The sequence below is a fragment of the Afipia massiliensis genome (assembly GCF_014203115.1).
GTDB classification, from domain to species: Bacteria; Pseudomonadota; Alphaproteobacteria; order Rhizobiales; family Xanthobacteraceae; genus Afipia; species Afipia massiliensis.
The window spans coordinates 717,501-831,871 of record NZ_JACHIJ010000003.1; the positions used below are offsets into that span (position 1 = coordinate 717,501).

General features: G+C 60.0%; 107 protein-coding genes and 2 tRNA genes (2 of these 109 cut by a window edge). 60 read left to right on the top strand and 49 right to left on the bottom strand.

Annotated elements, in window-relative coordinates; genetic code table 11:
• Positions 1-125 carry the 3' portion of a hypothetical protein gene (locus tag HNQ36_RS13085; RefSeq protein WP_184085671.1) on the top strand. Its footprint begins 94 nt before the window's first position, so 125 of the gene's 219 nt are visible here — the last part of the coding sequence; its start codon lies beyond the left edge, outside the window; it ends in the stop codon at positions 123-125.
• A gap of 120 nt (positions 126-245) precedes the next feature.
• On the opposite strand, the gene HNQ36_RS13090 is transcribed toward HNQ36_RS13085, so the two are convergent.
• The 7 genes from HNQ36_RS13090 to HNQ36_RS13120 form a co-directional block, all read right to left on the bottom strand.
• On the bottom strand, positions 246-1,337 hold the full coding sequence (locus tag HNQ36_RS13090) for a hypothetical protein (RefSeq protein ID WP_184085673.1): 1,092 nt from the start codon (positions 1,335-1,337) through the stop codon (positions 246-248).
• Between the two features lie 13 nt (positions 1,338-1,350).
• Entirely contained in the window at positions 1,351-1,965 is a 615-nt protein-coding gene (locus HNQ36_RS13095; protein ID WP_184085675.1) for a glutathione S-transferase, read from the bottom strand.
• Positions 1,966-2,036: 71 nt separating this feature from the next.
• Positions 2,037-2,879, bottom strand: coding sequence for a fumarylacetoacetate hydrolase family protein (locus HNQ36_RS13100; RefSeq protein ID WP_184085677.1), 843 nt, complete (start codon positions 2,877-2,879; stop codon positions 2,037-2,039).
• A 125-nt stretch (positions 2,880-3,004) separates the two neighbouring features.
• Positions 3,005-3,862, bottom strand: a complete 858-nt coding sequence (locus HNQ36_RS13105; RefSeq protein ID WP_184085679.1) for an MBL fold metallo-hydrolase — start codon at positions 3,860-3,862, stop codon at positions 3,005-3,007.
• Positions 3,863-3,939: 77 nt separating this feature from the next.
• The gene (locus HNQ36_RS13110) at positions 3,940-4,725 is read right to left on the bottom strand and encodes an SDR family oxidoreductase (RefSeq protein WP_046828786.1); all 786 of its coding nucleotides are present in this window, start codon (positions 4,723-4,725) and stop codon (positions 3,940-3,942) included.
• A 101-nt stretch (positions 4,726-4,826) separates the two neighbouring features.
• Positions 4,827-6,434, bottom strand: coding sequence for a GMC family oxidoreductase (locus HNQ36_RS13115; protein WP_184085680.1), 1,608 nt, complete (start codon positions 6,432-6,434; stop codon positions 4,827-4,829).
• 65 nt (positions 6,435-6,499) lie between these two features.
• A complete protein-coding gene (locus HNQ36_RS13120) occupies positions 6,500-7,930 on the bottom strand; it encodes a coniferyl aldehyde dehydrogenase (protein ID WP_184085682.1) in 1,431 nt (476 codons plus the stop codon).
• Between the two features lie 329 nt (positions 7,931-8,259).
• Here HNQ36_RS13120 and HNQ36_RS13125 point away from each other — a divergent pair.
• From HNQ36_RS13125 to HNQ36_RS13135, 3 genes are all read left to right on the top strand, one after another.
• A tRNA-Met gene (locus HNQ36_RS13125) sits at positions 8,260-8,336 on the top strand.
• 322 nt (positions 8,337-8,658) lie between these two features.
• Complete coding sequence (locus tag HNQ36_RS13130; protein ID WP_246395362.1) at positions 8,659-9,738, top strand: tyrosine-type recombinase/integrase; 1,080 nt, start codon at positions 8,659-8,661, stop codon at positions 9,736-9,738.
• A 384-nt stretch (positions 9,739-10,122) separates the two neighbouring features.
• Positions 10,123-11,037, top strand: coding sequence for an ArdC family protein (locus tag HNQ36_RS13135; protein WP_184085686.1), 915 nt, complete (start codon positions 10,123-10,125; stop codon positions 11,035-11,037).
• Between the two features lie 5 nt (positions 11,038-11,042).
• On the opposite strand, the gene HNQ36_RS13140 is transcribed toward HNQ36_RS13135, so the two are convergent.
• Positions 11,043-11,225: a hypothetical protein gene (locus tag HNQ36_RS13140; RefSeq protein ID WP_184085688.1), complete on the bottom strand. Its 183-nt coding sequence runs from the start codon at positions 11,223-11,225 to the stop codon at positions 11,043-11,045.
• A 633-nt stretch (positions 11,226-11,858) separates the two neighbouring features.
• On the opposite strand from HNQ36_RS13140, the gene HNQ36_RS13145 reads away from it, so the two are divergent.
• On the top strand, positions 11,859-13,598 hold the full coding sequence (locus HNQ36_RS13145) for a ParB/RepB/Spo0J family partition protein (RefSeq protein ID WP_184085690.1): 1,740 nt from the start codon (positions 11,859-11,861) through the stop codon (positions 13,596-13,598).
• 48 nt (positions 13,599-13,646) lie between these two features.
• Here the strand turns inward: HNQ36_RS13145 and HNQ36_RS13150 are convergent, their stop codons facing one another.
• A complete protein-coding gene (locus HNQ36_RS13150; RefSeq protein ID WP_184085692.1) occupies positions 13,647-13,784 on the bottom strand; it encodes a hypothetical protein in 138 nt (45 codons plus the stop codon).
• On the opposite strand from HNQ36_RS13150, the gene HNQ36_RS13155 reads away from it, so the two are divergent.
• The 4 genes from HNQ36_RS13155 (at position 13,783) to HNQ36_RS13170 (ending at position 17,770) form a co-directional block, all read left to right on the top strand.
• Positions 13,783-14,490: a GIY-YIG domain-containing protein gene (locus HNQ36_RS13155; RefSeq protein ID WP_184085694.1), complete on the top strand. Its 708-nt coding sequence runs from the start codon at positions 13,783-13,785 to the stop codon at positions 14,488-14,490. The two genes, HNQ36_RS13150 and HNQ36_RS13155, sit on opposite strands and share 2 nt — an antisense overlap.
• Positions 14,487-15,161 (top strand): hypothetical protein, encoded by a 675-nt coding sequence (locus tag HNQ36_RS13160; RefSeq protein ID WP_184085696.1) that lies wholly within the window; start codon positions 14,487-14,489, stop codon positions 15,159-15,161. The genes HNQ36_RS13155 and HNQ36_RS13160 overlap by 4 nt, the downstream gene beginning before the upstream one ends.
• Before the next feature lie 583 nt (positions 15,162-15,744).
• Positions 15,745-16,086, top strand: coding sequence for a plasmid mobilization protein (locus tag HNQ36_RS13165; protein WP_184085698.1), 342 nt, complete (start codon positions 15,745-15,747; stop codon positions 16,084-16,086).
• Between the two features lie 37 nt (positions 16,087-16,123).
• Positions 16,124-17,770 carry a relaxase/mobilization nuclease domain-containing protein gene (locus HNQ36_RS13170; protein WP_184085700.1) on the top strand — a complete coding sequence of 549 codons (1,647 nt, stop codon included), beginning with the start codon at positions 16,124-16,126 and terminating at the stop codon, positions 17,768-17,770.
• A gap of 56 nt (positions 17,771-17,826) precedes the next feature.
• Here the strand turns inward: HNQ36_RS13170 and HNQ36_RS13175 are convergent, their stop codons facing one another.
• Complete coding sequence (locus tag HNQ36_RS13175) at positions 17,827-18,396, bottom strand: recombinase family protein (protein WP_184085702.1); 570 nt, start codon at positions 18,394-18,396, stop codon at positions 17,827-17,829.
• Between the two features lie 258 nt (positions 18,397-18,654).
• Here HNQ36_RS13175 and HNQ36_RS13180 point away from each other — a divergent pair, with 258 nt between their 5' ends.
• The 3 genes from HNQ36_RS13180 to HNQ36_RS13190 all read left to right on the top strand — a co-directional run bounded on the left by HNQ36_RS13180 (position 18,655) and on the right by HNQ36_RS13190 (position 22,786).
• The gene (locus HNQ36_RS13180; RefSeq protein ID WP_184085704.1) at positions 18,655-18,894 is read left to right on the top strand and encodes a hypothetical protein; all 240 of its coding nucleotides are present in this window, start codon (positions 18,655-18,657) and stop codon (positions 18,892-18,894) included.
• Between the two features lies 1 nt (position 18,895).
• Entirely contained in the window at positions 18,896-21,043 is a 2,148-nt protein-coding gene (locus tag HNQ36_RS13185; RefSeq protein WP_184085706.1) for a hypothetical protein, read from the top strand.
• A gap of 486 nt (positions 21,044-21,529) precedes the next feature.
• On the top strand, positions 21,530-22,786 hold the full coding sequence (locus HNQ36_RS13190; RefSeq protein WP_184085708.1) for a beta propeller repeat protein: 1,257 nt from the start codon (positions 21,530-21,532) through the stop codon (positions 22,784-22,786).
• A 121-nt stretch (positions 22,787-22,907) separates the two neighbouring features.
• Here HNQ36_RS13190 and HNQ36_RS13195 read toward each other — a convergent pair whose 3' ends face one another.
• Positions 22,908-23,555 carry an ankyrin repeat domain-containing protein gene (locus HNQ36_RS13195; RefSeq protein ID WP_184085710.1) on the bottom strand — a complete coding sequence of 216 codons (648 nt, stop codon included), beginning with the start codon at positions 23,553-23,555 and terminating at the stop codon, positions 22,908-22,910.
• Between the two features lie 555 nt (positions 23,556-24,110).
• Here HNQ36_RS13195 and HNQ36_RS13200 point away from each other — a divergent pair.
• From HNQ36_RS13200 to HNQ36_RS13230, 7 genes are all read left to right on the top strand, one after another.
• On the top strand, positions 24,111-24,347 hold the full coding sequence (locus HNQ36_RS13200) for a hypothetical protein (RefSeq protein WP_184085712.1): 237 nt from the start codon (positions 24,111-24,113) through the stop codon (positions 24,345-24,347).
• A gap of 213 nt (positions 24,348-24,560) precedes the next feature.
• Positions 24,561-24,698 (top strand): hypothetical protein, encoded by a 138-nt coding sequence (locus HNQ36_RS13205; RefSeq protein ID WP_184085714.1) that lies wholly within the window; start codon positions 24,561-24,563, stop codon positions 24,696-24,698.
• Between the two features lie 526 nt (positions 24,699-25,224).
• A complete protein-coding gene (locus HNQ36_RS13210; RefSeq protein WP_184085716.1) occupies positions 25,225-25,461 on the top strand; it encodes a hypothetical protein in 237 nt (78 codons plus the stop codon).
• A gap of 31 nt (positions 25,462-25,492) precedes the next feature.
• Positions 25,493-25,759: a hypothetical protein gene (locus HNQ36_RS13215; RefSeq protein WP_184085718.1), complete on the top strand. Its 267-nt coding sequence runs from the start codon at positions 25,493-25,495 to the stop codon at positions 25,757-25,759.
• Positions 25,760-26,021: 262 nt separating this feature from the next.
• Positions 26,022-26,567 carry a zincin-like metallopeptidase domain-containing protein gene (locus HNQ36_RS13220; RefSeq protein ID WP_184085720.1) on the top strand — a complete coding sequence of 182 codons (546 nt, stop codon included), beginning with the start codon at positions 26,022-26,024 and terminating at the stop codon, positions 26,565-26,567.
• A gap of 510 nt (positions 26,568-27,077) precedes the next feature.
• A complete protein-coding gene (locus HNQ36_RS13225) occupies positions 27,078-27,311 on the top strand; it encodes a hypothetical protein (protein WP_184085722.1) in 234 nt (77 codons plus the stop codon).
• A 30-nt stretch (positions 27,312-27,341) separates the two neighbouring features.
• Positions 27,342-27,989 carry a DNA methyltransferase gene (locus tag HNQ36_RS13230; protein WP_184085724.1) on the top strand — a complete coding sequence of 216 codons (648 nt, stop codon included), beginning with the start codon at positions 27,342-27,344 and terminating at the stop codon, positions 27,987-27,989.
• A gap of 11 nt (positions 27,990-28,000) precedes the next feature.
• On the opposite strand, the gene HNQ36_RS13235 is transcribed toward HNQ36_RS13230, so the two are convergent.
• Both HNQ36_RS13235 and HNQ36_RS13240 read right to left on the bottom strand, forming a co-directional pair.
• Complete coding sequence (locus tag HNQ36_RS13235; protein WP_184085726.1) at positions 28,001-28,294, bottom strand: hypothetical protein; 294 nt, start codon at positions 28,292-28,294, stop codon at positions 28,001-28,003.
• Positions 28,295-28,336: 42 nt separating this feature from the next.
• On the bottom strand, positions 28,337-31,198 hold the full coding sequence (locus HNQ36_RS13240; protein ID WP_184085728.1) for a type IV secretory system conjugative DNA transfer family protein: 2,862 nt from the start codon (positions 31,196-31,198) through the stop codon (positions 28,337-28,339).
• A gap of 336 nt (positions 31,199-31,534) precedes the next feature.
• Here HNQ36_RS13240 and HNQ36_RS13245 point away from each other — a divergent pair, with 336 nt between their 5' ends.
• Both HNQ36_RS13245 and HNQ36_RS13250 read left to right on the top strand, forming a co-directional pair.
• Entirely contained in the window at positions 31,535-31,867 is a 333-nt protein-coding gene (locus tag HNQ36_RS13245; RefSeq protein ID WP_184085730.1) for a plasmid mobilization protein, read from the top strand.
• On the top strand, positions 31,857-33,242 hold the full coding sequence (locus tag HNQ36_RS13250; RefSeq protein ID WP_184085732.1) for a relaxase/mobilization nuclease domain-containing protein: 1,386 nt from the start codon (positions 31,857-31,859) through the stop codon (positions 33,240-33,242). Before HNQ36_RS13245 ends, HNQ36_RS13250 begins: the two co-directional genes overlap by 11 nt.
• A gap of 5 nt (positions 33,243-33,247) precedes the next feature.
• On the opposite strand, the gene HNQ36_RS13255 is transcribed toward HNQ36_RS13250, so the two are convergent.
• The 6 genes from HNQ36_RS13255 to HNQ36_RS13280 form a co-directional block, all read right to left on the bottom strand.
• Positions 33,248-33,805, bottom strand: coding sequence for a hypothetical protein (locus HNQ36_RS13255; RefSeq protein ID WP_210312000.1), 558 nt, complete (start codon positions 33,803-33,805; stop codon positions 33,248-33,250).
• 57 nt (positions 33,806-33,862) lie between these two features.
• Positions 33,863-35,023 carry a GIY-YIG nuclease family protein gene (locus HNQ36_RS13260; protein ID WP_184085736.1) on the bottom strand — a complete coding sequence of 387 codons (1,161 nt, stop codon included), beginning with the start codon at positions 35,021-35,023 and terminating at the stop codon, positions 33,863-33,865.
• A gap of 7 nt (positions 35,024-35,030) precedes the next feature.
• Positions 35,031-37,007 (bottom strand): DEAD/DEAH box helicase, encoded by a 1,977-nt coding sequence (locus HNQ36_RS13265; RefSeq protein ID WP_184085738.1) that lies wholly within the window; start codon positions 37,005-37,007, stop codon positions 35,031-35,033.
• Positions 37,000-39,753, bottom strand: coding sequence for a class I SAM-dependent DNA methyltransferase (locus HNQ36_RS13270; RefSeq protein WP_184085740.1), 2,754 nt, complete (start codon positions 39,751-39,753; stop codon positions 37,000-37,002). The genes HNQ36_RS13265 and HNQ36_RS13270 overlap by 8 nt, the downstream gene beginning before the upstream one ends.
• Positions 39,754-39,889: 136 nt before the next feature.
• Entirely contained in the window at positions 39,890-42,298 is a 2,409-nt protein-coding gene (locus HNQ36_RS13275; protein WP_184085742.1) for a S8 family peptidase, read from the bottom strand.
• Positions 42,299-42,443: 145 nt separating this feature from the next.
• Positions 42,444-43,466 (bottom strand): AAA family ATPase, encoded by a 1,023-nt coding sequence (locus tag HNQ36_RS13280; RefSeq protein WP_184085744.1) that lies wholly within the window; start codon positions 43,464-43,466, stop codon positions 42,444-42,446.
• A gap of 501 nt (positions 43,467-43,967) precedes the next feature.
• Between HNQ36_RS13280 and HNQ36_RS13285 the strand changes: the two genes are divergently transcribed.
• From HNQ36_RS13285 to HNQ36_RS13300, 4 genes are all read left to right on the top strand, one after another.
• Positions 43,968-44,411 carry a hypothetical protein gene (locus HNQ36_RS13285; RefSeq protein ID WP_184085746.1) on the top strand — a complete coding sequence of 148 codons (444 nt, stop codon included), beginning with the start codon at positions 43,968-43,970 and terminating at the stop codon, positions 44,409-44,411.
• A gap of 179 nt (positions 44,412-44,590) precedes the next feature.
• Positions 44,591-46,117: a Fic family protein gene (locus HNQ36_RS13290; RefSeq protein ID WP_246395363.1), complete on the top strand. Its 1,527-nt coding sequence runs from the start codon at positions 44,591-44,593 to the stop codon at positions 46,115-46,117.
• 30 nt (positions 46,118-46,147) lie between these two features.
• Positions 46,148-47,734 carry a hypothetical protein gene (locus HNQ36_RS13295; protein ID WP_184085748.1) on the top strand — a complete coding sequence of 529 codons (1,587 nt, stop codon included), beginning with the start codon at positions 46,148-46,150 and terminating at the stop codon, positions 47,732-47,734.
• Positions 47,731-50,169: a phospholipase D-like domain-containing protein gene (locus tag HNQ36_RS13300; RefSeq protein ID WP_184085750.1), complete on the top strand. Its 2,439-nt coding sequence runs from the start codon at positions 47,731-47,733 to the stop codon at positions 50,167-50,169. The genes HNQ36_RS13295 and HNQ36_RS13300 overlap by 4 nt, the downstream gene beginning before the upstream one ends.
• Before the next feature lie 55 nt (positions 50,170-50,224).
• Here the strand turns inward: HNQ36_RS13300 and HNQ36_RS13305 are convergent, their stop codons facing one another.
• From HNQ36_RS13305 to HNQ36_RS13320, 4 genes are all read right to left on the bottom strand, one after another.
• Positions 50,225-51,679 (bottom strand): argonaute/piwi family protein, encoded by a 1,455-nt coding sequence (locus tag HNQ36_RS13305; RefSeq protein ID WP_184085752.1) that lies wholly within the window; start codon positions 51,677-51,679, stop codon positions 50,225-50,227.
• Positions 51,676-52,995, bottom strand: a complete 1,320-nt coding sequence (locus tag HNQ36_RS13310) for a DUF4365 domain-containing protein (protein ID WP_184085754.1) — start codon at positions 52,993-52,995, stop codon at positions 51,676-51,678. The genes HNQ36_RS13305 and HNQ36_RS13310 overlap by 4 nt, the downstream gene beginning before the upstream one ends.
• A 471-nt stretch (positions 52,996-53,466) precedes the next feature.
• Complete coding sequence (locus tag HNQ36_RS13315; protein WP_184085756.1) at positions 53,467-53,955, bottom strand: cupin domain-containing protein; 489 nt, start codon at positions 53,953-53,955, stop codon at positions 53,467-53,469.
• A 99-nt stretch (positions 53,956-54,054) separates the two neighbouring features.
• A complete protein-coding gene (locus tag HNQ36_RS13320) occupies positions 54,055-54,582 on the bottom strand; it encodes a GNAT family N-acetyltransferase (RefSeq protein ID WP_184085758.1) in 528 nt (175 codons plus the stop codon).
• Positions 54,583-54,689: 107 nt separating this feature from the next.
• On the opposite strand from HNQ36_RS13320, the gene HNQ36_RS13325 reads away from it, so the two are divergent.
• The 13 genes from HNQ36_RS13325 (at position 54,690) to HNQ36_RS13385 (ending at position 64,434) form a co-directional block, all read left to right on the top strand.
• Positions 54,690-55,931, top strand: a complete 1,242-nt coding sequence (locus HNQ36_RS13325) for an MFS transporter (protein WP_184085760.1) — start codon at positions 54,690-54,692, stop codon at positions 55,929-55,931.
• Between the two features lie 144 nt (positions 55,932-56,075).
• Positions 56,076-56,675 (top strand): superoxide dismutase, encoded by a 600-nt coding sequence (locus HNQ36_RS13330; RefSeq protein WP_184085762.1) that lies wholly within the window; start codon positions 56,076-56,078, stop codon positions 56,673-56,675.
• A 74-nt stretch (positions 56,676-56,749) separates the two neighbouring features.
• Positions 56,750-57,124: a fluoride efflux transporter CrcB gene (crcB, locus tag HNQ36_RS13335; protein ID WP_184085764.1), complete on the top strand. Its 375-nt coding sequence runs from the start codon at positions 56,750-56,752 to the stop codon at positions 57,122-57,124.
• 16 nt (positions 57,125-57,140) lie between these two features.
• Positions 57,141-57,731, top strand: a complete 591-nt coding sequence (locus HNQ36_RS13340; protein WP_184085766.1) for a permease — start codon at positions 57,141-57,143, stop codon at positions 57,729-57,731.
• Entirely contained in the window at positions 57,728-58,225 is a 498-nt protein-coding gene (locus tag HNQ36_RS13345) for a hypothetical protein (RefSeq protein ID WP_184085768.1), read from the top strand. Before HNQ36_RS13340 ends, HNQ36_RS13345 begins: the two co-directional genes overlap by 4 nt.
• Before the next feature lie 115 nt (positions 58,226-58,340).
• Positions 58,341-58,538 carry a hypothetical protein gene (locus HNQ36_RS13350; protein WP_046828795.1) on the top strand — a complete coding sequence of 66 codons (198 nt, stop codon included), beginning with the start codon at positions 58,341-58,343 and terminating at the stop codon, positions 58,536-58,538.
• A 2-nt stretch (positions 58,539-58,540) separates the two neighbouring features.
• Positions 58,541-59,293: a metal ABC transporter ATP-binding protein gene (locus tag HNQ36_RS13355; protein WP_184085770.1), complete on the top strand. Its 753-nt coding sequence runs from the start codon at positions 58,541-58,543 to the stop codon at positions 59,291-59,293.
• A gap of 4 nt (positions 59,294-59,297) precedes the next feature.
• The gene (locus tag HNQ36_RS13360; RefSeq protein WP_184085772.1) at positions 59,298-60,167 is read left to right on the top strand and encodes a metal ABC transporter permease; all 870 of its coding nucleotides are present in this window, start codon (positions 59,298-59,300) and stop codon (positions 60,165-60,167) included.
• A 9-nt stretch (positions 60,168-60,176) separates the two neighbouring features.
• The gene (locus tag HNQ36_RS13365; RefSeq protein ID WP_184085774.1) at positions 60,177-61,088 is read left to right on the top strand and encodes a metal ABC transporter solute-binding protein, Zn/Mn family; all 912 of its coding nucleotides are present in this window, start codon (positions 60,177-60,179) and stop codon (positions 61,086-61,088) included.
• A 50-nt stretch (positions 61,089-61,138) separates the two neighbouring features.
• Positions 61,139-62,197, top strand: a complete 1,059-nt coding sequence (locus HNQ36_RS13370) for a CobW family GTP-binding protein (protein WP_184085776.1) — start codon at positions 61,139-61,141, stop codon at positions 62,195-62,197.
• Complete coding sequence (locus tag HNQ36_RS13375) at positions 62,197-63,216, top strand: WD40 repeat domain-containing protein (RefSeq protein WP_184085778.1); 1,020 nt, start codon at positions 62,197-62,199, stop codon at positions 63,214-63,216. Before HNQ36_RS13370 ends, HNQ36_RS13375 begins: the two co-directional genes overlap by 1 nt.
• A 16-nt stretch (positions 63,217-63,232) precedes the next feature.
• Positions 63,233-63,949 carry an MgtC/SapB family protein gene (locus tag HNQ36_RS13380; RefSeq protein WP_184085780.1) on the top strand — a complete coding sequence of 239 codons (717 nt, stop codon included), beginning with the start codon at positions 63,233-63,235 and terminating at the stop codon, positions 63,947-63,949.
• Between the two features lie 149 nt (positions 63,950-64,098).
• Positions 64,099-64,434: a hypothetical protein gene (locus HNQ36_RS13385; protein ID WP_184085782.1), complete on the top strand. Its 336-nt coding sequence runs from the start codon at positions 64,099-64,101 to the stop codon at positions 64,432-64,434.
• Positions 64,435-64,520: 86 nt separating this feature from the next.
• Here HNQ36_RS13385 and HNQ36_RS13390 read toward each other — a convergent pair whose 3' ends face one another.
• The 7 genes from HNQ36_RS13390 to HNQ36_RS13420 form a co-directional block, all read right to left on the bottom strand.
• Complete coding sequence (locus HNQ36_RS13390) at positions 64,521-65,957, bottom strand: homospermidine synthase (RefSeq protein ID WP_184085784.1); 1,437 nt, start codon at positions 65,955-65,957, stop codon at positions 64,521-64,523.
• A gap of 147 nt (positions 65,958-66,104) precedes the next feature.
• Positions 66,105-66,500, bottom strand: coding sequence for a nucleoside diphosphate kinase regulator (rnk, locus tag HNQ36_RS13395; protein WP_184085786.1), 396 nt, complete (start codon positions 66,498-66,500; stop codon positions 66,105-66,107).
• A gap of 11 nt (positions 66,501-66,511) precedes the next feature.
• Positions 66,512-66,997, bottom strand: a complete 486-nt coding sequence (locus tag HNQ36_RS13400; protein ID WP_246395364.1) for a GreA/GreB family elongation factor — start codon at positions 66,995-66,997, stop codon at positions 66,512-66,514.
• Positions 66,998-67,286: 289 nt separating this feature from the next.
• Entirely contained in the window at positions 67,287-67,676 is a 390-nt protein-coding gene (locus HNQ36_RS13405; RefSeq protein ID WP_184085790.1) for a RidA family protein, read from the bottom strand.
• Between the two features lie 72 nt (positions 67,677-67,748).
• The gene (locus tag HNQ36_RS13410; RefSeq protein ID WP_184085792.1) at positions 67,749-68,366 is read right to left on the bottom strand and encodes a GNAT family N-acetyltransferase; all 618 of its coding nucleotides are present in this window, start codon (positions 68,364-68,366) and stop codon (positions 67,749-67,751) included.
• A 169-nt stretch (positions 68,367-68,535) separates the two neighbouring features.
• Entirely contained in the window at positions 68,536-69,678 is a 1,143-nt protein-coding gene (locus HNQ36_RS13415; RefSeq protein ID WP_184085794.1) for a type III PLP-dependent enzyme, read from the bottom strand.
• A gap of 634 nt (positions 69,679-70,312) precedes the next feature.
• Positions 70,313-70,573: a hypothetical protein gene (locus HNQ36_RS13420; RefSeq protein WP_019200051.1), complete on the bottom strand. Its 261-nt coding sequence runs from the start codon at positions 70,571-70,573 to the stop codon at positions 70,313-70,315.
• A gap of 290 nt (positions 70,574-70,863) precedes the next feature.
• On the opposite strand from HNQ36_RS13420, the gene HNQ36_RS13425 reads away from it, so the two are divergent.
• From HNQ36_RS13425 to HNQ36_RS13450, 6 genes are all read left to right on the top strand, one after another.
• A complete protein-coding gene (locus HNQ36_RS13425) occupies positions 70,864-72,966 on the top strand; it encodes a M3 family metallopeptidase (protein ID WP_184085796.1) in 2,103 nt (700 codons plus the stop codon).
• A gap of 18 nt (positions 72,967-72,984) precedes the next feature.
• The gene (locus HNQ36_RS13430) at positions 72,985-73,638 is read left to right on the top strand and encodes a DUF1007 family protein (RefSeq protein WP_184085798.1); all 654 of its coding nucleotides are present in this window, start codon (positions 72,985-72,987) and stop codon (positions 73,636-73,638) included.
• Positions 73,638-74,765 (top strand): nickel/cobalt transporter, encoded by a 1,128-nt coding sequence (locus tag HNQ36_RS13435; protein WP_184085800.1) that lies wholly within the window; start codon positions 73,638-73,640, stop codon positions 74,763-74,765. The genes HNQ36_RS13430 and HNQ36_RS13435 overlap by 1 nt, the downstream gene beginning before the upstream one ends.
• 49 nt (positions 74,766-74,814) lie before the next feature.
• The gene (hemH, locus tag HNQ36_RS13440; RefSeq protein WP_184085802.1) at positions 74,815-75,852 is read left to right on the top strand and encodes a ferrochelatase; all 1,038 of its coding nucleotides are present in this window, start codon (positions 74,815-74,817) and stop codon (positions 75,850-75,852) included.
• Between the two features lie 140 nt (positions 75,853-75,992).
• Positions 75,993-76,967 (top strand): SPFH domain-containing protein, encoded by a 975-nt coding sequence (locus tag HNQ36_RS13445; RefSeq protein WP_184085804.1) that lies wholly within the window; start codon positions 75,993-75,995, stop codon positions 76,965-76,967.
• Positions 76,968-76,978: 11 nt separating this feature from the next.
• Positions 76,979-77,422 (top strand): NfeD family protein, encoded by a 444-nt coding sequence (locus HNQ36_RS13450; protein ID WP_184085807.1) that lies wholly within the window; start codon positions 76,979-76,981, stop codon positions 77,420-77,422.
• A gap of 9 nt (positions 77,423-77,431) precedes the next feature.
• Here the strand turns inward: HNQ36_RS13450 and HNQ36_RS13455 are convergent, their stop codons facing one another.
• Positions 77,432-78,445 (bottom strand): KpsF/GutQ family sugar-phosphate isomerase, encoded by a 1,014-nt coding sequence (locus HNQ36_RS13455; RefSeq protein ID WP_184085809.1) that lies wholly within the window; start codon positions 78,443-78,445, stop codon positions 77,432-77,434.
• A gap of 249 nt (positions 78,446-78,694) precedes the next feature.
• Here HNQ36_RS13455 and HNQ36_RS13460 point away from each other — a divergent pair, with 249 nt between their 5' ends.
• Positions 78,695-80,344 (top strand): outer membrane beta-barrel protein, encoded by a 1,650-nt coding sequence (locus tag HNQ36_RS13460; RefSeq protein WP_347339967.1) that lies wholly within the window; start codon positions 78,695-78,697, stop codon positions 80,342-80,344.
• Between the two features lie 64 nt (positions 80,345-80,408).
• On the opposite strand, the gene HNQ36_RS26440 is transcribed toward HNQ36_RS13460, so the two are convergent.
• Positions 80,409-80,537 carry a hypothetical protein gene (locus HNQ36_RS26440; protein WP_283814031.1) on the bottom strand — a complete coding sequence of 43 codons (129 nt, stop codon included), beginning with the start codon at positions 80,535-80,537 and terminating at the stop codon, positions 80,409-80,411.
• Positions 80,538-81,329: 792 nt separating this feature from the next.
• Between HNQ36_RS26440 and HNQ36_RS13465 the strand changes: the two genes are divergently transcribed.
• Entirely contained in the window at positions 81,330-81,533 is a 204-nt protein-coding gene (locus HNQ36_RS13465; protein WP_184085811.1) for a hypothetical protein, read from the top strand.
• Positions 81,534-81,844: 311 nt separating this feature from the next.
• Here the strand turns inward: HNQ36_RS13465 and HNQ36_RS13470 are convergent, their stop codons facing one another.
• From HNQ36_RS13470 to HNQ36_RS13485, 4 genes are all read right to left on the bottom strand, one after another.
• Complete coding sequence (locus HNQ36_RS13470) at positions 81,845-83,173, bottom strand: serine hydrolase domain-containing protein (RefSeq protein ID WP_184085813.1); 1,329 nt, start codon at positions 83,171-83,173, stop codon at positions 81,845-81,847.
• Positions 83,174-83,342: 169 nt separating this feature from the next.
• Positions 83,343-83,738, bottom strand: coding sequence for a BA14K family protein (locus HNQ36_RS13475; RefSeq protein WP_184085815.1), 396 nt, complete (start codon positions 83,736-83,738; stop codon positions 83,343-83,345).
• A 157-nt stretch (positions 83,739-83,895) separates the two neighbouring features.
• Positions 83,896-85,581: a glycosyltransferase family protein gene (locus HNQ36_RS13480; RefSeq protein ID WP_184085817.1), complete on the bottom strand. Its 1,686-nt coding sequence runs from the start codon at positions 85,579-85,581 to the stop codon at positions 83,896-83,898.
• A 345-nt stretch (positions 85,582-85,926) separates the two neighbouring features.
• A complete protein-coding gene (locus tag HNQ36_RS13485; protein WP_046828818.1) occupies positions 85,927-87,039 on the bottom strand; it encodes an ATP-dependent DNA helicase in 1,113 nt (370 codons plus the stop codon).
• A gap of 200 nt (positions 87,040-87,239) precedes the next feature.
• On the opposite strand from HNQ36_RS13485, the gene HNQ36_RS13490 reads away from it, so the two are divergent.
• From HNQ36_RS13490 to HNQ36_RS13500, 3 genes are all read left to right on the top strand, one after another.
• On the top strand, positions 87,240-87,443 hold the full coding sequence (locus tag HNQ36_RS13490; RefSeq protein WP_184085982.1) for a hypothetical protein: 204 nt from the start codon (positions 87,240-87,242) through the stop codon (positions 87,441-87,443).
• Between the two features lie 114 nt (positions 87,444-87,557).
• A complete protein-coding gene (locus HNQ36_RS13495) occupies positions 87,558-88,802 on the top strand; it encodes an aminotransferase-like domain-containing protein (RefSeq protein ID WP_184085819.1) in 1,245 nt (414 codons plus the stop codon).
• 5 nt (positions 88,803-88,807) lie between these two features.
• Positions 88,808-89,359: an SRPBCC family protein gene (locus HNQ36_RS13500; protein ID WP_184085821.1), complete on the top strand. Its 552-nt coding sequence runs from the start codon at positions 88,808-88,810 to the stop codon at positions 89,357-89,359.
• Between the two features lie 284 nt (positions 89,360-89,643).
• On the opposite strand, the gene flbD is transcribed toward HNQ36_RS13500, so the two are convergent.
• The 8 genes from flbD to HNQ36_RS26570 form a co-directional block, all read right to left on the bottom strand.
• Entirely contained in the window at positions 89,644-91,020 is a 1,377-nt protein-coding gene (flbD, locus tag HNQ36_RS13505) for a sigma-54-dependent transcriptional regulator FlbD (protein ID WP_184085823.1), read from the bottom strand.
• A 69-nt stretch (positions 91,021-91,089) separates the two neighbouring features.
• The gene (fliN, locus tag HNQ36_RS13510) at positions 91,090-91,443 is read right to left on the bottom strand and encodes a flagellar motor switch protein FliN (RefSeq protein ID WP_184085825.1); all 354 of its coding nucleotides are present in this window, start codon (positions 91,441-91,443) and stop codon (positions 91,090-91,092) included.
• Positions 91,440-92,087 (bottom strand): FliH/SctL family protein, encoded by a 648-nt coding sequence (locus HNQ36_RS13515; protein ID WP_184085827.1) that lies wholly within the window; start codon positions 92,085-92,087, stop codon positions 91,440-91,442. Before HNQ36_RS13515 ends, fliN begins: the two co-directional genes overlap by 4 nt.
• Positions 92,087-93,187, bottom strand: coding sequence for a flagellar motor switch protein FliG (fliG, locus tag HNQ36_RS13520; protein ID WP_184085829.1), 1,101 nt, complete (start codon positions 93,185-93,187; stop codon positions 92,087-92,089). Before fliG ends, HNQ36_RS13515 begins: the two co-directional genes overlap by 1 nt.
• Before the next feature lie 6 nt (positions 93,188-93,193).
• Complete coding sequence (gene fliF / locus HNQ36_RS13525) at positions 93,194-94,798, bottom strand: flagellar basal-body MS-ring/collar protein FliF (RefSeq protein WP_184085831.1); 1,605 nt, start codon at positions 94,796-94,798, stop codon at positions 93,194-93,196.
• 193 nt (positions 94,799-94,991) lie between these two features.
• Positions 94,992-95,267: a CtrA inhibitor SciP gene (gene sciP, locus HNQ36_RS13530; protein ID WP_002714638.1), complete on the bottom strand. Its 276-nt coding sequence runs from the start codon at positions 95,265-95,267 to the stop codon at positions 94,992-94,994.
• Positions 95,268-95,468: 201 nt separating this feature from the next.
• Complete coding sequence (locus HNQ36_RS13535) at positions 95,469-96,164, bottom strand: flagellar hook assembly protein FlgD (RefSeq protein WP_184085833.1); 696 nt, start codon at positions 96,162-96,164, stop codon at positions 95,469-95,471.
• 12 nt (positions 96,165-96,176) lie between these two features.
• Positions 96,177-97,709, bottom strand: a complete 1,533-nt coding sequence (locus tag HNQ36_RS26570; protein WP_184085836.1) for a flagellar hook-length control protein FliK — start codon at positions 97,707-97,709, stop codon at positions 96,177-96,179.
• A gap of 460 nt (positions 97,710-98,169) precedes the next feature.
• On the opposite strand from HNQ36_RS26570, the gene mnmA reads away from it, so the two are divergent.
• The 4 genes from mnmA to HNQ36_RS13560 all read left to right on the top strand — a co-directional run bounded on the left by mnmA (position 98,170) and on the right by HNQ36_RS13560 (position 100,991).
• Complete coding sequence (gene mnmA / locus HNQ36_RS13545) at positions 98,170-99,348, top strand: tRNA 2-thiouridine(34) synthase MnmA (RefSeq protein WP_184085838.1); 1,179 nt, start codon at positions 98,170-98,172, stop codon at positions 99,346-99,348.
• Positions 99,349-99,643: 295 nt separating this feature from the next.
• Entirely contained in the window at positions 99,644-100,282 is a 639-nt protein-coding gene (locus HNQ36_RS13550) for a class I SAM-dependent methyltransferase (protein WP_184085840.1), read from the top strand.
• Positions 100,283-100,399: 117 nt separating this feature from the next.
• Entirely contained in the window at positions 100,400-100,768 is a 369-nt protein-coding gene (locus HNQ36_RS13555; RefSeq protein WP_184085842.1) for a hypothetical protein, read from the top strand.
• A 146-nt stretch (positions 100,769-100,914) separates the two neighbouring features.
• Positions 100,915-100,991 (top strand) — tRNA-Met (locus HNQ36_RS13560).
• Positions 100,992-101,411: 420 nt separating this feature from the next.
• Here HNQ36_RS13560 and HNQ36_RS13565 read toward each other — a convergent pair.
• Entirely contained in the window at positions 101,412-101,900 is a 489-nt protein-coding gene (locus HNQ36_RS13565) for a toll/interleukin-1 receptor domain-containing protein (RefSeq protein ID WP_184085844.1), read from the bottom strand.
• A 19-nt stretch (positions 101,901-101,919) separates the two neighbouring features.
• Complete coding sequence (locus HNQ36_RS13570) at positions 101,920-104,022, bottom strand: DNA/RNA non-specific endonuclease (protein WP_184085846.1); 2,103 nt, start codon at positions 104,020-104,022, stop codon at positions 101,920-101,922.
• A gap of 182 nt (positions 104,023-104,204) precedes the next feature.
• Between HNQ36_RS13570 and HNQ36_RS13575 the strand changes: the two genes are divergently transcribed.
• The 6 genes from HNQ36_RS13575 to HNQ36_RS13600 are packed head-to-tail and all read left to right on the top strand — an operon-like array spanning position 104,205 to position 110,667.
• On the top strand, positions 104,205-105,527 hold the full coding sequence (locus HNQ36_RS13575) for a metallophosphoesterase family protein (RefSeq protein WP_184085848.1): 1,323 nt from the start codon (positions 104,205-104,207) through the stop codon (positions 105,525-105,527).
• 9 nt (positions 105,528-105,536) lie between these two features.
• The gene (locus HNQ36_RS13580) at positions 105,537-106,475 is read left to right on the top strand and encodes a trypsin-like serine peptidase (protein ID WP_184085850.1); all 939 of its coding nucleotides are present in this window, start codon (positions 105,537-105,539) and stop codon (positions 106,473-106,475) included.
• A gap of 12 nt (positions 106,476-106,487) precedes the next feature.
• Positions 106,488-108,743 carry a caspase family protein gene (locus tag HNQ36_RS13585; protein WP_184085852.1) on the top strand — a complete coding sequence of 752 codons (2,256 nt, stop codon included), beginning with the start codon at positions 106,488-106,490 and terminating at the stop codon, positions 108,741-108,743.
• A gap of 57 nt (positions 108,744-108,800) precedes the next feature.
• On the top strand, positions 108,801-109,295 hold the full coding sequence (locus tag HNQ36_RS13590; RefSeq protein ID WP_184085854.1) for a hypothetical protein: 495 nt from the start codon (positions 108,801-108,803) through the stop codon (positions 109,293-109,295).
• Positions 109,288-109,677 carry a TIR domain-containing protein gene (locus HNQ36_RS13595; protein ID WP_184085856.1) on the top strand — a complete coding sequence of 130 codons (390 nt, stop codon included), beginning with the start codon at positions 109,288-109,290 and terminating at the stop codon, positions 109,675-109,677. The genes HNQ36_RS13590 and HNQ36_RS13595 overlap by 8 nt, the downstream gene beginning before the upstream one ends.
• Entirely contained in the window at positions 109,678-110,667 is a 990-nt protein-coding gene (locus HNQ36_RS13600) for a caspase family protein (protein ID WP_184085858.1), read from the top strand.
• Between the two features lie 38 nt (positions 110,668-110,705).
• Here HNQ36_RS13600 and HNQ36_RS13605 read toward each other — a convergent pair whose 3' ends face one another.
• The 3 genes from HNQ36_RS13605 to HNQ36_RS13615 all read right to left on the bottom strand — a co-directional run bounded on the left by HNQ36_RS13605 (position 110,706) and on the right by HNQ36_RS13615 (position 113,041).
• Entirely contained in the window at positions 110,706-112,019 is a 1,314-nt protein-coding gene (locus tag HNQ36_RS13605) for an EF-hand domain-containing protein (protein ID WP_210312002.1), read from the bottom strand.
• A gap of 11 nt (positions 112,020-112,030) precedes the next feature.
• Complete coding sequence (locus HNQ36_RS13610) at positions 112,031-112,444, bottom strand: hypothetical protein (protein ID WP_184085862.1); 414 nt, start codon at positions 112,442-112,444, stop codon at positions 112,031-112,033.
• Positions 112,445-112,669: 225 nt separating this feature from the next.
• On the bottom strand, positions 112,670-113,041 hold the full coding sequence (locus HNQ36_RS13615; RefSeq protein ID WP_184085864.1) for a TIR domain-containing protein: 372 nt from the start codon (positions 113,039-113,041) through the stop codon (positions 112,670-112,672).
• Positions 113,042-113,532: 491 nt separating this feature from the next.
• Between HNQ36_RS13615 and HNQ36_RS13620 the strand changes: the two genes are divergently transcribed.
• Positions 113,533-114,371: the 5' portion of a hypothetical protein gene (locus tag HNQ36_RS13620; protein WP_184085866.1), read on the top strand. Its footprint extends 265 nt past the window's final position; 839 of the gene's 1,104 nt are visible here — the first part of the coding sequence; the start codon lies at positions 113,533-113,535; the stop codon falls past the right edge of the window.

Here is a 114,371-nt window from a genome sequence, read left to right on the forward strand (position 1 = left end):
CGCCAAAGGTGCCTCGCAAGCACCTTGGCGCCTCCCGGCGCTCCATCGTCCCGCTCACGCGGGGAGTGGAGTTTTTTGCAAAGCTCGGACGCATTGATTTGCGCCGCGAGAGCGTTTTCGCCTGAGCGCGGGCAGAAAAATTTACTCCGGTCATCCCCGCGTAAGCGGGGATCCAGAATGTTGAAGTGCTGGATTCCCGCGTTCGCGGGAATGAGCGGAAGAAACGATTCAATTCAGATGAATTGCTATGTCGGAAACCGTCCGTCGTCGGTCGATGCGAGCGGTTTTTGCGTGATGGTCCAGGACAGCGGCCCGGGATGACTGTCCGACTGTGACGTCATCTCAAGCGACAGGCGCCGGTCGTGCGCGGTCATCAGGCCCTCGGCTAATCCGGTCAGCGCCCGCGTGCACATCGGGTGATAGTCCGGAACGCCTGCGATCAATCCCCATTGTTTCTGCGACACCGTGACCTTGCCGTTGGCGTGGCTCACATCGGCCTCGTCACCCTGCGACTGCAGCAGCGTGAGCAGAAACGCGCCAAAACCTGTCGGGCCGCTGTCGTGAGTTGCCGGAAAGCTCGCGGCGATGTCGGGATAGAACTGCATGCCGATCAGGCGTCCGGTCAGATGCAGCAGATGCCCTGCATCGTACGGGCCGAACAGATTGACGATCACCGGCAGCGCCGTGCGCACATACTCCATCGCGTAGTTGCGATAAGCCTTTTCAAGCCTTGCACGTGGCCAGGTGTCGCTCGCAAGTTTCGGCGCAGCCGCCGGATCGAACAACGGCGCTTCGAGATGCCGCGCGAACACCAGCCGCTCGTCGGGCGCAAGATCGCGATCGTATTCGTAGTAGAAACCCTCGAGGCCGTTCTGGCCATCGACGGTCTGCTTGGTACAGACGAAACCCATCCGCGGATTCTTGAACGAGACACCGTTGTGGGCGTGCCAGCCGCGCAGCATCGCCGCCGAGACTTCGCCGGGGATCGCGCAGATCGCGGTGCCGCGCCATGCCCAGCGCGGCGGCGGATAACGGATCCACGCCTTGCGGTCGGACTCGCGCATGTACTCGACGTTGACGCCGCCGATCTGGTTGCTGAGATAGTGATACTGCGCGGCCGCGACCGCGTGCGGCGCTTTGCTCAGGCCGAACTTTTCGATGCCGGCGAGAAAGCGCTCGTGGTGCTGACGGCGGAACACGCGGAACACGAATTCCGCGGCGTCCGCGCCGCTGCGCCGTGTCACCAGCGACATGATCAGGCCGGTGAAATAGGCGTGGTAGAGATCGGCGACCGCGTGCCAGGCTTTGAAATCGGTGTCGTCTGCGCGATCGCTCATCGTCATTCCTCGGTCAGGCCGGTGGCGGAACGGAAATCCGCACCGATTCCAGCTGCATCATCTTTTCATGAAAAGCATCGAGCTTTGGAAACGTCTTGCGCCAGCCGCAATCGGGAAACCGGAAGTCGAGATAGCCGAGCACGCAGACGATGCCGATCTGCACGATGTCCAGCGGGCGCGTCAGAACGTCAGGATGTGTCTCGAAACGCGCAAGACCGTCCCATGCGCGCTTGAACTGGTCGTCGGTCCATTCGGCCCAGCGGAATTGTTCTGGCCGCAGCATTTTCTCGTAGCGGCACAGCAGCAGCGCATCCAGCATGCCCTGAATGATGGAATGGTCGGTCTTGACCTGCCACTTCTTGATTCCCGAAGCGGGGATCAGCTTGCCGCCGGCGAGTTCGTCGAGATACTCGGCGATCACATAGGAATCCACGATCACATTGCCGTCGCCCAGGATCAGCGCCGGGATTTTCCGCAGCGGGCTGACCTTGCGCGCATAGTCCTCGTTCTCGGTGATCGGGGTCGCCTTGGTGGGAACGAACTCGATCTTGTCGATCAGGCCAAGCTCGATCGCCGCGATGCGGACCTTGCGTGCGAACGGCGACGCCGGTGAGTAGGCAAGCTTCATGGGGTGTTCCTGAATGGACGGCATGAATGGCAGGCTCCGGCGCGATGGCCGGAGCCTTCAATGCAATGACCTTACGCCGCGACGATTTCCTGACGCTGCGCGCCGAGACCATCGATGCCGAGGGTGACGACGTCGCCGGCGTTGAGGAATTTCTGCGGCTTCATGCCCATGCCGACGCCGGGTGGCGTGCCGGTGGTGATGATGTCGCCGGGATGCAGCGTCATCAATCCGGAGACATAGGAGATGATCTTCGGGACGTTGAAGATCATGGTCGCGGTCGAGCCGGTCTGGCAGCGCGTGCCGTTGACGTCGAGCCACATGCCGAGCTTATGCACGTCCGGAATTTCATCGGCGGTGACGAGCCATGGGCCGACCGGTCCGAAGGTGTCGTGCGACTTGCCCTTGGTCCACTGTCCGCCGCGCTCGATCTGGAAGTTGCGCTCCGAGACGTCGTTGCAGACTGCATAGCCCGCGACGTGCTTCAGCGCGTCGGCCTCAGAGACGTACTTGGCCTTGGTGCCGATGATGATGGCAAGTTCGACTTCCCAGTCCAGCTTGGTCGAGTCACGCGGCTTCTCGACGGCGTCGTTCGGCCCGCACAGGCTGGTGTTGGCTTTCAGGAAAACGATCGGCTCCGACGGGATCGCCATGCCGGCTTCGGCAGCGTGATCGGCATAGTTCAGCCCGATGGCGACGAACTTGGTGATGCTGCCGACCGGCGCGCCGAGGCGGGGATTGCCGTCGACCAGCGGCAGGGAGGCCGGATCGACGGCGGCAATCTTGGCCAGACCTGCAGGCGATAGCGCCTCGCCGTTGATGTCCTTGACCAGGGCCGACAGATCGCGAATGCGGCCCGAGCGGTCGAGTAATCCGGGCTTCTCCTGACCCATGGCGCCATAACGAACCAGTTTCATAGTCAGTTCCTTTTCGTTCTTGTCCGATGTTTCATTCGTCGGATGTTTCTTGCGACAGGGCGCGGCGAAATTCAACCTTCAGTGTCCTGAATCCGAAGTTTGCTTCATATTGCAGCGCGCTCATTTCAGGCGTGGTTGCGGTCCGCGATCAGTTTAAAGGCATCCCCGTCGCGCACCAGATGGCCGGGATCGTAATGACCGCCGAATACCAGCGTCGGCGTGTCCGCGAAGCGCGAAAACAGCATTTTGCGCGCCTCGATGGACTGGACGGGATCGGAATCTGCCGTCGATGACCAGTCGAGGTGAGCCATCTGGCAGGGATGATGCGCCACGTCGCCGGTCAGCAGCGCCTGCTGGCCGTCGGACTTGATGAGAACGCTCATATGGCCCGGGCTGTGTCCGGGCGTTGCAATCAGGGACACCTCGTCGCCGATGCGATGATCGCTGCCGATGAGATCGGCTCGCCCGGCATCGACGATCGGCTGAACCGAATCTTCGAATACCGCCTTGTGTTCGCCAGCAGGACTGTGCGCAGCCCAATGGTCATATTCGGTCTTGCCGAACAGATAGCGGGCATTGGCAAAAGTCGGCACCCATTTGCCGTCTTTGAGCTTCGTATTCCAGCCGACGTGATCGACGTGAAGATGGGTGCAGAAAACGGTATCGATGGTGTCGGCGGGATAACCTGCTGCGGCGAGGTCATCGAGAAACGGCTTGTCCAGTCCATTCCACGCCGGCACGGACCGGTTGGCCTTGCCGTTGCCGATGCAGGTATCGACAATGATTTTGTGGCTCGGCGTTTCCACGATCCACGACTGGACGTTGAGCTTGAGGCGGCCTTCGGCGTTGGCGTAATTCGGCACCAGCCATGGCAGCTTCTGAGCTTCCTCCGGTGTCGCCTGCGGGAGAATGAATCGCGTGCCGCCTGTGGCTCCGATTTCCACGATGTTGGTGATTTTGACGCGGCCCATAGTCCATTGCATCAAGCCAGCTCCCGATTGTTCTTAGCTCACCCTCGGGCTGAGCCCGAGGGTCCATTTTGCGGGATCGCTCTGTGCGCTTACATCGTGCCGGGAAAAGCGCCGCCGTCCATCAGCAGGTTCTGTCCGGTGATGAAGCCAGACTTGGCGCCGCACAGGAACGCGCAGGCGAGGCCGAATTCTTCCGGATCGCCGAAGCGTCCTGCCGGGTTCGCCTTCATGCGCTGCTTGAGCACTTCGTCCGGCGAGATGCCCTGCGCCTTCGCGGCCGCTTCAAGCATCGGTCCGCGAACGCGGTCGGTATCGAAAGGACCCGGCAGCAGGCCGTTGATGGTGACGTTGGCGATCACGGTCTTGCGCGACAGGCCGGCGACGAAGCCGGTCAGGCCGCTGCGTGCGCCGTTCGACAATCCCAGAATATCGATCGGCGCCTTCACCGCGGCGGACGTGATGTTGACGATGCGGCCGAACTTGCGCGCCATCATCCCGTCGACCGTCGCCTTGATCAGTTCGATCGGCGTCAGCATGTTGGCGTCGATGGCCTTGATCCAGTCGTCACGCGTCCAGTTGCGGAAATCGCCGGGCGGCGGACCGCCGGCGTTGTTGATCAGAATATCCGGATCGGGGCAGGCCTTCAGCGCGGCTTCGCGTCCCTCCGGCGTGGTGATGTCGCCGACGACTTCCGTCACCGTCACCTTGGGGCTGGCCTTGCGGATGTCCGCGGCGGTTTTGGCGAGCGCTTCCGCGCCGCGCGCCGTGATCGTGACATGGACGCCTTCATTGGCCAGCGCGATGGCGCAGGCGCGGCCCAAACCCTTGCTCGCTGCGCAAACAATCGCGCGCCGTCCTGAAATTCCGAGATCCACTGGTCCACTCCCTTTTGTTGCGTTTATTGTCCGTTCAAGCCCAATCATCGGACCTTTAAAGTGCAGGATAGCGTCTTGCCTTATCCGGGCACGGTGCGCAATCAGTGAACGCGCATCTCTGCCTTGATCATGTCGGCGGCCTTCTCGCCGATCATAATGGTCGGTGCGTTGGTATTGCCGCCGATCACCTCAGGCATGATCGACGCGTCCGCGATGCGCAGGCCCTCGATGCCGTACACCTTGAGCGTCGGGTCGACGACGGCCATCGGGTCGTTGACGCCCATCTTGCAGGTGCCGACCGGGTGATAGACCGTGTCGGTCCGCGCGCGTAGAGCCGCGCGGATGTCGTCATCAGAGTGCACATCGGCGGTAAACGGGTCCGAGGTCTGGATCGCCTTCAGCGCGGGCGCATCGAGCAGGCGCTTCGTCGTCCTGAAACCGGCGACCATCGCTTCGAGGTCGTCCGGATCGCCGAAGAAATTCGGATCGATGGCAGGCGGCTGCATCGGATCGGCGCTGTGCAGCCACACACTGCCGCGGCTTTTCGGCCGCAGCAGGCAGACGTGACACGAGAAGCCGCTGCCGAAAAACGGTGTGCGGCCGTGGTTGTTCACCACCGCCATGCAGAAGTGCAACTGGATGTCCGGAAGTGCGAGATCGGGCCGGGTTTTGAGAAACCCGCCGCACTCGGCGATGTTCGATGTCATCGGACCTCGACGTTCTTTTCGATAACGGAAGATCGATTTGATGATCCGCTTGATGCCTTGAAACGTCAGTCCGGTGAAGTTCGGATTGTCGGAGCGGAATCCGAACACGAAATCCGGATGGTCGTGCAGGTTCTTGCCGACGCCGGGCAGGTGATGGACCGAGGCGATGCCGTGTTTGGCGAGCTCGGATTGATCGCCGATGCCGGACAGCATCAGCAACTGCGGTGTCTGAAACGCTCCGAGACCAAGGATGGTTTCGCGGCGAGCGCGGACTTGCTTTGTGTCCTTGCCCTGCCGGTACTCGACGCCGACCGCGCGCTTGCCTTCGAACAGGATGCGCGTGGCATGGGCACCGGTGATCACATGCAGGTTCTTGCGCGTTTCCATGAAAGGATGGATGTAGCCGCGCGCGGCGCTCCAGCGTTCGCCGTTTTTCTGCGTGACCTGATAGACGCCGAGGCCTTCCTGCTCCTCGCCGTTGAAGTCCTCGTTGATCCGGAACTGCGCCTCGCGCGCGGCTTGGAGATAAATCTCCTGAACCGGGTTATCGGTTTGTAGTTTGGTGACGCTGAGCGGACCGCCCTTGCCGTGATAGAAGCCGTCGAGTTCGCTGTTGTCTTCGGACCGCTTGAAGTAGGGCAACACGTCCGCATAGGACCAGCCGGTGTTGCCTAATGAGGCCCAGCGATCGTAATCCGCCTTGTGGCCACGGATGTAGCACATCGCGTTGATGGACGACGATCCGCCAAGGCCCTTGCCACGCGGCTGATAGCCGATGCGGCCGTTGAGGCCGGGCTGCGGCACTGTCTCGAACGACCAGTTGTTGACCGGACCCGACACCATCAGGATCAGCGCGCCGGGCGTAGTGACGACCCAGTTGTCATCCTTGCCGCCGGCTTCCAGCAGCGCGACCGAAACGTTGGGATCTTCCGATAGGCGGCTTGCGACGGCGCAGCCGCCGGAACCCGCGCCTACAACCACGTAATCGAACGTGTCCGCCATTATTGTCCCCCCAGACAGCATTATTACGCCGGCATTGATGCCGGTCGTATTGATCCCGAAAAGATCTACGACATGAAACGCAGCAACTTGATCAGGCGCGCGATCTTGCCGCCATAGGGCGGGTAAAGATCGGCCAGCCGGTTGAACGGCGAGCGATAGAACACGGGCTTCATCTTGCTCAGGCCGCGGAAGCCCCATTCGCCGTGATAGGCGCCGATGCCGGATGCGCCGACGCCACCCATCGGCTGGTTGGCCTGCACGAAGTGAAACAGGCAATCGTTCACGGTGACGCCGCCGGAGACCGTGCGCGCCAGAACCTGATCGCGCGCGGCATCGTCCTTGCCGAACCAGTACAGCGCCAGCGGACGATCGTGGGCGTTGATATGGTCAATCGCCGCGTCGGTGGTGTCGCAGGCGAACACCGGCAGGATCGGCCCGAAGATTTCCTCCTGCATCACTTTCATGTCGGTGGTTGCGCCATTGACGAAGGTTGGCGGAAACTTGCGTTTCGCTTTCCATGCCGGATCGTCCGGCTTCGCCGCCTGTACGATCTTCGCGCCGCGCGCGGCGGCATCCTGCACCAGGCTTTCCAGCCGGGCGTAGTGCTTGTCCGAGACGATCGAGGTGTAATCCTTGTTGTCGGGACTGGGGCCGAACATGCGCGCGACCGCGCTGTTCGCCTTGCCAACAAACTCGTCCATGTTGTTGCGCGCGATCAGGACATAATCCGGCGCGATGCAGGTCTGGCCCGCATTCATCAGCTTGCCGTAGACGATGCGCTCGGCGGCCTCGGCAATGTCGGCGGAGCGGTCGATGATCGCCGGCGACTTGCCGCCGAGTTCAAGCGTCACCGGCGTCAGGTTGCGGCCCGCGGCTTCCGCCACCAGCCGCCCGACGCGGGTCGAGCCGGTGAAGATCAGGTGATCGAACGGCAGCGCCGCGAACCGTTCGGAAATATCGCCGTCGATGCCGGTCACCATCAGCTCGATGTCGTCAAATTTGTCCGCGATCAGTTTTTGCAACAGCGCGGAAAAATGCGGCACCAGTTCGCTCGGCTTGATCATGACGCGGTTGCCGGCGGCGATTGCGGCGATGGCGGGCGCAAGCGTGAGCTGCAGCGGATAATTCCACGGCGCGATGATGCCGACCACGCCGAGCGGCTGCGGCAGCAGTTTGTTCTTCGCCGGGAAGTACTGCAGTTCGGTCGCGACGTGTTTCGGCGCCATCCAGCGGCTGAGATTTTTGGTCGCGTGCTTGATCTCGGCGAGCAGGAACAACGTCTCTGCGATCAGGGTCTCGGTCGAGGAGCGATTGCCGAAATCGGCGGAGATCACTTCGGCGAACCGGGTTTCATTCTCCACCACGAGCGCGCGCAGCCGGGCGAGCCGGTCGCGGCATTCCACAAGGGTAGGGGAAGCGGCGCGCGACAGTGCTACAGCGCGGCGGAAAACGTCCTCGATGCCGCCTGCGGCGGGATTTCGTAACGCCTGGTTCATCGGTTTTCTCGGGTTTCCTCGCGGCCGGCATTTTTGCGCGCCGGACCTTGTTTTGCTCTGTTCCGAGGCTGGTCTTTCGCGGTTCTGTTGGCAAGCCTGCTTGCATGCGCCCGGAGGCCAAACTCTCCGGAATTGGGGCGGGAATTGCCGTCATAAAATCGTGAAAAAGATCGCCCGCAGGCCTTTCCAAAGCGGGATGGCGTTGGTACATACCCGGTGCGCCACGGGCGATTGCCCTGGTAGCCTTCTCTCGCCTCCGGACGGGTTAGGACGACGCCTTTGGCGTTGAACTGTCGTCTGTCTGCCTTTGAAGGTGTGCACCGGTTTATCGCGGGGTGGAGCAGCCCGGTAGCTCGTCAGGCTCATAACCTGAAGGTCACAGGTTCAAATCCTGTCCCCGCAACCAAGATCGGTCTTTCAAAAGACAACTAAGACAAGGGGTTAGCTGAAAAGCTAACCCCTTCTTCTTTGCCCCAAACACTCCAAAAACCGCTAACACATCGCTAGCACACAATTCGACCGGTTCCCTCCGCCCTGCTATAATGGGTTTCAGGAGGCGAAAAGTGGCGAGCCACGAGCTTTTAGGAGGTCTGATCCAGGTTTATCGGCGCGGAACGGGCCGGTACTGGCAGTGCTCGGCCTCAATCGACGGCAAGCAATTTCGCAGCACGACAGGCGAGCAGGATCTGGAGCCCGCCAAGCAATTCGCCGAGGACTGGTATCTGGGATTGCGCGGCAAGGCCCGCGCCGGACTCCTGAAAACAGAAAAGACGTTCGACCAGGTCGCCGACCAATTCGAAAAAGAATACGAGATCATCACCGAAGGACAGCGCAGCGCGCGTTGGACGCAAGGTCACAAAGATCGCCTGCGCCTGCACCTACGTCCGTTCTTCGGAAAGCTTGGCATCTCCGAAATTACTCCCGGCAAGGTTCAGGAGTATCGCGTTCACCGCGCCTCGCAACTGACAAGGCACGGCAAGCCTCCGAGCCGCAGCACACTCCACGACGAGATCGTGACGCTGCGCCTCGTTCTCAAGACGGCGGTTCGGCACAACTGGATGGCATTTCTGCCCGACCTTTCTCCGCCCTATAAGACACAGGGAAAGATCGTTCACCGTCCCTGGTTCAGCCCCGACGAATACAAGCAGCTCTATACGGCTACGCGCGAATACGCGAAGACGGCGCGGCATCAAGACAAATGGAGGGCCGAACAGGTCCACGATTTCGTGCTGTTCATGGCAAATACCGGCCTTCGCCCCGATGAGGCCAGGAACTTGCAGCATCGCGACGTGACTATCGTCATCGATAGAGACACCAACCAACGCATTCTCAATATAGACGTGCGCGGCAAGCGGGGCGTCGGCTTTTGCAAAAGCATGCCCGGAGCGGTGCAGCCCTATCAGCGCCTTCTCAAGCGCGCAAAGGCCGATTCGGACATCTGGCTCAAAGACGCTCCGAACGATCGTCCGGTGACGGAACCAAGCTATCCCGGGCCGACCGATCCGCTCTTTCCGAGCAATCACATCAAAATGTTCAACGGCGTGCTACGCCGGACGAAGCTGAAGCTTGACCGTGAAGGCAACAAGCGCACCGCTTACAGCTTACGTCACACCTACATCTGCATGAGGCTCATGGAAGGCGCAGACATTTATGCGGTGGCGAAGAATTGCCGCACCAGCGTCGAGATGATCCAGAAATTCTACGCGGCGCATATCAAGGATCTGCTGGATACATCCGACCTCAATGTGACGCGCCCCAAACGGACCAAGAAGCCTTCCGCCCAGCCCTCAGAAAAACGCCCGCATTGAGCCGGCGGACAACGAAACCGTCCTGACCGACAACGAAGACGCCTGCCGTCTCGTCAAGCGCGCCGCCTGCCGGTGCGCCCGCGGGCCTTGCGCCCATAGCGGCAATCGCGAACGCGATCTCTTGAGGTCAGGACATCCCGCCGGTGTCCGCCTGTTGGTCATTTTGCATCATCATCTTCGCGCCTCCCGCCATAAAAAGCGGTCTCTCATTTTGCCTCTGCTGTGCGCCGGTGCGCGCACGCTTCAAGGGTAAACCCTCGGCTTTCCGGCTAGCCGGGCCGCTTCGCTTTGCAAGCGAAGTTCCGCATCCGCTCGTTCACCGCCGCCTTCACTCGGCATCGAGACCGCCAATCACGGCGGATCGCATGAGCGAAAGGCGATGCAATGTCCACCCAATCAACCGTACCCAGCCGGAAGGATGTCTATTCCGAGATCACGTCACAGCTTGTCGCTGCGATCGAAGCGAATCCCGGCGCACCTCAACTGCCCTGGCGCAAATCATCCGGCGCTCTCTTCATGCCAGTCAACGCGCTGACGAAGAACACCTATAACGGCATCAACATCGTGAGTCTGTGGGGCGCCGCCGAATTGAAGGGCTTCAGCTCGCCCGTCTGGGCCACTTACAAACAATGGTCGGAGCTTGGCGCCCAGGTCCGGGCCGGCGAGAAATCCAGCCCTGTCATCTTCTACAAGGAATTCGACGCCGAGCCCAATCCTGACGACGCGGAGGACGATGGAAAGCGCCGGGTCGCACGCGCGTCGCGGCTGTTCAATGCCGCGCAGGTCGATGGTTACGCCGACGATCCCGCACCCGAGCCTCTTGGCCCCATCGCGCGCATCGCAGGCGCCGACGCCTTCGTGAGCGCAACGGGCGCACGCATTGAGCACGGCGGCGACCGGGCCTTCTATCGGCCTCAGGCCGATCATATCCAGATGCCTTCGGAGGATACGTTCTGCGGCACCGAGTCGCTTTCCCGCAGCGAAGGCTACTATGCCACGCTCGTCCACGAGCTGACGCACTGGACCGGCGCGAAACACAGGCTCGATCGTGCATTCGGTAAACGCTTCGGCGATCAGGCCTACGCCGCCGAGGAGCTGGTCGCTGAAATCGGCGCGGCGTTCCTGTGCGCGGAGCTTCAGATCACGCAGGACGTGCGCCCCGATCACGCTCAGTATCTCGCGCAGTGGCTGAAATTGATGAAGGGCGATGCCCGTGCGGTCTTCACCGCCGCCGCTAAGGCGTCCGAGGCCGCTTCCTACCTGAAGCGGCTCGGAGCCGAAGCGAGGGCCGCCGCGTGACGCCGTCAGCGCGGCCGGAAGTCCGGCCGCGCGAGGGCGATCCGGATGTTGTGCAGATTGTAATGGGCAATCCGCAGTTCGTGCGAGCCTTCCCTTAGTGCCGGAAGGCTCGCCGCGATCTCGCGCAGCAGGATCTGCAGCTCGACTTTCGTGGCGCGCAGCAATTCGCTTTGTGAAATAACTCTCATGATTTCCTCCTTTGTTTCCGGCCACGGACATCGCGGCCTTCTTGCGACGGGAGGAGCGCCGCAGGCGGCTGGCCGCATCGCCTTGCGACCGCAACGAAGAGGAGGAGCGCGGTTACGCGCTTGCGGCCGTAGAGCCGCCGAGGTGCTTAAGTCGGCAAGATCAAAGGACGTGATTTTTCTGTCGGCCGGTGGAGGAAAGCGTGGGAGGTGCTTTCACGGCGAATTGCCTAAAGCAGCGCCACTTGCTGCAGGTAGCTGCCGTCATAACGGCAATCAAAATTTTCTACTGGGGATTGCTCGTTTCAATTTGCGCGTCCGGCTTCGCCGGGCCGGGCCATACTCGCGCCCACGGCGCTCCCCGAACCCTTGCAGGTTCCGGCCCAAGGTGACTGTCCCTCGCGCGTGCCGTTTACGCGAAGCGCTCAGATCGCTCTGAAATTTGCTTCTTGCGAATTCTGAATTTTACCAGCCGTCCACTGCGCCGCGTCCGTTGCTCAGAGCTCCTTTCGTTTCCGGTTTCCGCGCTCGCGCGGACCCTCCCGAAACGAAGAGGAGCTTGGGACTCGGCTTGGTCCGGCTGATCCAAATTTATCCGGTGCAATTACGCACCCAATAACATGGAGAAAAACAACCATGAAACTTCAGTACATCGAACTCTCGCAGCTTAAAATCTCGCCGCTCAACGTGCGAAAGCGCGGCGCGGAGAATGATCTGGGCGAGCTGATCGCCAGCATCCGCAGCCTTGGCGTCATCCAGCCGCTTCTCATACGTCCCGATAGCGATGGCTATGAAGTCATCGCAGGACAACGCCGTTTTCTCGCCTGCCAGGCGCTGCAGGCGGAAAATCATGAAGCCATTCAGGTGCCGTGCGCCTTGATGGAGAATGGCGACGATGCGGTTGCGATTGAGGCATCGCTTGCCGAGAACGTCGCGCGCCTTCCGATGGATGAAATCGACCAATATGAGGCATTCTCAGCGCTCACTGAGCAAGGCCGCAGCATCTCGGACATCGCGGGCCAGTTCGGCGTGACGGAGCTTCTTGTCAAACGCCGCCTTGCGATCGCGGCGCTGATACCGCCGGTCCTCAAGGCCTACCGGGACGGGTCGATACAGCCGGAAACGATTCAGCAGCTTACGATGGCGACCCCCAGGCAGCAGAAGGCGTGGTTCAAGCTGTTCCGTGACCCGGAGGAGCACGCTCCGACCGGACGCCGCCTCAAGGCATGGCTCTTCGGCGCGGAGATACCGGTGTCGTCGGCGATATTCCCGCCCGAGCGGTACACCGGAAACATCGTTTCAGACCTATTCGGTGACGAACGGTATTTCGACGACGCGGAGAAATTCTGGAAGCTGCAGATGGAGGCGATCATCCACCGGCAGGCCGCGTTTCTGGAGGAAGGATGGCGCAATGTCGTCATCCTGGAAGTCGGCGCGCATTTCTACCAGTACGACAAGGTGAAGTGCGGCAAGGCCAAGGGGGGCGTCGTCTACATCTCCTGCGCCGCCAACGGCGAAATCGGCTTCCACGAAGGGTGGATCGATGCGAAGGAAGCCGCCCGGCGCGAGAAGGAAAAGGCCAGGGCCGCCACGAGCGCGGAAAGCGGCGGAACGGAAGACAAGCCTGCCGCAAAGCCTGAATTGACCAGCGCCGCCATGCGCTATGTCGATCTTCACCGCCAGAACGCCGTCCGGGTCGAGCTCCCGAAATCACCGCAGATAGCCCTTCGGCTGCTTGTGGCGAGCGTCATCAGCAGGGACGGCCTCTGGGAGGCGCAACCGGAGAACCAGAATGCCCACCGGCACGAGGCAATCGCGGCCTCCGTGGCTGGCAGCCCGGCAACGGCGGCGTTTGACGCCGAACGCGATGCCTTACGGGCATTGCTGGGCCTATCGGCGGAGGGTTATCTCGTGGCGCAGGAGCGCGGCACGGTGAGCGCCCCCGTACTCCTCGCCCGCCTTCTCGCGATGACTGACGGGGAAGCGCTGCGCGTCCTGACGTTCCTTATGGCAGAAGCCCTGCCTGCGGGGAGCGCGATCGTCGAGGTTCTTGGTCACCTTCTCGCCGTCGACATGGACCAGTGGTGGTCACCGGATGAAACCTTCTTCGCGCTGCTGCGCGATAAAGAGGCGATCAATGCCATGCTCGCGGAAGTGGCGGGCAAGCAGACCGCCAGCATCCACCTGAGGGAAACGGCGAAGGTGCAGAAGGACGCGATCAGGCACAGCCTTGCCGGCACCGGGGGCCGCAGCAAGGTGGAGGGGTGGAAGCCCCGTTACTTCCGCTTCCCGCTGCAATGTTACGCCAAGCGCAAAGGGCTGCCTCACGTAACCCGCTGGAACGCGGTCAGGAAGCACTTTGAACCGAAGCACTAACGGATACGCCGGGCAGCGCGGAAAGGTGTTGCCCGGCTTTTTTTAACTTCACCAGCACGTCTTGTATTCGGACATCCTAGTCATCCAGACGTTCATGTGTAGTTTGCGCGCAGCCGGTTTTGAAAATGCCGCAGTCAGCGGAATGAACATGGATTGCAGCGCCGATGTCAGGATATAGTTGCTCATGGCTTCGCAACGCATTGATGATCTGCAACGATTTTATTCAGCTATTGGCCGTCTGGAAGAGCGTCTGGGAGGCGCTCGCACTCTGGCGAACTGTTCCGGGAGACAGCGCTGGCCGCAGCGCGGCGTATATTTTTTCATGGAAGACGGAGAATCCCGCTCCGAGTCAGGCACGGGGCAGCGCATCGTCAGGGTCGGAACGCACGCCCTGAAAGCCGAGTCTGGCACGAGGCTTTGGTCGCGCTTATCGCAGCACCGGGGGCAGCTGCGAAGCGGCGGCGGGAATCACAGGGGCTCGATTTTTCGGCTGATTGTAGGAACGGCGCTCATCGCCCGGCACGGGTACGAGTACCCCACCTGGGGCAATGGAAACACGGCGAACTCCGATATCCGCCTCGGCGAGACAGAACTTGAGCGCGAGGTGAGCCGAGTGATTGGAGCCATGCCGTTTGTGTGGCTTGCGATTGACGATGAGCCCGGAGCTGACAGCCTGCGCGGCTATATCGAGCGGAATTCGATTGCGTTGCTTAGTGATTTCAACAAGCGGTCTCTCGACCCGCCATCGAAGGATTGGCTCGGCCATCGCTGCAACCGGGAGCGGGTGCGGAAATCCGGTCTGTGGAATTCAAATCACGTCGACGAGCTTTACAACGCGGATTTCCTGAACCGTCTTGAAGAGCGGGTTGAAGCTGCGGAGCGAACCGCATGATCGTGGTCATTCAATGCGCGGCCAGGAAACACGATGATGCAGGATTTTTGAGAACAGGCGACGGCAGGCCGGTTTTGTTCGTCGCGCAGCCTGGCGAAGCGCCCCCGGACGGCGATTTCATCTACGCGCGGCCTGATGACCTCGTAGACAGCGTTTCATCATGGCGGGATGTGTTGCTTGAATATAATCGCAGGGGCGGCAATCCCTTAAAGCTGCGGCCTGCTTTCGAGCTTTACATGAACGACAGCTACCGCCGCCTTGCCGAGCGCTTCGGCCTTGAGAATACCTTCATTCTTTCTGCCGGATGGGGGCTTATCAATGCCGCGTTCCTTACCCCTTATTACGACATCACCTTCAGCGCTGCGGCGGACTCCTTCAAGCGCAGGAGGAAGACAGAACCATATCGAGATTTCTGCATGTTGCCGGACGATAGCGGCGGCCCGGTCGTATTCTTCGGAGGCAAAGATTATTTGCCGCTGTTTTGTGAACTGACGCGATCCGTCGGCCTGAAAAGACTCGTCTTTTACAATTCGTCGCAGCCGCCGCAAGCCCCCGGCTGTTCGGTTGTCAGGTTTCCGACGACCACCCGGACGAACTGGCACTATGAATGCGTAGACGCATTTCTCAAGGGCGAAGCTGGACGAGAAATTGGTGAGCTGCTTCATCCCTAGCAAGCGTTGATCGATCGTTGCGCGCGGCACGCCTCGGGATCTCATCTGACAAGCTAAATTAGCATCGTCGATAGCAGGCTTATCCGGAAAGCATATTCACACCCTCGTATGTAACTTTTGCGGAGGATCATCGCGTTCTTTGCAACCCCCGGAAGTGTTATGGCAAACTGAAGATAGGGATTAGCGGAGGATACAAGGTGTGCGCGGACCGCCGCGCTCACCTTGAGGGGGGCTCAGATGCCGCCCCCCGTTGCACCCCTGGCTCAAGTCGACCGTTCGCTGTTTCGTCAGCTTTGAACTGACGGCGAATGATCGACGCGGGACTATTCTATCCCGCACCCTGCGACCAAGGCTGAGGCGGCCTTGGATACGCCTCTCGGCTGGCGGAAGCCGTGTCCATCTTCCCGCCAACCGGCAAAGGGCGATCGCGCCCCTTGCAACCACGACCAGGGCTCACGGCCACCCTGGACCCGCCTCGCGGCATGCGGTGCTGTTATGCATGCCTGCGGGCGAAGGGCTTTCGCGCCCCTCGCGACCACGGCCAGGCAATGGGCCTGGAAGACGCCAAACCACGGGAGGGGCGGTGGCGGAAAGCGGCAGTGAAACAAGGCAACGCTCCGAGCGGTACACCGTCCGCTTCACGCCGCTTGAGCACGCGCTGGTATGCGCGAAGGCTCATGCAGCAGGCGTTCCGATCGCCACCTTCCTGCGCTGCACCGCCTTGAGCTTTCCGCTTCCGCGCGCCGTCCGCCGCCCGACCTCCAGTCACGAGGATGTCGCGCTGCTGCTGGGCCGCATCGGCCAGCTCGCCATGGCATTCAGGAGCGCAGCGGCGCTTGCGGACGCGCAAGCGTTCGAGACAGCCTTGCGGGATCTGTCCGAACTGCGGCTCCTGTGCTTCACCGCCCTGGGACGGAAACCGTGAGCATATTGCGGAACGCTAATATGCGCGGGCGGCGGCCATGATTATCTCCGGTATCCAGACCGGCAACACGAGGTGGCTCGCGCGCCATCTGCAAAACACCGTCGATAATGAGCAGATCGAACTGGCCGAAGTGAGCGGCACGGTCGCGACCGATATTGACGGCGCTCTCGCCGAAATGGACGCGCTCTGCGCCGGAACGTGTGCCAAGGAAGGCGTGTATGCCGCCTTCATCAACCCGCCACAGCCCCTCACCCGGGAGCAGTTCATGCGGGCGATTGCGGTGATCGAAGAGCGCCTTGGCCTCGCGGGGCAGCCGCGCGTCGTGCTGTTTCACGTCAAGAAAGGCCGTCATCACTGCCATGTCGTGTGGTCGCGCATCGACACCCTGCGCATGAAAGCCATTCATCTCTCCCACGACCGGCAGAAGCTGCGCAAATGCGCGCAGCTGCTGGCAGCGGAGTTTGGCCTCACGCTACCCGACGGCCTCAAGAATGATCGCGGCGCGGAGCGGTTCACGGACCCCGAGCGGGCGAAGCGTCCAACCCGCGCCGAGAAGGCCCAGGCGAAACATTCGGGCATCAGCCCAGAGGAGCGCAGGGCGGCGATCACCGAAGCCTGGCGCAGCTCCGATAGCGCGGAGAGCTTCCGGAATAGCCTTGAAGAATTGGGCTATCTGCTCGCAAAAGGCGATAGCCGCGCCTTTGTCGTGGTCGACCTCGCAGGCGACGTTTACAGTCTCGCCCGTCAGATCGACGGCGTGAAAACCAAAGACGTTGTGAAGAAGCTGGAAGGGATCAGCCTCTCGCTGCTACCCAGCGCTGAGAAAGCCAAAATACTGATGCTGCAACGCGCAGCCGCCGTGCAGGATGCCGCCTGCGAAAGATTGAGCAAGGATTTGGCAGCCGAGGCGGCGCGCAAGAAGCTTCTCGCCGCGCAGCGTACAAGGAAGTTGCAACTCGACCTCCACTGGCAGGCGATGAAAATCCGCCACATGCACGAGCGCAAGGTGCTCCTCGCCCATTTTATGGCGGAGCGCCAACGTCTTCTTGCGCGGCGCAAGTGGCAGGCCGTGGGGCTTGCGATCTATCTCAAGAAGATCGCGTTTCTTCGCGGGCTCCTGCGTTACCAGGAAATTCGCCAGAGGAAGCACAGACGCACCATCGAAGAATATCATCAGCAGCTTGAGACTTCCGTGCGCAGGCGGCACGGCAACGAAACTGCGGAATTCCAGCGACGCTATGAGGCGCTGCGCCGCCTGGACCGGCTTGAACACAAATCCTTGCGGCAAGGGCATCTCAATCCGATCATCCGGAGCAGCTGGCTTGGCCACGATGGCGGCGACCATGATGGCGAGCTGGCGCGCGCCGTAACAGTGGGCCGCGCCCGGCGGCAATCGGGTAGCGGCTTCGATCAGTACGCGGAAATCGTGCGCATAAAGGCGCGCCGGAAATCGCCTGAGAATATCGCCAGATATCAGAAAACGCTGGCTTACATGCGTGAGAACGGCATCGAGATCACCGACGATCCTGCCTCGAAATGGCTGCCGCTGCAACGCGAGCGGGTTCAGACAGTCACGCCGCTTGCGGAGTTGTTCAAGACGAACAGCGGCGAGATCACGCGGCCCTTCGGTCATCCTTCCCGTCAGGGACCGCAAGGCGTGCGGCCCACAGCTCCCACGGTATAATGCTTTACGCCGCGCAAATAACCCAACGCTCGAATTGCGCCGAGCGCCGCTGGATTCTATCCCGCCCCAGCAATCGCCCGGCGCAGCGTTCCGACATGAACGCCGAGCCGCGCGGCGACGCGCTCGCGCGTCTGCCTGCCTGAATCGATCAGGGTTTTCGCGCGGCGAATCTGGGTTGCTGAAAGCTTGCGCGGTCTGCCGATGGCCGCGCCGCGGGCTCTGGCCGCGCGCATTCCCGCAATCGTGCGCTCGCGGATCAGCTCGCGCTCGAACTCCGCGAGCGCGGCGAGGATGTTGAAGATCATGCGGCCCTCAGGGCGGGTCGTGTCGATCATCGCGCCGTGACCGGCAAGAACTTTGAGGCCGACGCCGCGACCGTTCAAACCTTCGATGAGTCCGATGAGATCGAGGAGGCTGCGCCCGAGGCGGTCGAGTTTCCACACGACCAGCACGTCGCCCGCGCCGCATGATGCGATTGCCTCGGTAAGACCCTTGCGGCGGGCGGTAGCGCCGGACGCTTTGTCCCGGAATATCTTTCCGCAGCCCGCTTCGCGCAGGGCGGTCAGTTGCAGATCGAGGTTTTGTTCTTCGGTGGAAACGCGCGCGTAGCCGATGTTTGCTGTCATGGCGGCTACTCATCCTTACGCAGAAATACGGACGTTCCGCAGCTTCTGGCGCTGCGCGTTATGGTTCCTTTTCGGAGAGGATCGAGCGGAAGGTCGGCACAAGCTTTGGTCAAGTAATTTTCATAGTATAAACAAGTAAATACAAAGGGATATTCACGCTTTAACTGAATATAAAATAAGATTACTATAGACTGAACGAAAAGGAAGGTTTTTGTGCGGTCGATATTATGTTTATTCGCGACATTTGTTTTTTTCCAATTGGCTTCTCCTGCTTTCGCAGTCACTGACATCGCGCCTGCTGCAGATAAAAAAGCGGCAGACCGCGTTCAGTTCGAGACAGATCAAAAGGCGGGCGTTGTCCGCATCGTCATCGACGGCAGGGAGATCGCGCGCATCGATGCGACCGGCCTCTATGTCCATGGCGACGTCGCATACACCGGCACTATCGCCGACGGGTTGCCGCTCCGCGTGAGCACTGAGGGCGGCGATGCAAAGTAGGATGAAACTGCTGAATGCCGTTGCGTTTGTGGCGTTTCAGTTTGCATTTGCTTCGCCAGCGTCAGCGCTGGAAGCCCAGCCCGGCGACGCTTGCCCTGTTGTGGGCAGATACACCTTTTCCGGTGGCCCGGAGCTCTCCGGGGTCACACATCAGATGGTTTGTAATGCCAGTAACATCTGGAGCAGCATCCTCGACAATGACGCGGCAGGCAATGCGGCGCTGGCACACGCCGTCTCTCTCACGGGCGATATTTCACCTTCGCAGATCACCACGAACCAGAACGATTACAGCCCGGCGGGACTGTCTACAGCTTCGGTGCTTCGGGTGAACAGCGACGCTTCGCGCAACGTCACCAGCCTTGCGGGCGGGGCGGACGGGCGCATAGTCACCATTATGAATGTCGGCAGCTTCCCCATCGTGCTCAAGAACGACGACGGCGCGACCGGAACGGCGGCGAACCGCTTCGCTCTCACCGGCGATCTTACGCTCGCGGCGAAGCAATCGGCGATGCTGATGTATGATTCAACCGCGTCACGTTGGCGGCAGATCGCCAACGGCACGGCGAGCGGGGGAACTACGGCAGCGGCAGGATCGGACCGCCAGATTCAATTCAACAATGCGGGTGTGCTCGGCGGCGTGCCGAATTTTGAATTCAATACCGATGGCCACCTGGATTACTGGGAGAACCTGACGACGACGGCGGGCGGTTCCTACGCTCATGCGAGGTTCCATGCCGATGTCGCGCCCACGGCGGCGCAGACTTCAGGCCGCACGACCAGAGGATTGCAGGGCGCGATCTGGGTTTCCGCGGGCAATACCAATCAGGTGCGAAAAGTTATCGGCAGCGATGGATTCGCGCAAAACCTCGGCACCGGCGCAATTGAAAGCATAATGGGTGTGCAGGGTTATACGTATAACAACGGCAACGCCGCGATTACGAATATGTTCGGCAGCTATACGGGTGTGGAATCCACTACCGGAACTGTCACCAGTATGCTCGGCACGGACATTGACACTCTGGTCAGCGGCGGCACGGTCAGCAATGTTTATGGCCTGCTGGTGAACAATCAAATAACCGGCGGTGCGGTCACAAACCGCTACGGCATCTACATGAACCCGCCCACAGGTTCGGCCACCAACGACTGGGGCATATACCAAGACGGCACGCAATCCAACCGGTTCAACGGCAACATCGGCATCGGCAAGAATCCGGGAGCAGGGCTCGATGTTGGTACCAGCGTCGCGTTCTCCGGCGACATCAGCCCTGCGCAGATCACCGCGAACCAGAATGATTACAACCCGCCGGGCCTGTCGACCGCTTCGGTGCTTCGGATGAGCAGCGACGCTTCGCGCACGATCACCGGGCTTGCGGGCGGTGTGGATGGGCGGGTGCTGACCATCCTCAATGTCGGAACTAACCCGATTGTTTTGTCCAACCAGGACGCGTCTTCCACGACCGCCAATCGCTTCGCCTTCGGAATAAATGTAACCCTCGCCGCAGATCAGACTGCCGCAGTCATCTACGATGCCACATCGCAGCGATGGAGGGCTGCGGGTCTCCCTTTTGATACGGGAACCTGCGGCGACAGCACAAGCGGGTTCTTTGTTCTGACGCAAGATTCCTGGAACGGCGATCTTGTTACGGCGGCAGGCGGCGGCATGTCAGGGCTTGATGCGGGCAATGCGCTTTGTCTCGGCGATCTCACCACTTATGACTGGCAATGCAAATCCGTCGCACAGAACCGGGGCTTGCTGAATTCCACTCATGTAAAGGCTTTCCTGTGCGACAGCGCCGGGTGCAATGATGCGACCGCAAGCACGGTTTATTATTATGCGCGCTCAAACGATCCAAACAGCGGAGGCAATAGGTTCAAAACTGACGCATCCGGCAGAGGGCCGCAGGAGGCCAGTTATTGGGATAATAATTACAACATGAATGACACGAGAAATCTTTGGTCAGGCCGAAATGGCGGAACCATGTTGGCGTGGCCAGATACTCCAAATGCCACTTGCGCCAACTGGACAAGTTCGTCGGCGGGACTCAACGGTCGTACGGGGAACACAAACAATTATGAAACGAAGAGATGGTCTAACGGGAGCCCCACTTGCAACAATGCAAACAGGCTTGTCTGCTTTGTGAATCCGTAAGCCGTGGCGCAGTACATGCTTCGAGCAGTAAATCTCTAAACAGACAGGCACGTGGAGGAATATGTGAGGTCAGCAAAGGAAAGTGCGTTTGAGGCGGGATTCGCAGAAGGTCACGGATCATCAGCGGTCGCGCAGACAACTGCGCAATCCGTATCGCCTTCCCGCCACGTAACGCCCATCGCCCGTCCTGACAGGAGCGCAGGGATTCCACAGCCGGTCCCCATGTCCTTGGGCTCAACACTTTTCGAGAACGGGATTGTGCTCGGCAGCGACGTGTCATGCACGACAGACGGCACCCTGCGCTTTCGGGAAAACAGCTTCAACTTTGCATAGGAGAAGTATGACATACTGTAGTCTTGCAACATTAGTTCTTGCGATTTTTCTGACATTCTCTGCGATGCAGGCCCGCGCTACGATAAGTTTCCGCCCCGGGGTTGCTTGATGCGTCAGCTGTTCATTGTACTTGTTATTTGCTTGTGGAGTTGCGTGGCATTTGCCGATTGCACTTCGCCAGCCGCGCCCGAGAACAACGTCAGATACAATACCGATTACCACGTTCTTCAAGTTTGCACCGGCACTCAGTGGGCGGCGCTCGGCCCGCCGCATACTGGCGCGTCAGGCCCCGGCTGCATAAATCCCGCCGCCCCTGAAGGCAAGGTTATCTACAACATCGACCATCATGTCCTGCAATACTGCAACAGCGATAAGTGGATCGGCATGAGCGGCGCTGCCGGAACGGGCGGAGCAGGCTGCGCAAATCCGTCCGCGCCTGAGGGCAACGTCAGATACAACTACGACTGCCACGCCCTGCAATATTGCGACGGGGCGCAATGGGTGGGTGTCAACCCACCTACACCAACGCCGGCGGGTATCAGTTGGACGGCGCAGACGGCGGCGGAAGCGAACGGCTGGGCTTCTGTCACCTACGGCAATGGCCTGTTCGTGGCGGTGGCGGGCAACGGTACGAACCGTGTGATGACATCGCCAGATGGCGTCACCTGGACAGCGCAAACGGTGGCGGAGGCGAAGGCCTGGCAGTCAGTCACGTACGGCGGCGGCCAGTTCGTCGCGGTGGCTAACAACGGTACGCACCGTGTGATGACCTCGCCCGACGGCGTCACCTGGACAGCGCAAACGGCGGCGGAGGCGAACTTCTGGTATTCAGTCACGTACGGCAACGGCCAGTTCGTCGCGGTGGCGAGGAGCGGCACGCACCGCGTGATGACTTCACCCGACGGCGTCACCTGGACGGCGCAGACGGCGGCGGAGGCGAACCTCTGGTATTCAGTCACTTACGGCAACGGTCTGTTCGTCGCGGTAGCGTTCACCGGCACGCACCGCGTGATGACCTCGCCCGACGGCGTCACCTGGACAGCGCAGACAGCGGCCGAGGCGAACGCCTGGCAGTCAGTCACCTACGGCAATGGGCTGTTCGTCGCGGTGGTGTACAGCGGCGGCGCGCACCAGGTGATGACCTCGCCCGACGGCGCAACCTGGACGGCGCAGACGGCGGCGGAGGCGGGCATCTGGCTATCGGTTACCTACGGCAACGGCCTGTTTGTCGCGGTGGGTGGCGGCAGCACGCACCAGGTGATGACCTCGCCCGACGGCGTCACCTGGACCGCGCGAACGGCGGCGGAAGCGAACAACTGGTATTCAGTCGCCTACGGCAACGGCCAGTTCGTCGCGGTGGCGAGCGATGGCACGCACCGCGTGATGACCTCTACGATCCTCTGCCAATGAAACTCTGGCAGTGCGCCCGGCTTAACGTGCCTTTCGATTAGAGATTTGATGCGGCGCATCCTCGCGGCTGGTGTCGGCGGTACGTGCTGTATGAATTCCTCTGCGCCTGAGGCCGCATAAACTACAACTTCAGAGGCGCGGGCAGCTTCGGAGATGAAGGCGGACTTTGATTCTGCGTGGCTTCGCTTTGATTCTGTATGGCTTCGCGCAGTGCCGTTGCAGTCGGCTGGTTCGCGCTCGCCATGGCCGACCGCAGCGCTTTATGAACGTCGCCGCCCCGATCCTGTAGCAGCCTGACCGTTTCGGCATGTCCATTCGAAGCGGCCCACTGCAGCGCCGCTTCATTTTGGGCATGCACATCCGCTCCCTGGTCGAGCAGCAGCCTGACGGTTTCCGTGTATCTGTTCCCTCCGGCTGCCCACCGCAGCGCCCCATCGTCCACGGCGTGAATTTCAGCACCCCGATCCAGCAAAAGCCTGACGGTGTCCGTATGCCCTTTCAGGGCGGCCAACCGCAGCGCTTTATCGTCCATGGCATGAATGTCCGCTCCCCGATTCAGCAGCAGCTTGACCAGTTGCGTTTGCCCGTGCGCGGCGGCCCATAGCAGCACCGCATTACCGGCTTCCCGGTTCGGCAGGGTCTCTATCGTATATCCGAGCCCGGCAACCGATAGCAGCATTGCGGCGGCTACTGCGTGATTGGCAAAGGCTCGTTTCAGAAAGCCCGGCTTGTTTTGCGAAGGTTTTTTTGATGTTCCAGGGCGGCTCATTTGAGGAATTTCCTGTATAAAAACGTAATCAAAATGTAAATACTATTTACATAGATTTAAATACTCATAATAAAAGATTATCTGTCAATAATAATCCGTATATACATGTAATTGCAGTATTTTTCGTATTTTCAATACTTGTTTGATTGCCGCGTTCTTCAGTTTTGCGACATGCGGTAGGTTGCGCGGAGCCACCCGGGGAACTGCGCTTCCCCTTGCCGTAACCGCGAACCGGCGCGCCTGCGAGTCAGCGAAATTGAACTTCGTCGCCTGAGCCGATCAGAGCGTATTCAATCCGCGCGGGGTTTCGTTCGCAGCTTCCTTGCAGCGGTTTACCGATGCCGCGTGCCGCTGTCTCCTTCGTGTCCGGGATTAGCTCATCTTGAACGCCACTATGACCGGGCGCAGCCTTCACGCAACGGGCCGCCCGATCCATTCGCGGGACGCTCCCGTGTTGCCCGTTTCCCCTTCGGTTTCTCCTGCGGGTGCATGACGGCTTTTCTCACCCGGTCTCCTTGTGGGCGTTCGAGCCAACCCAAACAAAGGAGACAGACAATGGCACGCAACGCAAACTACAGCCGCAAGGAAACCAAGCGCGAAGCGAAAGCACCCAGCTTCATCGCCTACGCGGTGACCGAAAAGGGCGAGGATAAATCCTTCTGGACCCGCATCGGCGCAGCCTGGGATCACGAGGACGGCAAGGGTCTCACCTTGCAGCTCGACCTGGTTCCCGTGAACGGCGGACGCATCGTCCTCCGCACTCCATCCGAAACCGGGGAGAAAGGCGCGTAAGCGCCTTTCTTTTTTCAGGAGGAAGCATCTATCATTATCAATCGTACCGCCTCGACTGGCGCGGCCTTGAAATCGAAATCCGCTATTGCCCGGACTGGGCGAGCAGCGTGCACATCCAAGCAGGGTTGAAGTCCGCCGGGTACCCTTAAATTGTCGTTGAACTCAGCAAGTTCAGCGCGCAAACTCCGGCCATCCTGGCCGGGAGCGGACATCATGAAATCGCTTGGAAGGCTGTTCTGGGTTGCGATTGCCATCATTGTTGTATTCGCCGCCTACAGGGAATTTGATCGGAGCCGCGCTGCGTTCGATAGTGTGCCTCGGCCCCATGTGAGCACCGTCGATTTAAAATAGTCCGCTTTGCAGAAATGCGCGGGTAGAGCCTGTCATATCCGACGGTCAGCATAAAATGTTCGCGGAGCGAATGACGCTTGTCGCGCAGCGCCTCGCGGCTTCGGCGGATGCGGAGGACGGGGGCGCTCGGATGCAGAACCCTTATTCGCGCTTTGAAGCGGGAAACTTGTCGTCATCATGATCTGGCAGCGGGGTAGGTCCGAAGACTTGTCCGGTGCGGCTGTGATTGAGAAAGCCGGGAACAGAGCATTTACGTTCATCGCGTGAGCGTTCGATCTTTTCTGAATTGCTCCAAGCCTGTTTTCTCCTTTGAGAAGCTGAGTGCTTCGACTCTAGACGCCATGACCTGACAGGGCGCGCTTCCGTTTCAATGCCAGGCCCTTCGGGTTTTTCAAAGGTGTCCCCAGCTTCCGCGCTGCGCTTGTGCAGCCGGGCGATGCCCCTCCCTTTCAAAAGCAGTGATACGGGCGCTCTGCCGCCCCGTCTGAGGTTTGGCGTGTCGAACATTCAGCAAAAGGAGCAAAACATGGCACGCAACTTCAAAAAGAACGGTAATCAAGCCCGCATCGCTACAGCACCTGCATATATCGCCTATCACGTCGCCGATAAGGGAGAAGACAAGTCCTTCTGGACCCGCATCGGCGCAGCCTGGGATCACGAAGACGGCAAGGGTCTTACCTTGCAGCTCGATCTGGTTCCCGTGAACGGCGGACGCATCGTTCTTCGCACTCCTTCCGAAACCAGCGAGGAGAAAGGCGCGTAAGCGCCTTTCTTCTCTTGAAGGAGGATTGATCATGGAGAAACGCTATCAGCACTATCGCCTTGAATGGCGCGGCCTTGAAATCGAGGTGCGTTACTGCCCGCACTGGAGCGCGTGCTTCGCGCATCTTGAAATCGAATCCATGTGCCGCTCGCCGCTGCCGGTGACGGATACCGGCTACCGCTCGGTTTACACGCAGGCGGCCACGGTCGAGAGGCTCGGCGGCCCGCTCTCGCTTGTGGAGGACTGGCTCGACAGGCAGGCCGATCACAAAGAGCAGCTTCATTTGCGGCACTGGTGAAGAGGAACGGGCGCGTCCCCGCGAGGCGGGGCCGGGCTCTAGGCCTCGCGGCCCCGAACCCCGCAACCGGCGGGTTTCGGCCGTCCGGTGACGATCCCTCGCGCAGGAAAGAAGAAAGCGGGGATTGCATCCCCTGAGCTGTCAAGGGCTGACGCAAGCCGCCCGCGGCGGCCCTTGACAGCTCGACCCCCGCTCATCGGCGCTGGCCTAGTCCGGTTGCAATGCGCAACCGTAAAAGTTATTTTTGAAAGGAAGGTCGTAATTGGAAAGCACGTTATATCAGTTGGTATTCAGGCAGATTACCTGCCACATCGAGAAGGGCGTCAGGCTTTATCGTTATGCGCCATGCCGCAGGCTTGTGCATCCGGCAGTGCTGGACGAGGCGGCAGCCCTGATCGAGGGGACCGGAGCAAGGCTCCGCTATCGCGGCGCGCCGCATTACTGCATCCGCAGCGATACCGTTACGCTGCCACGGATAGAGCGGCAGAAGGATGAAGCCCTCGCGCTCAAGACCTCGTTTCACGAACTCATCCACTGGAGCGGCGCGAAAGGCCGCCTTGATCGCGCATGGGAAGAACTGAGCGGCACGCAGGAATATGCGATGGAAGAACTGGTCGCTGAGTTCGGCGCGGCGTTTCTGTGCGCGGAGTTCGGCGTTACGCCCGGCATACTCCCGTATGCGGCCTCTTATATTGAAAGCTTCTCCCAGGCTTTGCACGCGAAAGGCACGCCGGTCCCGGGCCTCATGGACGCTGCCGGCTTGGCCGAGGAAGCTGTCCTGTACCTGCGCGCCGCGCAAAGGCGTTAGTATCAGACCGGCTGAGGCGGAGAAGATCATCGGGCGCTTGCGGCCTTTATGATGCCTCGCGGCTTCCTCGGCGCGCAAAGAACGTCGCGTGCGCCCGCGATGGTCCGTAAAGTCCATGCGGGCTTCAGGGTTCGCGTTTGCCGCCTTCGTGAGGCTGGGCCGGTCAATCAGCGGGTCCGGGCGAACGCTCTTTCTTCCGCGACGGGGCAGGCAATCACTCCATAAGAAGGCGCGTCGCTTCGCGGGTTGCCGTTCTCATCCATTGAACCCGCGTGCTGTCATGAATTGCTCCTTAAATTGCAGAATGCTTCGACTCTATACGCCATGACCTGACAGGGCGCGCTTCCGGTTCAATGCCAGGCCCTCCGGGTTTTTCAACGGTGTCCCCGGCTTCCGCGCGTGCCGCTTGTGCAGCCGGGCGATGCCCCTCCCTTTCAAAAGCAGTGATCCGGGCGCTTTGCCGCCCCGTCCGAGGTTTGGCGTGTCGAACATTCAGCAAAGGAGCAAATCATGGCACGTAACTTCAAAAAGAACGGCAACAAATCCCGCGAAACGAAGGCGCCTTCATTGATCGCCTACCACGTCGAACAGGTGTCGGAAGAAAAATCCTTCTGGACCCGCATCGGCGCAGCCTGGGATCACGAAGACGGCAAAGGGCTCACCCTTCAGCTCGATCTCCTTCCGGTGGCGGGCGGCCGCGTCGTTCTCCGCACCCCATCCGAAGACGAGGAGAAAGGCGCGTAAGCGCCTTTCTTTCTTCCGATGGAAATGAAAATGGAAACACAGCCTGGAAAAGCAAACCGTGTCATTCACGGAGATTGCATCAACGTCATGGGCGGGATGGCCGCATCGAGTATCGACATGGCGCTTACCGACCCGCCATATCTTGTGCAGTACCGCTCCCGCGACGGGCGTTCCGTCCGGAACGACGATCGCGCCGAGTGGCTGCAGCCCGCGTTCAGTCAAATCTACCGGGTTTTGAAGCCGGACAGCGTTTGCGTCAGCTTCTACGGCTGGCCAAAAGCCGAGCTTTTCCTCTCAGCCTGGCGCGAGGCCGGTTTCCGGCCAATCGGCCATATCGTGTTTCGCAAACGATATTCTTCCTCCGCAGGATACGTGCGGTATCAGCACGAACAGGCGTATGTGCTCGCCAGGGGCCGCCCGGAGCTTCCGTCCAGTCCGATTCCGGATGTTATTGATTGGCAATATACCGGCAACCGCCTTCATCCGACGCAGAAGCCGGTTTCGGCGCTGACGCCTCTGATCGAATCGTTCTGCAGGCCGGACGGCGTTGTCCTCGACCCGTTCTGCGGCTCCGGCTCGACGCTTGTCGCCGCGCGCAAGACCGGCAGGCAGTATGTCGGCATCGAGCTCGACCGGCGTCACTACGAAACGTCCTTTCGCAGAACGCTCTGCTGGTGAAGGACCAGCCTTCAGACGCCGTGCTCGTCGGCGGCCGATTGATAGGGGTAGATGGTGAGCTCGTTCGTCTTGTTGATGCATACGGGCGTACCGTGCTCGTCGATCATGGTGAGATAGATGGTCGCGGACTTTATCCGGTAGCCGTCCTCATACTGCTTGAGAACCTGCGCGGCTTCGAGCAGGCCTTCGCCGAGCTGCTGAATCGAAAGCGCGCTGTTATCCTTGCCGCGCAGCCTGACCTTGAGCGCGGGAAGTTCGTTCTTCGGCGGCGCGGCTTTCCGGCCTTTGCCCTTGCGGAGCCCCATACTGCATTATAGCAGATTGGCCCCTATCAGCGCGAGTTTCCATTACTGCCGCGCAGCCCCGCCGCCCTTGCCACGGGAGCTACCCTTGGCTTTTCCTTCGCTCTTCGATGCATGGGAGCGCGGTGCGCCGCGCTCCTGGTCGAGGCCGCCGCCGCTATCGTCGCCGTCCTTTGGCTGAACATCCGGCACGTCCTCCGGGAGGACTTCCGTCAGCTGCTCGCGCGTGGGCCTGTCGTGTGTACTTGTCCGTGACATCAGGTTGCGCACGCATTCTTCATAAATATTTCGGCTTGTTCGCGCATTGCCGAAATGCGGTCCCTTGCCCGCCCACAGCCGCATCATCAAAAGAAAAACTTTGTCGCGCGTTTCTTCCGAAGCCGTAAACTCATGGCTTGCAAAAAGGTCCATGACAATCTGTGTCAGCTCCTCCGGGCCATGGTCGTCGAACACGATCGTGTTCGCAAAGCGCGAGCGCAGGCCCGGGTTCGAGTCAAGAAAACGATCCATCTCTTTCGTATACCCGGCGGCGATGACCACGAGGCGGTGGCGGTTGTCTTCCATGAGCTTTAAGAGCGTGGCGATGGCTTCCGGACCGTAGTCACTGCCGGAATCCTCGGGCGCGAGCGTGTAAGCCTCGTCGATAAAGAGAACGCCATCAAGCGCCTCGTTCACTTTCGCCTCCACCAGAGGGCCGGTGTGGCCGATATATTTGCCGACAAGGGCCGAGCGATCGGCCTCGACAAGGTGGCCTTTTTTGAGGATGCCGAGTTCGCGGTAGATCGCGGCGACGATGCGCGCGACCGTTGTCTTGCCGGTGCCGGGATTGCCCGCGAAGACGAGATGATGCGATGTCTCGATCGGTTTCAGCCCTTCGCGCACGCGCGCCGTATTGTACTCTGCGTGATCGATCAGTTGAGCGACGCGGGCCTTGACCTTCGTCAGGCCGACCAGCGCATCGAGCTGCTCGAACGGATTGGGATCTTTGAGTTCATCAAAGATGCCCGCAGGCGGCGTAAAAGCCTGCTGCACTTGCGGCAGGGCTGCCTGAGCGGTTTCTGGCTGGGAAGCCTCCGGCGCTTTCTCCCGTTCGATGGCAATCTCCGCTGGTTTCAGCTGCTCGCCGGATGGACCGACATACCGGAACGGCGAAGGCGGAAGAAAGCGCGGATCGATATTGGCGATTTGCCTGGGAGCGCGCTGCAGCTGCGGCCAATTCAGCCGGGGAAGTTTTGGCAGGCTGAGACGGCGGCGCTGCGGCACCGGAAAGTCAGGGTCGGGATTGAACCAGGTTTCCGGGAAAGTGAGGTCATAACTGATGCGGGAGAGCAGCATCGGCAACGCGCCGCTGCGAAAGACGATCTGCCTTCCGGATTCGCGCGACACCTCGCGCTCGGCCTCATTCACTTCGCGGAGCTGGCTGACGACACGCTGCAGCGTATTCCCCACCTGCTCCGTGCGCACGGCGCTGCCGAGCCGGGACACCAGATATTCGCCGGTCGTTCTGTCGTTCATGCCGAACACCTGCACCGCGCCGGAATTCGCGAAGAACGTCTCCCAGTTATAAGGGTAAAGATGCTGGAGCTGGCCGAGATTTTGCACGATCGGCCAGAGCTTCATGCCGTAACCCGACATAAGGCCTGCGGCTTTCTCCATCAGGCTCAGTCGCCCGAGACTGTAGAACTCATCGAGAAGGAACAGCACGGGATGTTTCGGCTTTTCCCCGGCCGACATGCCGCGAATCGCGAGATTGACGAACATGCGCATGAAGCGCTTGTGTTCTTCAAGATAGCTCGGCGGCAAAACGATATAGACGGTCATGTTCTTGCGCTTGAGATCGCGCACGTCGAAATCCGACGCGGACAGGACGTTACCCATGACCGCGCTCTCCAGCCACTGCGTGTTGCGCAGCGCCGTCGTCAGAAAGCTGCCGCGTTCGTTGCGGCCGGCGTTGATAAGAAGCCCCGCCGCCGCTGCCGGGATGCCGCCGATCTTCAGCATGACGGCGAGCAGCTTCTCGAATTTGTCTTCCGGCAGCGTGAGCGACTGACGGATGTCATAGAGCGTAGGATTGGCGCGACCGCCAATGACGAGAAAGGCGATCAGGCCGGCGAGCAAAAGCTTGACGCCTTCGTCCCAGTGCGACGCCTCGCCGTCGCGCTCCTGCACCACGAGCGCGTCCGCGAGAAGCCCGACTTCTTCCGCGAATTCGGGGGAGTACGGATCGAGGCCCGAGAAGGGATTGAAGCGCGAGGTTTGCGTCCCCTTCACGATGCCGAACGGGTCGACGACATGCACCTCCTGCCCGAGGAATTCGGTAACGCGCCCGCCGCCCTTGCCGCGCCGCGCCGCAGTGACGGCGGCATTCGTTCCTTTCGGGTCGATGACAAGAGCGGAACCGGGCCAGGTCAGAAGATTCGGGATGATCGCGCAGCGGCCCTTGCCCGTGCGGCTTCCGGCGATGGTGAGCATGCCCCTGTCGTCGCGGAGGCCGACGCGCCACCAGAGTTCCTGCAAGGAGCGGCCAAGCAGGAGGTCGCCGTGCTTATATCGATAACCCCATTCCTCGACGATGGTCGCGAAGGCCGACGAGCCGCCCTTGCCGAAGCCTTCGGCTTCCATCCTTCTTCTGATGCGCCGCGTTCCCCGCGATAGCCACACCTTGAAGTCATTGCCGAGCGGCCAGCCGACGATCGCCGCCACGAGCAACATGGCGATCATGAGGGGATAGGAGAGCCAGGCCGGTAGCAGCCAGAACACGTCCGAGGGAGGCCCCGGGAACATGGCGGCGGGACCGTCCGTCAGGAGGAGATAGGTCTCATAGCAAAAACCGAGCGCAAAGGTCAGGACGGCATGAACAAACAAGACCCCGGCAAGGTTTATCGGCAGCCCCACAGTCCAGCGCATGAAATGAGCCCCGGGCGGAAATACCAAATCCTAGTCAGGAAAGGCGGACCCGGTAAGAGACAATCGAAGAGCGCTGGAGGGTTCAGCCATTAGCAAAAGCAGCAGCACAGAAGGTGGTATTGCGGGAAAGAGGAAGAAGTCGCAGAGTAGCAAGATATGTTTTTGTGGCACAAAAACCTTTCCGCTGGCGCGGAGGTCTTCCTGCCAAAAAACGATTTGATCTTGTCAGCGTTCCGCCGCTGAACCACGGAAAAGTCCGGCGCGGCCCGGTGACAGCGTAGTTCATTGCTTCGAAGCGCCCTTACTTACGCGGGCGCACGCGCAAGGGAGCGAACCATGGCCCGGCCCCGCAAAGGCCGCGATGACCAGCTCAGTGAGATGCTGCGCTGCCGCCTTCGCGCCGCCGAATACCTTCGCATTCGTAAGGCGGCGCAGCAGGCGAATATGTCCGTTTCGGACTATACCCGACGCATGCTGCTGTCCGGGGCAGTGGTCGTAAAGAAGACGCGAAGCCTCGACCCCGAAGTCTATGACCAGTTGCGCCGGATCGGCATCAATCTCAACCAGGCCGTCCATAAGCTTCATGCAACAGGTCTGATTCCCCCGGAGCTCGCAAGGGCGGCAGCCGTCGTCGAAGCCATCGTGCTGGGGATTGCCGATGGTTCCTAAGGTCGCCGGGAAAGGCCGAAGCTTCGTCGGCGCGGGCCTTTATTACCTTCACGACAAGAAGGCGGAAACCAGCGAACGCGTCGCCTTCACCCATACCGTCAACCTGCCGACCCGGGACGCGGACAAAGCGATCAGGCTCATGGCGTATACCGCCATGCATCAGTCCGAGATCAAGGCGCGGGCTGGCGGCAGCACAAGGGGCCGCAAGCTCGCGGACCCCGTATACTGCTACAGCCTGTCATGGGCTCCGGGCGAAGAGCCGTCACAAGAAGAAATGATCGATGCGGCGCAGGAGACGCTGAAAGCGCTCGGGCTTGAGGGCCATGAAGCGCTGCTCGTCGGCCATAACGACGAGCCGCATCCCCACATCCATGTCATCGTCAACCGGGTCAATCCCGAGACCGGCATTGCAGCAAAGCTCAAGATGGATCATCTGAAGCTCTCCACCTGGGCGGAAGCGTTCGAGCGTAAGCAGGGGCAGATCAGGTGCGAGCAACGCGCCCTGAACAACGAGCGCCGCCGCAACGGCGAGTTCGTGAAGGACTGGAGCAGCCAGAAGGCCGCTGAATTTCAGCGCTGGCGGATGGAGCGCGCGCACCGGCGCAGTGACAGACGTGTTCGCGAAGGCGAGCGGCTCGGCGCAAAGCACCAGGGCGATCGCGACCGGCTCCGCATCGATCGCGACCGGCTCGTGACAGAACAGCGCAAGCGCTTCCTAGACGCGACGCGGGCCGACTGGCGCGATCTTTATGCGATTCAGCGTCAGGAACGCCGCAGATTTACGGATGCGCAGCGCAATGCCTGGAGCCGGGTGCGGTTCGATATCCGCACCTATGGAGAGAATTATCGCAAGGCGGGCAGAGGCGGGCGCAAGGACATGCTGAAGGGAGCCGCGTCAGCGCTCGTAGGGTCAAAAGCACAAAAGGAAAAGCTGGAGCTGAAGCAAAAGAAGGAGCGCCTGTTCTTCGCCCGCAAGCTCAAAGAACGCGCCGACAAGCTTATCATCCCGATAAGGCGCAAGCATGAGCGCGATCTTACAGAGCTGCATAAGAAGCAGGAGCGCGAGCGGCATGAATTGCAGATGAAGCAATCCAAGGAGAGCCAAGCGGAGGCCCGGGAGTTAAAGGAAGGCCGTGACAAGGAGATTTTCCGCAAGGAGCAGCGTGGCAAACTGCGGCACGAGCTCACCGAAACGAAGCGCGATGTGACCACACCTATCACGCCGAAGGAAAAGGCTTCGCCCTCGCTCGCCGACAGATTCCGAAAGGCGCAGGAGAAAGGAGTGGGAGACAAGAGCAAAGATCAGTTTCGGGATAACGCCAATGACATCGGCAAGGACGCAGGGCGTGAACGCAATAAGAAGCCGCCGAAATAGTCGGTTTACTCGACAGGCTTTGGCGGACCGAACAACGCGCTCGCCGGTATCCGCGCGCGTTCCGTTGCGTTGTACCTTCCCTCGCAGGTGCATTCTTGTTTCTGGTAGAGGCTGACGGGGCAGGAACGCGCCACGCCTATTCCCCCATATCTTGGAAGGATGATGACCGGTTGCTCTTTGCCGTTCGCAATCGCAGCCATCATGCTGTTATATGTGATGCCGCCCTTGAAATCGAGTTGCTGCCGCACGAGCCGTTCTGCTTTCGCAAGCTCAGTCTCACTCGCATAGCCCTTCTCTTCGCAGATCAGCGCGTACCGCGTCGGGCGCGCGCCGTTGCCGATACCAAAACCGAGCAGCTTGTAGGATTGAACGGAGAGGGCGTCGATCACGTCGGCCTTCAGTGATCGCAGGGTGAAGCCGATGAGGCCGGGACTTATGCTCCTGTACTGCATCCCGTTCACGGTGACCATCGCGACATAGAGTGCGGCAAGCGCAACGAGCAGCGACCGGCAGAACCGGTAGGCTCTTGTCAGCAGTAGATGATCGAGCAAGAAATCCGGCATAACCGGGAATGTAAGAGCGTCATGCTCCCAGAGTCCAGTCAGTCACTTTGAAAATCTTCAGAGAAGCACGAGTGTCGCGCTGGCGGCATCATACCGGTATCCGACGATAGAGCCGTCCTTTAAACGTGTTACAGCTTCTGAAATAGCTGCCGGGGGTACCAAGAACCATTCGCGTGGCTTAATCTTCTTGCCAAGGCGGTCTGTGATTTCAAGGTTCAGCCGCACCTCTGCAAAGAATGTATGGAGGAGGTTTTCAAGCTTTACCCGGTCGATGTTGTACAGCGTGTAGGTTGCAACCGGATGGACGCCAGCCATCAAGAATGTCGGGTCATCTTTCGCGTTCTGGATGCGGATTTCCATCTTGCCCGAGGTGAAGCCGATCTTGTGAAGCAGACCATCGAGCTTGCGGATTTCAGGATCAGTCGAAAGGCTCTTTACCACATAGATCATGCCGGTCTGAGTATCGCCCTCCTGGGGCCGGTCCTCAAATAGCGGCCCCATGCTCGTCGAAGTTACGCGTCGCCCGTTGGGATCTTTGTAAAGTTCTGTCGCGAGCGACCGGAGCAGATTGTTGCCTTCCGTCCCATTGTCGAAGATCAGGCGAAGGCGCGCGTTCTTCTTGCCATTGCGAATATGCGTCTCACCTACGTCGGCGACGTAGACCATGACGCCGTTGAGGATGAAGAACTCTCCAGCTTCAATTTCTTGCTCGTTGGCGAATGTTATAGCCTTCCGCTTGCCTTCACTCAGCTCGCGGACGCATTGTTCGAAGAGAGGCTTGAATATCTCAAAATCCTTGCAGACTTGCCGTTCGGCAACCTCATCTGGCCGCGCCGTAGGTGGACGAACGTGAACTAGATCGAAGATAACGTCCTGCGGTGTAGAAAGGAGGTCGTCATCATCAAGAATCTCGTTCAGCGTTTGGGGAATAATGGGCGCGTCAGCAGGCAGAAGCCCGTGCCGGTCATGTGGCACCAGTATGTCGCGCAAAGATAGATCGTTCCGGAGGCCGTTGAGTTTTATCTGAAGTCCACGCTCGGAGACGGATGGCCTGTCGGTTTCGCCAGGCTTTCTATTAAATCGGTCGATGAATCGGTTGATCTCCTCCAAACTGTCGATCACACGCTGATGTTCTGTGGATGCGGCATGGTTCGTTGCCTTGACATCAAGAAGGTCACTATCGTCTGAAAGAATTTCGTCAAGTGTCTGGCGTGTCATTGCAGCCTCAGGCTGATTGCTCGGCGCGCATGCGCTCGCGTTTCTTATTGCGTAGCCATTCGAGCGCTTCCGCAAGACGCCGTTCCATTGGATTTTGCGCAACGAGGCTAGGCTCGCGCCCATGGGTCTGCTTGAATTCCTTGATGCGAGGGTAAAGCACCGTCGCTTCCTCTTCCGACATCTGAATGCGTTTGGAGATGATAGCGCCGTGGATGCGCTTGAGAACCTCGGCATCCACGGACTTGGACATTATCTCGTAGGCCAGCTGGAAGGGGTTGATGCTGTCAATGAGATCAATATCGAGGTCTTTCACATTGATGAACTTGCCAGCCATTTTGATGAGGTTGTTGTTCAGTTCCGGCAGACCGCCATTGCTGGTTGCCTTAAAGGCGGCATTGGCGACCACGTGCTGACGCACCTCCTCGACTTCCTGCGGCGACAGGTCGGGATACTTGGTTTCGATCACTTTTGGAACGTAGACCTGAGTGACGACCTCCGGCGGAATCTCTTCCGGATTCATGGCGGCACGAAGTACACGGTCGTCCTGCATCACCGAGGCCGTGAGGTCGACGAGATCACTTTCAAGAATTTGACGGACGCGCGCTGTGCTCGGTTCCGCGAATCCCTTTATAGCAATCGTTGTTTCACTCTGCGTGTAGTCGATATCGACGATCTTGGATGCGCCGTCTATATCATCATCGGATGCCCTGGTCTTAAATTTAAAATTGGGCGCAAGCACCTGCTCCATCAGCAGCGAAGCGGCTATCGCCTTCAGCATGTTATTTACAGCGTCGGCAACATTGTCAGCGCTGGCATCGGGTTCAGCGATGAGATTCGTAAACTGTGCGTGAGGCTTGCCTGGACTGTCTCGTGTCGCTCTTCCGATAATCTGGATGATCTCCGTAAGCGAGCCGCGATAGCCGACAGTCAACGCATGCTCGCAATACGTCCAGTCAAACCCTTCCTTGGCCATCCCAAGCGCGATGATAATATCGACATCATCGGGGCTTGAAATGTTTCGCAGCGTTTCCATCACGCGGTCGCGCGTCTTGGCATCATCTTCAACGAGGTCGGCGACCTTGAGAACTTTCCCGCTCTTGTGCCGAACGAAATGGAGACCAGTATCCTTGTCAGTGTCGATCACTTCACCGAGGTGGTCGAGAATGCGGTCAACTTCCACGTATTTTTCTTTGGTGCTCTCGGCAGCGTTTACACTCGGAATATGGATGATTGTCTTTTTGCCGGGATCGAGCACTTCCGTGATCGCATCGAGATAGCGCCCGCGATAAAAATGGTAGCCGATACCGAGGCTCTTGAGATATGTGTAGCCGTTGAGCTGCTCATAGTATGTGTAGCTGATACGCGTGAATTTTTCTTCGTCTTCAGGTCGCAGCACAGGAATGCTGTCGCCACGGAAGTAGCTTCCGGTCATTGCAACAATATGGGCGCGGCCATCGGCCATCAACCCGCGCACAACCTCGCCGAGACGGCTATCCGCATCGGCCGAAGCGTGATGAAATTCGTCAACAGCGAGAAGGCAATTGGCGAACGGCTCCGCTCCGATTTTGTCGTAAGCAAATCGCAACGTAGCGTGAGTACAGACCATTACTTCGGCTTCGCTATCCATGAAGGCTTGAAATTTAGCGACTTTGCCCTCATCTCCGGGAGTACATAGATTCCATTGATCGTCGATTTCCCAATCTCGAAAGAACCCGTGATCCTTCAGTTTCATCGGCCTGAATGACGCCCCGATCGAGCGTTCAGGAACCGCGACGATTACCTTACGGACCCCCTGATTCTGAAGCTTATCGAGGCCGATGAACATCAGCGCCCGCGATTTACCGGAAGCGGGAGGGGCTTTCACGAGAAGATACTGAGAACCGCGTTCGGAATATGCCCGCGCTTGCATCGCGCGCATGCCCATTTCGTTTTGCTTCTGGCTCTCGCCGGTTTGCCCATAGGTTACGTGAACAAAATCAGGCATTGGCGGCCTCTTTCACTTTGTCAGCGGTCATCTCCGCATACAGTTTGAACAGATGTTCTAGGCGCTCCGTATCACTCTTAAACGGCCGCCCAATATAAATCTTTTCAAGCGTTTCATCGAGTGAGCGATGCGCATCCAGCAGACGCTTGGGCATGGTATCCGGATCGTAGAGCCAAGCGATTGTCTTGCCGGGGTACTGATCTCTGGCGCTAATGATTGCCCAAGCAAGCTCGTCCAGCGCCGAAATCTGCGTTCCTGTAAGCTCAGGGGCCGGGAATGTGTTGTATGAAATATTTGAAGAATAGCGGATGCCGACACGAAACCGTCCAGAGACGGTTCTTGCCCATGCCGCATGTAAAGATGAGCATAAGATGCTGAACACGAACGGTTGAGCATCAAATATAGCAAAGGCAAGATCGGTTACGATCACGCTTCCATCGAGAAAACCTGGCGTAACAAAACCTCTGGCGTCGGTTGTCAATTTTGGAACAATGATCGCATCAATATCCTTGTGGCAACGCTGTGCAAATTTGTAGGGAATCGAAGCGTAAGCTTGCGTTGTCTTGGCCGATGATGCAGATCGAAACTGTCGGACCTTTTCAATTCGCTCCTTTATCGGTGGAATCGAGCAGGCTAAGGCGAAATCCTTGTCCTCAATCCAAAGACACCACCGCTCTTCGCCGAGCGTGAATTCTTGCGTCCCCATCAACTTTCGGATCAGTGGCTTAGAGTCTTCAAATTGTCGAATCAGCTGGGTCGCTTCTTCAGAACTCAATAAAAGGTGGCCTCCATCTCGTGGCATGTTTCCTGAGACCATTTTTGGTAGCTGGGGTGAGATGGGGACTTTCATTGGGCTAGCGAAGATGTCGTCCCCTTCGATCAAGTAAGGGGAAATATTTTTGACAACTCGTTGAGTGAACCCGTCGTTGATCCGTTTGACGACCTTGCCGCCTCGATGCCTAACGCCGATGATAACGCAATGAACTCCTGCATTTTCTCGGGCGCTATTGGACCAATTGAAGGACGTGTGGGCGAACGCGATTTCAAGGTTTCGTTCAAAGAGACGACGCCAAATGTAACCAACTTGCTCTCCTTGTGACACAGAGTTCGTTGTAACAAAGGCGAATTGCGCGTTCACGGAGCTCAGATATTCACCTGCTTTGATGAACCAGCCTATAACGTAGTCAGCATCCTTAAAGTCTGCGTGCCCAGAAAACAGAGTCTCCAGGTCCAGTTTTTGAGATGGAGTTTGTTTGCGAGCACCTTGATATGGCGGATTACCCACGATGTAGGTTTCAGTGTGTACATCAGTTGCCAATGCAATATGCGCAGGTATGGCTGCAGTGCTTTTTGGCGTGTTCACCGTAGGTGGACACGCGTCCGTCCAGTTGAGGGATAGCGCGTTGCCGCAGACGATGCTACCACCCTCATGGAGAGGAAAATTCGGCGGAGCTTCGCCGAACATATCTTTGAACCGCTGGTTCATCTGATATTCGGAAATCCAAAGCGAGAGCTTTGCCGTCTCGGCGGCGAAGTCGGCAAGTTCTATACCGTAGAAATTGGAGAGCTTCACGCTAGTCCAGCGATGAGACCGCTGGCCTTCGTCAAGCTCTTCGAGCCGCTTGAATACCCGCATTTCAAGTGTGCGAAGCTCGCGATAGGCAATAATGAGAAAGTTTCCTGAGCCGCACGCCGGATCGAACACGCGTATCTTTGAAATTCGCGCGAGTAGCTTGGTTAGCCGTGAACGCTCTTCGCGGTGACGGTGAGCCTCTGCGAATTCTTCCTCAAGCGACGTCAGGAATAACGGTTGCAACACCTTCATGATGTTAGGCACGGATGTGTAATGCATGCCAAGGTCGCCGCGCATATCGGGATGCACAATGGCTTGAATCATGGAACCAAAGATATCGGGGTTGATCTCGCGCCAGTCGAGTTGCGCTGCCTCAATCAGAATGCGTCTGGCGCGTCTGTTGAACGCCGGAATATCTGATGACTCGGCGAAGAGGCCGCCATTGACGTAGGGAAATGCTTTAACATGAGCGGGGACACTGCCGCGCTGGCTATCTGCGACATTCATCACATCGAATATCTGCCTGAGCAAGGATTGCAGATGTTCGCCGTCGTCGCCGCCAAATTCTGTAATCGTCTTGACGAATAGGTCTCTGGCAAAGCTGCCCGTATCTTCTGCGAACATGCAGAAGAGGATGCGGGTCATGAATTGGTTTAACGCGTGCCGCTTCTCATCCGTGGTCCAGTCCGGATTGTAGCGCACGATCTCGTCGTGAAACTTCGCAAGACGGCCCGTCGCCTTAATATCGGCGGGGTTTTCCTTAACGGCCTCGTATTTATCGATGCCAGCAAGAGGGAGAAAAAAATCAAAGTGGTCGTTGAGCTCTGCGAAATCGAAATGCAGCGTTTCGTCGGTCTTGAGATCGAGCGTTGAAACTTCCTGTCCATCAGTTGCAAACAAGAAGCGAGGCTTCTGTGATTTTGTTGCCTTCAGATCTTTCAAGCCATCGAGCGTCTGCGCGACCTGGCCCTTCGCAGTGGGCCGGAAGTAAATTTTGCGCGCCCAGAGGAGATCGCCTGGCCGCTCGCCTTTATTCTGCGTACCCTTCCGCAGCTTTGTCAGCGTGGCCTTTGGGGCGTTATAGATTTCTAGCAATCGATATACGAATTCGTCCGCATTAAACGGCTGTTCGACCAGATCACTCAGCTGAATTTCTATTTCGGCAATGTTCATGCGCGACCTTTCACCCCAGCGGAAAGGACCAGCTCACGCGCGTCACGAATTTCTCTCAGCCTGCCAATGAGGGTGTATAGAGTGATGCAATATCGCTTTTGAGCGTCCTTCATTGGTTAGTTGCTTTCATTATTCATTACGTTCTAACTGCAGCGGGTACAGGCTGTGCGATTTTCGCGCGAACCTGGTTGTAAACGGGAATACCTGCCTCGACCCCGACTTCCATGCTAATCGCAAGCGCATAAGGGACGTTATCCGCAAGGGTCCCGGAGGGAGCACGGCAGGTCAGGCGAAGCAACAGGTGGCCGTCATCAACAAATACCGAAGCTGATTCACCGGTTCGCCGCTCGTGAAACACCGTTCCCCGAGCTGTCGCTTTGTCTGTGGGTTGAAGGGCGCGCTGAGGCGCGATCCAAAATTTCTGATCGCTGCCGGAGGCTATGTCGAGTGCCGCCATCCTGTATCCCTGATGGCGAGGATTAACCGGCGAGAACCACGCAAGCGTAATAGTTATGGCGCGCAGTGCGCGCACGCCATCAAGCCCGTCGGGCAGCGGGACGCGATAGAGGAGACTGCTTTCGGGTGCGATCGAACCAACACCAAGGAGCGTCGCGCGATTCTCAGTGCAATCTAGGACACGGTCTATGTTCGGAACGCCATAGCCGAGAAGCCGTGCAATATCGTCGCGTCGGCTAAAATGAGAGCCATTTCCCTGCGGCTGGAAGGTGCCATCGAGCATTTCACCTTTCACCCCCCATTGTGCGCCGTGAACAAGAAGCGCTTTGAGGACAAGAGGCATATCGGCAGCATCGATATCGGTGTGGTTTGACCCGCCGTCACCATCCGTCAGAACATCGTGAATTCTATGTGCGCCACGTGTGGCAAGCGCAGTAGCAACGCTTGTTCCAAAAGTGAAGTCCTCGTACCGAGTGCCGTCAAGCTGCGGTGAAGGGCGAGCTGCTTTCAGCCCGAACATATGAACACCGGCAGTTACCGGCGCAATAACAATGCCTCCGCCAGAGGCGACTACCCTGACGGGCGCTCTTCCTCCTGAGAACAGAAGCTCCGGCTTCACTATCTTTTTAAAGCCCAGCCCCATCGCAGAGACGATGTTTGGCAGCTCTTCATCCGTGAAAGGGTCGGTACGTCCGTTGGGGAGATTGCCGTTGAAGGCCGAACCGGAATGCGCGGCACCAATAGTGAGTGCATTTAATGACTCCGCTGGGGACAGCAATGTACGCTGACTCTTGTTGCTATTAAGCGCGTCAAGAATTGCCCGCTCGCGCTCGGCAGGAGTCGCCGCTTCAAATGCGATGGACGTATCGAAGGCGGCGACAGGCAGACGGTCGAGAATGTTTCCCGCGCTGACTAAAAACAGAACTCGGTAACGGTTTGAGAGATAGTCAAGGAGCCTTCCTAGCGGACTCATTGTTCGGGCGTAGGGTCGCGTTTCATCCCCGAGGGAAAGGTTTATGACCACGACGCCTGGCGCAACGGCTGGCTGCGCACCATCACCTTCCTTAATCCTTCTAACGGCCTGGTGAATTACGTCGACAAGCAGCCTGTCAGGCGGTGTTCTTTCATCACCGTTTGCATTCGGCCTCATGACAGGCCGTACATACAGCCGCCGCGAAAGAGGCGGCTCGCCCGCGTTCAAGTCACCATGAATGATGAGTGAAGCCATCTCTGTCCCGTGCTCGCGGCGCGCGACGGGATAAATGGCATCAAGCCCTTCAGGATCGTCAACGTCGAGTCTGCCCGCAAGCCGGACGTGATTTTGAATTGGCAAGCCATCCAGCAGCGCCGCGATGGGGTCGGCTCGGTTCGCGTCGGCGGCGACTGCGGCGCTGTCTCCGCCGGTAAACTCGGTCGCGCTCGGGTATCGCGCGACTGATTGAGGGCGCAGGAACATAACTTCATCAGCGCGGGCGAGACTGACCGCAGGATTATCAATCAGTGTGCGAACAGAAGCGCCGGGCAGATCGATCAAGACGGCGTCATAGTGGATTTCGGGAATAACGGCATGATGCACGACTTGGCCACCGGCCCCGACAATGTCGCGTTCGAGCGCCTGAAAAGCTTGCGCCCGCTTTTCCGCGTTCTCATGATACCAGAGTTCGGCCTCCAGTCTGACAAGCGCATCCGGATCGCGAGCAAGATCGGTTTCCCACGCCGCGATAGCGTCCGACGTGATTCTATCTTGTGGCCCCCACGGCCTTACGTCAATGAGCTGCGAAAACAGCACCCGCCATTCCGAACGGCCTTTTGGCATTCGCTGATTCTGCTTGTAGCGCTCCCAAAGACTGAGAAGTTCACGCAGGGCCTGTACATCGGGCATCGCCAAATAGATGCGTCCGGCAAGCTTTTGGTCGGGTTTTTCTTCGATAAAGAAATCATCGCTCGGGTCGAATTCCTCTTCGAAGTCGCCGAGATATTCGAGACCTATGCTACGCGCTTGGTCGTAGAAATCCTTAAGCGAACCTTCAACCTCAAATACAATCGCGCGCTCCGGCGCGATTGACGCGGGGTCGTCACGCAGAGCCATCAGTTGCGCTGGTGTCTCAGCTACAGCTGAGAGGCGCTCAAATCGGGGGTCAATGCGCTCGCGTTGCCGGTCTCGGGAGGGCCGGGATATAGCTGCGCCTCCGCCGTGTTTTGGCGGAGCGGCAATTGCAGTTGGGGCTGGTAAATTAAGAAGTGGACGTTCCGGCACTCTTTTCTTCCCCCGTGCCTTCCTTTGCGCTACGTGCGCGAGCGGTCCACAACTTCAACTGCTCTCGTACGATTTCGCCGGAAGGTCGTTCCCCCTGAGTAAGAATTACCCGCCGCATAATGTTGAGCAGGAATTCTTCGGCCTCGGCATAGCTTACACGACCAAGGCTCTTTGTTATTTGTGCAGCAGACACGCCAAGATTCAACTCGGCCTTTTCGGCAAGCGATTGCACAAACTGGGTCAGTTGCTTTTGCGTCGGCGCCGGTAACGGCAACCGGAGCTGGAAGCGCCGCCAGACTGCCCGGTCGAGCAATTCTGAATGGTTGGTCGCGGCGATCACGACAACATAGCTAGGCAGCTCATCTATTTGCATCAAAAGCGAGGTTACAACGCGTTTGATTTCGCCGGTCTCGTGTTTATCACCGCGCTCTTTGCCGACGGCGTCAAATTCATCAAAGAACAATACGCATGGCGTTGTGCGCGCGTACTCAAAGACTCGCTTGAGGCGCGAAGCAGTTTCGCCAAGGAAGCTCCCAATCATTCCCTCATATCGAACCACCCATAACGGAACTGCCAGGCTTTCCGCGATGGCTTCGGCCAATGTTGTTTTTCCGTTGCCCGGTGGACCAACAAGCAGAACGCGGTGCCTGGGTTCGAGTGAGTGCGACCGGAGCAGGCTTGCGCGTTGCTGTTCTTCAATCAGTTGCCGGGTTGCAAGTTGTGTTGTTTCCGGCAAAGTGAGATCAATCAGCTTTCGCCGTGGCATAATCTCAGAAATGAAATCCTTCGCTCGCTGACTTCCTTCGGACGCCGGACGAGGAGCGGTTATCAGTGCATTGCCGTTTGTCGTCTTAACAACGCGTTCGATCTGGTCGGCTAAGACGTTGTGCTGCTTGCCGCGCTCTTCGGCAACAATGGCATCTACGGTGCGACGGAATGTACCCGTGTCGCCGTTTACGCCAGCCTTAACTAGATTTATGAGCAAGTCACTTCGAGCCATCGTTAGTCCTTCCGGCGACGGCCACGGCGGTCGGTCAATTCGGATTCAGAAACCTGAATTCCGACAGATCGGAGCCCGCGAAGCACCATCGTCCGAATGTTCTCGCCTCGGTCAGCGCACATTAACGCTACCTGCCGACGTACAGACTCTGGGACCATAACTTGTAACGGGACTTCTTTCGCAGAAGGTCCAACGGCAGTGGTCCGCAGCTTTCGTCCATTCCCTATTGATCGTTTCGCCGTCGCCATGATTGAATTCACAACACTCTGTTCGATGCTACCTAACCAAATATCATAAAATCATGACTTCATGAAGAGCGGAGACTTTGTTGTACCCATGATATTTAGTCGAACGCTTGCAGCGCGTCGCAATATGTCAAAGGTTGCGATAGAAATCGTCGGGAAGGGTGACTCCATCTTCCGTCGTCGTTTCCTAATTGCCCTCAAATTGAACAAACGCCAAACTTATCTGGCTGGCCTAGCTGCACCGTGAAAAGTCTCGATGCTGTCCTCTCGAACGAAAAAAGAGAAGCTGGTTTTTCCCGAAATTAAGCCCGGTCATTGGCAGGGCGAAATACTCGGCAGCTGCACTGTAAACTTCGGACAGGAGGTTCAACCCGGGCCGCCGCGTCAGTCGGTCGAGTTTACCTATATGATCATGCCAGCCCTTCTCACGATGCCGGAGCCGCGCTTCACTTGGCCGGGCCTCATCATGATCATGACGCCAACGCCGATGAAGACAGAGTTTCCCGACGCAGGTTCTCTGTTCAGTGTTGATCACTCACCATCCCTCAGCCTGTCGCTCGAAGTTACACGCAGCCAATTTTCGGACATGTTGAGAATGTTGGAAGCAAAGCGATTGAAAGATTTTCACTTCACTATCGAGGAAGCGCGCGACGGCTCGTGGCCGATACGTAGCTGGGGCATGTCGACGACCCTCGCGTGACGAAACGCTCCGAGGAACGGCGGTAAAATAGTAACAATGCCAAAGCCTTACGTTGGTGAATAATTTTCATGAAATTTAGATTGAGAGATTATTTTTCACGAGGTACAATTGAATTTCGGCGTTCCAGCCCTAGGTGAAGGAAATTCAGAAGCTGGAGAGTGTTTTTCGGGAAATTTTAGTTGAGCGTGCAATTTTCAGGTCCGGTGAGCGTTTTTCATGACCGGCGGCTGTCGGAAACAGCCGCTCCGGCTGGCTATGCCGCGCTTATTGGCGCTTACAAGCTGCCCGTTCCGGTTCCCCGGATTCTGTGCGCGATTGGCTCCAAGCACCGCATTATCGAGCGGGATGGCTGGCGCATCTACACGCCGCGTCATGCGCCCGATGCTTCTCTTGAAGGACACCTGACATTCGCCCTCAAGTACGAGGGGCTGGATCTTGCCGTTCTGAAGCGGCTATTCCTTGCCGTGAAGGAAAGCGAGATCGCCGAACTCGTTCGCCAGAAGCCGACCGGCCTCTACACGCGCCGCATCTGGTTTTTATACGAATGGCTGCTTGGCCGCGAGTTGCAGCTGCCATCTGCGGATAAGGTCTCGTATGTGGATGCTGTCGATACTGATCTTCAGTTCGGCGGGGCGGGCCAGAACTCGGCCCGGCACCGTGTCCGCAACAACCTTCCCGGCACGCCGGAATTCTGCCCACTGGTGTTCAAGACGCCCGCGCTAAATGAGTTCATTGCGCAGGACTGGAAGGAGCGCGCGCGCGCCGTCGTTAGCGAAGTCCCGAAGGATTTACTCGCGCGAACGGCCGCGTTCCTTCTGCTGAAGGATTCAAAGTCGAGTTACGTGATCGAGGGAGAGCGGCCGCCCCAGGACCGCATTCAGCGATGGGGCCGCGCGATCGGCGAAGCGGGCCGGGCGCCGCTCGACGAACAGGAATTCCTGCGCTTGCAGGGCATCGTTATTGGCGACGAGCGTTTCGTGAAGATGGGATTCCGGAAGGAGGGCGGCTTTGTCGGCGAGCATGACCGCGATACACAGCGGCCAATACCCGATCATATCAGCGCGCGGCACGAAGACATTCCCTCGCTTATGAAGGGCCTCATCGCGTTCGACCATGGCGCGGAGAACGATCTCGATCCCGTTGTTGCTGCGGCGGTACTGGCGTTCGGCTTTGTCTATATCCATCCGTTCGAAGACGGCAACGGGCGCATTCATCGTTATTTGATGCATCACGTCCTCGCCCGCCGCGGCTTCAATCCGCCGGGGCTGCATTTCCCTGTGTCATCGGCCATCCTCGACAGGATCACCGAATATAAGGGCGTGCTGGAGAGCTATTCCAGCAGGCTGCTTCCGTGCGTTCAATGGGAGGCCACGCAGAAGGGCAATGTGAAGGTCTTGAATGATACGGGCGATTTCTATCGGTTCTTCGACGCGACGCTACATGCCGAGTTCATGTATGAATGCGTCCGTCAGACCATCGAGCAGGATCTTCCCAACGAAACCAACTTCCTCCGAAGCTTCGACGCTTTCCGCGCGGGCATCGAGAACATGATCGACATGCCCGAGCGCACACTCAATAATCTCTTCGGCTTCCTTCGGCAGAACGATGGAAAGCTGTCAAAGCGCGCGCAGGAGAATGAGTTCGCAGAGCTGACTGCGGACGAGATCGCGCAGATAGAAGAGCTGTATCGATCTTCGTTTGGGTAGCGGATGACCAAAGAATAAAATGGGGAGACGGTGGGCGATACTCTAAACATACCCGAATGGACATACTACGCCGATAAAGGGGGGCTCGACCCGCTCGGCATGCAGAACAGCAGCGTGGCCCTCTATCAGCGCCTCATCCCCGGCATTGGCAACGTCACTCTGCGCATGCGCTATTACGGTCTCTATCCATGGCTCGTGCGCCACTATCTGCAAACGAATGGCAGCACGGATCCGGAGGTCTGGCGCGTGTTCCTCCGCCGCGCGGAAGCCCTCTACGCCCTGATCGCGAATCAGGCCGGCGGCGAGCTCGGTGTCGCGGGAACGGTGTGGGCCATACGCGCAGTGACGGCGGCGAAGACGGGCGGCGGGTCGATTCCGATCGACTTCGGCGCAGCCGCTGCGCCGGGATCGGATGATCATTATTTTGCCCAGAGCTGGGGCGTCTTTGGGCTGGCCTATCAAAGCCAGTTGTATGAGATCGGTATTCTTTCGCGTGGCGACGGCCACGGGATCCCGCTTCCCAGCAAGGAGTCGGGTATGGCGCTCGCCGATGGCTTCGAATTTGCCATGGGCGAAGCGGCTCAAATTTTCAAAGACGTGCATGCACGCGGGCTTGTGACGCTTACCGAACTGGACGCATTGAGTCCGTTTGCACCGTCGCAAATCGCCTTTGGCAGCGCGGAGCGGAATGTCTATCAGCGCGTGCTGTTTAGAAAATCTGCCGATGGGGATGCGCCAGATTCATTTAGGACGCAGACGCTGCTCCTTGTGCTCAAGGTCGCGGAAATACTGGGCAGCCCTCCAGATGCGGAGGAACTCCGTTGGGCGCTTTATGCAGGACAAACCCAGGACGGATATCCGCTCGAACTTGGCGATGCGGCTTTGATCGCGCACTGCGAACGGTGGCGCATCTATCAGGCCAACGATCTTTGCCATGTCGCCCTCGAAGCGCTTTTGCGATTTGTCCTTGATGCTCTGGGCGCGGAACCGGCGGGAATTCCTCCGCGGCAGCTGCTGGAACGACTTGTTGCTGATATGCGGGAGGCTTCCGGCGCGGCTCCGCAGAACTGGCGATTGTTGCTTGACGGAATTGAGCTCGCAGACAACGCAGGCGACCGAGCACAGCCGGACAGCGAGTGGTCGCTGGCGGACGATATTATGCGAACGGCGCGTCGCGCTAACGGCTTTGTAGACGGTGAAACGGCGTTTAAGGCCGTTCGGCTCTTGGCGGCCTTGCACAAGCGCAGCCTTAAGGAGTCCTGGCCGCTTGAAGCGGAGCTGGGGCCGTTTACCAATGACGCATTCCACTCCTTGCTGAGCGAGCGTGCATTCCTGCGGCGATATGAGAGCCACGATTTTTGGGAGCTAATCGCCCGGCTGGTCGAGGAGCGTGTGATCCGCCGCCATCTTGCCGTGGCGATGCGCAAGCTGCGCCAGCAGAAGGACTACACTTTCCTCATCGAATCGCAGAATGGCCGGTTGCGAAGGCGCAAGCAGGATGGGCCTGTCTATACCAATCCTCGGCTTCAGCCGGCGATCACATTCCTGAAGGACATCCATATCCTTGGAGGACAAGGTCTTACATCTCACGGCGTTGAGGCCTTAGCCGCCGCATGAAGCTCTACGAGAAATATTCTGAAGGAGGTTATCACTCCAGCATCGCTTCGACCTTCAACGTCGATTTCGATGCCTACGAAACGATTGTCCTCTCCAGGCTTCGCGGCACGGGGTGCCGCAACAATATGCTGCTCTGCGACAGCCGGATGGTGACGGCCTCCCTTGACGGGGCCTTCCGGCTACCACGTTACGCCGGGCGTCTCTATTCGGTCTCAGGCGCGCAGGGCGAACGCGCAGGCGGCGTCTTCCATCCAAAACTGCTTATTCAACTTGGGCGTCAAAAAGGGCGACTGCTCATCGGGTCGGCCAATCTCACGGCCAGCGGGATCGCAGGCAATCTCGAAATTGTCAGCGAATTGCGAGCAACGGCCGAGCCGAGCGGTGAGCGAGAGATTCTGCGCCAGGCGTTTGATTATCTGCTTCGTCATCTTGACCATGGCGACCCAACGGTGGAGGCGCAGCTGGAATTTATGCGGCGGCGTACCCCTTGGCTCTCCGAGACGGAGCCCGCCCTGGGAGCCGTCTCGCTGGCCGACAAAACGCTGGCGGCTTTCCTCGCGAGCGGCGCGGACGAGACGTTGGCCGATCGCCTTGTCGGTCTTGTCCATGAACCCATCCATCGCCTGATTATCATCAGTCCATATTGGGATGAGCAACTCGCCGCGCTTCAGCATCTAACGTCAGCGTGGAAGCCGGCTGAGGTTTCCGTGTTGGTCGACAAGGAAGTGACCGCGTTCCCGCCGCTGCCGCCTACGCTTTCGCCGATGTTACGCCTCTTTGATCGCGGCAAGGCATTCAAATCGCGGTTCATCCACGCCAAGGTGATTATCGCCCAGGGCGCAAGCGCGGATCACGTCCTGTTTGGCAGCGCAAATTGCACGCTGGCGGCGCTCGGGGCGGGCGGCATACCCGGTATCAATGCGGAGGCGTCTCTTTATCGCCGGCTTCCGCCCGGTTCGGCGCTGACCGAGCTTGATCTGACGGAAGTGTTTTCAAGCGAGCCGCTTTCGGTTGCAGATATTCCCAAACGTGAGCTTCCCGAAGACGAGCTCGAACTTGAGCGGCTTGCCTCAGCCCATCCCGGCGCGTTTCAAATTCTTGGCGATCAACTCAGCTGGCGTCCATCGCTCAACTACGCGAAGGTCGCGTGCGATCTGACCCTGCAAGATCAGAGGGGCGAAGAGATTATTGTCGACCTTGTACTGCTCCAGAGTGATGGCCCTGTGCGGAGATATCGCGTGAGCGCACTGCCGCCGGATGCTGCGCCGGTCTTCGCAAGAGCGAAGCGACCGGATGAGCAATGGTCTTCGCCCGCTATCATTACCTATCCGCAGGACATCCAAATCGCTTCGCGTGAGCGAGGACTTCGCCAATTGGAGCAGGCGCTGACCGGCTTGGAGGACACCTCCGTCGCTTCATTGCAGACGCTGGAAATCTTTGACCTGCTACGGCGGCTGGATCAGGCCGACCAGGGCGGGGAGAGCGCCGCATTTGTACCGCGCGCACACCGCGAGGCTAAGGATGCGGGCGGAACATACAACGTCTTGACCTATGAAGAGTTCTTGAACTCCCGGCAGGACGCCGGCGCACAGTCGGGGAAGAGCCACCACACCACACTGGCTGGCAGCTCGCATTTCAGCGTTCGAAGCGTTTTGAACCGGCTGCTGGGCGGCGCAGGAGAGGCGGTTCTGGAGGTAGAAGATGAAGACGCCGGCGTTCACGATCTCACTCAAAATGATGAAGCGCCTGACGAGGTCGTTCCCGATTCCGGCAGCACATCACACGCGGGCGGCGCGACGGCAGAGCCAACGCCATCCCTGGACGAAATCGAGCTAGCGCGACGCCGCAGCCGCCGAGCGGAGCGCGATCGGCTGCTTAAGGCGGTTTCCCAATTCCAGATGCGTCTCAAGGAGAAGCAGGAGACTGGAAGCATTGATACGATCGAAATGCTGCGTGTCCGCCTGATGCTAATGATCATCTGCCAGGCCGCCTATTCGGCGGACGGCAAAGCGGTGAAGCGGCTCCCGCCGGACAAGGTTCTGGCGGCTGAGGATAGTCGCAACGGTTGGACTGATATCGTCGGGCGTCTTATCTTCGCGCTGATCCACGGAGCGAACTCGCCGCTCCGGCAACTCTACTTTCAGAATATCAATGGCCAGGTGCCGGTCGATCTGCTGGAGTGCTGGGCAACGTGTTATTGGTGTGCACAGGCCTGCTTTGCCGCACCGGTGTCGGCTGCACAGCGTCAGCATATGGAGAAATACCTCCGGCCATACATAGTCGCGCTGTATCAGTTGACGCTGCCGTCCGAGGCCGAACTTCTCGGCGAAACAGTGCTCGACATCATGGATCGCATGAGCGCGGTTTACGGTCCGGCGATGGGAGTTGGGTCAGTCGCCGAAGCACATAGAGCGTCTGTGAAAGCCGCGATTTGATGAGAGGCGAAGATCGCTTTCGGATGAACAGTGCCTCCCCGATGTCCGCACAACGCTAGATGTAACGAGCATAATCGGAGCTGATTTTCTCGTCGGTCACATATTTCAGAACCTCGCCCACCGCACGAGCGGCTCGGATTGGGATAGGCAGCTTCTGATTAATCTGGGTCGAGTTCCAGTTTATCTTTGTTAGCGCCAAGACCTCGCTCGCAATCTGGGCGATAGTGCTGTCACTACCTTTATATGGGCAGAGGAGTAGCGGTCGCGGATCATACATGCCCGGATACGTTCCGTAGTAGGGAATGCTGCCATTTGTATAAAGCAGCCCCTTCCCGCCGAGGTCAACGAACGTACCCCGCATGACAGGATAGTTGCCGTCCCGAAGAATTTTCACTGAATACGATTCCTGAACCCACACAAGGTCGCGAAGCTCGGCGCCGGCCTCGTCTAGTGCTTCCAGAATGCCATCTGCCTCTTCTTCACGGAACTGCGATGTCTTGAGAACGATCACGCGCGCCGGGTAATTCTTGTGATGGTTTTTGTAAGCAGCGAGCGCGTTCCTGATCAGCTGGCACGCATCGGCCTTTGTCATGTAGGGATGTCTTCCGCGGCTCTCTGTGAAGGCGCGCCTGCCTTTGAGAATGAAGCCGCGCCCTCTCTCGTCGAACATCTGTGCTGCGCTCGTAAAGAGCTGCTGGCCTCCGACTTCGCGGTAGAAGCTTACGCCGATATAACAGGCAGTGAATTCGCCGTCGTGGGGCATCTTCCGCCAGGGAATACGTCCGGTTCCCTTGTAGTATAGGGTCGTCAGCAGATTCCAGGTCCGGCCCGCCTGGTCCTGAATTTTGCGCGCACGATTTTCCTTTATTTTGCGTGGGATCTTTGCGGCTTCGTCGAACACATCTTCCCAAACGATTTGAATGGGGAAGCTAAGGCCCATGGCTTTAGCCTTAAGCATCCCTCGGAAATCCGGCGCGTCGGAGCCGCCGCTGTCGTCTTTTTCAACGGTCGCCTTCGAATCCACCTTCGCGTTCCAGACCCTTTCAATAAGGCTGACCGGGAGGGCGACAATTGCAACATGCGGACGATGACTGCCATCATCTAGCGTTTGAAGCTGCTGTACGATTTCGTCGACCGCCATCTCAACGGCCTTGCCGTGGTTTGGCTCCTTCCGGATCTTGTCGATCTTGGACTGAGAGATCGCCGCTGTTGCGCCTTCCGCAATTTCGAACTTGCACCGAAAGGGATTCTGGTTGCCAAGGCCAGGAAAGTCCGGATGCAGATTAGGATGCTTCTCGCCCTTTCCCTTAAAGCCCGTAGCAGCGTTGACGAAGAAGGCTTTCGTATCCTCGACGGTCTTCGAGTCTCCGACAATGGCAATGTGAACGACATCACCCAATGGGATCTGGAGCGGACCGGCCTCGAAGAGGCCAAGTCGCGGATCAGGATGGTGGTGATTGTTACCAAACTCCAGATGCGGTTCGTCGAATATCTTGGTTTCGAACTTCATCCGAATAGGCGCTCCTGCCCATCGTCAAGTTCTGCCGAGGGCTTTTGAGAACCCCAAACGTCTTCGGGAACACGTGTCGAGAGCGCAACGATCGGCGGCTCGCCGAAGCGAAGGTGCACCTCGGACGAGCCACCGTCGAACAGCCCTCCCTTTTCGCGATCGAGCCGGCTGAGAAAACGATGCCACATCACAACTTGCCCCCGGATGGAAGCGCTGTTGTCGAGGCGTTTTTTTCCGGCGAGCAACGCTGCCGGGTACGAGTGAGGGAGGAAACCGTTTGTCGTGAAGAAGTATGTGGGATTGATAACGAGGTACCACTGATCGAAAAGTCGCTCGAACCGGGGTATGAAGGCGTGGTGACGGACGAAGTCGACGCGGGTTTTGTCGGTCTTGTTCAAGGCGACGTTAACGACCTCCGTTGAAGCCTTCTTTTTCGATGCCTCATAAGAGAATGCGCGCGATATGTTCTCGGCCAGCGCTCGGAAATAATACAGCTTGCGATCCTTGTTCCACGCCAGATCCGCGCGCACCTGATGATCGAGTGCTTTTCGGAGTAGGTATGCAAAGTTATGAAGCTCTTCCTGATCCTCGTGGAAAGCTATCTCTGCGGTATCGATTGCTTCGACCTGATCGATGTCAACAATGTGTCTGCAGCTTGACTCGCGGGGATCGGCGAACGACCAGAATGTGCCGCCTTTGATCGTCCAATCAAAGCGCGCAGGTTCATCCGCATCCAGCAGCACGGAAACCGCCTTCCTCGCGTCAAGCGAAGTCGATGCGACGAAAACCTCCTGCGGCAATGTCACAGGGAGTATGTTTACGAGCGCTTCTTCACCGCCGCCCAACGGCGGAACGTAATATCCAAATCCCGCCTTGGGCACCGTGAGGTCAGCGAGACGGTCAATGGCATTCTGATCAAGTAAGTCGCGAGTCTTGTCGAACTGCAATTTACGACCGTCGCCGTCTATGTCGAGACCGACCGCTTTCCAGAAATACGTCTCGTCCGACCTGCGGTACAAAACGATGATGATCGGAAGGTTTGATCCGCGCCAGTAGGCCAGATCGTCCGCACGCAAGAGATAACTGAAGCCTCTGTCATCTTCTGACGCATATCTGGATGACTCGGTGGCCTTCACCTGCACGGCGATCATCCGCGCGAGAGGCTTTCCTTTGTCCATAACTTCCGCGATGCCGTCGACTCCAGCCTCTAGCCTGGAACGGCCGTCGAACTGGAATCCCATGGTGAGGAAGCGAAGACGTACCGCCGTCTCGCCTATCTCCCCTAAAAGTTGGCTGTTCGTGATAATTTTGGACATTCTAACATGATAGAACAAGTCAAGAACATCCGTAAGGGATTCAAATCAATTATCCGCAATATTCCGACGGCGCAGGTACCGCGCGTGTATCTGCAAGTGACATGCTGATGTGCGGTCTGACGATGACACCGCGCCAACTATGGAGAGTTCGCGCATGTCGCCTGAAACGGATGTACGAAGAAGGGATGTTTAAAGTAACCCTTTGCTAAGAGCAGCATCAATAATATGCTTATGAAGCGGCCCAATGATTCGTCATTTGGGCCTTTTTTTATTAGCACAGATTTTAGCACATAAATATTTTTACTTGAATTTGTTATAAATAAATCAATAAGTTGTGCCGTTGGCAATCTGTCTCATAACCTGAAGGTCATAGGTTCAAATCCTATCCCCGCAACCAAATAAGATGCTGAAATATCAGCATAATTTAAAGCCGCCCCTCGGGGCGGCTTTTTGTTTGGCCTGCGCCGGGTGTCAGTTGGTCTTGCCGAATTGCGGCTCACCCGGCTTGCTGAACGTATTTCCGCTGGGGCCGTATCCGGTGATCTGGATAACTGCACCTTCCTCGCGCGTGCCGTCCCAATGGACCTTGCCGTTCGGGTGCATCATGTAGCCGCCGGTCTTGAGCGGAACAGCCTTGGCTGGTTCGAAGGCTTCGCCCGTGCCGGTGTACCAGGTGCCCGACAGCACCACGACATGGCGATCCTCCGGATGCTTGTGCGGCTTGCTCATGATGCCCGGTGGCCACTTGATGCGCAGCACGTAGATTCCGGGCTTCGACGGGTCGCCGAACAGCGTCGCCACTTCAACGCCGACGCCGAACGGATTCTTGTATTGCTCTTCGCCCTGCTTGATTCGAAGGAAGCCATCGCTATCCGTCTCGGCCTTCGCTGCCGGATGCTGCAACATCATCGCAGCGGCGGCGCACCCAGCGATCGTCAGCGCAGTTTTGATTTTCTTCACAGTGGTTCTCTCCCTTGCTTTTCTTGTTATCGCGGGAGGCTAGCCTGTTCGGGCGGCGGCGAGCAATAAGCTGGAGGTCGCGTGAGCTAGGTCTTGCCGTCACCACGGCAGGCCGCAGAGATCGATGGTGCCTTCGCGCAGCAGGCGCTTGATCCTGAAAATGTAGGGGGCCATCGCAGTGAACGGCGCGCGGCCGCTGGGTTGCTCGGCATAAACAACGCCGTTGAATGTCTGCCAGCCGAGTTTTTCATAGAATGCATTGTTATGCGGCTCACAGAACAGCATGCCGAAATCGGTGGCGCGCTCCTCGGTCAGGGTGTGGATCGCCGCGTTGATGGCAAGTGTCGCATAGCCTCGGCCGCGGCAGTCCTCACGTGTCGCGACGCCGCCGATCCCGCCGATCGCCACCTTGCGGCCATTCCAGGTGCCGGCGCGGCTGTAAATCCCGACATGGCAGACGACATCGCCGTCCAGCTCGATCATGACCCGGAGGTCGGCATGGGCGAACACGGTGTGGCCCCACGGCGATGCTTTCACGATCTCAGGCGGCCAAACGGCCGACAACAGCGGTTTTACGGCGGGCCATGCTGTGTCACCGGTCGCGATATCGATCTCGATGCTGCTCATTCGATCGCCTCTGTTTGCGCGGCGCACATCAGCATTGTTCTCCGTGCAGATGGTAAAACGCCGATTCCGATGCAATGATAAGCGTCATATCGGGAGAATTTTCTACAATGCAGGCCGCTCAGCTCAGTTCTTATCAGAAGTGGTCGATTTTGATCGGCGCGTCCGTCATGTTGAGCCTGTCGATGGGTATGCGGCAGAGCTTCGGGCTTTTCCAGCCCTCGATCCTGCATGATACCCAGATCACCAGTGCCGACTTCTCCCTGGCCACCGCGATCCAGAATATCGTCTGGGGCGTCACGCAGCCTTTCGTCGGCATCCTCGCCGACAGGTACGGGTCGCGTTACGTGATGCTCGCAGGTGTGCTGGTGTACATACTCGGCTTGGTCACCATGATTTTCTCGACCACGGCGCTGATGTTTACCTTCGGTTGCGGCATATGTGTGGGCATCGCGCTGTCCTGTACCGCCGCGAGCATGAGCATGACGGTCGCAGCGCGGGCGGTCTCCGCAGCCAAGCGCAGCGTCACCATGGGCGCGATCTCCGCCGCTGGCTCGATCGGCCTCGTCATCGCATCGCCGCTGGCGCAAACCCTGATCTCGACCGCGGGTTGGCAGATTGCGCTGGTCGGCTTCGTCGCCCTCGCTTGCGTGATGCTGCCGTCGGCATTCAGCGCTGGCGGTGCCGACAAGATCGAGCTGGATAAGGCAGACCAACTCAATCAGTCGCTTGGCGCGGTGGTTCAGTCGGCGCTCGGACATTCCGGCTACGTGATTATGGCCGTGGCGTTCTTTGTGTGCGGGCTCCAGCTTGTCTTCATCACGACACATCTGCCGAACTATCTTGCGATCTGCGGTCTCGATCCCTCGCTTGGCGCATCGGCGCTGGCGCTGATCGGGCTTTTCAACGTGTTCGGGTCGTATCTTTTCGGCTGGCTCGGCGGACGTTATCCCAAGCAGCTGTTGCTGGGCGGCATTTACATCGTGCGGTCGCTGGCGATCGCGGTGTATTTCATCCTGCCCGCCACGCCTGCTTCGACGCTGATCTTCGCAGCGGTGATGGGTTCGCTCTGGCTCGGAGTGATTCCGCTGGTGAACGGGCTCGTCGCGCAGTTGTTCGGGCTCCGCTACATGGCGACCCTGACCGGCATCGCCTTCTTCAGCCATCAGGTTGGATCTTTCATTGGCGCATGGGGCAGTGGGCTGATTTTCGATCACCTCGGCAGCTATGACATGGCCTGGAAGGGCGCGGTCATCATCGGATTGATCGCAGGATCATTCCAGATGTTGATGAATGTGCGGCCGCCGAAAGCCAAGGACGACCTGGCCGGCGCGCTCCCGAAAGCGGCATAAAAGTCCGCCAGCAAGAATGCTGCCTCCGCGAGGGGCGGCGTTGGGCTATATATTCAGCGCGGCATATCTGTTTCCCTCCCCGGGAAACCTTCTATAGTGCGCCGCGTTGACACCTCGTCACCCACAATTTCCGGAAGTAGACCCATGACCTTCACGCTCCCGAATCTGCCTTATGCCCACGATGCGCTCCAGCCCTACATGTCGAAGGAGACGCTCGAGTATCATCACGACAAGCATCACCAGGCTTACGTGACCAACGGCAACAATCTGCTGAAAGGCACTGAGTTCGAGGGCAAGTCCCTTGAAGACATCGTGAAGGGTTCGTTCGGCAAGAACGCGCCGCTCTTCAACAATGCCGGTCAGCACTACAACCATCTGCATTTCTGGAACTGGATGAAGCCTAACGGTGGCGGCGACAAGCTCCCCGGCAAGCTCGCCAAGCAGATCGATCAGGATCTCGGCGGTCTCGAAAAGTTCAAGACCGATTTCGCCGCGGCAGGCGTCGGCCAGTTCGGCTCCGGCTGGGCCTGGCTCTCGGTCAAGAACGGCAAGCTCGAAATCTCCAAGACCCCGAACGGCGAAAGCCCGCTGGTTCACGGCGCAACGCCGATCCTCGGCGTCGACGTGTGGGAGCACTCCTACTACATCGACTACCGCAATCGCCGCCCTGATTATCTGAAGGCGTTCGTCGATCACCTCGTGAACTGGGAATACGTCGAGTCGCTGTACGCGAAAGCGGCGTAACCACTGCAATCAACCGAGGGGTCGCATTTCGCGGCCCCTTTTTTGAGACGATGTCCCAATCGGCCTGAATGTTGGTGAACTATCTTCTTGTCTTTGTCGGTGGTGGGCTGGGCGCGTCGCTTCGGCATGCGGTCAATGTCGGCTGCGCTCGCGCGTGGGGTCTCAACTTTCCCTACGGGACTTTCCTGATCAACATCACGGGCTCGCTGGTGATGGGTCTCATCGCCGGCTATCTCGCTTTCAAGGGCGATGCGTCGCAGCCGTGGCGGCTGTTCATCATGACCGGTATCCTCGGCGGCTACACCACGTTTTCGGCGTTCTCGCTGGATGCGGTCACGCTCTATGAGCGCGGCGAGATGGGAATGGCGCTGTTCTACGTTGTGGGATCGGTGGTGCTGTCGATCGCGGGGCTGGTGGCAGGCCTCGCGCTGGTGCGGCATTTCGCGTGAGAGCAAGAGACCGTTTTTGTCCGACCCCCCGCTAAAAACCGAACCTGCTGAGAACGGCGAGGGCGCGAGCCCGCGCCGCAAGGGCAAGCCGTTCGGCTGGTCGACGTTCATCATCGCAGTACTTGTTGCGATCAGCGCCGTGCTGGTCTGGCGGCGTGATGGTTTCGATGGTGTCTGGGCCATTCTCGTCCACGACGTTTCCCTGTTCGGCGAAATCATGCCGCGCGTGCTGGCGGGCTGCCTGCTCGGCGGATTGATCGCGTCGGTTCTGCCGCACGACAAGGTCTCAAAGTCACTCGGGCCTGAATCCGGGCTGAAGGGTCTGCTGATCGGCACGGCGTTCGGAGCGATCCTGCCGGGCGGCCCGTTTACCGCCTATCCGGTGGCTAGTGCGCTTCTGGCGGTCGGTGCGGACTTTGGCGCCACCATCGCCATGGTGGTGAGCTGGACACTGATCGGCTACGGCCGTGCGGTGGCGTGGGAGATGCCGATCATGGGCGCGGATTTCACGCTCTGGCGCATCGTGATTTCGCTGCCGATGCCGATTCTCGCTGGTGCGTTGGGGCGCTTTGTCTATGTCCGCGTTCGTCACAGGTTCAAGCTGTGACCGCGCTCATCATCGACATCCTGTTGTGGGGCTCGCTGATCGGCGTGAGCATCATCGCGTGGCGGCAGGACAAGGCCGTGTTGACCGTCGCACTGCGCAAGGGCGGGATGGACTTCATCAACATCGTGCCGCGGATCGCGCTCGGTGTGATCGGGTCGGGCTTCATCGCCGCCATCATTCCCTCGGAGGTGATCGTCGGTGGGTTGGGGCCGGATACCGGATGGCTCGGGATTGCGACGGCTGTGGTTGCCGGTGCGGCGACGCCGGGTGGACCGGTGATCGGCTTTTCCATCGGGGCGGTCGCGCTCAAAAGTGGCGGCGGAATGCCTCAGGTGGTCGCCTATATCGTTGCCTGGGCCCTGTTCGCGTTCCAGCGGCTGATCCTGTGGGAAATCCCCTTCATGCCGGCCCGGTTCGTCTGGTTCCGGGCACTGGTCTCGCTCCCGTTCCCGTTCCTGGCTGCCGCCATCGTGATGGTGATCGGGAAACCATAGGCTCCAGACCGCATTGCGGAACCATGGACGCGGGTTATGTTATAATATAACATTCTTGAGCATTGTGAGGGGTCCCAGCGCCTCTCAGCCTCACTAGACCTGGAAAGCGGACCTCATGGCCCATTCGCACGGGCATTCCCACGCTCACGACCATTCACACGGTCCTCATTCGCACAGCCATGGCCCAGCATCGCCGCATCCGGCGCAGCCGGTCCATTGGTCGATCCTGCGGATGACGCTGGCAGCGCGTCTGGCAGCCGCTGCGGCGATCAGCGCGGTTCTGTGGGCCGTCGTGCTGACGGCGATGAGGTGAGCATGTCCGCGCAACTGACATTCCGCGATGTGACGCTCGGCTACGACCGCCATCCCGCCGTGCATCACCTGAGCGGCGAGGTCGTCGCCGGCGCTCTGGTGGCGGTGGTTGGCCCCAACGGTGCCGGCAAGTCGACGCTGTTTCGCGGTATCGTCGGCATCCTCAAGCCGCTCGCCGGTGTCATCGGACTCGGCGATCTCAATCCGCGCGACATCGCCTATCTGCCGCAGACCGCCGATATCGACCGCAGCTTTCCGATCTCGGTCTACGATTTCGTCGGCACCGGCCTGTGGCGCCGCAGGGGCATCTTCGGCGGACTCGGCAAGAACGAGCATGCGCGGATTACGGAGGCGCTCGCCGCGGTGGGCTTGAGCGGATTCGAAAATCGCCCGATCGGCACGCTGTCCGGCGGCCAGATGCAGCGCATGCTGTTTGCGCGGGTATTGTTGCAGGATGCGCGCGTCATCGTGCTGGATGAGCCTTTCAACGCCATCGACGCCAAGACGTCCGCCGATCTCGTCGCACTGGTGCGGCGCTGGCACGCCGAAAAGCGCACGGTGCTGGCGGCACTGCACGACATGGAATTGGTCCGCGCGAATTTCCCCGAGACCCTATTGCTGGCGCGCTCAAAAGTGGCGTGGGGCAAGACGCCCGAGGTTCTGACGCAGGAAAACCTGCTGGCCGCGCGGCACATGTGCGAAGCCTTCGACGATGGTGCTGCGCCGTGCGTCGACACGCCATCGCAGGCAGCGTGATCTCATGATCTATGACGCGCTGATCGCGCCTTTCACGGAATTCGAATTTATGCGCCGCGCGCTGGCCGGTGTGATTGCGCTGGCACTGGGCGGTGCACCCATCGGCGTGTTCCTGATGCTGCGGCGAATGAGCCTTGTCGGCGACGCCATGGCGCACGCGATCCTGCCGGGCGCGGCCATCGGATTCCTGCTGTCCGGCCTTAACCTGTTCGCGATGACCTTCGGTGGGCTGGTTGCGGGTTTCACGGTCGCGATTCTGTCGGGTCTGGTCGCGCGCACCACCGAACTGAAGGAAGACGCTTCCTTGGCCGCATTCTATCTGGTGTCGCTTGCGCTCGGCGTCGCCATCGTGTCGATCAAGGGCACCAACATCGACCTGCTGCATGTGCTGTTCGGCAACATCCTGGCGATGGACGACCAGACGCTGCTGGTGATCGCGTTCAATGCCACCGTCACGCTGCTGGTGCTGGCGGTGATCTATCGGCCGCTGGTGATTGAGTGCGTCGATCCGGTGTTCCTGCGCACAGTGAGCCGGGCCGGTGCGCCCGCGCATCTGGCGTTCCTCGCGCTGGTCGTCATCAATCTGGTCAACGGCTTTCACGCCCTCGGCACGCTGCTTGCGGTGGGGCTGATGATCCTGCCCGCAGGCATAGCGCGGTTCTGGTCGCGCGACATTACCGGCATGATCGGGGTCGCGGTCGCAAGTGCCGCGCTGTCGGGGTTTGCAGGCTTGCTGCTGTCGTTCCACACCAAGGTGCCGTCGGGACCGGCGATCATCCTCGTATGTGCGGGACTGTATGTGGTGTCGGTCTTGTTCGGCAGCGTCAGCGGTCTGGTGCGTCAGCTCTTTCCGGGCCGTCATCTCGAAGCGTGAGGAGAAGCTGTGCTTCGATTTATAAGCGTCATCGTTGCTGTACTGGCTCTGGCCGTCGCTCCCGTCGCCGCACAACAGGCGACCGACGGGCCTCTCAACGTGGTCGCGACGTTCTCGATCCTCGGTGACTTTGCGAAGAACATCGGTGGCGAGCGGGTCAGTGTCACGATGCTGGTCGGTCCCAACAGCGATACCCATGTCTATACGCCGACGCCGTCCGACGCGAAGAGGATCACCGATGCGAAGCTGGTGATCGTCAACGGCCTCGGCCTTGAGGGCTGGCTGCCGCGTCTGGTTAAATCATCCGGAAGCCGGGCGGTCACGATTGTCGCCACCAAGGGCATTGCCACGCGCAAGATCGAGGATGGCCACGGCCACGATCATGGCCCGGGTAATGCCGACCCGCATGCCTGGCAGTCGGTGGTCAACGCGAAGACCTACGTCACCAACGTCCGCGACGCGCTGATGGCGGCCGACCCAGCAGGTGCGGATGCTTACAGAGCCAACGCCGCCGCGTACCTTGCAAAGCTCGATGTGCTGGACCGCGAGATTCGCGAGGCCGTGGCGAAAATTCCGCCCGGTCGCCGCAGCGTGATCTCGACCCACGATGCCTTCGGCTATTTCGCCGCCGCCTATGGGATCAAGTTCATCGCGCCGCAAGGCGTCTCGACCGAATCGGAGCCCAGCGCCCGGGACGTTGCTGCTATTATCACCCAGATCAAAAAGCAGAAAATTCCTGCTGTTTTTCTGGAAAATGTCAGCGATCCGCGGCTGATGCGGCGGATCGCCGCCGAGACCGGGGCGAATATCGGCGGAACGCTGTATTCGGACAGTTTGACCGACGAAAAGGGGCCAGCACCCACTTACATTGATATGGTCCGGCACAATATAAAGGCCCTGACGAGCGCGCTTTCGAGCTAGGGCAGGGGCCACCCCGCCGCCGGGCGCGTGTATGATTGCCTGGAGATTCCATGTCTGAAGCCGCTGCCAACAAGATCCCCGTGACCGTTCTGACCGGCTACCTCGGTGCCGGAAAAACCACGCTGCTGAACCGCATCCTGTCCGAGAACCACGGCAAGAAATACGCGGTGATCGTCAACGAATTTGGCGAGATCGGAATCGATAACGATCTGATTGTCGGCGCGGACGAAGAAGTGTTCGAAATGAACAACGGCTGCGTCTGCTGCACCGTGCGCGGCGACCTTGTTCGCATCATCGACGGTCTGATGAAGCGCAAGGGCAAGTTCGACGCCATCATTCTGGAAACCACCGGTCTCGCCGATCCCGCGCCGGTGGCGCAGACGTTCTTCGTCGACGAGGACGTGCGCGAGAAGACCATGCTCGATGCGGTAGTGACGGTGGCCGACGCCAAGTGGTTGAGCGATCGCCTCAAGGATGCGCCCGAAGCCAAGAACCAGATCGCCTTCGCCGACGTTATCGTGCTGAACAAGACCGATCTGGTCACGAAGCCCGAACTGGCCGAGGTCGAGGCCCGCATCCGTGCGATCAATCCCTATGCGACGCTCCACCGGACCGAGCGCGCACAGGTCAAGCTGTCGGACGTGCTGGAGCGCGGCGCGTTCGATCTTGATCGTATTCTGGAGCTTGAGCCGGAGTTTCTCGACGATGGCGGTCATGACCATGACCACGATCATCATCACCATGGCCATCACGGCCACGATCATCATCACGACCACGGTCATTCCCACGGCGGCATGAAGCACTATCACGATGAGGACATGCAGTCGCTGTCGCTGCGTACCGACAAGCCGGTCGATCCGACCAAGTTCATGCCGTGGTTGCAGGAACTGGTCGCCAAGGACGGCGAAAAAATCCTGCGCTCCAAGGGCATTCTCTCGTTCAAGGGCGACGACGACCGCTATGTATTTCAGGGCGTCCACATGATGCTGGAAGGCGACCACCAGCGGAAATGGAAACAGGACGAGGTACGCGAGAGCCGCCTCGTGTTCATCGGTCGTGAATTGCCGGAACAGGCAATCCGTGACGGCTTCGCGAAAACCATTGCGTGATGACAGACTTCAATCCGGCCCCGGAGACGGCCTCCATCGTCTCCGTCACTGATCGCGTCACGAACGTAAAGCTCGATGCGCCTGCGACCGCCGTACATTTCCTCGGCGACGTTGCGGCGTTCGTCGGTGCGGAAGAAAACGTGACGTTTGCGACCGGCGAAGGCGAAACGAATGTCGTCGCCGTGCATGGCGGCGGCATCCTGTGCTCGGCGTCCGATGGCAAACGCGTCGTGATGGGCGGCGACGACGGCAAGCTGACATCGATCGATGCCAAGTCGAACATCGAAACGCTCGCGACCGACGCCAAGCGCCGCTGGATCGATAACGTCGCCTTGCATGCGGATGGTGCGGTAGCGTGGTCCGCCGGAAAGACGGCCTTTGTCCGGGCGCCGAAGGGCGAAGAGAAATCGGTCGACGTCCCATCGACAGTGGGCGGTTTGGCCTTCGCGCCAAAGGGCGTGCGGCTCGCGGTTGCGCATTACAACGGCGTGACACTGTGGTTTCCCAATATGGGTGCGAAACCCGAATTTCTCGAATGGAAGGGATCGCATCTCGGCGTCACCTTCAGCGCCGACAATCGCTTCCTTGTCACAACGATGCATGAATCGTCGCTGCACGGCTGGCGGCTGGCCGACTCGCGGCACATGCGAATGACTGGCTATCCCGCACGGGTACGCTCGATGTCGTGGAGCGCGGGCGGGAAATTCCTCGCCACCTCCGGGTCGGACAGCGTCATCCTGTGGCCGTTCGCGAGCAAGGACGGCCCGATGGGCAAGGAGCCGTTGATGCTGGCGCCGCTGCAGGCCAAGGCGACGGTGGTGGCGTGCAACCCGAAGGAAGAGGTCTTCGCGGTGGGCTACAGCGACGGCACCGTTCTGATGGTGCGCATCGAGGACGGCGCGGAAATCCTTGTGCGCAGGAATGCGGGCGAGCCGGTTGCGGCGCTGTCATGGAATGCAAAGGGATCGCTGCTCGCTTTTGCAGCCGAAGACGGCGATGCTGGACTGCTTGCTCTGTAGTGAGTAATCAGGCGCCATGCGCTTCCTGACGACTTTCCAGACCTATGATTTCCTCGACACCCTCGTCAGCCTGACGGCGGCGTTTGTTCTCGGCACCCTGATCGGAGCCGAGCGCCAGTATCGTCTGCGAACAGCAGGATTGAGAACCAACGTGCTGGTTGCGGTGGGAGCCGCCGCCTTCGTCGATCTGGCCATGCAGCTTGCCGGCGCCGATGGGGCGGTGCGCGTGATTGCCTATGTGGTGTCCGGGATTGGCTTCCTTGGCGCCGGCGTGATCATGAAGGAAGGCATGAATGTCCGTGGCCTGAACACCGCCGCGACATTATGGAGTTCAGCGGCGGTCGGTTGCTGCGCCGGAGCGGATATGCTGGCGCAGGCTGTCGCGCTGACGGTGTTCGTGCTTGCGGGCAATACGCTGCTGCGGCCGCTGGTCAATGCGATCAACCGCAGTCCGCTGGACGCGCGCGCGTCGGAAGCGACCTACGAATTCAGGCTTACCGTGGATACCGCATCGATGGATGCAGTGCGCGAGCTTCTGGTTGAGAAGTTGGAAGCGGCACACTACCCGGTGAGCGATGTCAATGTCATTGATCGTGCCGAGGGCGTCGTTGAAATCGCCGCCACGCTCGTGAGCACGGCGGTCGAAGCCAAAGAACTCGATGCCGTCACAGCCGATCTGGCGCGGCGGCCCGGCGTTCGGCACGCGACATGGGATGTCAGCACCAAGGACTGAATTCGCGACATGGCATCGCCAGTCGCCAAGATGGTTCCGCGTTTTCATTCACAATTCATTGAGTGCGACACCGCGGGCACCGGCAAATGCCGGAACCATCGTTGTGACCATCCGTTGGCTCTGTTCATGGGCGATGAACGGGTGCCGAGATGACTCCAGATGAAAAGCGACGAACCAATCGAATCGATTTCATCCTGTCCGCGATTTTGATCGCGGGCGGACTGACGTTGTCAGGTATTTCGCTGATGCAACTGGCGTCGCATGGTCAAATCCAGTTCGCGCAGACAACGCAGCCGTCTGAGCCTTCTCCGTCCGTTCCGGCTGGTAAGAGTGATGGTCCTGCAGAGCCGATGCCGGGCGGCACAAGGCCCACAACTCCCGCGCCTGAGCCAGCGCGGCCCGATGCCGATGCTCAGAAGAGCGGCGCGAAGCCGGCGCTTCCGCCTGCGCCTGCAGAGAAAATGGGCGAGCCGATCAAGAACTAGCGACCAAAAAGCCAGAGCCAAACCGCACAAACAAGAAAGGCCAGACGCATGTCTGGCCTTTCTGCATTTCATGACGGCTGATCCAGTCAGCGCACCAGAACATTCCGGAACTGCCACGGATCGCTGGTGTCGATGTCTTCCGGGAACAGACCCGGACGATCCGTCAGCGGCGTCCAGTCGGTGTAATAGCCCTTCACCGGCCCGAGATATGGCTTCTGGATTTCCAGCAGGCGATCGAAATCCATCTCGTCGGCTTCGACAATGCCGGCGTTCGGGTTTTCCAGTGCCCACACCATGCCGCCGAGTACGGCGGAGGTCACCTGCAGGCCAGTGGCGTTCTGATAGGGCGCGAGTTTCCGCGTTTCCTCGATGGAGAGCTGCGAGCCGTACCAGTAGGCATTGTTGTCGTGCCCGAACAGCAGCACGCCGAGCTCGTCGATGCCATCGACAATCTCGGTCTCGTCGAGAATGTGATGCTTCTCCTGCGCCTTGGCTGCGCGGCCGAACATTTCGTGCAGCGAGAGCACTGCATCATCCGCAGGGTGATAGGCATAGTGACAAGTCGGCCGGTAGACGACCGCGCCGGATGCATCGCGCACCGTGAAATAGTCGGAGATCGAGATTGACTCGTTGTGGGTGACAAGGAACCCGTATTGCGCCCCGCGGGTCGGACACCAGGAGCGCACGCGCGTGTCGGCGCCGGGCTGCATCAGATAGATCGCCGCGCCGCAACCGGCTTCGTGGGTGTGTGCATTCTCGGGCATCCACTTTTCATGGGTGCCCCAGCCGAGTTCGGACGGCTGCACGCCTTCCGACAGGAAGCCTTCCACCGACCACGTGTTGACGAATACGTCCGGCTCTTTCGGCTTCTTCGAGCGCTGGGTGTCGCGTTCGGCGATGTGGATACCTTTGATGCCGGCCTGGCGCATCAGGTCCGCCCATTCGGCCTTGGTCTTTGGCTTCGGGGCATTGAGCTTGAGGTCATTGGCCACATTCAGCAAGGCCTGCTTGACGAAGAACGAGACCATGCCGGGGTTGGCGCCACAGCAGGAGACGGCCGTCGTCGAGCCTGCGGGACGGGCCCTCTTTGCGGCCAGCGTGTTCTCGCGCAGGGCGTAGTTGGAGCGCGCTTCCGGGCCCTTCGACGCATCGAAATAGAAGCCGAGCCAGGGCTCATTGACCGTGTCGATATAGAGCGCGCCGAGTTCGTTGCAGAGCTCCATGATGTCGGTGGAGCCGGTATCGACCGAAAGATTGACGCAGAAACCCTGGCCACTGCCTTCGGCGAGCAGCGGAGTCAGCAGTTCGCGGTAATTGTCCTTGGTCACGCCCTGCTGGATGAAGCGCACATTGTGCTTCTCGCAATGTGCCTTGCGGCCTTCGTCCTTGGGATCGATCACCGTGATGCGCGACTTGTCGTAATCGAGATGCCGCTCGATCATCGGCAGAGTGCCTTTGCCGATTGAGCCGAAGCCGATCATGACGATGGGGCCGCTGATGCGCGCGTGAATGGGGGATGTCATCACTGAAACTCCGAAGATCGCAGGGGAAGGCAGCCGCGAAGGACTTACGGCAACTTGGGGATGACGGCAACGGGGCCGTGCCGTCAGGGGTTTTCATAAAATCGTCGTGTGGGCGATCCGGGATCGGATCGCCCATCAGTATCGTGGCTATTTGACCTTGAGCACGGTCAGGGATCGCCAGCCTCCTGCCGGGGTCTGGAACTCGATGGTCTGCCCGACCGACAGGCCGATCAGCGCCGCACCGATCGGCGTCAGAATGGAGATCTTTCCGGCGTCGACATTCGCGGCCTCTGGATAAACCAGCGTCACCGACCGTTCCTGGCCGCTGATGTCGTCGCGGAAGGTGACGTCGGATTCCATCGCGACGAGGCCCGGCAGCAATCGTGCATCCGGCAAAATCTCCGCGCGCTCGATTTCGCGCGCGAGGAAATCGCAGGTCTGCGGATATTTTTCCGATGCGGCTTCAGCGATGTTGCGCAGCCGATCGACGTCGCACATGCGCAGGGAGATCGGAGGCAGTTCCGGGTGCAGGTAGTTGATCATGTTCATCACCATCAAGCGGCTGTGGGACCTGGACGGTCGGGGTTGTTGTTGTCGGTTCGGTGCGCGGACCTCATGGACCGCCGCTGCAAAAGAGAAATCACGCCGGCGGGCGGATCGAGATTCTCCACCGCGGCGATATGCGGAACGCCATCAAAGCCGACGTAACGGATGCGCGAACCGGCATGCAGGCCGATCAGTGCTGCCCCTAACGGTGAGAGCACGGACAGATGAAGCGCGCTGTTACGGAAGCCTTCCGGAAGAACCAGGACGCGGCTTTCCAGCGGTTCGTTTTCGTCCGCGCGAAATGTCACCCAGTCATCGAGCCGGACGCAGCGGTCCGGCACGAAGGCTGGCTCATACACTGTCGCTCGCTCGATTTCGGTGAGCAGGAAGCGGCCGATCGGATGGCGCTTGCTGACGGCTTCTACCGCCACCCTTTTCAGGCGGCTGAAATCGCCGGACGCGATGCTGACCGGTGGAATAGGCTCTGACATCATGACGTGCCTCACAACGGAACGCATCGGCACAAACAGTGCCGCGCGACTTTCGTGATTCAATTTTTGCGGGGATGAAACGAACTGCAAACTACCCGGAACGGCGCAAACGCGCGTCCGCCCGGGTCACCGTCCAGTTTGGAGGCGACCTGCGCGAAACAGCGAGTGGTTGGTGCAGACGTTCGACATGATCAGCTTAAGGTAGGGGCGATGGCCGGAAAGTCAACGGATAGGCTGCGACAAGATGGCCCGGAAAAGTCGGGCCATCTTGTAGAGATGCTTAGGAGAAAAATCAGGCGCTGCGGCGCTTGGCCGTGACTTCGATTTCGACCTTCATCTCGGGCTTATAGAGGGCGGAGACCGCAACGATCGTTGCCGCCGGCCGGATGTCGCCGAGCGTTTCACCGCACACAGCGAACACCGCGTCGAAGTCCTTGGCGTCGGTGACGTAGTAGGTCGCGCGCACGAGGTCGGCCATCTCGAAGCCGCCTTCCTTCAACGCGATGGCGATGGTCTTGAAGCAGTTGCGGGTCTGCTCGGCCACGTCTTCGGGCAGGACTTTCGTGACGGGATCATAGCCCGTGGTTCCGGCGACGAAACAGAGATCGCCGTCGACGACGGCGCGGCTGTAGCCCGCTATCTTTTCGAAGGGCGATCCGGATGAAATCAGGCGGCGGGACATCGGTTTTTCCTTGTGACAGCAGAATTGCGGGGCTCATTTCAGGCCCCGCAATGCCGGGTCTTTGCGCTCAAATCAAGCGGCCTGAATGAGAAGCTTTCGAGCTTTGTCACCCGTGCGGATGCGCGGCCGCCGGGCTTTCGTGCCGGTCGCCGCGATCATACCCCAGGCCTCATCCAGCGCGCCGTCCCGCAGTTCCACCGCCAGCAGCCGGTCGCGCTCGAACGGGCCGGGCAACGCCAGTTCGCCGGTCTTCTCGGCTGAGAAGCCGAAGCGGGCGTAGTAGGCCGCGTCGCCGCGCAGGATGACCGCGCCATGGCCGCGGGCTTTCGCCGCCGCCAGCGCGTGAGTCATCAACGCCGCGCCGACGCCGAGCTTGCGGCAGGAGGCGTCGACCGCGAGCGGGCCGAGCACCAGCGCCGGAATGCCGCCGGCGCTGACGTGCCACAACCGCACGGTGCCGACCACGCGCCCCTCATGCACCGCGGAGAAGGCGAGGCCTTCGGCGGGCGCACGTCCATCGCGCAGGCGCTGGCAGGTGCGCGCATGACGGCCTTCGCCGAAGCTCGCATCCAGCAGCGCTTCACGCGCAACGACGTCCGAAGCACGCTCCGCACGGATCGCGAACGGAGCGGTATCGGTGGTGAGGGCAGCAGTCGTCTTCCAAACAGCAGTCGCTTTAAGAGCAGTCATGGCACGTCAGTCCCCACTCCAAACGGCAGGCTGCCGCGGAGTGTTGTCAGCAAAATCGCGATGTGACGGGATGGGAGCCGGCGGACCGGCTCCCGTTTTCTTGAAAGAACCGGATGCACTCGGGCGCAAAACCGGTTCCCACTTTTGCTAGCGCATCCGGCGCGAGCGATCAGATGTGGTAGGTCTTCAGCGGCGGGATGCCGTTGAAAGCCACCGACGAGTACGTCGACGTATACGCACCCGTGCCTTCGATCAGCAGCTTGTCGCCGATCTCGAGCGTGACGGGCAGCGGGTACGGCACCTTCTCGTACAGCACGTCTGCGGAGTCGCAGGTCGGGCCGGCGAGAATGCACGGAGCCATATCCGCGCCGTCATGCGGCGTGCGGATCGCGTAACGGATCGACTCGTCCATCGTCTCGGCGAGACCGCCGAACTTGCCGATGTCGAGATAGACCCAGCGGTTCTCGTCGTCGTCGCTCTTCTTCGAGATCAGAACGACTTCCGTCTCGATGATGCCCGCGTTGCCGACCATGCCGCGGCCCGGCTCGATGATGGTCTCCGGGATCTGGTTGCCGAAGTGCTTGCGAAGCGCACGGAAGATCGACCGGCCGTACTGCACGACCGGAGGAACGTCCTTGAGGTACTTCGTCGGGAATCCGCCGCCCATGTTGACCATGGACAGGTTGATTCCACGCTCGGCACAGTCACGGAACACCGTCGAGGCCATCGCCAGCGCACGGTCCCACGCCTTCACCTTGCGCTGCTGCGAGCCGACATGGAACGAGATTCCATAAGGCTCCAGGCCCAGACGCTTGGCGAGGTCGAGCACGTCGACAGCCATCTCCGGATCGCAACCGAACTTGCGCGACAGCGGCCATTCGGCGCCTGCGCAATCGTAAAGAATGCGGCAGAACACCTTCGCGCCGGGGGCGGCGCGGGCGACCTTCTCGACTTCTGCCGAGCAGTCCACTGCGAACATGCGGATGCCGAGCGCGAAGGCGCGCGCGATGTCACGCTCCTTCTTGATCGTGTTGCCATAGGAGACGCGGTCCGGCGTCGCACCGGCAGCCAGCGCCATTTCGATTTCGGCGACGGTCGCGGTGTCGAAGCACGAGCCCATCGAGGCCAGCAGCGACAGCACTTCAGGCGACGGGTTTGCCTTGACCGCATAGAACACACGGCTATCCGGCAACGCCTGCGCGAAGGTCTGGTAGTTGTCGCGCACGACTTCGAGGTCGACGACGAGACATGGCTCGGTGTCGAGGCCCTCGCTGCGGCGGTTGCGCAGGAATTCCTGGATACGGTCGGTCATAGCACTCTCCCCAAACGGCCCTGCGACGGACCGTCCAAAAAAATGATGTCGGGTATGAGCGCTTTGGCTGTCACGCGATGGAGGCGCGACCGAGCCATAACACTCAGACCAAACTGTGCTGCCGTGGATTGGTTGGGAAAGCTCCCGCCCGCACACCTGGCAATGAAGGACAAGCCTCTTCGGTATTCGCGCTGGCTGATGGAAAGCCAACAGAGACCAAAAAAGCCCGATCCGTCGTTGCTTTAAGTCGCGTCCCCCGTTGAGAGCGGGGTGCGCCGGTTCGCCTCCGGCTGCCAGTCACGGTTGCAAGGAGCAAAGTCACCTTCAACGGCATCCCTGGAGAGAGATGCTGGCCTCTTAAGTCTAGACTGACCTAAGTGACCCTCGGCTTCTTCGTCCCTTGGCGGCTGTCCGGCCTCTTGTCCGGATACCTACCGACTGACACACGACCACAGGCACGTGCGAAATTGGGCAAGGGTGAAATATGAGTTTTGAGTCTGCTTCGCAAGTATTTTTTGCGCCACGGGGCAAGTTTCCCCATGGCGTGATCGAAATGTCGCGCTTGCTGTGAACAGACGTTGAGAAAGATGAACGCGCGTTAAGCTTTGAGCGCGCGAAGCGCCGAGGCGAAGCCTCAAACCTTGCGCGTGAACGGCTCCACGCGCTGCGCGCCGCGCAGGAAGGCGATCATGATGGCGACGCCGATCAGGAAGAGCACGATCTGGACGATGTGAGCGGAGGTGTCGCTGAGCCCGAACAGAATCGCCAGCGCCCAGCCGCCGGCGAAGGCCGCGCCGAACACCTCGGCGCCGATCAGAATGGCGGCGCTGACGACGGTGATGACGCTGGGCCACGCGATTTCGCGGGCGTTGGCTTCAAGCTTCTTGGCGTTCATGACTTCTGATCCTGTTTCGGGCCGCAATCTCTGCGAAATCGCGGCTCCGATCAAGCGCTAAGGGCGCAAAAAAGCCCCACCGGATGGTATAGAGAGGCTAGTGTCCTGAATCCGAAGTTCGCCTGTTTTTTCGGCGCATTCCTAGCGAACTTCGGATTCAAAAGGACACTAGAAACCTATAATTCTAGTGTGGTTTTGGTTCGCAAGTCCGCAAAAGGACGCGCTGTAGAAACAATGCGGACTTGCGAACCACCACACTAGGGGAAAATCGCTGGAAATAAGGCCTCACCATGTCAGAAGTGCCCTCAACGGCTGCCGCCGCCTCCTCTTTACAAGCGCCGGGGGCCAATCCGCTCCTGCAGGCCTGGCAGACGCCGTTCGAGACGCCGCCTTTCGCCCAGATCCTTCCGGAGCACTTCCTGCCTGCCTTCGACAAGGCCTTTGCGGACCACACAGCGGAGATCGAGGCAATCAAGGCGAATCCGGCCGAGCCGACGTTCGAGAATACTATCACCGTGCTGGAGCGGGCCGGCAAGCTGCTCTCCAGGGTGTCGGCAGTGTTCTATGACCTCGTCGGCGCGCATTCGAACCCCGAGCTTCTTAAGATCGAATCCGAAGTGGCGCTGAAGCAGGCCCGGCACTGGAATCCGATCTCGATGGACGCCGCGCTGTTTGCCCGGATCGCCAGGCTGCGCGACAAGGCTGCCTCGCTCAAGCTGACGCCGGAGCAGGCGCGGCTGCTGGAGCGGACATGGACCAGCTTCCACCGGTCAGGTGCCGGCCTCAGCGAGGCCGCCAAGGCGCGCACCGCCGAGATCAACGAGCGGCTGGCCCATCTCGCCACCTCGTTCAGTCACCACCTGCTGGGTGATGAGCAGGACTGGACCATGGAGCTTGGCGAGGACGACCTTGCGGGGCTGCCTGACAGCTTCGTCGCTTCCGCCAAAGCGGCCGCAGCCGAACGCGGTATGCCGGGCATGATGGTGGTGACGCTGTCGCGGTCGTTCGTGGAGCCCTTCCTGAAGGACTCCAGCCGCCGTGACTTGCGCGAGAAGGTGTTCAAGGCTTTCACCGCCCGCGGCGACAACCGGAACGACAACGACAACAGCGCGATCATTCTTGAAGTTTTGAGGCTACGCGAGGAGCGCGCCAAGCTGCTGGGCTATCCAAGCTTTGCCGCCTACCGTCTGGAAGATTCCATGGCCAAGACGCCGGAAGCCGTGCGCGGTCTGCTGGAGCGGGTCTGGAAACCGGCTCGCGCCCGCGCCATCGCCGATCGTGACGCCTTGCAGGGTCTCATCACGGAGGAGGGCGGCAACTTCAAGCTCGCCGCCTGGGACTGGCGCCATTACGCCGAGAAGCTGCGCCAGCGCCGCGCCAATTGCGATGACGCCGCGATCAAGCCTTATCTCGCGCTCGACAATATGATCGACGCCGCCTTCGACGTCGCGACCCGCCTGTTCGGCGTCACCTTCAGCGAGCGCAAGGACATCCCGGTCTGGCACCCGGACGTGAGGGTCTGGGAGGTCAAGGACGCCAAGGGCAACCACAAGGCGCTGTTCTACGGCGATTACTTCGCGCGTCCGTCGAAGCGCTCGGGCGCGTGGATGACATCATTGCGCGACCAGCAGAAGCTCGACGGCGACGTCGCGCCGCTGGTTATCAATGTCTGCAATTTCTCCAAAGGAACAGACGGCCAGCCATCGCTGCTGTCGCCTGACGATGCCCGCACGCTGTTTCACGAATTCGGCCACGGGCTGCATGGCATGCTTTCGAACGTGATGTATCCGTCGCTGTCCGGCACCAGCGTGTTCACGGATTTCGTCGAACTGCCGTCGCAGCTTTACGAGCACTGGCAGGAGCGGCCGGAGGTGCTGCAGAAATTCGCGCGGCACTACCAGACCGGCGAGCCGCTGCCGGCGGATCTGCTCAAACGCTTCATCGCCGCGCGCAAGTTCAACCAAGGCTTCGCCACGGTGGAGTTCGTCTCCTCCGCGCTGATGGACCTCGAATTCCATACCCAGCCGGCCGCCTCGATCACTGACGTGCGCGCGTTCGAGAAGCAGGAACTCGACAAGATCGGCATGCCCGCTGAGATCGCGTTGCGCCATCGTCCCCAGCAGTTCGGTCACATCTTCTCCGGCGATCACTATGCGTCGGGCTACTACAGCTACATGTGGTCGGAAGTGATGGATGCGGACGCGTTTGGCGCGTTCGAGGAGGCGCATGATATCTTCGATCCGGCGGTGGCGAAGCGGCTGCACGACGACATCTATTCATCTGGCGGATCACGCGATCCTGAAGACGCCTACATTGCGTTCCGGGGCCGCAAGCCTGAGCCTGACGCGCTGTTGCGCCGTCGCGGTCTGCTCAATGAACCCGAAGCGGCCTGACCCAAGCGAGTTTGTCCCATGACGATGCGTCGATTGGTTCGATATCTATGCGCGGTGGCTCTGTTCGCAGTCACCGCGAGTGTGGCGCAGGCGCATCCGCATGTGTGGATCGTTGCCAAGAGCCAGCTTGTCTACGCGCCTGACGGCACCATCACCGGGGTGCGTCACGCCTGGACCTTCGACGACATGTTCTCGACCTATGCCCTGCAAGGCATCGAGACCAAGACCAAGGGTGTCTACACCCGCGATGAACTGAAGCCGCTGGCGCAGACCAATGTCGAGTCGCTGAAGGACTACGCCTTCTTCACCTTCGCCAAGACCGGCGCTGCGGGAGGCCAGAAGAAAGAAAAGTTCAACGATCCGGTCGATTACTATCTTGAATACAAGGATGCGGCACTGACGCTGCATTTCACGCTGCCGTTCAAGACGCCGGTCAAGACACCGGCGCTGGCGCTTGAGGTGTTCGATCCGTCCTACTTCATTGATTTCAAGCTGGATGAGAAAGATCCAGTTGTGCTGGTCGGTGCGCCGGCGAACTGCAAGCTGACGTTCCAGCGTCCGAGCGACGGCAGTACGCAAGCCCAGACCATGAACGAGCAGACCTTTCTGAACGGCGACAATTCGAACTATGGCGCAATGTTCGCCAACAAGATCACAGTGGACTGCCCCTGATGCTGCTCCGTCCGTCGCTTACGCGGATTGCGATGATCGGTTTCATCGCGCTCGTTGCTGCCGGCCTCGCCGATAGCCTGCTTCATACCGCTTGGGCTCAGAATCCATTCGGTGCGCCCAAGGGTGCTGTTCCAGACTCGCAGGCTGGCGGCATCATCGGATGGCTGCTTGCCAAACAATCCGAATTCTATCGCCAGATGTCGGCGACCATTCGTGCGGCCAAGACCGATGGCAGCGCCGTGTGGGCGCTGCTCGGCATTTCCTTCGCCTACGGCGTATTTCACGCAGCGGGTCCCGGTCACGGCAAGGCGGTGATCTCGTCCTATCTCGTCGCCAACGAGGAAACGGCCAAGCGCGGCATCGTGCTGTCGTTCGCATCCGCCCTGATGCAGGCGCTGGTGGCGATTGCGGTCGTCGGCATCGGAGCATGGCTGTTGAACGCCACTGCGAAGACCATGTGCAGCGCTGAGCGCGTCATCGAGATCGCCAGCTACAGCCTGATTGCGGCGTTGGGTGCGCGGCTGGTCTACGCTAAGGGCGGTGGGTTCTTCCGCGCCTTGCGATCGCTGCGCGGTGCGCCGACCCAGCAGCTGGTTCCGGCCATGGCGCATGCGCATGATCATCATGGTCACGCGCACGATCATTCGCACGCCGCTCACGCGCGCAATAGCCATCATGATCATGCCCATCACGACCATGATCACCATGCCCACGATCACGCAGGCCACGTTCACGACGAACATTGCGGACATTCGCACGGGCCGGAACCGAGCGCGCTTGCCGGTCCCGGCGGCTGGTCGCGCGGACTGAGCGCCATCCTGACGGTGGGAATCCGGCCGTGTTCCGGCGCCATTCTGGTGCTGGTGTTCGCGCTGGCGCAGGGCCTGTTCTGGGCCGGCGTTGCGGCGACGCTGTTGATGGGGCTCGGCACCGCGATCACGGTTTCCGCCATTGCGGTCATTGCAGTATCGGCAAAGGGGCTTGCTGCCCGCATGGCCGCTGGCCGTGACGGCGGCGGCGCCGTCTTGCTGCGCGGGATCGAGTTCGGCGCGGCCGCTCTGGTGCTGCTGTTCGGCGTCGGCCTGCTGCTGGGATACATTGCCGCGGAGCGTGTCACCTGCTTCTGATCGCCGTCGCCTTGACAACATTTTGGCAACGCGCGATGCCAGACCCGTCATGACAACGGTTATTCCTCTCGATGCACATCGGCCGGCCGCGCAGGCGGCGCCTTCACGCGTCGGCGTGTTGCTGGTCAATCTCGGCACGCCCGATACCGCCGACGCCCGTGGCGTGCGGGTTTATCTTCGGGAGTTCCTGTCCGATCCCCGCGTGATCGAAAACCAGGGGCTGATCTGGCAGCTGATCCTCAACGGGATCGTTCTTGTGATCCGCCCAAGCCGCAAGGCGAAGGACTATCTCAAGATCTGGAACACCGAGCGAAACGAGTCGCCGCTGAAGACGATCACGCGCGCGCAGGCTGAGAAGCTGGCGGCGTCGATTGCCGACCAGAAACACGTGATCGTCGATTGGGGCATGCGCTACGGCAATCCGTCGCTGAAGTCGCGTATCGACGCGCTGATGGCTCAAGGTTGCGACCGTATTCTGGTGATGCCGCTGTATCCGCAGTATTCGGCCTCGACCTCTGCCACGGTGGTCGACAAGGTCGCCGCCGCCTTGAAAGACATGCGCGCGCAGCCGACCGTGCGTTTCACGCCGCCCTATTATGACGAGCCGGACTATATCGACGCGCTCGCCGTGTCGATCGAGCGGCATCTCGCCACACTGCCGTTCAAGCCCGAGCGGATCATCGCGTCGTTCCATGGCATGCCGCAGTCCTACATCGATAAGGGCGATCCCTATCAGGCGCAGTGTGTGGCAACGATCGAGGCGCTGCGCGCACGCATGGGGCTGGATGACAAGGGTCTGATGCTGACATTCCAGTCGCGTTTCGGATATCAGGAGTGGCTTCAGCCCTATACCGCCCAAACCGTTGAGCAGCTTGCGAAGGACGGTGTGCGGCGAATTGCCGTTGTGACGCCGGGCTTCTCGGCCGACTGCATTGAAACGCTTGAAGAGATTGCGCTGGAGAATGCCGAAATCTTCCGCCATGCCGGAGGTCAGGATTTCTCGGCCATTCCGTGCCTGAACGACAGCGACGAGGGCATGGATGTGATCCGCCAGCTTGTGCTGCGCGAGCTTCAAGGCTGGATCTGACAGGCGGGCCAGCCGCCCCGTTCGAACCGTATTTCCCGTTTGATCGACCAAGAATCGACCAGGAGCAGAGCGGCTGTCGTGCACCCGTGCTAGACTGGTGCCGAGCCTCGCGTCTCAGATTCGTCCGCAGGGAGTTTTCAATGTCCGGTTTCGATATTTTCGCGATTGCATTCGTACTGCTTGTCATTTTCACATTGTTTGCCGGCGTGAAAACAGTATCGCAGGGCTATGACTGGACCATCGAACGGTTCGGCAAGTACACCCGTACGCTGGGTCCGGGCCTCAATATCATTATTCCGTACTTCGATCGCGTCGGCCGCAAGGTGAATATGATGGAGCAGGTGATCGACATTCCTGAGCAGGAAGTCATCACCCGGGACAACGCCACCGTGTCGGTGGACGGTGTCGCATTCTATCAGGTGTTTGATGCCGCCAAGGCGAGCTACGAGGTATCCAATCTCAATCAGGCGATCGTGACGTTGACCATGACCAACATCCGGTCGGTGATGGGGTCGATGGATCTCGATCAGGTGCTGTCGCATCGCGACGAGATCAACGAGCGGCTGCTGCGCGTGGTCGATGCTGCAGTTTCGCCGTGGGGTCTCAAGGTCAACCGCATCGAGATCAAGGACATCGTGCCGCCCGCCGATCTGGTCGAGGCGATGGGCCGTCAGATGAAAGCCGAACGCGTCAAGCGCGCAGAAATCCTTCAGGCTGAAGGCCAGCGCCAATCGGAAATCCTGCGCGCGGAGGGCGCCAAGCAGGCGCAGATCCTGCAAGCTGAAGGCCGCAGGGAAGCTGCGTTCCGCGACGCCGAGGCGCGCGAGCGTGCGGCCGAGGCGGAAGCCAAGGCCACCGAAATGGTCAGCAACTCTATCGCCAGCGGCGACGTGGCCGCGCTGAACTACTTCATCGCCGACAAGTACATCAAGGCATTTGGGCAACTCGCCGAATCGCCGAACCAGAAAATCATCATGCTGCCGATGGAAGCAACCGGGATGCTTGCGTCGCTCGGTGGTATCGCCGAGATTGCGAAGGCGACGTTCGGCGAGGGCGGATCGGCGTCCGCGCCGCGCCGTCCGCCGAATGTGCCGAACACCAAGCCCACCGTCTGAAGGTCATCTCGATGGCAGATCTTTTCGCGAAACTCGGAGCTTGGAACTGGCTGATCCTCAGTGTCGTGCTGATGGCGATCGAGACGTTCGCGCCCGGCGTGTTCATGCTGTGGCTGGGGCTCGCAGCGCTGATCGTCGGGCTGCTGTCGTTCGGTGTCGCGTGGTCGTGGCAGGCGCAGATCATCATTTTCGCGGCGCTGTCGGTCGCGATGGTGCCGTTGTGGCGATATTACTCCGGGCGAAATGCAAGTCCGACCGACAAGCCGTTTCTCAACAAACGCGCGGAGGGCCTGATCGGACGGGTCTTCATGCTTGAGAAGCCGATTGTCGATGGCATCGGCACGGTGAGGATCGACGACACGATCTGGCGCGTCTCCGGACCGGATGCGCCGTCCGGCAGTCGTGTCAAGATCATCCATGCCGACGGCGCGAGCCTGCGCGTGGAGCCGGCTTAGGCTTTTCGCCTACGCCACGCCTGCGCGCAGGATATCGTGCAGATGCACGATGCCGACCGGTTTCTTTCCGTCGGTGACGATCAGCGCGGTGATCTTCGACGTATTGAGGATCTCCAGCGCCTCACTGGCGAGCAGATCGGGGCTGATGGTCTTCGGATTTTTCGTCATGACATCATCGACCGTAGCGGTCATCAGGTCTGGCCGCATGTGACGGCGCAAATCGCCGTCGGTGACGATGCCGATGATTTCGCCGCGGGCATCGACGATACCCACGCAGCCGAAACCTTTCGACGTCATCTCCACCAGCGCGTCGGACATCTTGGTGCCGATCGGTTTGACCGGTACGGCAGCGTCCTTGTGCATCAGGTCGCGCACGAATTTCAGCATCGCGCCGAGTTTGCCGGAGGGATGCAGCGCGCTGAAATCGAGCGCGGTGAAGCCGCGGCTTTCGAGCAGCGCGACGGCGAGCGCGTCACCGAGCGCGAGCTGCATCAGCGACGACGTTGTCGGCGCGAGATTATGCGGGCAGGCCTCGCGCACCTTCGGCAGCGTCAGCACGATGTCGGCAGCGGCGCCCAGCGTGGAGTCAGCCTCCGAAGTCACCGCGATCAGTCCGATGCGGAAGCGGCGCGAGTAATTGATCAGGTTCTTCAGTTCGGCGGTCTCGCCGGACCACGACAGCGCCATGATGACATCGTCGGCGGTGATCATGCCGAGGTCGCCGTGGCTCGCTTCCGCCGCGTGAACGAAGAAGGCGGGGGTGCCGGTGGAGGCGAAGGTCGCCGCCATTTTCTTGCCGATGTGGCCGGACTTGCCGAGGCCCGTCACGATCAGGCGGCCCTTGGCCTCGCGAACGCGCGCGACGGCGGCGTCGAACGCAGGTCCGAGGTCTGACTGGAGGGCATTTGCCAGCGCGGTGACACCGCTCGCTTCGGCATCGAGCGTGCGCAGCGCGGATTCGATCGCCGCCGACGCGGGGCGGGTCGCGGAAGGGGTCGCTGTCCGCGATGTTGAGCTGGCCATAACAGGTTCCAATTGAGCGGGGGAGAGAGCGCCGTGCGCGCGTCGATCCGGGCAATTTACCTAGCACATCGAAGCGGGTGACGCGACGCGCTCCGGCCCTCGCAACGGGGCGTTAACCATAATTGTTTTAACTCTGTTAACGGCGTTGTTCCAGCGCCGGGCGGCGGCGTTCCGTCCGCAATTGTCTGAAGTTGTTTGGTTTTCCGGCGCGGCCCCAAGTGGCTTTCGGGGGCCGGGAGATGAGTGAAAGTGCAAGGCTCGCAGCAACCTGTCCGGTTGTGGGACCATCGCTGGCGTGCGCCCGAATGGCGTGCGCTGCCGGTGTGCGCTCTGCTGGCGCTGTGCCACCCCTCAATCGCATTCGCGCAGTCGCTCACTCCCGACATGCTGAGCCCCACGCAGGGCGGGTTCGCTCCGCGCGACCAGTCGCTGCTGCGCCGGACTGCGCAGGCTGACGATAATTCGCGCGGTACGCCTGCGCCGTCGCGGATCGGCACGATTCCGACCTATGGCATTCCGCCAGCGTCCGGCGCATCGGAGAGCGGCTTCGATTCGCTTAATCGCGTGCGAAAAAAGCCGAAGCTTTATCCCGGCGCGCCGAAGCCGAAGTTCGTCGGTCCAGGTAACCCGTCGCCGTCCACACCACGCGCACGCGTCGCAGCCCCGGTGTCACCGTCGGTCGCCGGCACGCTTCCCGGCCAGCCGCCGCGCCGCCGCCTGAAACTCGACGACGACCCGTTCGCCAATGTCGGCTTTCACAGCGGCGCGTTTCTGACCAAGGCAGCGGTCGAGCTCTGGGGCGGATACGACACCAATCCCGGCCGTATGAACCAGCCGAAGGGATCGGCATTCTACAGGGTGGCGCCGGAGTTGCTGATCGCGTCCGACTGGAAGCGCCATTCGCTGATTGCCGATCTGCGCGGCTCCTTCACCGGCTACGGCACCACATTTCCACCGGGCATCGACGGACCCTCGCCGGTGCCGACCAGCATCAATGCGCCGAATTTCAACGGCAGGATCAACGGCCGTATCGATGCCACGCGCGACACCCGCATCAACACCGAACTGCGGATGCGGGTTTTCACCGACAATCCCGGTTCGCCCAACATCCAGGCGGGCCTTACCAAATATCCGCTGGCGACAGCGATCGGCGGCACTGCGGGCATCGAGCACGATTTCAATCGCCTTCAGGTTTCGGTCGCGGGTCTCGCCGACCGCACGACGTATCAGCAGTCGATGCTCACCGACGGTACGAGCACGACCAACGACGACCGCAACTACAACCAGTTCGGTGGGCTCGCGCGCGTCAGCTACGACCTGATGCCCGGCCTCAAGCCGTTCGGCGAATTCGCCGCCGACACCCGGCTGCACGACGTGAAGTTCGACCGATCCACCTATCAGCGCGATTCCAACGGCGGCTATGTGAAGGCCGGCTCCACGTTCGAATTCTCGCGGCTGCTGACCGGCGAAGCCGCGGTCGGCTATTCGCTGCGCACCTATCGGGACCCGCGTCTCTCCGACATGAAGGGCCTCTTGACCAGCGCGTCGCTGATCTGGACCGCAACCGGGCTGACCACGGTGCGGTTCGACGCGACCTCATCCATCGGTGAGACCACGCTGGCCGGCGTTTCCGGTGTGATCTCCCGCGATTACTCGTTGCAGGTGGATCATGCGTTTCGTCGCTGGCTGATCGGCACCGCGAAGGTCGGCACCGGCACGTCAGACTACGACGGCACGCGCTTCGACAAGCGTTACTTCGTGGAAGGCGGTCTGGTCTACAAGCTGTCGCGCACGTTCCAGCTCAAGGCGCAGGTGCGCCACGACTGGCTGGACAGTTCGATCACCGGCGCGAACTCTGCTTCCACGGTGGTGATGCTCGGCATCCGCGTGCAGCGGTGAGGCCAAGCACTACACCTTACAGTTCGTCATGGCCGGGCTTGACCCGGCCATCCACGACTTACTTTTACTTCAAGGAAGAGAAGTCGTGGATGGCCGGGACAAGCCCGGTGATGACGATCGTGGGTGTTGCGCTGGTGTGCATCACCTCATCATTCCAGATTCGATTTTCAAACAGCCACTTCCGTTCAGCCACGCATGATCGCCCTCGCGCATCGCGCGAGGTGAGCTTTTAGGTCTGCCCCTTCAAACGATGAGGGGCATGGAGCGCCGCGAGGCGCACCTTGGTATCGTTTCGCCTCCGGCATCGCTTGCGAGGCGATGAACTTCCGGAAGCGCATCGCCTTGCGGCGCTCCATTGCGGGATTTTGGGCGAGGGGACCGTACTTCCGGGTGAGGACGGACGCTCTCACGTCCCGATCCGGCCGGCTTTCGCCGCCTTCATCCTCGCCGCGTCCAGCCGCGAACGGCAGAGCCACATAGTTGGCCCGGACGGTGACCCCAGCCTCCCGGACGACGTGTGTGCGAGACACGCGTGCAGGCGCCGCATCCTGTTCCGCTTCAAAGCGCCCTCGAGAAGCGCCCCTCACGAACAGGACGCGCCGAACATAAGAGCGGTTCAGAGCGCGGGGATTCGTATCCCCATCACGAAATGTTTCGGGAGGCCTGGGACACACGATCCGTACTGCGCCCGCACGACTTATCCACCGTCATTCCGGGGCGCGCGTCTTCGCGCGAGCCCGGAATCCACCTCCAATGAGATTCTACAGTCATGGATTCCGGGCCTGCGCCAAGAGGCGCATCCCGGAATGACGAGCAGCAACTGAAATCGCATGCGCGGCGACCATCGCGTCCAGCGGTGGGTAAGCCGGACAGGCTCTTGACAGCGCGCACTCGCAAAGAACAAATAGGGAACATGAATTCACGCCGCGACTCGCCGGAGACACGTCCGGCTTGCCGGAATCTCTGCCAGCATCGGGGAGCCCTCATGTTTACACCGGCCACGCAGAAAGACATCGACCGTTACGACCGCGCCGTCGACAGCGCGATTGCGACCTGTGGCGGCGATCTTCGCGGCGCGCTCAAGGCGCTGATCATCGCCAACGAATATCTGGAGGAGGAGTTGCGGCAGGTGCTGGACGAGGTGTCCGCGCACGCCGTGATGATGCCGCCGCGCCGGGATGTGGCTTAGGTAATTTCAGACGGTATTTGTTTGTGCGTGATTTCTCCACGTCGTCCCCGCGATAGCGGGGATCCGTTGACGTTTGCGAAACGTAACGATGCCGCGTCATCCTGAGGTGCGAGCCGCGCTTGCGGCGAGCCTCGAAGGATGCGCAGCCGCACATCGCCGTCGTCCTTCGAGGCTCGCAAGTGCTCGCACCTCAGGATGACGGCGATGCAGCCCATGGTCTGGTTATGGGTCCCCGCTTTCGCGGGGACGACACTGTTGTTGCATCAAGGCTCGTGCAGAATTGCGCGATTGGCATCTTCAGAACTGCGCGCCTACTTCATCAACTCCTTCGCCAGCGCCATATACATCGGCAGCGAGACCGGATCGTTGGCGGCGTTGGCCGCCATCGGATGCGAAGCGTAGCGGGCGATCACCATCTCGGCGGTCGGATCGACATAAACGCTCTGGCCGTAGATGCCGCGCGCCACGTAGGCGTTGTGTTCGTTGTGGGTGATCCACCACATGTCGCGATAGGACCAGCCCTTCAGCAGTCCGTAACCGGCCTTGGCGAAGTCGTCCTTCTTGCCGCCCTGCGTCACGTCGGCGACGGCGGCTTCAGGAATAATCTGCTGGCCGTTGAACTTGCCCTTGTTGCGCATCATCTCGCCGAAGCGCGCGAGATCGCGCAGCGCGGTGTTGTAGCCGCCGCCACCGGATTCCGTGCCGACGCTGTCGACCATGAAGTAGCCGTCATGCTCGGCGCCGAGCTTCGACCAGATTTCCGATGACAGCAGCGCGGCCAGCGACTGGTTTGAGGCACGCTTGACGATCCATGCCAGCACTTCGGCGTTTGCCGTCTTGTAGGCGAAGGCCTGACCGTGCTCGCCTTCCTTGTTCAACTTGACAAGGAAGTCGTAGAAGCTGCGCGGCCCCTGATAGCCGGGGGCGATGGGCATCATGCCGCCGGCGCGGGCGTAATCGAACACTTCGGCATTGGGATCGGAATAGTTTTCCGAAAACTTCACGCCGATGGTCATGTCCATCACCTGGCGCACGGTGGCGTCGCCATAGGCGGTGTCTTTCAGTTCGGGCACGTACTTGGTGACGGGAGCCGCGGGATCAAGCTTGCCGTTGGCTGCGAGCACCGCCGCCAGCGTGCCGACGAAGGACTTCGTCACCGAGAAGGCGATGTGGGGCAGTTGCGGGCTGCCTTCGCCGAAATACTTTTCAAAGACGATCTTGCCCTTGTGCATCACAACGATGCCGTCGGTATAGGTCAGCTGCATCGCGTCATTGAAGGTGATCGCCTTGCCGTCCATCGTGGTGATGGCGACGCCGCCGAGATCGCGTTCGGCGCGCGGCAGCGGCACCACCGGCCCTTCGCCGCGCGACACTGTCGCGGTTGGCACCAGTTCGCGGTAGTGGCTGAACGCCCAGCGCGTGTTCGGAAAGCGCGACGACGAGCCGTCGATGAAGCGGATGGTCTTGTCCGGCGGCGGCGGAAAGCCCTGCATCAGGCCGAGCGTCTTCGGATCGGTCTGCGCCGCTGTCGGAAGCGGCTGGGCGCCTTGTGCATCTACTCCGGTGGAAGGAATCATGTTCACTCCCGTGAGTGTGAGCAGGACGGCAGCATATCGTGCGGCGTGCGTGCGGATGATCATGGCATTTCCCCGGTGGTCGTTTTTTATTTCGCCTTGCGGCGATGGCGCGATGCGCGAAGCCTAGCCGAGCGCCTCATGGCAAACCACTGCTATTGCAGCGGCGGCAACAAAAAAACCGCGAGACATTCGTCTCGCGGTTGTCGTGGTCGTTCAGGATTGCGGCGAAAACTTACGGGCAGGGATAGCGGTTGCCGTTGTTGTTCAGGTAGGTGCCCGATGCGGGATCGTAAGAGCGATAACGCTGCGAGCAGTAAGCGTGGTTCTGCTGAGCCTGCGCCTGCGAGGCGGCAATAGCGCCGCCGATCACCGCGCCTGCGGCAAGACCGATGCCGACGCCGGCAGCAGTGCCGCCGTAACCATAGCCGCGCCGATGATAGCCGCCATGATAGTGGTGGCGATGGCCGTATCCGCGACGATAGTACTGCACGTTGGTGACATCGCCGGCCGGTGCTGCCTTGCTCAGCGCTGCATCGTTCATCAGCGGCGCCGCGGTTGCGGGCTGCGAGACGGCGAGGGCTGTCGCGCCGGCAAGCAGAACGGCCGCGAGAAGTTTTCCAGTTCGCATATCTATTCCTTTAGGTGGGATCGAACATTTGGGCGGAGTGATTATAACCCATCGCAATGCGAAAAGTTCCCGACGATCGCTTACACTTTCGAAAGCATTAATGCCGGTATCTTGGTGAGGGAACGCCTTGCAGCCGCGCTGCAAGGCGCGCTCCGAGTCATTCTTCGCGCTCTCGCACGGCGCGGCGATCCTTGATGGTGCCGATGGTTACGCCCAGGCGCTCGATTCTGCCGATGACTTTTCCGGCGAGGATGCGGTCGCAGTTCATGTGGGTCGGCGCGATGTAGAAATCGGCGAAGCGCCAGTCATGCATCCTGATCCATTGCAGGTTCGGCCGCGCATACTCTTCATAGGAGACGCGCTCGCCGCAAACGGCGACACGATAGACGGTAGTCTTCGCGGTGGCGGGCTCGGTGCGGTCGAGGAAGTCGTGCAGCTCTTCAAGCGCCTCGGGCATGATGTTGACCCAGTAATCGGTCACGAAGCGCCGCGATGCGCCTTCCAGCCCGCCGACGAGTTGATTGTAATAGAGATACTCATAGGGATGCAGGTGATACAGCTTGCCCGCCGTCCAGGTGTATCCTGTGGTGATGATCGCGAGCCAGACGATCATGGTGCCGCGATGCAGCCGCGCCAGCGCGCCGATCGAGGCGCTGAGGCCGACGCCGGCGAGAATTGCGATCGGCGGAAACACGAACAGGAAATGACGGCAGCCGTCGAATGCCGGTCCTTCCGTGATGACCTGACACACCACCGGGAAAATCGCGGCGAACGCAATCAGCCCGAGTTCGCGGCGGCGCGCGCCGCCGATGCCGCCAACGCGTTGCGGCAGCAGGATCAGCGCCAGCCCGAGCAATGTTCCGCCGAGTGTCAGCAGCGGCAGCCGGATCGCGATGTAGGTCGGCACGTAGTAGCGCGGCACGTTGGCCATCTCGTAGACCTGGCCGAACAGGACCGTGCGGATCTGATAGTGGAAGTCGTTGAATGACAGCAGCCCGCGGATCGGATTGAGCGGCGACAGCGCCGCCCATGGCCACGCCGCGATCATGATGACGTACGCGATCACGAAGGCGGGCATGAACCACAGGGCCGATCGCATCACGAACCGCGCGCGCTCCTGCCAGTGGCCGGCCACCGGGCGCGGCATGCTCAGCAGGATGGCAAGGCCGGCATATCCGATCAGCAGCAGGCTGAGCGATCGGATGCCCAGCGCGGCGCCGGTCATGATGCCGAACCCGATCACGTCGCGCATCCGCGGTACCGGCAGATCGCGCGTGGCGCGGATCAGGAAATACACCGCGCCGGCCATGAAGGCAGCCAGCGGAATACCCTTGGTGTGGTTGAACATGCCGCCGTACCACGAGCCGCACAGCACCAGCGCCACGATGGTGAAGAAGGCGGCGCGCGGCCCGGCGATCAGGCGTGCCGTCGCCGCTGCTGCACCGATGCCGCCGATGCCGATCAGCGCGCACAGCAGATGGCGCAGTTCGTACTGATCGACGGGCAGGATCTGCGCCAGGCCCAGCGCGGCGATGTCGAACAGTCCGCCGTAGAGATAGAGATTGTCGAGCTTGAATAGCGACTGGTCGGTGAAGCCGCTCTTGTAGTAGGCGATGATCAGTTCGCCGTAGCGATGCTGCACGCCCTCGTCGTTGGAAATCGCGTAGTTCTGGAAGGTCCACAGCGCGACGACGACCAATGCGGCCAGCGCGGCGCAGGAGGCGAGATCGAACGCGCTGCGCTGGCTGAGCCACTGCGCATAGCGCTTCAGCCGCTCGCCGAGCCCGGCGCCAGCGAGATCGCGGCCGGAAACATCCAGCCCGCCACCTATGAAATCTGTCATCCCCCGGCGTTCCCCAGCCCACACACTTGGCGCGTGTCCGCTGTTACGGCTGCACGCTCGCCATGCCCCCACGGCGAAGCCGGCCCTTCCGGCCGGCTCGGGAACGACCATAGGTGTGAAAAAGGCACTTGCTCAAGAAAAATGCATTTTGCGTTGCGAAAAAAGCTAGTGGTCCGATTCTGACATTCGCATCCATCTCAGCAGGCATTCTTGCGGATGTCAGAATCGGACCACTAGTAAATATAAGTTTCTAGTGGAGTTTTTGGATTTGACATTCGCCTCGCGGACTCGCGGCTCATGAGGTCGCGAATGTCAAATCCACTCCACTAGCATCCGCAAAAAGTATCAGACCACCACGGTTAACCGTTTCGCCGCGCGGGTGATGCCGGTGTAGAGCCAGCGGGCGCGGCTGTCCTGGAAGGCGAAGCTCTCGTCGAACAGCACGACGTCGTTCCACTGCGAGCCCTGCGACTTGTGCACGGTCAGCACGTAGCCGTAGTCGAATTCGTCATACGGGCGGCGCTGCTCCCACGGAATATCCTCGATCCCGCCGCCGAAGCAGTCGGCGCGTACCGACACCTTTGTCACCTTGGCGCTGCTGACTTCTTCGTCCGGCGACAGCCGCATGGTGATGATCTTGGACTTCGAGGCTGCGCGGGATTTCACCCGCCATAGCCCGCCGTTGAACAGCGCCTTCTTGCGGTTGTTGCGCAGGCAGACCAGCTTGTCGCCGGCCACCGGCAACGGATCCTCGATGTTCTGCTTCTGCCGCACCCGCATGTTGTAGGCGCGACGGGTGTTGTTGCGGCCGACCAGCACCTGATCCGCCGCCATGACGCGATCCGGATCGAGCGCATCACGCCGCACCACCTCAGACTCGCCGAAGGTGCCGAGGTCGAGCGAACGTCCTTCGCGCACCGCCATCGACATCCGCACGATCGGATCGTCCTGCGCCTGACGGTGCACCTCGGTCAGCATCGCGTCCGGTTCGGCATCGGTGAAAAAGCCGCCGCCCTGGATCGGCGGCAGCTGCGCCGGATCGCCCAGCACCAGCAGCGGGCAATCGAACGACATCAGGTCGCGGCCCAGCTCCGCGTCCACCATCGAGCATTCGTCGATCACGATCAGCTTCGCCTTGGAGGCGGGCGCGTCGTCCCACAGCTCGAAACTCGGCTGCTCCTCGCCGGATTCGCGGGTGCGGTAGATCAGTGAATGAATCGTCGAGGCGTTGTCGCAGCCCTTGTTGCGCATCACCAGCGCAGCCTTGCCGGTGAATGCCGCGAACTTCACGTTGCCGTTGACGCCGTCGGCGATATGCCGCGCCAGCGTGGTCTTGCCGGTTCCGGCATAGCCGAACAGCCGGAACACCGGCGGCGTGCCGTTCTTGCCCGGCCTGGCCTTGAGCCAGTCGGCGACAGCGCGGAGCGCCTGATCCTGATGCGGCGTGAAGGTGGTCATCGTGGTGCTGGATACTTTATATGTGGCGCGACGCAAGCGGATAAGATGGGCCACAAGCGGGGTCCATCTGCATACCTGACTCGCAGCCCTCGTGAGGACAATAATGCGGCGGGCCGTGGCGAAACATCGGTCGCAACCGCCGGCGCTTCTCATATATGTTGCGCCTGCAAGGTGCAAAGAACCGGTGCGCACGGAGCGGCTTGTTCCGTATTGATGCGCGCTCCGGTGTGAACGAGATAACCCCCGCGATGATCGTCCTCAAGCGCATTGCCGTCGTCGCCGTGGTCGTGTTCATCGTCGTGGCGGTCGGCCTGTCCGCATATAACGTCTATCTGCGTCTCACGGCGGGTGACGGTCCGCCGCCGATCATCTACGAGCGCTCCGACCGGCCATCCCGCGCCTGACCGTGCGGCGCGATGCCGGTTGCGTCACGGCAGCCCGTTTCTATAAGTTGGCCAGCGCAACGTCGCCGATGAGGGTGTCCTCATGCAAACAACAATAAACGGGGAGACACCGCGATGACTGCTGCTTCGGGCTCGTTCGACTTCACGCCGCTGCTTGCCAAGGGACTGCCGCCTGCGGCCGCGAAATGGAACGGCTTTCCGAAGTACAATTTCGTCGGTGGCAACAACGACGCCGATCAGGTTCCGGTGGACCGGTTGCTGGCGGCATCGACTGCGGTGCTGACGCGGGAAGGCGCGACGCTCGCCACCTACGGCCTCAACAGCGGGCCGCTCGGCTATCGTCCGCTGCGTGAATTTCTCGTCGGCAAGCTGAAGCACGATGCCGGTATCACCTGCACCGCCGATGAAATCCTGATCACGTCGGGCTCGCTGCAAGGGCTCGATCTGGTCAACAGTCTCCTTACGTCGCCGGGCGACACAGTGCTGATCGAGCAGGAATGCTATCAGGGATCGATCACGCGGCTGGTGCGGCGCGGGGTCAATATCGTCGGCATCCCGCTCGACGGCGATGGGATGCGGATCGACGCGGTTGCGTCCGCGCTTGCGGATTTGAAGGCGAAGGGCATCCGGCCGAAATATATCTACACCATCCCGACGGTGCAGAATCCCACCGGCACCATCATGAGCGAGCAGCGCCGCGCCGAATTGCTGAAGCTGTCGGAAGAGTACGGCGTGCCGATTTTCGAGGACGATTGCTACGCGGATCTGATCTGGAGCGGCCAGCGTCCGCCCGCGCTCTATGCGATGAGCAAGGCGGGCGGCGTCATCCACATCGGCTCGTTCTCCAAGTCCGTCGCACCGGCCTTGCGTGTCGGCTACATCGTCGCGCCGTGGGATGTGCTGTCGCGCATCCTGCCAATCAAGACCGATGCCGGCTCCGGCGCGCTGGAGCAGATGGTGCTGGCCGAATTCTGCACCGCGCATTTCAACGAGCACGTGCCGAAACTGGCGCGCGGACTCCGGCTGAAACTTGAGACGATGATGGAGGCGCTGGCCGAGCAGTTCGGCACGGCGGCGGAATTCGACGATCCGCCGGGCGGAATCTTTCTCTGGGTCAAGCTGCCAGACAATGTCGATACGCTGAAGCTATATCAGGCGGCGCTGGCGTCGGGCATCGCGATCAATCCGGGCACGGAATGGTCCGTCAACGCGGCGTACAGCAAGAGCCGGTTGCGGCTGTGTTTCGCCAGCCCGTCAGTGCAGGAAATCCGCGACGGCGTCGCCGCGCTGGCCGAGGTCTGCCGCAAGGAATTCGGCGTGCCCAGCCGCAGCGCGAATGTCGAGCGGGCTAAGGGCTAGTTGCCATGATGCAGAAGATTTTCATCGGCCTGATTGCTACCATCGGCTCGTTCCTCGCATTGATCCTGCTGCAACCGTCTGACTATCGTGTCTCGCGAAGCATGGTGATGTCCGCGCCCGCGCCGGATGTTTTCGCGCAGATCGATGATTTCCATCGCTGGCAGGCATGGTCGCCGTGGGCGAAGCGCGATCCGGCGGCGAAGGCATCGTTCGCCGGACCCGCAAGCGGCAAGGGCGCGCTGTTCGCATGGTCGGGCAACAACGAGGTGGGCGAGGGGCGCATGACGCTGACCGAAAGCCGTCCCGCTGAGGCCGTGAAGGTCAAGACCGATTTCGTGAAACCGTTTGTTGGCACCAGCTATTCGGATTTTTTGTTGAAGCCCGAAGGCGGCGGCACGGCCGTATCCTGGACGATTTCCGGCCAGAACGATTTCATCGCCAAGGCGATCTGCCTGTTCGTCAGCATGGACAAGGTTCTGGGTGGCGAGATGGAAAAGGGGCTCGCGAGCATGAAGCAGCTGGTGGAAGCGGGCACAAAAAAGCCGACGCAAAACTAGGTTTACGCCGGTGAATGTTAGAGATGGCGTCATCCTGAGGTGCGAACCGCTCTTGCGGTGAGCCTCGAAGGATGGGCGTTCAAAAGCCGTCGTCCTTCGAGGCTCGCAAGTGCTTGCACCTCAGGATGACGGCCCTTCTCTCTACGTCGTCCCGGCGCAGGCCGGGTAACCACCGAGACCAGTTATATGACGTGATCTCTCAGCGCCCCTGCTGAGAACTCAGGGAGTATGGGTCCCGGCCTGCGCCGGGACGACTATTGTTATGGTGCTGATCGTTGGTAGAATTACGCCGCCGCGGCACTCCGCACTTCACCCGAACCCGGCGGCGGGATCGGCTGGCCGTCGTCGGCATACTCGTTGAGCTTGTTGCGCAGTGTGCGGATCGAGATGCCGAGAATGTTCGCGGCGTGGGTGCGGTTGCCGAGGCAATGCTTCAGCGTCTCGAGGATGAGATCGCGCTCGACATCGGCCACGGTGCGGCCGACCAGCGCGCGTGTCACCTGCTCGGCGGCGAAGGTCGCGTGCGCCACCGCGGGCGGCGTCCTGGTCAGATCGAGCCGGTCGCCGTCCGGTGACAGAATGGCATCAGCGCCGATTTCGTCGCCGCTCGCCATCAGCACCGCGCGGTGCATGGTGTTTTCAAGCTCGCGGACGTTGCCCTGCCAGCGGTTGGTGGTGAGCACGCGGCGCGCGTCCGGCGAAATCGGCCGCAACGGAACACCGTTGGCGTCGGCATATTTCTTGGCGAAATGCTGCGCCAGTTCGAGAATGTCGGCGGGGCGGTCGCGCAGCGCCGGAATCTTCAGGTTCACGACGTTCAAACGAAACAGCAGATCTTCGCGGAATTTGCCTTCCTTGACGGCGTCGGCAAGGTTGCGGTTCGAGGTCGCGATGATGCGGATGTCCACCGGCACCGGGCGGGTGCCGCCGACGCGGTCGATGACGCGCTCCTGAATCGCGCGCAGCAGCTTGGATTGAAGTCTGACATCCATTTCCGAGACTTCGTCCAGCAGCAGCGTGCCGCCGGTGGCTTCCTCGAACTTGCCGATGCGCCGCGCGATCGCGCCGGTGAACGAGCCCTTCTCGTGACCGAACAGTTCGGACTCCAGAAGATGCTCCGGGATCGCGGCGCAGTTGATCGAGATGAACGGCTTCCTCGCCCGGTTTGAGCGAGTGTGGACATAGCGTGCCAGCACTTCCTTGCCGGTGCCGGATTCGCCGGTGATCATCACCGAGGCGTCGGAGCCCGCGATCTGCTGCGCCAGCTTCACAACCTTGGCCATGGCGTCGTCGCGATAGATCAGGTCGCGCGAGTCGTTGGCGACGGCGGCCAGCACTGCTGCGATCAGTTCCGGATCGGGCGGCAGCGGGATGTATTCTTTCGCGCCGGCGTGAATGGCGGCGACCGCGGCCCGCGCATCGGTGGTGATGCCGCAGGCGACGATGGGAACGTGGATGTGTTCGGCTTCCAGCCGCATCACCAGATCGCGGATGTCGAGGGCGACATCGACCAGCATCAGGTCGGCGCCCTTGCCGCCGCGCACCACGCGCATCGCCTGGTCGCTGTCCTCGGCGTGGGTCACCGTCGCGCCATTGTCCATGGCGATCTTGGTGGCGGTGGTGAGCTGGCCCTTGAGGGTGCCAACGATGAGAAGCCGCATGGTGGTCTCCTGTTATTCTGTCTTGTTAGATGCCCGGACCATTTGCGGCGCCGGGTTGTCGCATTGGGTTTAAGAGCGTTCCGCCTTGATGATTTCCGTCATGGTGACGCCGAGCTTGTCCTCGACGAGGACGACTTCGCCGCGCGCCACCAGCCGGTTGTTGACATAGATGTCGATCGCCTCGCCGACGCGGCGGTCCAGTTCGAGCACAGTGCCGGGTCCGAGCTTCAGCAGTTCGGAGACATCCATCTTGGAGCGGCCGAGCACGGCCGAGACCTGAACCGGAACGTCGAAGACGGCTTCGAGATCGGATGCGATACGTCCGACATAATCGTTATCGTCGAACAGGGACTGATCGTCCTGCATCGACGCGTCGGCGGCGTTGAGATCGGGAAGCGGGACGTTGGTGTCTGTGTCGCTCATGGTCGGTCCTCATGGCCGGGAATCCCGGCCTGATTGCGGGACGCCAGATAGCGCCCGACGAGTTCGTTGATCTTCGCTTCGATGGTGGAGCGGTCGAGCGTGACGCCGCCGTCGGCCCATTCGATCTTGCAGTCGCCGGTGGCGATGTCCGGCTCGGCCAGGATCACCAGCTTGCCCTCGAAGCCGCTGCGCTTGGCGAGCTGCTCGATCTGCGCGCGTGCGGCGTCGTAGAGGGCGTCGTTGATGCGCACCACGATGTGCGGGGTCGAGGTCAGGTGCCGGAAGCAATCGCTGACCAGCGCCATCATCTCGGTGAGCGGCTCGGCCGCGACCAGCTCGGTGCAGATCTTGCGGGCGACCGCGAGCGCGACGTCCACCGCCTCGGTTTCCATCCGGTCCTCGATGGTCGAGAAGCGGCTGGCGATGGCCCTGATCGAAATTCCGATTTCCTCCAGCGCCAGCGCGGCGCGCCGGTCGCTCTCGGCCTTGGCTTCGTTCCGCGCGGCATCGAAACCGGCGCGATAGGCACGTGCTTCCGCATCCGCGATCTGCTGCGCGATCTCGATGGCGCTCGCGGCGCGCTCCTTGGCGACGTCCGGCGCGGCGAAGTCGTGATCGAACAGAAATTTTGCGGGTGCGCCCATCAGTACACCAGTTCGTCGTCAGCGCGGTTTTTCTGCAGCATGATTTCGCCCTTGGCCGCGAGATCCTTGGCGAGATTGACCAGCAAAGCCTGTGCCTCATCGACGTCGCGCAGCCGCACCGGACCAGCGGCCGCCATATCGTCCAGCAGCATCTTGGCGGCGCGGCTCGACATGTTGCCCATGAAGAAGTCACGCACGGTCTCGTTGGCGCCCTTCAGCGCGATGCCCAGCTTGTCCTTGTCGACGTGACGCATCAGCGTCTGGGCCGAACCGGCATCGAGCTTGACGAGATCGTCGAAGGTGAACATCAGCGCCTTGATGCGTTCGGCGGCCTCGCGGTTGTCTTCTTCCAGCGAGGTGATGAAACGGGTTTCGGTCTGGCGGTCGAAGTTGTTGAAGATTTCCGCCATCACCTCGTGGGCGTCGCGGCGGCGGGTCTGTGACAGGTTCGACATGAATTCGACGCGCAGGGTCTGCTCGACGCGCTCGATGACTTCCTTCTGCACCGCTTCCATCTTCAGCATGCGGTTGACGACGTCGAGCGCCATGTCCTCGGGCAGGATCGCCAGCACGCGCGCGGCATGCTCGGACTTCAGCTTCGACAGCACCACCGCGATGGTTTGCGGATATTCGTTCTTGAGATAGTTGGCGAGCACCTCTTCCTGCACGTTGGAGAGCTTCTCCCACATGTTGCGGCCGGCCGGGCCGCGGATTTCGTCCATGATGCCGTGGACGCGATCGGAAGGCAGGTACTGTTGCAGCAGCCGCTCGGTGGCGTCGAACGTGCCCATCAGCGCGCCGGACGCCGACATCCGCGACACGAATTCGAGCATCAGGTCTTCGACCACGTCGGCCTCGACGGTGCCGAGCGAGGACATCACCAGCGACAGTTCGCGCACCTCGTCATCGTCCAGCATGGACCAGACCTTGCCGCCATACTGTTCGCCCAGCGCCAGCATCATGATGGCGGCGCGCTTCGGACCCGACATCGGCTTGGTCTTGGTGCGGCCGCTCTGGCGGCTGGCCAGCGTGGCGACGACACCCGCGATGTCGTTGGTGTTCTGGTTGTTGTTATTGGTGAGCGCGGGTGTGTTTGCCATGTCGGATCAAGCCGGTTCTGAAAGCCACTGACGGATGATGGTGGCGGTCTCATTGGGGTTGCGGTCGGCAAGCTCGCCGACGCGGTGCACGGACTGGGCGTGGACCTGGCCCTGCACCTGGGCGACGTCGATCATCGAGGTCGCGGCGATCTGCGGCTGGGCCGGCTGCGGCGCAACCTCGGGCAATGCCGGGAGCGGCGCGGCGATCGCGGCGGCCGGATCGGCTGCCAGCACGCGCTTGAGCAGCGGGCGGACCACCATGAACACGACGATAATGCCGAGGATCAGCATCACGCCGAGCTCGACGAAATACATGATGTCGTCCTTGGTGAACTGGAACATGCCGAGGAAGCCCTTCGGCGCGTCGGTCGGGATCACCGACGGCACGTCGGCGAACCGCAGGTTCACGATCTCGACCTGATCGCCGCGCTTCTGGTCGAAGCCGATGGCGGAGCGGACCAGCGTGGCAATGCGGTCGAGGTCTTCCTTCGCGCGGGCGGCGTAGACGACCTCGCCCTTGTCGTTCTTGGTGTAGCTGCCGTCGACCAGCACGGCGACCGAGATGCGGTTGACGCGGCCGGCCTCGGTCACTTCGGTCTTGGTGACGCGGGAAATCTCGTAATTGTTGATTTCCTCGCTCTTCTTGCTCTGGTCTTTCGCGGTGGCGCCGCCGCCCTGGCCCTGGGCGCCGGGCAGCTCGTTGTTGACGGTGACCTGACCGTCATTGGCATTGGCGGTCGCGGCGGATTCTTCGCGCGACTGGCTGGAGCGCAGCACGCGGCCTTCCGGATCGAACTTGTCCGAGGTCTGGGTTACCTTGTTGTAGTCGAAGTCGGCGGTGAGCTGGACGCGGGCCCGGCCGGAGCCGACCACCGAGGACACGATGGTCTCGACCTGGTCGCGCATGCGCTTTTCGAACGAGGCGCGCCGCTCGTCGCCGCTGCCGCCGTCGGCCGCGCCGTCGCCGGCCGCGCCGTTGGCCAGCAACTGGCCGCTTTCGTCGACGATGGAGACGCGCTGCGCCTTCATGCCGTTGACGGCGGAGGCGACGATATGACGGATAGCGCGGACCTGTTGCGGCTCGAGCGCACCGCGGACTCGCAGCACGATGGAGGCCGAAGGTTCCGGGGTTTCGCGGGAAAACAGCGGCCGTTCCGGCAGAACCAGATGCACCCGCGCCGCCTGGATGCGGTCGATGGCCTTGATGGTGCGGGCCAGTTCGCCTTCGAGAGCGCGCAGGTGATTGATGTTCTGGACGAAGCTGGTGGAGCCGAGCGCGTCGGATTTGTCGAAGATTTCGTAACCGATGCCGCCGCCCTTGGGCAGGCCGCCTTCGGCGAGCTTCATGCGCAGCCGGGTGATCTTGTCCTTCGGCACCTGGATCACGGCGCCTTCGTTCTTCATCTCGTAGGGAATGCCCTGGCGTTCCAGATCCTTGATGATCGCCGAGGAGTCTTCATAGCTGAGGTCGGTGAACAGGGTGGCCATCGGCGGCGTGGTCACCCGCATGATGACGAAACCGAAGAAACCGACGAGCGCCAGCGTTACGGCGGCCATAGCCGCCATCCGCGCCGCGCCCAGACCTTTCAGGAAGGAAAACAGACCCTGCAACGAACCAGCCCCACAGATTCGGCGTCACGCACCGACTGGGCAGAATTTGCCTATCTATGGTTTCAATATGGTTAACGCCGGTTAACGGCTGAGGAGAAATCTTGAAATGCCAAAGACCGGCCTCTCGAAAAGAGGCCGGTTTTCAGAAAATTGCCGGAAATTTCTTGATATGGGTGGCGCGAGCGCCGGAAACTTACTGGCGGTACTGCTGGATGCGGGTGGTGCGCAATCCGGCCAGACCGTGCTGGTCGATGGAGAACTGCCAGGACAGGAATTCGTCAACCGTCAGGGTGTAACGGCTGCAGGCTTCCTCAAGAGAGAGGAGACCACCGCGGACTGCGGCCACAACCTCGGCCTTACGGCGGATGACCCACCGTTTGGTACCGGGCGCAGGTAGATCCGCGATCGTCAGCGGACTGCCATCTGGCCCGATGACGTACTTCACCCTCGGGCGGTGGGGTTCTGTCATGGTGTACTCACAAACTCGAAACAACTGAACTCGTGGGAACAACCTACCCCCGGCGGCTTAAAATTTACCTAAACCCAAGCCTCCAATACGATTCTCCTTCGATCTGCCCAAAACGGGACAGGCCGGTTCCGTGAGGGACCGGCCTGCGGGATGTGAAATGTCTGAGTCCGGATCGCGCTGTGTCAGCGGATCGTCACATCGTCAGCTCGATGCGGGAGGCCGCACGACGCGCTTGATCTGTTCGAGCGTGTAGTTCTTGCCGCCGATCGACAGCAGCGCCGGGCTCGCGGTGAGATCGACAGAATCAACCGTGCCCTGAACCTCGGTGGAGATCGCGACGTCCTTGCCATTGCTGTCTTTCGCCGTGACCGTCATCTTGTAGTCGCCGGCCGGCCACTTGGTGCCATCGGCGCCCTTGCCGTCCCAGACGAAGCTGGAATTTCCGGAGCCGATGGCGAAGCTGCCGGTGTAAGCGGTCTGGCCCGCTGAATTGGTGATGGTAATGGTCGCGCTCGAGTTCGACGGCGCGCTGAAATTCCAGGTGGCGTTGCCGTCGAAATGCGCGGTGCTGCCGTCAACCGCCACGGTCTGGCCGACGAACACCAGCGCTTGGGTCGATTGCGCGGTTTTCTCGATCTTGACCAGCGCTTCGAGCTGGCTGTTCGACTTCAGTTGCTGTTCGACCTGGGCGAACTGCACAAGCTGCTGGGTGAACTGGTTGGTATCCAGCGGGTCCATCGGATTCTGGTTCTGCAGCTGGGTGGTCAGCAGCATCAGGAAGGATTGAAAATTATCCGCGATGCCGGTGCTGCTGCCGCTTGTCGAACTCGAGCCGGAAGAGTTGTTTGTCGTGATGCCCGATGTCGGTATCGGCGCTGTGGTTGCATCAACCGCCATGATGATTTCTCCTCAGATCCTGATATCGACGCCGCTGCTCGCTCCGAGCATGCGGCCGTAGGTTCGCCCAGCGACCTGTGCGGGCACGGTGTCTTCTTCGGTGATGACGACGCGCTGGGAATTGCGGCCAGAGCCGTTGTCGCTATCGCGGCCGGACGATGACTGGTCGCGCAGGCTGAACTGCAATCCCGAGTCGCCGGTCTTCAGGCCGGCATCTTCCAGCGCCTGCTGAAGCCTCGGCGCATCGTTACGCAGCATGTCCAGCGTCGCCGGGCGCTCCACCGTCAGATGCGAGGTGACGTTGCCGTGCTTGTCGACGTCGAGGCGCACATCGATGCGGCCCAGCTCGGCAGGATCGAGACGGATGTCGAAACGGCTGTTGCCGCCGGCCGCGCGCAGCGCGATGTCCGCCGCGAGACCGTTCAGCGGCACCGGCGCGCTGTCTGCGAGCGCAGTATTCGCCGTCGGCACCGCGATCGCGGTCAGATTGGTGGCATGGGTCTGGATCGGTTGCGGCTGAATGCCGGTGGGAGGCAGCAAGCCCGGATCGGTCAGCAGCGTCTGTTGCGGCGTGGGAGCCGCGGCGTTGTGTTCGGCCTGCGGCCCAGCCTTGCCGGCATGCTTCTCGGTGTCGGCCTTGCCGGATTCCGCAGTCGCCTGCTGGTGCTGCGCCGTCTTGTCGTCGGTGTTCGCCGCGCCGGTTTCCGGCTTGATGGCCTGATCCGATACCGGCTTGGCCGACGGATCGGCGGCCAGCTTGCTGTCCTTGCCGTCCTTGGCGGGCGCGGCCTCGCCATCCTTTGCGAGGATTTCGGTCTTGCCGCTGTCGGACTTGATGACGGTCGCAGCAGCGGAGATCGTCGCGGCGGTGGTTTCCGGCGCTGTGGTTTCAGCCGCCGGAGTTGTCACGCCGGTTGTGACGGTCGCGCCGGTGGTGTTGGTTTCTGCAACGCCGGGCGTTTGCACCGCCGATGCGTCGACAGGCGTGGTGATGGCGGAGGCACTTGCGATAGCGGCTGTTGCCGCAACGGTTGTTGCCGCTGCCGCCTCGTCGCCCGTTGCAGTCGGCGCTGCTGCCGCGGCGATCACGACCGCGACGGGATCGATCACGATGGCGGGAATCACCGGCGTCACAGCGGCCACGGCTGCGTCGCTCTCAGCGCTGCTATCCTGCGGCTTGTCTTCGGTTTTGGTGTCGCCAGACGCGGCTTTGGTCTTGTCCGTGGATGTGTTGCCGGTTGCATCGGCTGGTGCGGATGACTGGCCGTCCTGTTTTGCCGTGCCGGACTCCTTACTAGAGGATGCGGTGGAAGCATCGGCCTGCGGCCGGTCGTTGTTCTGCGCGGGTGCGTTGGTTCCGCGCGCATCGCGGCGGGGCGCATCCGGTGCCGGGCGAGCCGGACGGTCTGTCTCCGAGGCCGCCGCTGCATTGCTGTCCACCAGTGCGGCAAAGTCGTCGGACGGCGGCTGATCGGCGCGCGCCTGTCTGGCCTGCGGATCATAGGCGGGCTTGGATACGGCTGGTTCCGGGGTAACGCTGAACACGGGCGGCCTTTCAGATTGATTGCTTCTTCTGTTCAGCAAGGACCGGGCCACCGGGAACGAACTTAAAACATGTTTAATTTCAATATCTTACATCAATCGATGGCCACCGACATGGGGCGCGGGGCCGGGGGCTTTCTGCCCAGCGGCAAGAATTTCCCCCTCAAAACGGGGCGGGTTTCATTGGAATAGATCAAGGCCGCCGCGATTGCCTCAGCTACGGTCGGACTATAGATAAAGAGCACCTGAAATGACCGGTTGCGGGCGGGCGAGTGATCCGGTTCTGACATTCGTATGATTTCTTCGCAGGCACTTTTGCGAATGTCAGAACCAAAGGATCACTCGAATTATAGTTTGCTAGTGTCCCTTCGTATCCGACGTTCGCTCGGGGGCGCTGCAGAGTGAAGCGAACGTCGGATACGGGACACTAGCCGTCCCGGCAACAGCAAGATCGGCCTCACTCATGCTCAACAGCCTCGACCTCGAAGGTCGCCCGGAAGACACCCGGGTCGTCGTCGCCATGTCCGGCGGCGTCGATTCCTCGGCGACGGCTGCGCTGCTGAAGGCCGAAGGCTATGACGTGGTCGGCATCACGCTGCAGCTTTACGACCATGGCGCCGCGACCCACCGCAAGGGCGCGTGCTGCGCCGGTCAGGATATTCACGACGCGCGCGATGTCGCGGCGCGGCTCGGCATTCCGCATTACGTGCTCGACTACGAAAGCCGTTTCCGCGAGTCGGTGATCGAGAGCTTCGCCGAGAGCTACGTGCACGGCGAGACTCCCGTGCCGTGCATCGAGTGCAACCGCTCGATCAAGTTTCGTGATCTGCTGAGCACCGCGCGCGAACTCGGCGCCAAGGCGCTCGCCACCGGACATTATGTCGCGTCGCGGCGTCAGCCGGATGGATCGCGCGCGCTGGTGTGCGCCGCGGATACCGACCGCGACCAGAGCTACTTCCTGTTCGCGACGACGCAGGATCAACTCGCCGACGTGCGTTTCCCGCTCGGCGATATGACCAAGGCGCAGACCCGCGAACTGGCGCGCCGCTTCGGACTGTCGGTCGCGGACAAGCACGACAGCCAGGACATCTGCTTCGTGCCGACCGGCCGCTATACCGACGTGATCGAGCGGCTGAAGCCGAAGGCGATGGAGCCCGGCGACATTGTCGATCTCAACGGCCGTGTGCTCGGCCGCCATCAGGGCATCGTCGGTTTCACCGTCGGCCAGCGCCGTGGCCTCGGCATCGCGGCAAGCGCGCCGCTTTATGTTGTGCATCTCGACGCGGAGACGCGCCGCGTCGTGGTCGGACCGCGCGAGGCGTTGAACGTGCGCAAGATCATGCTGCGCGACGTCAACTGGATCGGCGACGGTGAACTCGACCACGCCATCGGCGACGGCCTCGAACTGTTCGTCAAGGTGCGCTCCACCCGTCCGCCGCAGCCGGCCTGGCTGCGCCGCGTCGGCGGGACTTACGAGGTCGAACTGGTCGATGGCGAGGAAGGCGTTTCGCCGGGACAGGCCTGCGTGTTCTACGATGCGCCTGCCGGACAGGCCCGCGTTCTGGGCGGCGGCTTCATCAGCGCTGCGCCGCGCATGGTCCGGACAGCGGCTAGTGATCCGGTTCTGACATTCGCGCCATAATCTCAGCAAGCATTGTTTGCGAATGTCAGAACCAAAGGATCACTAGAATCATTATTTGCCAGTGTCCTTTCGTATCCGACGTTCGTACGAATGGTGTTGCACGGCGAAACGAACGTCGGATACGGGACACTGGTTTGTGCGAAGCCCTTGCCGGATAGCATGATCCCGAAAAGTGGACACCGGTTTTCGGATTAGATCATGCTGGCCAAAATGCTTCTGATCCTCCAAGAATGGTGAGATTTTCGGTGCGGATCGTGCCGGAACAATAACAAGTATTGCGTAACAGGGCGGGGACATGACCAACGATATCGACCGGGCCGGAGTAGCGAAAGCCTATGCCGCGTGGGCACCGGTTTACGACATGGTGTTCGGCAAGGTTTTTGACGAAGGCCGCAAGTCGACCATCGCTCTGGCAGATGCGATCGGTGGATGTGTGCTCGACGTCGGCGTCGGCACCGGGCTGTCGCTGTCGGATTATTCGCGCAGCACCAGGCTGCACGGCGTCGATATTTCCGAACCGATGTTGCGCAAGGCGCAGGAGCGCGTGCGCGCGCAGAACCTCACCAATGTCGAAACCCTGTCGGTGATGGACGCGAAGAATCTCGCGTTTCCGGACGAGGCGTTCGATGCGGTGGTGGCGCAATATGTGATTACCGCGGTGCCTGATCCGGAAGCGACGCTCGATGATTTCATGCGCGTGCTGAAGCCGGGCGGCGAACTCATTCTGGTCAACCATATCGGCGCGGAAAGCGGTCCGCGCAAAGTCTTCGAGATGTGCTTCGCGCCGCTGGCGCGCAGGCTCGGCTGGCGGCCGGAATTCCCGTGGGAGCGGCTGGTGAACTGGGCCGCGAAACATGGCGGCGTCACGCTGGTCGAGCGCCGCCCGATGCCGCCGATGGGACACTTTTCGCTGATCCGTTATCGCAAAGGCTGACAGCGCGCACCACGCGTGTTGCCTTGCTGGTTCGGCATGATCTGATCCGACAAACGGTTCCCGCCTTTTGGGATGATGTTGCAGGGAACATCCGCGCCGGCGGGCCGTTTTCCTCTCATGACAAGTAAACTCCCGATAGTGATGAGCGCTGCATTGGCGTTGCTGCCTGCTGTGAGTTTTGCGCAGGCACCGCCTGCGCCATCGACGCCGCAGGCGCAAACCGCGCCGCCAAATCCCGCGCGCACGCCGTCGAATTGTGTGCCGACCGAGGCGGTTCCACAGGAAGGCACCATCGCCCCGCGCGGCACCACGACCGGCCGCGCACCGGAATCGCTAGGCGACCGGCTGGCAAAATCGGACGGCGTGCTGTGTCCGCCGCCCGGCGTCGATCCCGAGATGCATGCCCCGACCCCGCAGGGTGGAGCGATGAAGGTGATTCCGCCGCCCGGCAGCCCCGGCGGCGATCCCTCGGTGCGGCCAAAGTGAGGTTTTTAGGCCTCGCGAAGCGCTCTTTACGGCTGATTGCGCGTGAAAAACCAATCAGATGGGACAGGGCGCGGTCATTGCTTGACAGGCATTTGGGTGACTTCTTATATGCCGCCGTTCGCGACCGCGAAGGCGGTTCGGACTGTGGCGAGGTAGCTCAGCTGGTTAGAGCACGGGAATCATAATCCTGGGGTCGGGGGTTCGAGTCCCTCTCTCGCTACCAATAAAAACAGGCCTTTCTCTAGCCTTTGCTCCCCAGCATCATTTTCGTACCACGCTACGTACCACGGCTTTCCTTGGTGCAGTCTGCCCAACGTTCGATATTTCAATGGGTTACGAGGGGGCCGCACGTCAGCTGAAAACTCACTGCGGCCGATCGAGAAACCAATGCAGCCACCGCCCAAGGATTCGTTCAGCGCCACATCCACGCATACGCGCCCCAATATCGATCGCGGGACTTGGCTTTGGGCAAGTGCGGCTGCTGTCGCAGCGAGGATCCAGCTTGTGCGCTCGAAGAGCCAAGCATGCGCTCGGGAATGCATCGTGTGCGGGACGCATAGACATGCCTGTCGCCGAACGCCCAGCTTACCGGCTGCGAGAGAGCCAAGCCAATAGCGGAGATCTTGGGCCTAGCGCGGCTTCGTTATCGCTGGCTTAGCTGGCTTTTGAGTGATCGATGAAAATCGCGGAAGGCCGATCTGGTAGCTATTGGCGCCGTCGACTTACGCAGCGAATCTTGCAGGAACACACGCGTGGTTTTCGAGACGGCGGCATACTTGTCGACGTCGGAAAGCGACTGCAGGTAGGGCCACTTCTGTAAGAATTCCGGTACCGACGCAGGTGGGTTGACGAACGATGCCAAGGGCCGTTCCTTCTCCGTAGCGACGCCAATTTCCCAAGGAACCCACTGGGACTCCCGTGTCTTTGTCGAGATGACCGCCAACAATTGTGTGCACTTCTCCATCTCGGCGCGGATGTACTCTGCGAGGTCCGGACCGCTACGCTCCAGATTGCGATCGATTACGTCGAGGTAAACATCGATCTGATGGATCGTCTTTAGCCTGTACGCGATGGCGCCTGCGACCTCCGAGTCCTCGTTCTTATGCGAGAGAAATACTTTGATTCCGTACATAGGAAATTCCGCAGTTAGGTCATGGTAATCGGGGAAGGAGATCGGACGACGACATTACCGGGACCGCCTTCCTTGCTTCGCCGACGACGGGTTGGTCTTTGTTTTCAATGGTATCGGCATCGCGAATATCACTTCCGAAATCCAAGCCTGTACGACTCTCGATGTCGGTGATCGCGACTCGCCATTGCGATACGTTCACGGAAGCCGCTGGACCAGGCTTAATTCCGCTGCCGCGCTGCTCAGAAAGCATTGCGAGTTGATCTACGACGAGACCAACGGATTTAATGCCCGATTTGCCTTTCCATGCGATCACTTTGAAGAATGACGATGGGATCTGCACGTCGTCGGACCACAGGTCGATCTTGTCGTCGAAGATCGGACCTTGAAATACGCTGATCTTGTTCTCGGTGTCCTCTGCGATCGCCCCGTTTTCGAGGACGTACTTTTCGGCACCCTGCCAAAACTTGGTGCCTTGGTTGAAGCGGAAGTGCTGCGGCGAGCAATTTGTCAGGTGATAGGTGTCAGCGTTCGCGCGCTGCGCCTGCTCGGCGGTGCCCCAGTTCGGATCCATGCGGCGGGTGAGGTGACCGCGGTCGAAAAGGTTCGACCAAGCTGTGTAAAAAGGTTGGCCAAGATAGAACGCATCGCTGACGCGGGGGTCGCTGTACCACGTCTCGCCTTCTGCACCGTCCTTGACGAGACCTGTGGTCCTGTCGATATCCAGATATCTTTTGCCGTCAATATTAGTGGCAGTGAACAAGGCCATTTTCTTCGACTTGTTGAGTTTAACGCTGAAGTGCTGATATCTCAGCTCGCCCTTGGCGGCGTCTTCTTCGTCAGCCCGCAGCGGAGCCACCTGTTTTGCGAGCTTTCCGGTGGGTTCCGGCAACGGAAAGACCACCCCTTTCACGAAGTTCGGATTGTATCCATCACGATTCGAATAGTCGCGATCAATCGCGATCTTTTCCGCGCCGCGCGTTAGTTCTTTCGGTAGACTTGGGGATGGTGCCCCGATGTGCGCGGTGGACGCACCCGGCACTCTTATCGTCACTTCAATCGGAATCGCGATTTTCATTTCGTTGGTCGGCAATTTGTCGGTCATGGGCGCTGCATCCTGGCGGAGCACGAGGCTTTCCTGGCTATCGGTGGATGGCCGGGGCGGCGAAAGCCGTTTTCCGCCCGAATGCGAATTGTTCTTGTTGGCGAGCTTCAAGGCCGCGTTCAGCAGCGCACGTTGCTCGTCCGGCAGTAATTGCAGTCGATTACTCAGGTCTCTAAAAACGGCACTGATACGAACGCCTTCGTTGACGTTGATCGGGATTGGGCGGCCTTGCTCGTCGGTCCGCTCGAGGAACGGTTCGCCGAAATGGTGAAGCGCTATCAGTTCCCATGCGTCGTTGAAGACCGGCGATCCCGACGATCCGTGCTCGGTGTCTGTCTCGTACAGTAGCGTCCGATGCGTGCGGTGTTGCAGCACGTTGTTTCGGACTGCGATCATCTTCGGAAGGCCATTCGGATGCTGGATGATGTTTACGTTCATGCCCAGCACATGCTTGTCATCGGAATCGGACAGTGCGCAGTACCCGAGATCAGCCACGTCGGCCGGGCCACTCGTTTTACTGCCGAGTGCGATCAGCGCGAAATCGAACTCCTCTTGTCGCGAAAAAATCGCGAACTTCGCGGGGTCGAGTTTGAAGGTGGTCGTGGGCCGCATAGTGCCGTCTTCTCCGGCCTCGCGGTCGAACGTCACCTGCGTGGCAGCCGCTGCCAAGGCGTCGGCGATGACGTGCTGGTTCGTCAGGAAGAGGTCGGGACTGATCAGAAATCCGCTTCCCACCGACCAAATTCCAGCGTTGTTGGATTCTACATACCCGACAGCGCGCCGCACGGCCGATCCGGCCGGCAAAAACCACGATGCCTGTAAATCGTCGGTGCCGACGATCGCCTCAGCCCCGCCCGACGGAAGCGTCCGCCTTTGTCTCTTTGCGGTATACAGCGCCATACGGGCACGGTCTGGCTCTGCCTCCCGCCACCGTTTGTCGTCCACCAGTTTTCGAACCCTTGCACGGTCGGCGCGGCTTGCCGCCACCGTTGCCTCGAACCTGGACTTGTCTGCGTTCATCGTTTTCCCATCCGTCTAGAGCAGACAGCATCTCATCATGAGAAGACGTCGGCGCGACGAAACAAGCTGGGGGAATCCCCGGGTCATCAGGACTGTGGTCGCCCGGTGGACTAGGGTATTGCGTTACTTGGGTCCCCGCGCAGTGTCCATGCACCCTAGGGTGCAATCGAACCGAGGTGTCGATGTCAGAGGAAGTGCATCCTTCAGATCCCGTAGTGGTCACCTTTGATCAGGTCGCCAAGGCATTGGGCACAGAAGAAGCCATTGGGAGCTTGGACGAGGCTTCGAAAAGGGACAATACCATCGCACCGGTGCAACGGGCTGCGATCATGGCGGGTGTCGGCAACGTGCTGGAGCAGATACGTCTGGCGGAGAAATCGGCTGGGGCGAAGGTGCTGACCACGCCTCATGATGCGAGGGCGGCACGCCTGCAGAGTCTTATTGCATCCGGAGAAGCCGCTAAGCTCACCTATGCCGCGCTCCCGACTGGCGGTTTAGAGGCGCTGTTTGATACCAACGACTGGTTTGGATGGGCGTCTGTTGCATGGGAAAAGCTGAAACACCTCACGCCTCATGCGATGGTCCGACCGAGGAATGCAAAGGCCTCAGCTTTCCCTGATCGCGCCCGCATTGCGGTGTTGGGGGACTGGGGCACCGGCCTTTACGGAGCGCCGAAGATCGCGGCTGCGGTGAAGTCAGACCCAGATCCGTTTGAGATCATATTGCATCTCGGCGATGTCTATTACTCCGGCACTGAAAAGGAGATAGCGCGGCGGTTTCTCGAGGTCTGGCCGCATAGATCCGGGTCAACGAACCGCGCTCTCAACTCAAATCACGAGATGTATTCCGGCGGCGACGCGTATTTTGATCGGACATTGCCAGCGTTCGGTCAGGACGGCAGCTACTTTGCCTATCAGAATGCCCATTGGACCTTGGTAGGCCTCGATGTTGCCTACATCGATCATGCAATCGATGACGAACAGGTGCAATGGTTGCTCGACGTGGTGCGAAATGCAGGCGACCGCAGGATCGTTCTTTTCTCTCACCACCAGCTCTATTCCAGCATTGAATCCGAACAGGGCACTAAGCTGTGGTCACATCCGGGGTTTGGCGCCCTATTGAGAAGCAAGCGCATATTCGCTTGGTATTGGGGTCATGAACACCGATGCACGGTGTTTGAGTCCCCGGACGCCAATTTCGGGATCTTGGGACGCTGCATCGGACATAGCGGCATGCCGCAGAGTCGGACTCCCACGATTGGGTTGAAGCGTGCTGCGGGCAGCGTGTACGAGCGCGCGGATTGGCGCGTCTGTCCAGCGACGACTGTGGAAGGCAATAAACTTGCGCGTGCCGTTGTGCTTGAGGGACCCAACGAATTCATCGTGGGTGAGGAGGAAAAGTTTCTCCCTCATGGATACGGTGTGCTGAATTTCGACGGGGTGCATCTGGAGGAAGAAATCCGCAGTGCAACCGGCAAGGTGATCTATTCGAAGCGTCTGGCGTAGGAGGTGATCATGTCGGACGACAAGGTTGATGCCCTTCTCGGCCGCGCGCGGCGGGCGCTTGGAACGAACACGGCCGCGGAGGCCGTACGGAAAGTGCGCGCGATTGTGGGCTCGAGGCGAGTACCGAACAGCGAAGACGAGGCACAGAAGGCCCTTGAATCCCTGCAGGACGGAAGAATTCCTTCGCCCTCCCAACTCGCAGCGCTGGAGGTAGTGATCCGGATGATGCGGCCTGTGATGCGGTCACGCGCCGGCGTGCTTGATGATTTGCCGGAGACTTCGAACAAGGATCTTCAGCCAGCCGCGCTGAAGGATGCCTGGAGTGCGTTCCGAGGAAAGGTTCACCCATACATCGGTTCTATCGGCCGGATAGAGGGGAATCAGAACCGACCCGTCGGCACGGGCTTCGTCGTGGGCGACGGGCTGATTGCAACCAACCGTCACGTTCTTGGGGTGCTGAGCAATGGTGCTGAAGCGATAACGGCAGGTGCTGCGCGGATCGTTTTCAAGCAGGAGGAGGGCGGTGGGAATTCGAGTGCAGATATCGCCGGTATCGTCGAAGTCGTGAGCGTTCATCCGAAGAAGGATATCGCGATTCTGCGGGCCGTGACGGCACAGCGTCGGCCGCTGGAATTTGCGGACTCGATTCCAGCGATCGGGGAGACCGTGGTGACTGTAGGCTTCCCAGGCAAAGATGAGAACAATAACCCGCTATTCCTGTCGTCGGTTTTCGACGGCAAGTTTGGCGTGAAGAGTGCCGCCCTGGGTGAGGTTCTCGACGGCACGGATGATCCTGATATTTTCCATGACTGCTCAACGACTCAAGGCAATTCAGGCTCGCCGGTATTCGCCGTCACCAGTGGCAAGGTGTCGGGGATACACAGATCTGGATATTTCATGTACCGCAATGAAGCCGTTGGGTCGGCTGAAATCCGCAAGTTGCTTTGAAGGGAAATGACCGTGGGACGTCGCGCTCTCATCATCGGCATTGAGAGTTATCCATCCGTCAATGATAACAGCATTGATAAGAGCCTGCCCGGCACGCTGGATGCAGCCAAAGCCTTCCGCGACTGGCTTACGTTGAAGTGGGACTCGGAGAATATTGTTGAAGCAGACAGGCAGATCATATTCTGCTCTGAACCCTCCGTGCCTGGCGGTAGGCCGGCAAGCCTAGATGACATCAATCAGGCGCTTCTAGATCTGAAAGCGGCCGGACAGGATGCAACCGAAGAATTCTTCTTTTTCTTCAGCGGGCACGGTTTCTCATACGTGACCGCGACAGCCCGTGCGGACATGCTCATCGCGTCGAATTATAAGTCGATGGAATTATCCGGTGTCAGTGCCTGCCTGAATTTGGATAAGGCAGTGTACTGGCTCAGGCAGTCGCTTGGGCCAGGTTTGCAGTATTATTTCGTGGACGCCTGTAGAAATGAACTCGCCGGAAAGGACATCGCGGCGGCAGCGCTCGGTTTGCCGAACAATCCGCAAACGACCGGGGAGGCAACGACCTTTCTGATGCAGTCTACAGCGCCGGCAGCAACTGCAGCGGCGGACGGTAAGTTTTCGGATGAATTGCTGGCCGGGCTGAAGGGTCACAGCACGGCCAAGACATGGGACGAGACCGATCCGGACGCAATGCTGGTGCGTTACGATACTCTGCGGATGTATGTCAGAGAGCGAATGAAGAACCAGCGCATCTACAACAAAGTTGAAGGTGAACACGGAGAGGCCGACGGCATTATCGCGCGTTTGAAGCCGGCACCTTCGTCGACGTGCGAGGTGCATATCAACGGTTTTACCGGGCCGGTGTCTGGTTTTGTGGAAACCTCTGGCCGTCGAACCGGTCGGCGGCGCACCGCGCTTTCCGGCCAGATAACCCAGCTTCGCATGAAGCCAGATCAGTACAGCGTGACCGTCGACGTCGCTGGAGGACGCCTGCGCGATAATACTCGCGACGTGACGCTGTTCGACGACGAGGTGCTGACTTTTGAGATCGAAACTGCTTCGCCGTCGCCCGTCTTTCCCCCCGCTTCACGAACACTGTCCGACATTGTTGTTCCTGGCGACATATCGATTGAGCTTCAGGAATTCGCGACAGGAAAGCGAAAGCTGTTCCGAGAGGACTCGAAGGGGGCGATACCTAAGGGTCGGTACGCGGCCACCGTCCGCGACAAGGATGATCGCGTCGTCAAGACGGACCTGGTCGAGGTGAAGGCTGGACAAGTCGTCGATGTGACGGACTGGTCGAATAGTGCGCCTCATGTCGCGATAGCGGCCCGACTTCCCACTTCCAAGGGGATGGTAGATTTCTCTGAATCTCTTGGCGGTCCGGTTTCGGATCCTGATCTCGGCATCTGGCTCGCGTTGCTAGGAGGCGGGAGGATCCTTGCGGGAAGTCCTCGAGCCGATTTCGCTAAGATTGCAACCTTTCCGCTTCATGACTTTTCAACGGCGGCGGCCGGCTCATCGCTTTTGTATGTGTTGGCCGGATTCGACGACCCAAGGACAAGCCTTGATATCGGCACGTGTCAGGTGAATGGACCGCCACGCTGGCATGCAGCTACACAACCTGGAGATCTCACGGGCGTTCGCCAGTTGTGCCTCCCGCTGGGAGCTGGACCCCAGTTGATTTCCTTCCGTATTGGGCAATCGCGTCCCTATACGATTGCGTCTCTGAGTTCGCCAAACCGGGCCACGTTAGTCACTCTCACGTTGGATGAGGACGGCGCCATGCAAGTGTCGCAGTACCTGCTTCCATTGGGCCATCTCTTGGGCCATCTGCATCCTTTTGTTGCCCAACGGATCGCGGGGCGCAATCAACTGGCTGACGTGAAGTTGCTGGCGGAATCGATGCGCGCTTTCCGCAAACGCCGCGACGTTTGGAAGAGCGTTCCAGATCGCGTCCTTGACGACATCCTCTATACTAAGTGGATTGATCCGATAGCCTCCGCTCTTGTTGCTTACGAGCTTATTCGCCGCGGCAGAACCGAAATGCTGCCGGAGGTCGTAGGCAACCTGTCGACCTATTTTCCGGATCTTCCCGACATTGCTGCGCTGACGAGGCTTGCCCATATGCGTCGGGTGCCTTATCGGGCCGTCCCGCTGTTTTTGGACGGTCTTCAGGCAATCGAAGGCGTCGAGGACAAGCTGCCGTTGCCAGCCGGCAGCCTCGACTACACGAGCCCTTGGACGGCTTGGCGCGGAGCGCCGGAGTGATGGGGGCCGGCAAAGGTCGTTTCGCGTCTTGTTGCCGGATGCGATAGGTTCGAATGCATGCAAGTAGGAATCACGGGTCATCAGGATCGGCGGGGGATCGATTGGGATTGGGTCGGGAATGCGCTGCGCGCCGAGCTGCGTAGCCGCCGAGGCGTCACCAAGGCTCTGTCATCGCTTGCGGCAGGAAGCGATCAGGTTTTTGCCCGCGCAGCTCTATCGATCGGGATTCCGGTGATGGCGGTTATTCCGATGGACGGGTACGAGAGGTTCTTCGCGCCTGAAGCCCGCAAAGAGTATGAAGACCTCGTGAGTCAGTGTGAGGTCAAAGTACTCAATTGGGTCGGGGACGAAAGGGCTGGTTTCTTCGCGGCAGGAAAATTCATCGTGGACAACAGTGATCTACTATTCGCCGTCTGGGACGGGGAAGAGTCAAAAGGCCTGGGCGGAACAGCGAATGTCGTCACGTTTGCCGTTCGCGCATCGAGGCAAGTCGTTCATTTCAACCCGATTACAAAGCGCGTAGTCATTATGACGGAAGATGGTCATGGCTAAAACGAAGGTTTTTGTAAGTTTCGACTACGACAACGACGAGACCTTGAAGGATTTTCTGATCGGACAATCGAAGCATAAAGACAGCCCATTCGATTTGGCAGATTGGTCCATTAAGGAAGCGCTGACCGGCAACTGGAAGGAAAAGGCGCGCAAACGCATCAAGGCGGTCGATGTCGTTGCAGTGGTCTGCGGCGAGCATACCGACAAGGCGACAGGGGTGAGTGCGGAGATCGAGATCGCCCAGGAGGAAAAAGTCAGCTATTTCCTGCTTGCTGGGTATGCAAACAAGACCAACAAGAAGCCGAAAGCGGCGAAGTCGACCGACAAACTTTACAATTGGACTTGGGACAACCTCAAGGTTCTGATCGGAGGCGGTCGCTAAATGAAAAAGGCTCTTGTGATTGGAATCGACCACTATCCGGTGAAGCCGCTGCAAGGATGCGTCAATGACGCAGAGGCGATCGCGAGCATTCTTGAGAAAAACGGCGACGGCTCACCGAATTTCTCCGTACGTCTGCACACAAGCGAGAAGGAAAGAATTACGTCAGCTTTCCTCGAAGAAAAGATCGTAGAACTTTTCAAGGGTGATGCGGACGTTGCACTTCTATTTTTTGCAGGGCACGGAATCATAAATCCCGCGACCAATGCGGGCTATCTCGTGAGTCAGGACGGAGCGAAGGGAGCTTGGGGCTCATCGCTCGCCGAGATAATGAATATCGCAAACAAAGCTGCGCCGCGCATCAAGTCCAGTGTCATTATTTTGGATAGTTGCCACTCGGGATACGCGGGCGAGCAGCCGGGCCTCGGTAATGACGCGGCAATCGGCGAGGGGGTAACGATACTCACCGCCTGTCACCGCGAGCAAACAGCAGGAGAGTCAAAGGGGCACGGTCTCTTCACGGAGATGCTGCTTGACGGGTTAAGCGGTAGCTCGGCCGACATCTGCGGAAGGATTACTCCTGCGTCGGTGTATTCTCACGTCGATCAGACACTCGGACCGTGGGAACAGCGCCCGATCTACAAGGCGAACGTACAGACATTCGTGACCCTGCGTGAGGTGGCTCCGAAAGTCCCGAAAGATGTGTTGAGGCGACTTCCGCTGTATTTCCCGGACGCTGCATATACTTTTCCGCTGGATCCCTCCTACGAGCCGGATCGAGCTAACTTCACCGAAGAGATGAAATCGAATTTCCCAGCAAATGAGGCGAACCAGCAGGTTCTAGCGGAACTGCAGCAGTGCAACAGGCACGGATTAGTGGTGCCGATTGGCACAGTGCACATGTATCACGCAGCCATCGAATCTAAGGCATGCAAGCTCACGGCGCTCGGCGCTCATTATCGAAAGCTTGCCCTAATGAACCGGATATTCTGATTTGCCTAGCCGTTCCCTGCGCACGACCCGCTTTTCGTTCAGAGTTTGTAGTTCAGCGCGATGAGGTATTGCCTCGCCTTCACGAGAGTGTCCTTATCCGTTCCATCGGTGTAGCGGACCGAGATGGACGATCCACCGTCCGCGGTGATGTTGAAACCGACTTCCGCCGCCCACTGAAGGGCATCAATCCCCCGATCGAATTCGCGATGGTACTGCAAGGTTAGATCAGCATAAAATCGGTTCACGAGACTTGGAAACGGTGCAACGCCGAATGCGTCGTAGACGCTCAGGTCTGGGAATGGGATCAGATGAAGGCGCGCTGTCCCGCCTCCCCATATGTAGTCTCCACGGGATAGCGCTGTGGATCCAACTTGATCAACGTGTTTCAGGTCGACTTCCGCACGTACCTGCCAGAACCAATTTAGATATGGTGAAGGTGGTGCTTTCAAAGAGCCGCCCAATCGGGCGTCGGAGGCTATGGGCTCCCAGGCCGCGGTGAAGCCGTATGCCCTGGCTTCGCCGCGGAAATCGGTTTGCGCGTAGGGGCTGGCAATAAGGAATTGATAGTCGAAGAGGGGACCTCCGATCACGCCGACCTGTGCATCCAATCCGCTCTTAAGGGCGCTTCGCTCGGATTTGGCTTGTGGAGAGCTGATGGTGCCTTGCCCGTCCACCCAGACTGCTACGGTCGAACCGAATAGCGAAGGTGTCCTGAAATCCGGGACGGCGTAGGGATCCTTCGGGAGCCCGGCGAAACATGGATTCATCGGATCGTTCTGGACGAGAACGTAAGACACGCGCCCATTGATGGTGGCCGAGTCGCTACGTGCGATGTCGTCATGGGTAAAACTGACGGAGGCACCCTTCGCCTTGTCGCGCGGCACCGTGCCAGTCATGAAAGACCCGTCGCGGAACTGGTATGTGTCGAGTCGATCCCTGCGGATAAAGAGACGTTGCTGCAGGTCGCAATCTTTCGGAGAGGGTTTCGATTCGATTTCTGGTGGAGGAGGAGGTGGGCGTGTTGCGGCAACCTTGTCGATTTCGGCGACTTTGCGATTGCTGAAGAACAGTACGTCTGTCTTTACCGATCTGGACCGGTCACCGAAGGAAGCGGTGCTCTCAGTACGCATTGCCTCAGCTTCAGCTGCGTCTATCTTGCCGTTGAAGTTCGTATCATACCTTGCAAGAACCGCATCCTGCGCGTGAAGTCGCCAGATGAGCGTTTCCGCCGCGTTCAAGACGCCGTCGCCGTCGCGATCGTAGGCTTTCGCAGAAAGCGTCTCGGCGGCATGAGCCGCGGTCGCAAACGAGAAGGCAAACATGAGAGCCGCTGTTCCGGACAGTTGAGACATATCTGTGCTTTCTAACTGACTTGCCAGCCCACGTGCTGATAGCTCAGCACTGCGGAATCGATCAGCTTGCCGAAATTCTGAATGTCACGGATTCCGATCGCGATGGGCTTCTGGGAAGTCCAGGGAAACTGCACTCCATGGAAAAGCGCACTTCTCCATGCGGGAAAATACGTCGGGCTTGCTTTGTTGATGTTGACCCAAAGAACAGTTCGACCGGTGCTGGGGTCCATGTTCTGGAAGAACTTCTCGATTGGAGTGTTGGGGTCGATCGAATGACCTTTCGCGGGGTCGTGTCTTGGATCGAAAAACCATTCCAGACGGTGATAGATTTCATCTTCGGTGATGGACCCGGCGGCGGTGGCTTGAAAGTCAACGTCGGCCGCCATTGCACCGACCTTCACGGTCTTCTTCTTCGGCTTCTTCATGGACGCCCCCTGATCCGCTTGGCGCGGCTTCGCCCTCAGCAAAGAGTCAACGGAGCTGAATGTTAACTAGGGAAAGCCCGGGCTTCTTGCATCGGACGGTCAGTCGATGATCTGAACCCGCCGCCCCGAGCGCTGTCCTTGAAGAGTTTGTCCATATCATCAGAGTGGTGGCTGGGGTGGGCACGAACGACGTGCGCCGGCGCGGACCCGCAATATCTCCTGCGCCTAAAGCGAATCTATGAAGTCATTGATGTTGTCGTCGCTCCAAACGAATGTCGAAACTTCTTCAAGCTTGGTTCGATCGGTCGAGTATGCCCAAATGCCTCGAATCTTCTTTTTTTCTTCCTTTGCGCAGGTGATCTCCCATTTTTGACCGCTCGATTTGAGCGAATCGTTACTGACGAGAACGATGACACCATCAGAGCGTTTGATTCGAGTTCGGACCCGATCCTTCCAGTCGCTGTCGTACGGATGCTTTACCGACATGTCGATGAATTCGTATGGAGCGCGGGGGTGCAAGGATTGACCCTTTAAAAGGTCGCGCTGTTTCTCGTCCTCAATTGCAAAAGCGATGAACACCACTTTTTTGTTAGCCACATTCGTCTCCAATGCAGAAAGCTGCCAGGTTCGATGATTGATCATTTTCGTAGGAGGGTCGGGACGGTAAGTATCCTAGGGGCTTCACGAGGATGCATGGGTTCAATGAAGGATAAAACTGGTGGCTCGGAGCGCTTGGTCATAGGAAGAAGCCAGTTAGCTCATTTCCGCCGGACCCGTTGAACGGAGGTCTGTCAAACACTCATTGGCCCGACAGACCCTGGCTTTTCGTGTTGTTTGATGCGTCTTGAACTGGCCCGATTTCGTCCGATCGCGTCTGATCTCGATACCAACCTCCGACCAAAAGCTCGGCAAAAGAGGTATCTAAATGCCACTTCGGGTAGGCGTCCAAAACCTTTCCCGACAACTTTAAAGTGGATCCCGGTCACTGCACCGCAGCCAAGCGCCAAACCTAGTGGACCCCCGAGTGTCCAAAGTCGTCCGATAGGCGGCACTTTATAGGAGAAGGGTTGCGCTCTATCGGGGGGCAGATGAGCGGCGTTGGACACGAGACGGGAAAGTCAGGTCGCATTTCGCGAGGCGCCGCAGTTGTCGGTGCCGCGGCTCTCGTCTTGATCATTGGATACTTTGCATTTCGTTGGGTCAGTCCCGCGCCGGAGGAAAAGTCCGTCGCCCAACAATGGAATGAGGCTATTAGTCGTCTCGGCATCGAGCCGGTCTATCCTCCTCAGGAAGACATCTCGGTGGGCGATGTGTTCGTCATTCTGACCGAAGACGCGTTGGGCAATGTTGAGAAGGAACCGCTTGCCGGAAGGGCAATGAAGCTATGGCACATCGACATGACGGAGAAGCTCGAGCGAGCTTATTCCGAGATTTACCGGTTTCCGGAAACAGCCGATCCACCGAGTGAAGGCAAGCCATGGAAGTTCGCCGCGGCTGAAGGATCGGTGTTCAAATCGAAATCGCCTCGCACGGATTTGCCGCTGGTCCTGTTTCCGGGATTCACCATCGCCAGCACGCGCTCTGCGGATTTGAGCGGCTCCTGGGCCCAGGGATTCAAAACCGCGCTGGGCGGTTCTGCCGCATCGGCATTGTCCACGGAGGTCAAGATCGCGGCGGCTGAAACCTATGGTTTGTCGACGCTCGTTTCAGAAGCTGCCTTGGAAAAATTCTGTACGGATGCAGTGTACGGCGTGGTGTGCACGGATGCGGGCGCCCGACGTCAGATGTCCATCATCGTGGGCAACAAGATCTACGATGAAGTGAAAGACCCGGCTTCTGGAAGATCCAAGCCGCGATTCTCAGTGGAGATAGCGCTCGTGACGCGAGTCTTTCTCGCGCGATCGATCCGCACGACGATACGGCGTGC

Bases quoted from the DNA above. Each gene is read 5' to 3' on its own strand.
- flbD (WP_184085823.1), bottom strand. From the start codon at position 91,020: ATGCGGCTTCTCATCGTTGGCACCCTCAAGGGCCAGCTCACCACCGCC.
- HNQ36_RS13205 (WP_184085714.1), top strand. From the start codon at position 24,561: ATGAAATCGCTTGGAAGGCTGTTCTGGGTTGCGATTGCCATCATTGTT.
- HNQ36_RS13255 (WP_210312000.1), bottom strand. From the start codon at position 33,805: ATGCCGGATTTCTTGCTCGATCATCTACTGCTGACAAGAGCCTACCGG.
- HNQ36_RS13570 (WP_184085846.1), bottom strand. From the start codon at position 104,022: ATGAACGCAGACAAGTCCAGGTTCGAGGCAACGGTGGCGGCAAGCCGC.
- HNQ36_RS13140 (WP_184085688.1), bottom strand. From the start codon at position 11,225: ATGAGAGTTATTTCACAAAGCGAATTGCTGCGCGCCACGAAAGTCGAG.
- HNQ36_RS13330 (WP_184085762.1), top strand. From the start codon at position 56,076: ATGACCTTCACGCTCCCGAATCTGCCTTATGCCCACGATGCGCTCCAG.
- HNQ36_RS13265 (WP_184085738.1), bottom strand. From the start codon at position 37,007: ATGCCTGATTTTGTTCACGTAACCTATGGGCAAACCGGCGAGAGCCAG.
- HNQ36_RS13400 (WP_246395364.1), bottom strand. From the start codon at position 66,997: ATGATGTCAGAGCCTATTCCACCGGTCAGCATCGCGTCCGGCGATTTC.
- HNQ36_RS13350 (WP_046828795.1), top strand. From the start codon at position 58,341: ATGGCCCATTCGCACGGGCATTCCCACGCTCACGACCATTCACACGGT.
- HNQ36_RS13225 (WP_184085722.1), top strand. From the start codon at position 27,078: ATGGCACGTAACTTCAAAAAGAACGGCAACAAATCCCGCGAAACGAAG.
- HNQ36_RS13485 (WP_046828818.1), bottom strand. From the start codon at position 87,039: ATGACCACCTTCACGCCGCATCAGGATCAGGCGCTCCGCGCTGTCGCC.
- fliN (WP_184085825.1), bottom strand. From the start codon at position 91,443: ATGAGCGACACAGACACCAACGTCCCGCTTCCCGATCTCAACGCCGCC.
- HNQ36_RS13555 (WP_184085842.1), top strand. From the start codon at position 100,400: ATGACAAGTAAACTCCCGATAGTGATGAGCGCTGCATTGGCGTTGCTG.
- HNQ36_RS13550 (WP_184085840.1), top strand. From the start codon at position 99,644: ATGACCAACGATATCGACCGGGCCGGAGTAGCGAAAGCCTATGCCGCG.
- HNQ36_RS13185 (WP_184085706.1), top strand. From the start codon at position 18,896: ATGAAACTGCTGAATGCCGTTGCGTTTGTGGCGTTTCAGTTTGCATTT.
- HNQ36_RS13465 (WP_184085811.1), top strand. From the start codon at position 81,330: ATGTTTACACCGGCCACGCAGAAAGACATCGACCGTTACGACCGCGCC.
- HNQ36_RS13285 (WP_184085746.1), top strand. From the start codon at position 43,968: ATGCTGTCCTCTCGAACGAAAAAAGAGAAGCTGGTTTTTCCCGAAATT.
- HNQ36_RS13495 (WP_184085819.1), top strand. From the start codon at position 87,558: ATGACTGCTGCTTCGGGCTCGTTCGACTTCACGCCGCTGCTTGCCAAG.
- HNQ36_RS13210 (WP_184085716.1), top strand. From the start codon at position 25,225: ATGGCACGCAACTTCAAAAAGAACGGTAATCAAGCCCGCATCGCTACA.
- HNQ36_RS13565 (WP_184085844.1), bottom strand. From the start codon at position 101,900: ATGTACGGAATCAAAGTATTTCTCTCGCATAAGAACGAGGACTCGGAG.
- HNQ36_RS13475 (WP_184085815.1), bottom strand. From the start codon at position 83,738: ATGCGAACTGGAAAACTTCTCGCGGCCGTTCTGCTTGCCGGCGCGACA.
- HNQ36_RS13450 (WP_184085807.1), top strand. From the start codon at position 76,979: ATGGCAGATCTTTTCGCGAAACTCGGAGCTTGGAACTGGCTGATCCTC.
- HNQ36_RS13155 (WP_184085694.1), top strand. From the start codon at position 13,783: ATGGCTTCGCAACGCATTGATGATCTGCAACGATTTTATTCAGCTATT.
- HNQ36_RS13090 (WP_184085673.1), bottom strand. From the start codon at position 1,337: ATGAGCGATCGCGCAGACGACACCGATTTCAAAGCCTGGCACGCGGTC.
- HNQ36_RS13360 (WP_184085772.1), top strand. From the start codon at position 59,298: ATGATCTATGACGCGCTGATCGCGCCTTTCACGGAATTCGAATTTATG.
- HNQ36_RS13515 (WP_184085827.1), bottom strand. From the start codon at position 92,087: ATGGGCGCACCCGCAAAATTTCTGTTCGATCACGACTTCGCCGCGCCG.
- HNQ36_RS13355 (WP_184085770.1), top strand. From the start codon at position 58,541: ATGTCCGCGCAACTGACATTCCGCGATGTGACGCTCGGCTACGACCGC.
- HNQ36_RS13135 (WP_184085686.1), top strand. From the start codon at position 10,123: ATGTCCACCCAATCAACCGTACCCAGCCGGAAGGATGTCTATTCCGAG.
- HNQ36_RS13470 (WP_184085813.1), bottom strand. From the start codon at position 83,173: ATGATCATCCGCACGCACGCCGCACGATATGCTGCCGTCCTGCTCACA.
- HNQ36_RS13095 (WP_184085675.1), bottom strand. From the start codon at position 1,965: ATGAAGCTTGCCTACTCACCGGCGTCGCCGTTCGCACGCAAGGTCCGC.
- HNQ36_RS13425 (WP_184085796.1), top strand. From the start codon at position 70,864: ATGTCAGAAGTGCCCTCAACGGCTGCCGCCGCCTCCTCTTTACAAGCG.
- HNQ36_RS13260 (WP_184085736.1), bottom strand. From the start codon at position 35,023: ATGACACGCCAGACACTTGACGAAATTCTTTCAGACGATAGTGACCTT.
- HNQ36_RS13575 (WP_184085848.1), top strand. From the start codon at position 104,205: ATGTCAGAGGAAGTGCATCCTTCAGATCCCGTAGTGGTCACCTTTGAT.
- mnmA (WP_184085838.1), top strand. From the start codon at position 98,170: ATGCTCAACAGCCTCGACCTCGAAGGTCGCCCGGAAGACACCCGGGTC.
- HNQ36_RS13170 (WP_184085700.1), top strand. From the start codon at position 16,124: ATGATTATCTCCGGTATCCAGACCGGCAACACGAGGTGGCTCGCGCGC.
- HNQ36_RS13590 (WP_184085854.1), top strand. From the start codon at position 108,801: ATGCAAGTAGGAATCACGGGTCATCAGGATCGGCGGGGGATCGATTGG.
- HNQ36_RS13325 (WP_184085760.1), top strand. From the start codon at position 54,690: ATGCAGGCCGCTCAGCTCAGTTCTTATCAGAAGTGGTCGATTTTGATC.
- HNQ36_RS13420 (WP_019200051.1), bottom strand. From the start codon at position 70,573: ATGAACGCCAAGAAGCTTGAAGCCAACGCCCGCGAAATCGCGTGGCCC.
- HNQ36_RS13580 (WP_184085850.1), top strand. From the start codon at position 105,537: ATGTCGGACGACAAGGTTGATGCCCTTCTCGGCCGCGCGCGGCGGGCG.
- HNQ36_RS13150 (WP_184085692.1), bottom strand. From the start codon at position 13,784: ATGAGCAACTATATCCTGACATCGGCGCTGCAATCCATGTTCATTCCG.
- HNQ36_RS13200 (WP_184085712.1), top strand. From the start codon at position 24,111: ATGGCACGCAACGCAAACTACAGCCGCAAGGAAACCAAGCGCGAAGCG.
- HNQ36_RS13415 (WP_184085794.1), bottom strand. From the start codon at position 69,678: ATGACCGACCGTATCCAGGAATTCCTGCGCAACCGCCGCAGCGAGGGC.
- HNQ36_RS13250 (WP_184085732.1), top strand. From the start codon at position 31,857: ATGGTTCCTAAGGTCGCCGGGAAAGGCCGAAGCTTCGTCGGCGCGGGC.
- HNQ36_RS13375 (WP_184085778.1), top strand. From the start codon at position 62,197: ATGACAGACTTCAATCCGGCCCCGGAGACGGCCTCCATCGTCTCCGTC.
- HNQ36_RS13320 (WP_184085758.1), bottom strand. From the start codon at position 54,582: ATGAGCAGCATCGAGATCGATATCGCGACCGGTGACACAGCATGGCCC.
- HNQ36_RS13385 (WP_184085782.1), top strand. From the start codon at position 64,099: ATGACTCCAGATGAAAAGCGACGAACCAATCGAATCGATTTCATCCTG.
- HNQ36_RS13120 (WP_184085682.1), bottom strand. From the start codon at position 7,930: ATGAACCAGGCGTTACGAAATCCCGCCGCAGGCGGCATCGAGGACGTT.
- HNQ36_RS13275 (WP_184085742.1), bottom strand. From the start codon at position 42,298: ATGGCTCTGCGTGACGACCCCGCGTCAATCGCGCCGGAGCGCGCGATT.
- HNQ36_RS13500 (WP_184085821.1), top strand. From the start codon at position 88,808: ATGATGCAGAAGATTTTCATCGGCCTGATTGCTACCATCGGCTCGTTC.
- HNQ36_RS13195 (WP_184085710.1), bottom strand. From the start codon at position 23,555: ATGAGCCGCCCTGGAACATCAAAAAAACCTTCGCAAAACAAGCCGGGC.
- HNQ36_RS13380 (WP_184085780.1), top strand. From the start codon at position 63,233: ATGCGCTTCCTGACGACTTTCCAGACCTATGATTTCCTCGACACCCTC.
- HNQ36_RS13215 (WP_184085718.1), top strand. From the start codon at position 25,493: ATGGAGAAACGCTATCAGCACTATCGCCTTGAATGGCGCGGCCTTGAA.
- HNQ36_RS13605 (WP_210312002.1), bottom strand. From the start codon at position 112,019: ATGTCTCAACTGTCCGGAACAGCGGCTCTCATGTTTGCCTTCTCGTTT.
- HNQ36_RS13480 (WP_184085817.1), bottom strand. From the start codon at position 85,581: ATGACAGATTTCATAGGTGGCGGGCTGGATGTTTCCGGCCGCGATCTC.
- HNQ36_RS13175 (WP_184085702.1), bottom strand. From the start codon at position 18,396: ATGACAGCAAACATCGGCTACGCGCGCGTTTCCACCGAAGAACAAAAC.
- HNQ36_RS13145 (WP_184085690.1), top strand. From the start codon at position 11,859: ATGAAACTTCAGTACATCGAACTCTCGCAGCTTAAAATCTCGCCGCTC.
- HNQ36_RS13305 (WP_184085752.1), bottom strand. From the start codon at position 51,679: ATGAAGTTCGAAACCAAGATATTCGACGAACCGCATCTGGAGTTTGGT.
- HNQ36_RS13600 (WP_184085858.1), top strand. From the start codon at position 109,678: ATGAAAAAGGCTCTTGTGATTGGAATCGACCACTATCCGGTGAAGCCG.
- HNQ36_RS13310 (WP_184085754.1), bottom strand. From the start codon at position 52,995: ATGTCCAAAATTATCACGAACAGCCAACTTTTAGGGGAGATAGGCGAG.
- HNQ36_RS13410 (WP_184085792.1), bottom strand. From the start codon at position 68,366: ATGACTGCTCTTAAAGCGACTGCTGTTTGGAAGACGACTGCTGCCCTC.
- HNQ36_RS13100 (WP_184085677.1), bottom strand. From the start codon at position 2,879: ATGAAACTGGTTCGTTATGGCGCCATGGGTCAGGAGAAGCCCGGATTA.
- HNQ36_RS13160 (WP_184085696.1), top strand. From the start codon at position 14,487: ATGATCGTGGTCATTCAATGCGCGGCCAGGAAACACGATGATGCAGGA.
- HNQ36_RS13370 (WP_184085776.1), top strand. From the start codon at position 61,139: ATGTCTGAAGCCGCTGCCAACAAGATCCCCGTGACCGTTCTGACCGGC.
- sciP (WP_002714638.1), bottom strand. From the start codon at position 95,267: ATGACAGAACCCCACCGCCCGAGGGTGAAGTACGTCATCGGGCCAGAT.
- HNQ36_RS13230 (WP_184085724.1), top strand. From the start codon at position 27,342: ATGGAAACACAGCCTGGAAAAGCAAACCGTGTCATTCACGGAGATTGC.
- HNQ36_RS13445 (WP_184085804.1), top strand. From the start codon at position 75,993: ATGTCCGGTTTCGATATTTTCGCGATTGCATTCGTACTGCTTGTCATT.
- HNQ36_RS13270 (WP_184085740.1), bottom strand. From the start codon at position 39,753: ATGAACATTGCCGAAATAGAAATTCAGCTGAGTGATCTGGTCGAACAG.
- HNQ36_RS13235 (WP_184085726.1), bottom strand. From the start codon at position 28,294: ATGGGGCTCCGCAAGGGCAAAGGCCGGAAAGCCGCGCCGCCGAAGAAC.
- HNQ36_RS13300 (WP_184085750.1), top strand. From the start codon at position 47,731: ATGAAGCTCTACGAGAAATATTCTGAAGGAGGTTATCACTCCAGCATC.
- hemH (WP_184085802.1), top strand. From the start codon at position 74,815: ATGACAACGGTTATTCCTCTCGATGCACATCGGCCGGCCGCGCAGGCG.
- rnk (WP_184085786.1), bottom strand. From the start codon at position 66,500: ATGATCAACTACCTGCACCCGGAACTGCCTCCGATCTCCCTGCGCATG.
- HNQ36_RS13455 (WP_184085809.1), bottom strand. From the start codon at position 78,445: ATGGCCAGCTCAACATCGCGGACAGCGACCCCTTCCGCGACCCGCCCC.
- HNQ36_RS13405 (WP_184085790.1), bottom strand. From the start codon at position 67,676: ATGTCCCGCCGCCTGATTTCATCCGGATCGCCCTTCGAAAAGATAGCG.
- HNQ36_RS13115 (WP_184085680.1), bottom strand. From the start codon at position 6,434: ATGGCGGACACGTTCGATTACGTGGTTGTAGGCGCGGGTTCCGGCGGC.
- HNQ36_RS13595 (WP_184085856.1), top strand. From the start codon at position 109,288: ATGGCTAAAACGAAGGTTTTTGTAAGTTTCGACTACGACAACGACGAG.
- HNQ36_RS13390 (WP_184085784.1), bottom strand. From the start codon at position 65,957: ATGACATCCCCCATTCACGCGCGCATCAGCGGCCCCATCGTCATGATC.
- HNQ36_RS13240 (WP_184085728.1), bottom strand. From the start codon at position 31,198: ATGCGCTGGACTGTGGGGCTGCCGATAAACCTTGCCGGGGTCTTGTTT.
- HNQ36_RS13280 (WP_184085744.1), bottom strand. From the start codon at position 43,466: ATGGCTCGAAGTGACTTGCTCATAAATCTAGTTAAGGCTGGCGTAAAC.
- HNQ36_RS13430 (WP_184085798.1), top strand. From the start codon at position 72,985: ATGACGATGCGTCGATTGGTTCGATATCTATGCGCGGTGGCTCTGTTC.
- fliG (WP_184085829.1), bottom strand. From the start codon at position 93,187: ATGGCAAACACACCCGCGCTCACCAATAACAACAACCAGAACACCAAC.
- HNQ36_RS13610 (WP_184085862.1), bottom strand. From the start codon at position 112,444: ATGAAGAAGCCGAAGAAGAAGACCGTGAAGGTCGGTGCAATGGCGGCC.
- HNQ36_RS13105 (WP_184085679.1), bottom strand. From the start codon at position 3,862: ATGCAATGGACTATGGGCCGCGTCAAAATCACCAACATCGTGGAAATC.
- HNQ36_RS13435 (WP_184085800.1), top strand. From the start codon at position 73,638: ATGCTGCTCCGTCCGTCGCTTACGCGGATTGCGATGATCGGTTTCATC.
- HNQ36_RS13245 (WP_184085730.1), top strand. From the start codon at position 31,535: ATGGCCCGGCCCCGCAAAGGCCGCGATGACCAGCTCAGTGAGATGCTG.
- HNQ36_RS13535 (WP_184085833.1), bottom strand. From the start codon at position 96,164: ATGGCGGTTGATGCAACCACAGCGCCGATACCGACATCGGGCATCACG.